Annotated in this window: 92 protein-coding genes and 1 pseudogene (1 of these 93 cut by a window edge); 48 read left to right on the plus strand and 45 right to left on the minus strand. The window is 60.1% G+C overall.

Annotated elements, in window-relative coordinates; translation table 11 throughout:
* Positions 1-199 precede the first annotated feature (199 nt).
* Positions 200-2,575, plus strand: a complete 2,376-nt coding sequence (locus tag AB4N41_RS13305; RefSeq protein ID WP_460138411.1) for a LuxR C-terminal-related transcriptional regulator — start codon at positions 200-202, stop codon at positions 2,573-2,575.
* Positions 2,576-2,728: 153 nt separating this feature from the next.
* Positions 2,729-6,193 (plus strand): dermonecrotic toxin domain-containing protein, encoded by a 3,465-nt coding sequence (locus AB4N41_RS13310; RefSeq protein ID WP_252877466.1) that lies wholly within the window; start codon positions 2,729-2,731, stop codon positions 6,191-6,193.
* A gap of 26 nt (positions 6,194-6,219) precedes the next feature.
* Here the strand turns inward: AB4N41_RS13310 and AB4N41_RS13315 are convergent, their stop codons facing one another.
* Complete coding sequence (locus AB4N41_RS13315; RefSeq protein WP_150636138.1) at positions 6,220-6,999, minus strand: IclR family transcriptional regulator; 780 nt, start codon at positions 6,997-6,999, stop codon at positions 6,220-6,222.
* Positions 7,000-7,162: 163 nt separating this feature from the next.
* Between AB4N41_RS13315 and hmgA the strand changes: the two genes are divergently transcribed.
* The 3 genes from hmgA to maiA are packed head-to-tail and all read left to right on the plus strand — an operon-like array spanning position 7,163 to position 10,423.
* Positions 7,163-8,467: a homogentisate 1,2-dioxygenase gene (hmgA, locus tag AB4N41_RS13320; protein WP_150636140.1), complete on the plus strand. Its 1,305-nt coding sequence runs from the start codon at positions 7,163-7,165 to the stop codon at positions 8,465-8,467.
* Between the two features lie 3 nt (positions 8,468-8,470).
* Positions 8,471-9,775, plus strand: coding sequence for a fumarylacetoacetase (fahA, locus tag AB4N41_RS13325; RefSeq protein ID WP_252877467.1), 1,305 nt, complete (start codon positions 8,471-8,473; stop codon positions 9,773-9,775).
* Between the two features lie 12 nt (positions 9,776-9,787).
* Positions 9,788-10,423 (plus strand): maleylacetoacetate isomerase, encoded by a 636-nt coding sequence (gene maiA / locus AB4N41_RS13330; RefSeq protein ID WP_056782996.1) that lies wholly within the window; start codon positions 9,788-9,790, stop codon positions 10,421-10,423.
* Positions 10,424-10,562: 139 nt separating this feature from the next.
* Here maiA and AB4N41_RS13335 read toward each other — a convergent pair whose 3' ends face one another.
* Complete coding sequence (locus AB4N41_RS13335; RefSeq protein ID WP_056782998.1) at positions 10,563-11,366, minus strand: SirB1 family protein; 804 nt, start codon at positions 11,364-11,366, stop codon at positions 10,563-10,565.
* 184 nt (positions 11,367-11,550) lie between these two features.
* Here AB4N41_RS13335 and AB4N41_RS13340 point away from each other — a divergent pair, with 184 nt between their 5' ends.
* Positions 11,551-12,570: a Glu/Leu/Phe/Val dehydrogenase family protein gene (locus tag AB4N41_RS13340; RefSeq protein ID WP_041479665.1), complete on the plus strand. Its 1,020-nt coding sequence runs from the start codon at positions 11,551-11,553 to the stop codon at positions 12,568-12,570.
* 155 nt (positions 12,571-12,725) lie between these two features.
* Here AB4N41_RS13340 and AB4N41_RS13345 read toward each other — a convergent pair.
* Positions 12,726-12,980: pseudogene (locus AB4N41_RS13345) on the minus strand (YebG family protein); the annotation flags it as partial.
* A gap of 347 nt (positions 12,981-13,327) precedes the next feature.
* Between AB4N41_RS13345 and AB4N41_RS13350 the strand changes: the two are divergent.
* Entirely contained in the window at positions 13,328-13,828 is a 501-nt protein-coding gene (locus tag AB4N41_RS13350) for a phosphate-starvation-inducible protein PsiE (RefSeq protein ID WP_039759287.1), read from the plus strand.
* On the opposite strand, the gene AB4N41_RS13355 is transcribed toward AB4N41_RS13350, so the two are convergent.
* The gene (locus AB4N41_RS13355) at positions 13,825-14,142 is read right to left on the minus strand and encodes a DUF3509 domain-containing protein (protein WP_016771632.1); all 318 of its coding nucleotides are present in this window, start codon (positions 14,140-14,142) and stop codon (positions 13,825-13,827) included. The genes AB4N41_RS13350 and AB4N41_RS13355 overlap by 4 nt on opposite strands.
* Positions 14,143-14,406: 264 nt before the next feature.
* On the minus strand, positions 14,407-15,783 hold the full coding sequence (locus AB4N41_RS13360) for an L-serine ammonia-lyase (RefSeq protein WP_236169704.1): 1,377 nt from the start codon (positions 15,781-15,783) through the stop codon (positions 14,407-14,409).
* A 135-nt stretch (positions 15,784-15,918) separates the two neighbouring features.
* Here AB4N41_RS13360 and AB4N41_RS13365 point away from each other — a divergent pair, with 135 nt between their 5' ends.
* Both AB4N41_RS13365 and AB4N41_RS13370 read left to right on the plus strand, forming a co-directional pair.
* The gene (locus tag AB4N41_RS13365) at positions 15,919-16,866 is read left to right on the plus strand and encodes a LysR substrate-binding domain-containing protein (RefSeq protein WP_016771630.1); all 948 of its coding nucleotides are present in this window, start codon (positions 15,919-15,921) and stop codon (positions 16,864-16,866) included.
* A gap of 200 nt (positions 16,867-17,066) precedes the next feature.
* Complete coding sequence (locus AB4N41_RS13370) at positions 17,067-17,474, plus strand: HPF/RaiA family ribosome-associated protein (protein WP_016771629.1); 408 nt, start codon at positions 17,067-17,069, stop codon at positions 17,472-17,474.
* 987 nt (positions 17,475-18,461) lie between these two features.
* Here the strand turns inward: AB4N41_RS13370 and fecA are convergent.
* The 3 genes from fecA to AB4N41_RS13385 all read right to left on the minus strand — a co-directional run bounded on the left by fecA (position 18,462) and on the right by AB4N41_RS13385 (position 22,399).
* Entirely contained in the window at positions 18,462-20,795 is a 2,334-nt protein-coding gene (fecA, locus tag AB4N41_RS13375) for a TonB-dependent Fe(3+) dicitrate receptor FecA (protein ID WP_252877468.1), read from the minus strand.
* 144 nt (positions 20,796-20,939) lie between these two features.
* Positions 20,940-21,872 (minus strand): DUF4880 domain-containing protein, encoded by a 933-nt coding sequence (locus tag AB4N41_RS13380; RefSeq protein WP_252877469.1) that lies wholly within the window; start codon positions 21,870-21,872, stop codon positions 20,940-20,942.
* Positions 21,869-22,399: a sigma-70 family RNA polymerase sigma factor gene (locus AB4N41_RS13385; RefSeq protein WP_252877470.1), complete on the minus strand. Its 531-nt coding sequence runs from the start codon at positions 22,397-22,399 to the stop codon at positions 21,869-21,871. Before AB4N41_RS13385 ends, AB4N41_RS13380 begins: the two co-directional genes overlap by 4 nt.
* Positions 22,400-22,545: 146 nt before the next feature.
* On the opposite strand from AB4N41_RS13385, the gene AB4N41_RS13390 reads away from it, so the two are divergent.
* From AB4N41_RS13390 to AB4N41_RS13415, 6 genes are all read left to right on the plus strand, one after another.
* Positions 22,546-22,851 carry a DUF3649 domain-containing protein gene (locus AB4N41_RS13390; RefSeq protein ID WP_041479671.1) on the plus strand — a complete coding sequence of 102 codons (306 nt, stop codon included), beginning with the start codon at positions 22,546-22,548 and terminating at the stop codon, positions 22,849-22,851.
* Positions 22,848-24,431 carry a PepSY-associated TM helix domain-containing protein gene (locus AB4N41_RS13395; protein ID WP_252877471.1) on the plus strand — a complete coding sequence of 528 codons (1,584 nt, stop codon included), beginning with the start codon at positions 22,848-22,850 and terminating at the stop codon, positions 24,429-24,431. Before AB4N41_RS13390 ends, AB4N41_RS13395 begins: the two co-directional genes overlap by 4 nt.
* On the plus strand, positions 24,431-24,757 hold the full coding sequence (locus tag AB4N41_RS13400) for a DUF3325 domain-containing protein (protein WP_252877472.1): 327 nt from the start codon (positions 24,431-24,433) through the stop codon (positions 24,755-24,757). Before AB4N41_RS13395 ends, AB4N41_RS13400 begins: the two co-directional genes overlap by 1 nt.
* A 1-nt stretch (position 24,758) precedes the next feature.
* Positions 24,759-25,325 (plus strand): RNA polymerase sigma factor, encoded by a 567-nt coding sequence (locus AB4N41_RS13405; protein ID WP_016771621.1) that lies wholly within the window; start codon positions 24,759-24,761, stop codon positions 25,323-25,325.
* Positions 25,322-26,311: a FecR family protein gene (locus tag AB4N41_RS13410; protein WP_252877473.1), complete on the plus strand. Its 990-nt coding sequence runs from the start codon at positions 25,322-25,324 to the stop codon at positions 26,309-26,311. The genes AB4N41_RS13405 and AB4N41_RS13410 overlap by 4 nt, the downstream gene beginning before the upstream one ends.
* Before the next feature lie 212 nt (positions 26,312-26,523).
* A complete protein-coding gene (locus AB4N41_RS13415; RefSeq protein WP_460137833.1) occupies positions 26,524-28,953 on the plus strand; it encodes a TonB-dependent siderophore receptor in 2,430 nt (809 codons plus the stop codon).
* 463 nt (positions 28,954-29,416) lie between these two features.
* Here the strand turns inward: AB4N41_RS13415 and AB4N41_RS13420 are convergent, their stop codons facing one another.
* Complete coding sequence (locus AB4N41_RS13420; RefSeq protein WP_252877475.1) at positions 29,417-30,292, minus strand: helix-turn-helix domain-containing protein; 876 nt, start codon at positions 30,290-30,292, stop codon at positions 29,417-29,419.
* A gap of 140 nt (positions 30,293-30,432) precedes the next feature.
* Here AB4N41_RS13420 and AB4N41_RS13425 point away from each other — a divergent pair, with 140 nt between their 5' ends.
* Positions 30,433-31,335 carry a DMT family transporter gene (locus tag AB4N41_RS13425; protein ID WP_252877476.1) on the plus strand — a complete coding sequence of 301 codons (903 nt, stop codon included), beginning with the start codon at positions 30,433-30,435 and terminating at the stop codon, positions 31,333-31,335.
* Between the two features lie 18 nt (positions 31,336-31,353).
* On the opposite strand, the gene AB4N41_RS13430 is transcribed toward AB4N41_RS13425, so the two are convergent.
* The 4 genes from AB4N41_RS13430 to AB4N41_RS13445 all read right to left on the minus strand — a co-directional run bounded on the left by AB4N41_RS13430 (position 31,354) and on the right by AB4N41_RS13445 (position 35,997).
* Positions 31,354-31,863, minus strand: a complete 510-nt coding sequence (locus AB4N41_RS13430) for a DUF2165 family protein (protein ID WP_460137834.1) — start codon at positions 31,861-31,863, stop codon at positions 31,354-31,356.
* Between the two features lie 139 nt (positions 31,864-32,002).
* Positions 32,003-32,977 (minus strand): 2-hydroxyacid dehydrogenase, encoded by a 975-nt coding sequence (locus AB4N41_RS13435; RefSeq protein ID WP_252877478.1) that lies wholly within the window; start codon positions 32,975-32,977, stop codon positions 32,003-32,005.
* Between the two features lie 1,263 nt (positions 32,978-34,240).
* Positions 34,241-34,615 (minus strand): DUF6124 family protein, encoded by a 375-nt coding sequence (locus tag AB4N41_RS13440; RefSeq protein WP_041479475.1) that lies wholly within the window; start codon positions 34,613-34,615, stop codon positions 34,241-34,243.
* A gap of 413 nt (positions 34,616-35,028) precedes the next feature.
* The gene (locus AB4N41_RS13445) at positions 35,029-35,997 is read right to left on the minus strand and encodes a LysR family transcriptional regulator (RefSeq protein ID WP_024011667.1); all 969 of its coding nucleotides are present in this window, start codon (positions 35,995-35,997) and stop codon (positions 35,029-35,031) included.
* Positions 35,998-36,269: 272 nt separating this feature from the next.
* On the opposite strand from AB4N41_RS13445, the gene AB4N41_RS13450 reads away from it, so the two are divergent.
* The 4 genes from AB4N41_RS13450 (at position 36,270) to AB4N41_RS13465 (ending at position 41,168) form a co-directional block, all read left to right on the plus strand.
* The gene (locus AB4N41_RS13450) at positions 36,270-37,769 is read left to right on the plus strand and encodes an efflux transporter outer membrane subunit (RefSeq protein WP_252877479.1); all 1,500 of its coding nucleotides are present in this window, start codon (positions 36,270-36,272) and stop codon (positions 37,767-37,769) included.
* A 139-nt stretch (positions 37,770-37,908) separates the two neighbouring features.
* On the plus strand, positions 37,909-40,101 hold the full coding sequence (locus tag AB4N41_RS13455) for an FUSC family protein (RefSeq protein ID WP_252877480.1): 2,193 nt from the start codon (positions 37,909-37,911) through the stop codon (positions 40,099-40,101).
* Positions 40,091-40,291, plus strand: coding sequence for a DUF1656 domain-containing protein (locus AB4N41_RS13460; protein WP_016771611.1), 201 nt, complete (start codon positions 40,091-40,093; stop codon positions 40,289-40,291). Before AB4N41_RS13455 ends, AB4N41_RS13460 begins: the two co-directional genes overlap by 11 nt.
* A gap of 10 nt (positions 40,292-40,301) precedes the next feature.
* Positions 40,302-41,168, plus strand: coding sequence for an efflux RND transporter periplasmic adaptor subunit (locus tag AB4N41_RS13465; protein WP_095180415.1), 867 nt, complete (start codon positions 40,302-40,304; stop codon positions 41,166-41,168).
* A gap of 45 nt (positions 41,169-41,213) precedes the next feature.
* On the opposite strand, the gene AB4N41_RS13470 is transcribed toward AB4N41_RS13465, so the two are convergent.
* The 3 genes from AB4N41_RS13470 to AB4N41_RS13480 form a co-directional block, all read right to left on the minus strand.
* A complete protein-coding gene (locus AB4N41_RS13470) occupies positions 41,214-42,509 on the minus strand; it encodes a hypothetical protein (RefSeq protein WP_252877481.1) in 1,296 nt (431 codons plus the stop codon).
* A gap of 161 nt (positions 42,510-42,670) precedes the next feature.
* The gene (locus AB4N41_RS13475; RefSeq protein ID WP_252877482.1) at positions 42,671-43,495 is read right to left on the minus strand and encodes an SDR family oxidoreductase; all 825 of its coding nucleotides are present in this window, start codon (positions 43,493-43,495) and stop codon (positions 42,671-42,673) included.
* Positions 43,496-43,530: 35 nt separating this feature from the next.
* Positions 43,531-43,995, minus strand: coding sequence for a hypothetical protein (locus AB4N41_RS13480; protein ID WP_056783040.1), 465 nt, complete (start codon positions 43,993-43,995; stop codon positions 43,531-43,533).
* Positions 43,996-44,165: 170 nt separating this feature from the next.
* Here AB4N41_RS13480 and AB4N41_RS13485 point away from each other — a divergent pair, with 170 nt between their 5' ends.
* On the plus strand, positions 44,166-46,913 hold the full coding sequence (locus AB4N41_RS13485) for an RHS repeat domain-containing protein (protein ID WP_252877483.1): 2,748 nt from the start codon (positions 44,166-44,168) through the stop codon (positions 46,911-46,913).
* A gap of 79 nt (positions 46,914-46,992) precedes the next feature.
* Here the strand turns inward: AB4N41_RS13485 and AB4N41_RS13490 are convergent, their stop codons facing one another.
* From AB4N41_RS13490 to yaaA, 13 genes are all read right to left on the minus strand, one after another.
* The gene (locus AB4N41_RS13490) at positions 46,993-48,444 is read right to left on the minus strand and encodes a mannose-1-phosphate guanylyltransferase/mannose-6-phosphate isomerase (RefSeq protein WP_024011673.1); all 1,452 of its coding nucleotides are present in this window, start codon (positions 48,442-48,444) and stop codon (positions 46,993-46,995) included.
* 208 nt (positions 48,445-48,652) lie between these two features.
* On the minus strand, positions 48,653-49,309 hold the full coding sequence (locus AB4N41_RS13495; RefSeq protein ID WP_095180418.1) for an alginate O-acetyltransferase AlgF: 657 nt from the start codon (positions 49,307-49,309) through the stop codon (positions 48,653-48,655).
* A 14-nt stretch (positions 49,310-49,323) separates the two neighbouring features.
* Positions 49,324-50,496, minus strand: coding sequence for an alginate O-acetyltransferase (locus tag AB4N41_RS13500; RefSeq protein ID WP_110646400.1), 1,173 nt, complete (start codon positions 50,494-50,496; stop codon positions 49,324-49,326).
* Between the two features lie 10 nt (positions 50,497-50,506).
* On the minus strand, positions 50,507-52,072 hold the full coding sequence (locus AB4N41_RS13505) for an MBOAT family O-acyltransferase (protein WP_041479485.1): 1,566 nt from the start codon (positions 52,070-52,072) through the stop codon (positions 50,507-50,509).
* Between the two features lie 272 nt (positions 52,073-52,344).
* On the minus strand, positions 52,345-53,457 hold the full coding sequence (locus AB4N41_RS13510) for a mannuronate-specific alginate lyase (protein ID WP_056783046.1): 1,113 nt from the start codon (positions 53,455-53,457) through the stop codon (positions 52,345-52,347).
* An 8-nt stretch (positions 53,458-53,465) separates the two neighbouring features.
* A complete protein-coding gene (locus tag AB4N41_RS13515; RefSeq protein WP_252877484.1) occupies positions 53,466-54,932 on the minus strand; it encodes an alginate O-acetyltransferase in 1,467 nt (488 codons plus the stop codon).
* Positions 54,933-54,943: 11 nt separating this feature from the next.
* On the minus strand, positions 54,944-56,515 hold the full coding sequence (gene algG, locus AB4N41_RS13520; protein WP_252877485.1) for a mannuronan 5-epimerase AlgG: 1,572 nt from the start codon (positions 56,513-56,515) through the stop codon (positions 54,944-54,946).
* A gap of 26 nt (positions 56,516-56,541) precedes the next feature.
* Positions 56,542-58,023, minus strand: a complete 1,482-nt coding sequence (locus AB4N41_RS13525; RefSeq protein ID WP_056783051.1) for an alginate export family protein — start codon at positions 58,021-58,023, stop codon at positions 56,542-56,544.
* Positions 58,020-59,528, minus strand: coding sequence for an alginate biosynthesis TPR repeat lipoprotein AlgK (algK, locus tag AB4N41_RS13530; RefSeq protein WP_207808461.1), 1,509 nt, complete (start codon positions 59,526-59,528; stop codon positions 58,020-58,022). The genes AB4N41_RS13525 and algK overlap by 4 nt, the downstream gene beginning before the upstream one ends.
* 9 nt (positions 59,529-59,537) lie before the next feature.
* Positions 59,538-60,707 carry an alginate biosynthesis protein Alg44 gene (locus tag AB4N41_RS13535; protein ID WP_024011680.1) on the minus strand — a complete coding sequence of 390 codons (1,170 nt, stop codon included), beginning with the start codon at positions 60,705-60,707 and terminating at the stop codon, positions 59,538-59,540.
* A gap of 35 nt (positions 60,708-60,742) precedes the next feature.
* Positions 60,743-62,224, minus strand: a complete 1,482-nt coding sequence (alg8, locus tag AB4N41_RS13540; protein WP_162098720.1) for a mannuronan synthase — start codon at positions 62,222-62,224, stop codon at positions 60,743-60,745.
* A 79-nt stretch (positions 62,225-62,303) separates the two neighbouring features.
* Positions 62,304-63,620 carry a nucleotide sugar dehydrogenase gene (locus AB4N41_RS13545; RefSeq protein WP_016771595.1) on the minus strand — a complete coding sequence of 439 codons (1,317 nt, stop codon included), beginning with the start codon at positions 63,618-63,620 and terminating at the stop codon, positions 62,304-62,306.
* Between the two features lie 809 nt (positions 63,621-64,429).
* On the minus strand, positions 64,430-65,209 hold the full coding sequence (gene yaaA / locus AB4N41_RS13550) for a peroxide stress protein YaaA (protein ID WP_150636190.1): 780 nt from the start codon (positions 65,207-65,209) through the stop codon (positions 64,430-64,432).
* 374 nt (positions 65,210-65,583) lie between these two features.
* Between yaaA and AB4N41_RS13555 the strand changes: the two genes are divergently transcribed.
* The 6 genes from AB4N41_RS13555 (at position 65,584) to AB4N41_RS13580 (ending at position 70,840) form a co-directional block, all read left to right on the plus strand.
* Entirely contained in the window at positions 65,584-66,660 is a 1,077-nt protein-coding gene (locus tag AB4N41_RS13555) for a polysaccharide deacetylase family protein (RefSeq protein ID WP_370593496.1), read from the plus strand.
* A gap of 338 nt (positions 66,661-66,998) precedes the next feature.
* Positions 66,999-68,393, plus strand: coding sequence for a PhoH family protein (locus tag AB4N41_RS13560; protein WP_024011685.1), 1,395 nt, complete (start codon positions 66,999-67,001; stop codon positions 68,391-68,393).
* Positions 68,394-68,633: 240 nt separating this feature from the next.
* Complete coding sequence (moaC, locus tag AB4N41_RS13565; RefSeq protein ID WP_252877486.1) at positions 68,634-69,107, plus strand: cyclic pyranopterin monophosphate synthase MoaC; 474 nt, start codon at positions 68,634-68,636, stop codon at positions 69,105-69,107.
* Complete coding sequence (locus tag AB4N41_RS13570) at positions 69,104-69,346, plus strand: MoaD/ThiS family protein (protein WP_016771591.1); 243 nt, start codon at positions 69,104-69,106, stop codon at positions 69,344-69,346. The genes moaC and AB4N41_RS13570 overlap by 4 nt, the downstream gene beginning before the upstream one ends.
* A gap of 2 nt (positions 69,347-69,348) precedes the next feature.
* Entirely contained in the window at positions 69,349-69,801 is a 453-nt protein-coding gene (moaE, locus tag AB4N41_RS13575) for a molybdopterin synthase catalytic subunit MoaE (RefSeq protein ID WP_016771590.1), read from the plus strand.
* Positions 69,802-70,063: 262 nt separating this feature from the next.
* Positions 70,064-70,840 carry an ABC transporter substrate-binding protein gene (locus AB4N41_RS13580; RefSeq protein WP_150742837.1) on the plus strand — a complete coding sequence of 259 codons (777 nt, stop codon included), beginning with the start codon at positions 70,064-70,066 and terminating at the stop codon, positions 70,838-70,840.
* Positions 70,841-70,941: 101 nt separating this feature from the next.
* On the opposite strand, the gene AB4N41_RS13585 is transcribed toward AB4N41_RS13580, so the two are convergent.
* The 5 genes from AB4N41_RS13585 to AB4N41_RS13605 all read right to left on the minus strand — a co-directional run bounded on the left by AB4N41_RS13585 (position 70,942) and on the right by AB4N41_RS13605 (position 76,224).
* Positions 70,942-71,568, minus strand: coding sequence for a helix-turn-helix transcriptional regulator (locus AB4N41_RS13585; RefSeq protein WP_016771588.1), 627 nt, complete (start codon positions 71,566-71,568; stop codon positions 70,942-70,944).
* An 84-nt stretch (positions 71,569-71,652) separates the two neighbouring features.
* Positions 71,653-72,780, minus strand: a complete 1,128-nt coding sequence (locus AB4N41_RS13590; protein ID WP_095180426.1) for an NAD(P)/FAD-dependent oxidoreductase — start codon at positions 72,778-72,780, stop codon at positions 71,653-71,655.
* A 150-nt stretch (positions 72,781-72,930) separates the two neighbouring features.
* Positions 72,931-73,875 (minus strand): ornithine cyclodeaminase family protein, encoded by a 945-nt coding sequence (locus AB4N41_RS13595; protein ID WP_252877487.1) that lies wholly within the window; start codon positions 73,873-73,875, stop codon positions 72,931-72,933.
* Between the two features lie 117 nt (positions 73,876-73,992).
* On the minus strand, positions 73,993-75,471 hold the full coding sequence (rhlB, locus tag AB4N41_RS13600) for an ATP-dependent RNA helicase RhlB (protein ID WP_252877488.1): 1,479 nt from the start codon (positions 75,469-75,471) through the stop codon (positions 73,993-73,995).
* A 96-nt stretch (positions 75,472-75,567) separates the two neighbouring features.
* A complete protein-coding gene (locus AB4N41_RS13605) occupies positions 75,568-76,224 on the minus strand; it encodes an alpha/beta hydrolase (protein ID WP_041479499.1) in 657 nt (218 codons plus the stop codon).
* 468 nt (positions 76,225-76,692) lie between these two features.
* Between AB4N41_RS13605 and AB4N41_RS13610 the strand changes: the two genes are divergently transcribed.
* The 4 genes from AB4N41_RS13610 to AB4N41_RS13625 all read left to right on the plus strand — a co-directional run bounded on the left by AB4N41_RS13610 (position 76,693) and on the right by AB4N41_RS13625 (position 80,855).
* Positions 76,693-77,724 (plus strand): amino acid ABC transporter substrate-binding protein, encoded by a 1,032-nt coding sequence (locus AB4N41_RS13610; RefSeq protein ID WP_252877489.1) that lies wholly within the window; start codon positions 76,693-76,695, stop codon positions 77,722-77,724.
* A 66-nt stretch (positions 77,725-77,790) separates the two neighbouring features.
* The gene (locus AB4N41_RS13615) at positions 77,791-78,972 is read left to right on the plus strand and encodes an amino acid ABC transporter permease (protein WP_252877490.1); all 1,182 of its coding nucleotides are present in this window, start codon (positions 77,791-77,793) and stop codon (positions 78,970-78,972) included.
* Between the two features lie 10 nt (positions 78,973-78,982).
* Entirely contained in the window at positions 78,983-80,077 is a 1,095-nt protein-coding gene (locus tag AB4N41_RS13620) for an amino acid ABC transporter permease (protein WP_016771582.1), read from the plus strand.
* A 13-nt stretch (positions 80,078-80,090) separates the two neighbouring features.
* The gene (locus AB4N41_RS13625) at positions 80,091-80,855 is read left to right on the plus strand and encodes an amino acid ABC transporter ATP-binding protein (RefSeq protein WP_016771581.1); all 765 of its coding nucleotides are present in this window, start codon (positions 80,091-80,093) and stop codon (positions 80,853-80,855) included.
* Positions 80,856-80,912: 57 nt separating this feature from the next.
* Here AB4N41_RS13625 and AB4N41_RS13630 read toward each other — a convergent pair whose 3' ends face one another.
* Entirely contained in the window at positions 80,913-81,401 is a 489-nt protein-coding gene (locus tag AB4N41_RS13630; protein WP_150636205.1) for a type II toxin-antitoxin system MqsA family antitoxin, read from the minus strand.
* Entirely contained in the window at positions 81,398-81,709 is a 312-nt protein-coding gene (locus AB4N41_RS13635) for a type II toxin-antitoxin system MqsR family toxin (RefSeq protein ID WP_071174464.1), read from the minus strand. The genes AB4N41_RS13630 and AB4N41_RS13635 overlap by 4 nt, the downstream gene beginning before the upstream one ends.
* Before the next feature lie 166 nt (positions 81,710-81,875).
* Here AB4N41_RS13635 and AB4N41_RS13640 point away from each other — a divergent pair, with 166 nt between their 5' ends.
* The 5 genes from AB4N41_RS13640 to AB4N41_RS13660 all read left to right on the plus strand — a co-directional run bounded on the left by AB4N41_RS13640 (position 81,876) and on the right by AB4N41_RS13660 (position 85,853).
* On the plus strand, positions 81,876-82,535 hold the full coding sequence (locus tag AB4N41_RS13640; protein ID WP_095180430.1) for a FadR/GntR family transcriptional regulator: 660 nt from the start codon (positions 81,876-81,878) through the stop codon (positions 82,533-82,535).
* Complete coding sequence (locus tag AB4N41_RS13645) at positions 82,525-83,829, plus strand: CynX/NimT family MFS transporter (protein ID WP_252877491.1); 1,305 nt, start codon at positions 82,525-82,527, stop codon at positions 83,827-83,829. Before AB4N41_RS13640 ends, AB4N41_RS13645 begins: the two co-directional genes overlap by 11 nt.
* A gap of 190 nt (positions 83,830-84,019) precedes the next feature.
* The gene (locus AB4N41_RS13650) at positions 84,020-84,490 is read left to right on the plus strand and encodes a nuclear transport factor 2 family protein (protein WP_041479505.1); all 471 of its coding nucleotides are present in this window, start codon (positions 84,020-84,022) and stop codon (positions 84,488-84,490) included.
* Between the two features lie 40 nt (positions 84,491-84,530).
* Complete coding sequence (locus AB4N41_RS13655; RefSeq protein WP_039759190.1) at positions 84,531-84,833, plus strand: GIY-YIG nuclease family protein; 303 nt, start codon at positions 84,531-84,533, stop codon at positions 84,831-84,833.
* Between the two features lie 84 nt (positions 84,834-84,917).
* The gene (locus AB4N41_RS13660; RefSeq protein WP_252877492.1) at positions 84,918-85,853 is read left to right on the plus strand and encodes a glutathione S-transferase family protein; all 936 of its coding nucleotides are present in this window, start codon (positions 84,918-84,920) and stop codon (positions 85,851-85,853) included.
* Between the two features lie 83 nt (positions 85,854-85,936).
* Here the strand turns inward: AB4N41_RS13660 and AB4N41_RS13665 are convergent, their stop codons facing one another.
* Positions 85,937-86,287 (minus strand): glutaredoxin family protein, encoded by a 351-nt coding sequence (locus AB4N41_RS13665; protein WP_095180435.1) that lies wholly within the window; start codon positions 86,285-86,287, stop codon positions 85,937-85,939.
* Positions 86,287-87,291 (minus strand): nucleoid-associated protein YejK, encoded by a 1,005-nt coding sequence (yejK, locus tag AB4N41_RS13670; RefSeq protein WP_039759184.1) that lies wholly within the window; start codon positions 87,289-87,291, stop codon positions 86,287-86,289. The genes AB4N41_RS13665 and yejK overlap by 1 nt, the downstream gene beginning before the upstream one ends.
* 485 nt (positions 87,292-87,776) lie before the next feature.
* Here yejK and AB4N41_RS13675 point away from each other — a divergent pair, with 485 nt between their 5' ends.
* A complete protein-coding gene (locus AB4N41_RS13675) occupies positions 87,777-88,058 on the plus strand; it encodes an HU family DNA-binding protein (protein ID WP_003221909.1) in 282 nt (93 codons plus the stop codon).
* 194 nt (positions 88,059-88,252) lie between these two features.
* Here the strand turns inward: AB4N41_RS13675 and rlmF are convergent, their stop codons facing one another.
* From rlmF to AB4N41_RS13700, 5 genes are all read right to left on the minus strand, one after another.
* The gene (rlmF, locus tag AB4N41_RS13680; RefSeq protein ID WP_016771571.1) at positions 88,253-89,272 is read right to left on the minus strand and encodes a 23S rRNA (adenine(1618)-N(6))-methyltransferase RlmF; all 1,020 of its coding nucleotides are present in this window, start codon (positions 89,270-89,272) and stop codon (positions 88,253-88,255) included.
* Between the two features lie 233 nt (positions 89,273-89,505).
* A complete protein-coding gene (locus tag AB4N41_RS13685; RefSeq protein ID WP_041479508.1) occupies positions 89,506-92,352 on the minus strand; it encodes a valine--tRNA ligase in 2,847 nt (948 codons plus the stop codon).
* 194 nt (positions 92,353-92,546) lie between these two features.
* Positions 92,547-92,933 carry a hypothetical protein gene (locus AB4N41_RS13690; RefSeq protein WP_056783087.1) on the minus strand — a complete coding sequence of 129 codons (387 nt, stop codon included), beginning with the start codon at positions 92,931-92,933 and terminating at the stop codon, positions 92,547-92,549.
* An 8-nt stretch (positions 92,934-92,941) separates the two neighbouring features.
* Complete coding sequence (locus AB4N41_RS13695; RefSeq protein WP_056783088.1) at positions 92,942-93,370, minus strand: DNA polymerase III subunit chi; 429 nt, start codon at positions 93,368-93,370, stop codon at positions 92,942-92,944.
* Between the two features lie 60 nt (positions 93,371-93,430).
* On the minus strand, positions 93,431-94,921 hold the full coding sequence (locus AB4N41_RS13700; protein ID WP_150636214.1) for a leucyl aminopeptidase: 1,491 nt from the start codon (positions 94,919-94,921) through the stop codon (positions 93,431-93,433).
* A 296-nt stretch (positions 94,922-95,217) separates the two neighbouring features.
* On the opposite strand from AB4N41_RS13700, the gene lptF reads away from it, so the two are divergent.
* The 8 genes from lptF (at position 95,218) to pdxJ (ending at position 103,623) form a co-directional block, all read left to right on the plus strand.
* Entirely contained in the window at positions 95,218-96,339 is a 1,122-nt protein-coding gene (lptF, locus tag AB4N41_RS13705; protein WP_016771566.1) for an LPS export ABC transporter permease LptF, read from the plus strand.
* Positions 96,332-97,393 (plus strand): LPS export ABC transporter permease LptG, encoded by a 1,062-nt coding sequence (gene lptG / locus AB4N41_RS13710; RefSeq protein WP_150636216.1) that lies wholly within the window; start codon positions 96,332-96,334, stop codon positions 97,391-97,393. Before lptF ends, lptG begins: the two co-directional genes overlap by 8 nt.
* A 173-nt stretch (positions 97,394-97,566) precedes the next feature.
* Positions 97,567-99,363 (plus strand): translation elongation factor 4, encoded by a 1,797-nt coding sequence (gene lepA / locus AB4N41_RS13715; protein WP_016771564.1) that lies wholly within the window; start codon positions 97,567-97,569, stop codon positions 99,361-99,363.
* Positions 99,364-99,372: 9 nt separating this feature from the next.
* Positions 99,373-100,227, plus strand: a complete 855-nt coding sequence (gene lepB / locus AB4N41_RS13720) for a signal peptidase I (RefSeq protein WP_056783094.1) — start codon at positions 99,373-99,375, stop codon at positions 100,225-100,227.
* 169 nt (positions 100,228-100,396) lie between these two features.
* A complete protein-coding gene (gene rnc / locus AB4N41_RS13725) occupies positions 100,397-101,086 on the plus strand; it encodes a ribonuclease III (RefSeq protein WP_024011703.1) in 690 nt (229 codons plus the stop codon).
* Positions 101,079-101,981 (plus strand): GTPase Era, encoded by a 903-nt coding sequence (era, locus tag AB4N41_RS13730; protein WP_016771562.1) that lies wholly within the window; start codon positions 101,079-101,081, stop codon positions 101,979-101,981. Before rnc ends, era begins: the two co-directional genes overlap by 8 nt.
* Before the next feature lie 166 nt (positions 101,982-102,147).
* Entirely contained in the window at positions 102,148-102,837 is a 690-nt protein-coding gene (recO, locus tag AB4N41_RS13735; protein ID WP_056783095.1) for a DNA repair protein RecO, read from the plus strand.
* Positions 102,838-102,876: 39 nt separating this feature from the next.
* On the plus strand, positions 102,877-103,623 hold the full coding sequence (pdxJ, locus tag AB4N41_RS13740) for a pyridoxine 5'-phosphate synthase (protein WP_252877493.1): 747 nt from the start codon (positions 102,877-102,879) through the stop codon (positions 103,621-103,623).
* 83 nt (positions 103,624-103,706) lie between these two features.
* Here the strand turns inward: pdxJ and mltF are convergent, their stop codons facing one another.
* Positions 103,707-105,167: a membrane-bound lytic murein transglycosylase MltF gene (gene mltF / locus AB4N41_RS13745; RefSeq protein ID WP_081932530.1), complete on the minus strand. Its 1,461-nt coding sequence runs from the start codon at positions 105,165-105,167 to the stop codon at positions 103,707-103,709.
* Positions 105,168-105,452: 285 nt separating this feature from the next.
* Between mltF and purL the strand changes: the two genes are divergently transcribed.
* The 3 genes from purL to AB4N41_RS13760 all read left to right on the plus strand — a co-directional run bounded on the left by purL (position 105,453) and on the right by AB4N41_RS13760 (position 111,018).
* Positions 105,453-109,349 (plus strand): phosphoribosylformylglycinamidine synthase, encoded by a 3,897-nt coding sequence (gene purL, locus AB4N41_RS13750; RefSeq protein ID WP_056783101.1) that lies wholly within the window; start codon positions 105,453-105,455, stop codon positions 109,347-109,349.
* Positions 109,350-109,354: 5 nt separating this feature from the next.
* A complete protein-coding gene (locus tag AB4N41_RS13755) occupies positions 109,355-109,666 on the plus strand; it encodes a YqfO family protein (RefSeq protein ID WP_041479517.1) in 312 nt (103 codons plus the stop codon).
* 992 nt (positions 109,667-110,658) lie between these two features.
* Complete coding sequence (locus tag AB4N41_RS13760; RefSeq protein ID WP_150636222.1) at positions 110,659-111,018, plus strand: DUF6124 family protein; 360 nt, start codon at positions 110,659-110,661, stop codon at positions 111,016-111,018.
* A 57-nt stretch (positions 111,019-111,075) separates the two neighbouring features.
* Here the strand turns inward: AB4N41_RS13760 and AB4N41_RS13765 are convergent, their stop codons facing one another.
* Positions 111,076-115,343: the 3' portion of a membrane-targeted effector domain-containing toxin gene (locus tag AB4N41_RS13765; RefSeq protein WP_252877494.1), read on the minus strand. Its footprint extends 1,456 nt past the window's final position; only the last 4,268 of its 5,724 coding nucleotides appear in the window; its start codon lies off the right edge, out of view; the stop codon is at positions 111,076-111,078.

The following is a 115,343-nucleotide window of genomic DNA, read 5'->3' on the forward strand; positions in this document are numbered from 1 at the left end:
CAACGATAAGAAGGCTCACCCGATGACCGCCATGACCCCGTGCCTGGATCGACCCGGATTTTTGCCCAGGCTTTCTTCGCATCATCAACCTCGCAGCCGTTTGAGCGCACCTTTGCTGACATCGAACGCACGGGTCAGGCTGTTGTGCGCGCCCGCAGGCAGCGGCAAAACCGCACTGCTCACCGAATGTCTCCTTCAGGTGCGCGCGGAGTGCGAGGCAATCTGGCTGCCGCTGGCGGGAGCGGCGCTCAGCACCGAAGAATTCTGCCTGCGTCTGACGCGGGCGCTCGGGCTGGTCGAAGGCCTTGACGATACGCAACTGATGGCGGAGCTGGCCCATTGGTCGAGGCCGACGTCGCTGTTTATCGACGATTACAGTCGGCTGCCGGATCCGGCTGTGGATGCTCTGCTGGATCGCTTGCTGGCGGTCAGCAGCCCGGCGCTCACCTGGTGGATCAGCACTCGCCGCCGGCCGCAGTGCAACTGGCCGCGCCTGTTGCTCGATGACGAACTCTACGAATTCGAGAGTGCCAGCCTGGCGCTGACTCACGATGAAGTTGTATCGGTGTTGCACCATTTGCCGCCTGACCAGGCGGACCGCGTCGCCACCCGTATCATCCAGCGTACTGGCGGTTGGTGCGCAGGGTCGCGCATGGCGCTCCTGCAGAAATGCGACTGGTCGCAAAACCTGCAACCGCAGCAGCGTGTCGACACTCTGCTCGATTATCTGCAGCATGAACTGTTCAGCAACCTGACGCCGGAGCAGGACGAGGCATGGCGTGTGCTGGCTCACCTGCCACGGTTCAATGCGCCGCTTTGCGAGCATTTGTTCGGCGCCGGCGAAGGCGCGCGGCTGCTGCACGATCTGCAGGTGTTGGGCTGCTTTATCGAGCCATGGCAGCAATCCGCTGACTGGCTCCAGGTGTTCCGCCCGCTGTCGCGAATCATCCAGGAGTCGCACTGGCCGTGTGCGCGTTCCTGGCACCGGCGCGCCTGTCAGTGGTTCAGCGCGACGCAGGATTGGCGAGCGGCGTTCGAGCAAGCGTTGTTGGCCGAGGAATACGAAACTGCCGTCAGCCTGTTGCAGCATTTCGGCTTCGAAGACTTGTTCGAAGACCAGACCGTCGTCCTGCTGTTGCGTTTGCACGAGCAGCAAAGCCAGCAGCTGACCCTGATGACACCACAGCTGATCGTGCTGGTCACGGGCGCCTTATTGTTTGCCGGCCGGTTCGAACAGGCCGGGCAATGCCTGGCTCATCTCGGCCGCTTCATGCCGCAGCCGACAGCGCAACTGGAGCAGCAACTGCTGGCCCGCTGGCAGGCGCAACAGGGATGGCTGTTTCACCTGCAAGGGCAAATGGAGCCGGCACGCGCCTGCTTTCAGGAGGCTTTGTCTGCACTGGCTGACGATGCCTGGCAGGCGCGTTTGATGTGCCTGTCGGGACTGACCCAGCAGGCGTTACTGTGCGGCGAGCTCGATCAGGCACATGCCCTCAACCGCGAGGCGCTGTGCCTGGCGCGGGCTCACGGCTCCTTGCTGTTCGAAGGCTTGCTTGAGCTTGACCATGCGCAATGGCTCGAGCAGCGGGGCGCGCCTTTGCGTGCCGAAAGCCTGCTGGTGGAGATCGAGCACTTGCTGCGCCAGCGCGCCACGCTGCCCGTGCCACTGCTCGGCCGGATTGCCCTGCGGCGCGGACGACTGGCGCTGTGCATGGGACTTGAAGAGCACGCTGCGCAGTTGTTCAGCCAGGGCCTTGAAGATTGCTTGCGCAGTGCAGACAAACGAGTCTTGTATGGCTATTTGGGGCAGGCGCAACTGGCCGGCAATCGCGGCGATTATGCCTGCGCTTTCGAGCGCCTGCGCGAGGCCGAAAGGGTCATGCAGCAGCGGCAGATTCCCGATACGGTCTATCGCGGTGTTGTGTTGCAGGTAAGCAGCCAGTTCTGGTTGCAACAGGGCCGACCGCATCTTGTGCAAGAAGCGTTGAGCCGACTGTTACGGCATTACCGGGGACCTTCGGCGCTGCAGGCGCCACCCGCGACGTTCGAACTGATTATTCGCATCGAATACCTGCTGGCCTGCGCGAATGCGCAATCGGACCCGGACGAAAGCGCTCGGCCCTCCATTGAACGATTGCTGAAACGTGCTCAGGCCAAGGGCATGTTGGCGGCGGAAACGGAATTGTTGCTGGCCTTCGCCCAGTTGGCCGAAGCGCACGGTGACACGGCGGCGGCGCAGCAAGCGTTCCAGCGAGCCGCAACGCTGGCGGAGCGTTGCCGATTGCAGCAAGCCGTGCGCGAGTGGGAATTACGCCGAGGTAGCCTCACTGGGTCTGGCAAGGAGGTTTCTGCCTGGCCACGGGAAAACGATGATCAGGCGCCTGGCCTCAGTCGGCGCGAACGGGAAGTGCTGATGTTGATTGCTCAAGGGGCTTCTAATCAGCAAGTTGCCGAGCAACTGTTTATTTCATTACATACAGTAAAAACTCATGCGAGGAGGATTAACGGTAAGTTGGGTGTAGAACGCAGAACTCAGGCTGTGGCGAAAGCCAAGTTGATGGGGATACTGGTTTAGTTTTGTAAATTTCAGTAGCACAACATGGTGTTCGTTGTTGGGTGGCATGTTTTGTAATTTGTTCGAGCTTCATGTCGGCTGAAAAAGAAACTACCTTGCAATTATCGGCGGTGGCTGCACTTGCAGCTCTGGATAATCAAGTAAGGAAAGTTTGTGGCCAAGTTATATGAAAGTTTGATGCGTGGTTCTTTCGGTGAGCAGGTTACCTGGCCGGAAGAGTGGGAAAAGGCAACACAGGCTAAAACAGATCTGTTCAAGATCATCGACGCCATGCCGAGCGTGCTGGATATTCTGCGCAGCATGCTTGAGGGTGAATTGAAGCGTCTGGGCAAAACAGTTGATATCGACAAGGTCTATATCAATACGGATCCTGCTTTCCCTGCCGATGAAAATCGGCCATCAGGCACTCTTTGGGATGTGACGGTTAATTGTCTGAATAACCATATAAGTCCTGCCTATATTATGGGTGGCGATGGGGTTTTTGTTCTGCCGGATACGTTCAGTGAGCAATTCAAAGTCAAGGTGCTCAATACCATTGTTGTTGAAGATCTGATCGCTGCTGTAACTGCCGGACTGGAAAAAACATTGCGAGCCGAGATCGCAAAGTTCTGGGCTGCGCCAGCGAAACCCGTCCATGCCGACAATGCACCGCTGTCGAACAAACAGGCTTTCATCAAGGCCTATGCCGTGGTCACCGGTGCAGAGCTGTCGCTGTCGGTCATGGCCAACAATTTCGATGCCCGATTGGGCGAGCGATTCGCTCATCTGCTGGAAGCAGATGCCGGTCGCGCAGCGTTTGAAGTCAACCTGCAACCGGCACAGGATTATCTTCTGGTGCGCCAGCCCTGTTTCGTTCTGGACAACGCCGAGCGTGCGGTCGCAGAGATGCAACTGGTCAACGAGTCGACTTCCTATCTGCTGCACACGCCGGAAAACGGCTTCGAGTTCTTTGAAAGAAATACCGATTTGCACAGCAAACTTCAGCAGAGACTTTCCCTGCGTAGCGAGCAGATCAGTTATCCAAAAGCCACGCAAAGTCCTCATGTCTTTTGTGTCGACACTCACCTCAAAGGTCAGCTTGAAAATGTTTCATCCTTGATCAGGGGCCGGGAACAACTGGAAAAACCACTGATCTCCATGCTTCAAGAGAATCAACGCCTGCATGTGCTGCGTTACGGCATCGACACCCGCTTTTATCTGCTTTGGGCAGCACTGAAGCGCACCGACTGGCCGCTTTGGCTGCATGCCGCTGGTAGCGATGTTCAACAACGTTATAGCGAGCTTGAAGAATCCAAAGACCAGTATGAGGCTGCATATTCGAGCGCGTTCGATACGTGTTTTTCTTTCAAGGACTATGTGCTGCGCACGTTCTCCGCATGGGCGCAGAGGGCCTTTGACGAACGTCTGGATCCAGAAGCGATCAGTGTCCATAGCTCGTACACTTTGCAGATTGCCGGACGGACCATCGAACAGGAAGAAACCCGGACGCTGACGGAGTTTCTTGTTTTCGGTCTGCACGACAATGGTTACAAAGCGACTCTGACCATCATCGGCGCTCCCGACGGAAGTCGGCTGACGGCAGTAGCGCTCGAGCAGTGGCTGGAAAATCGTAACCTGCGCCTGGAGTTTACCGGCAGTCTTGCATACTCGCCGTCGGTTGCTTGGCAGGAGGCTTATCGCAACTATCTCTTCAGCCAGATGGAGTTTGCAGTTTTTGTAGCTCGCCAGTCCGGGAAGCTGGATTCCACCGATGCGAACATCATCGCGCGAGCCATGGCCAACGACCCTGCGGTGACTATTCAGGGCTTGAAAATCAGGCTGCAAGTCCCAGCATTGAAAGATGTTCTGATGATTTCGGCCAAAGAATACGCACCCTCGCTGATGTTGGTCAAAACAGCTGACGGGCAATTCGAACTGCAGAAATTTTCCGATATCTACGCGGCGAACCGCTGGCTGGAGTCGGCATTGTCGGCGGATCGTGAATACGCCGCATTGATGATTCATCCCGACTACCTGCACGAGGCGGGTGAGTTGCTTGGCAGCGCTGGTACTCAACTGAGCTACCGCTACACGCTTGATAGCCGGCCGGTCGATCTTTATCTGAACGCCAAGGCACCTTTGGCGGACTACGTAAATGTCGCCTACCGAGCCGAAGTTGCGCTGCACAAGGCCATTGCACCGGCAGCTTATCGGGCGCTTGGCATTGAGGGGCGCAAGCGCTATTCGCGTCTGACAACCGAACTCAAGGCGCTGTCCACGGTTGATGCACGAGACAATGGTTTTCCGACATTCGAGCAGTTCACCTATGACGCGGTGAAAGCCCAGATAGAAGACCTATTGCGTTCGCGCGGCAGCAACATTTCGGTCAATCCCGACCAGATCATTATTCAGACCGAAGAGTTTCGTAAGAGCGTTACCGACGTCTTGCTTGAGGGACTCGCTTTCGAAGCGGATCATCCGGCCTATGAAACCAAGTACAGCCCCAAATATTACTTGGTGAATGGACATCCCCTCGTTGAAAAACTGGATATCCGGGATTTGTCTTCGCTATCGAAAACCTTCCGCCCTGGTGACCGATACAGCGCGATGCTGGAAGAGCAATATCTGAACAAGGCTCATCCTGATTACGCTTTCAAGCGCGCGGTACACGCCCGGAAAATCCGCTGTGAGATGTATCGCAATGCGTTTGCCGATTTCACCAACGGCAGATTATCGACAGAGTCTTTCTCTGCTGTCCAAGGGGTCATCGATAACCTGAAAGAGAGTGGCGGTTATCAGTCGGTAGGGACCAGCACCGCCGAAGGTGATATCGGGCTGTACAAATTCAATATTGGCGCGCTGGGTCTGACGACTCCTGGGGACCGCGCGGTTGGCGGCGTTTATATTTTTCGACTGAAGTTGTCGTCAGGTTTCTTCGACTTGCTCTATACGCCTGACGCACCGGATCAAGTCAACTTCCGACCGATCGCTGAGTTCATTCCTTCGATTCGTTTTCGAAAAGGCCCATTCAGGAGCTATTACAGCGAGCGGATACTGCTGGTTGACCAGAAAGTGACCAATGACTACTTCGATAATCTGGTCGCAACGGTTGATACCCGACCGGTCATTCGCACACAGCAGCGTTCGTTACTGCCCGATCTGTTCACTTTCCATGACGAGCGAGTGCGCCGTGTATTGAGTGACATCGACGAACGTACCACCAGTCTCAACGAAATAATCGCCAGTGTGGTTTATGAAAATCTGTTGAAGGCCGCAAACATTGTCAGCCTGCTGGTGCCACCCGTAGGCACTGTGGTGGTGGCTGTGCAGGTGATGAAAAGCATCTACGACGCGTCGCAGTCGCACCGGCGCGGTGATTATTCCGCCGCGCTGGGGCATGTGCAGGATGTATTGAGCGGACTGCTGACATTGGGTCAGGCTGCAGCGGCGGGGGCGCCGGCTAAAGAACTTACCCGTGCGCAACGCTCGTTTCTCAGTCTGTTTGAAGACGCCCGCACGGTCGCGGAGCTGGTTACGTATTACACCGGCCATGAAGACCCCGCCGATGAACTGATCGGGTTCTTCAAGTCACTGATGCAAGAGGCTGAGTCTGCATTAAGCAAGACCACGGTTCGCTGAGCCGTTTCGAGCGCTCATAGTCTGATTTATCTTTCGTAACCCATGCGCCAACTCACGGCCCGGGTCGCAGCCAACAACCGCTGCGCCGCCGGGCCGTTTTCGTCGGCGTGGAACAGTGAGGTCGGGCCGACGATGGTCAGCACCGCAGCGATCTGGCCGACCGCGTTGAACACTGGCGCAGAAAGCGCATCCACACCCGGCATCAACAAACCATGCACGTGATGCAGACCGCGTTCGCGGATCTGTTCACACAGCGCTGCATAGGCTGTTTCATCCTTGAGCGGATGCTCCGCGACAGCGATCTCCTGCTCGCGCAATTCATCGGTTTCCCGGTGCGGCAGGTAAGCGCTGAACACCAGCCCGGTGGACGAGCTGAGCAGCGGCAGCACCGAACCCAACTGCGTCACCACCGTCACCGCGCGCACCGCCGGTTCAATGTGCACGACGGTTGCGCCCTGATTGCCCCACACCGCGAGAAAGCAGGTTTCGTTGAGTTCATCGCGCAGCTCGGACAGCGGCAGGGCGGCAACTTTCAGCACGTCCATGCTGTTGAGCGCGGCCAGGCCCACGCGCAGTGCTTCGCGACCGAGGCCGTAATGGTTGGTGGCGGTGTTCTGTTCGGCAAATCCGGAGGCTATCAACGCCTGCAAATAGCGATGCACCTTGCTTGCCGGCATCTGCACATGTTCGGCCAGACGCGACAGCGAAGTCGACGGTGACAACTCGGCCAAAGCCTTGAGGATGTCGGTGCCGACTTCGGCGGAGCGGACTTTCTGTTTGCCGTTGCTGTCGCTGGTTTTTTCCATGGGGCTGGCGGTTCCGGTTCGAATGGGCGTCTTTATAGCTTGACGCTGGATAGCGAGCAAATTACGTTATGCGTAATCAGATTACGATAATAACAACCCCGGCGTGCCGAGAACTCTGAGCCAGAGCGATGGGCCACTGCCGACTCCCTGTTCAGGAGGCTCCATGAACCCCGATTCAACCGCGCAGGACCTGGTTTACCAGTCCGGCTTCGGCAACGAATTCAGCACTGAAGCGTTGCCCGGCGCGCTGCCCGTTGGCCAGAACTCTCCGCAGAAAGCCCCGTACGGCCTGTATACCGAGCTGTTCTCCGGCACCGCGTTCACCATGCCGCGCAGCGAAGCGCGGCGTACCTGGATGTACCGGATTCAGCCGTCGGCCAACCACCCGGCGTTCGTCAAACTGGAACGGCAACTGGCCGGCGGACCGTTGGGTGAAGTAACCCCCAATCGTCTGCGCTGGAATCCACTGGAGCTGCCGACCGAACCGACGGATTTCATCGATGGCCTGGTCAGCATGGCGGCCAACGCCGGTGCCGAGAAACCGTCTGGCATCAGCATTTATAACTACGCCGCCAATCGTTCGATGGAGCGGGTGTTCTTCAACGCCGATGGGGAAATGCTGCTGGTGCCGCAACTCGGTCGCCTGCGTATCGCCACCGAACTGGGCGTACTCGAAGTGGCGCCGCTGGAAATCGTCGTTCTGCCGCGTGGCCTGAAATTTCGCGTCGAACTGCTCGATCCACAGGCACGCGGCTACCTCGCCGAGAACCATGGCGCGCCGCTGCGCCTGCCGGATCTGGGGCCGATCGGCAGCAACGGTCTGGCCAATCCACGGGATTTCCTCACCCCGGTCGCTGCCTACGAAAACCTGCAGCAACCGACTACTCTGGTACAGAAATTCCTTGGCCAGTTGTGGGCGACCGAACTCAATCACTCACCGCTCAATGTGGTCGCCTGGCACGGCAACAACGTGCCGTACAAATACGACCTGCGCCGTTTCAACACCATCGGCACGGTGAGTTTCGATCATCCCGATCCTTCGATCTTCACCGTATTGACCTCGCCGACCAGCGTGCACGGTCTGGCCAACCTCGATTTCGTGATCTTCCCGCCGCGCTGGATGGTCGCCGAAAAGACCTTCCGGCCACCGTGGTTCCACCGCAACCTGATGAACGAATTCATGGGCCTGATCCAGGGCGAATACGACGCCAAGGCCGAAGGCTTCGTGCCCGGTGGCGCTTCGCTGCACAGCTGCATGAGCGCCCACGGCCCGGACGGCGAAACCTGCACCAGGGCGATCAACGCCGAGCTTGCACCTGCAAAAATCGATAACACCATGGCCTTCATGTTCGAGACCAGCCAAGTGCTTCGTCCAAGTCGTTTCGCCCTCGAATGCCCACAGTTGCAACCCAGTTACGACGCTTGCTGGGCGACGCTGCCCGCCACGTTCGACCCGACCCGGAGATAACCCATGACACAGAATTCCATCCCCCGCAGTTGGGTCGCTTCGGCCAACGGTCACAGCGATTTCCCCTTGCAGAATCTGCCGCTGGGCGTGTTCAGCCTCAAGGGTTCTGCGCCGCGCGCTGGCGTGGCGATCGGCGAGCACATCTTCGATTTGCAGGTGGCGCTTGAGGCCGGTCTGTTCGACGGTGTCGCACGCAGTGCGGTGGAAGCCATGCACGGCGGGCAGTTGAACGCGTTCTTTGAACTTGGCCGTGAGGCGCGGGTTGCCCTGCGCGAACGCCTGATCGAACTGTTCAGTGAAGGCAGCACGCTGCGCGGCAACATCGAAGCGCAAGGCGCGAAACTCTTGCCGCTGGCTGCCGATTGCCAGATGCACCTGCCGGCGCGAATCAGCGATTACACCGACTTCTACGTCGGCATCGAGCACGCGCAGAACGTCGGCAAACTGTTCCGTCCGGATAACCCGCTGCTGCCGAACTACAAGCACGTGCCGATCGGTTACCACGGTCGCGCTTCCACGGTGCGAGCGTCCGGCACCGACGTGCGCCGGCCGAAAGGCCAGACGCTGTCGGCCGGCCAGACCGAACCGGTATTCGGTCCATGCGCGCGTCTGGATTACGAACTGGAACTGGGTATCTGGATCGGCCAGGGCAATGAGATGGGCGAGCCGATTGCCATCGGTGACGCTGCCGAGCACATCGCCGGTTTCTGCCTGCTCAACGACTGGTCGGCGCGGGATATCCAGGCTTGGGAATACCAGCCACTCGGCCCATTCCTGTCGAAAAGTTTCATCACAAGCGTCTCGCCCTGGGTGGTGACGGCTGAAGCACTGGAACCATTCCGCACGGCGCAACCGGCGCGCCCTGAAGGTGATCCGCAGCCGCTGCCGTATCTGCTCGACAAGCGCGATCAGGATGGCGGCGCCTTCGACATCGAGCTGGAAGTGCTGTTGCGTACCGAAACCATGCGCGAGCAGAACCTGCCCGCCCATCGTTTAACCCTGAGCAACACCCGCTACATGTACTGGACCGTCGCGCAAATGGTTGCGCATCACAGCGTCAACGGTTGCCAGTTGCAGGCCGGCGATCTGTTCGGTTCGGGCACTTTGTCCGGGCCGGAAAACGGTCAGTTCGGCAGCCTGCTGGAGATCACTGAGGGCGGTAAGAAACCGATCGAACTGGCTTCTGGCGAAGTGCGCAAATTCCTTGAGGACGGTGACGAAATCATCCTGCGTGCCCGCTGCGCCCGCGACGGTTTTGCCTCGATCGGCTTCGGCGAATGTCGCGGCACCGTGATCGCTGCGCGCTGACAGGAGCGGCTTATGGATCTCTATGGCTATTACCGTTCCACTTCATCGTACCGGGTGCGGATTGCGCTGGCGTTGAAGGGCCTCGATTACCAGGCGTTGCCGGTCAACCTGATCGCACCGTCGGGCGGTGAACATCGGCAACCGGCGTATCTGGCGCTCAATCCGCAGGGCCGGGTGCCGACCTTGCGCACCGATGATGGTGCGCTGCTGATTCAATCGCCGGCGATCATCGAGTATCTGGAAGAGCGTTATCCACAGGTGCCGTTGCTGCCGGATGATCTGCTGGCGCGCGCGCAGGTGCGCGGTGTCGCGGCGGTGATCGGCTGCGACGTGCACCCGCTGCACAACGTCAGCGTGCTCAATCGCCTGCGCCAGGCGGGGCAGAATGAGGCGCAAGTGGTGGAGTGGATCAGCCATTGGATCAGCCAAGGGCTGGCGACGGTGGAGCAGTTGATCGGCGACAGCGGTTTCTGTTTTGGCGAATGGCCGTGCGTGGCAGATGTGTATCTGATTCCGCAGTTGTATGCGGCTGAGCGGTTCAACGTCAGCCTGGAGGCGTATCCGAAAATTTGCCGTGTGGCTGCGTTGGCGGCTGAACATCCGGCGTTTATCAAGGCGCATCCTGCCAATCAACCAGACACCCCGTAATTCCTGTGGGAGCGAGCCTGCTCGCGAAGACGGAGTGTCAGTGGCCTTTCATTCAGCTGACACACCGCTTTCGCGAGCAGGCTCGCTCCCACACAGGTTTGTGTGGGCCTCAAGGATGGTGGCAGCCTGCGGAAGGTAGTTAATGCACGACGGAGTTGGGCGGCAGATGGCCGAGGCGTTCGGTCAGGCGCAGGCGCTGGATCGGGTCTTCGCTGAGCAATAATGCATGCTCCAGATCGAAGCGTTCAGCGTTCGGGCAATCCAGCCGTTGATACAGACTGGCCCGGGCCATGTAATCGGAGGCCTTCGCATCGCCCAGTTCGAGCACTCGTTCTGCGTCGATCAGCGCGGCGATGTGATCGTCGTGGGTCAGGTGCAATTGGCGCAGGTTGCGTGACAGACGTTGCAGCATCTGCACCGGCGTTGCGCTCAGCAAATGTTCGGCGCTGAGCTGCATGTTCGGCCCGTATTGGCGTTGCAACAGTTCTCGGCAGTCATTGGGATACAGTCGCCGCCCGCCGCAAGGATCGAGCAAGTGGTCGGCGCCGGGTACCCGCAGCAGAAAATGTCCGGGGAAGTTGACCCCGACCAGAGGAATCTCCAACCCACGCGCCAATTCCAGTGCGATCAACGCCAATGCCAACGGCTGACCGCGTTGGGTGTGCAACACGCGATGCAGCAGCGCCGCCTGCGGGCGCAGCGGCAGGAAATCATCCTGCGCGAAACCGAGATCGACCATGCGTCGCAACAGCGGTTGCGCCAGTTCGCTGACCGGCAGCATCGGCAGCCCATAGCTGACGCGTAGTTGCAGATCCTTGAAGGTGCGCAACCATGCCTCGGGCTCGAGGGTTTTGTCGTGCTCGGCACTTATCCACAGCGCAGCTTCCAGCAGGGCCGGCGGTGAACGATGCAGGCATTCGAAAAAGCGTTGGCGCGCACTCATCAAAATCTCCCTCCAATGCCTCGTTTTAGCCCCGTCCGGGTTGTTCGTCCAGTGCCGGGCTCACTGAGCGCGAGTTATAGCGGCGCAGCATTGTCCGCTCGGCGGCTCATGCCGGTGTGCGCCAGCAATTTTCAGGGGCAAGCCTATACTGGCGTTCTACAAGAAGTGATTCGGGAGCCTGTCGATGTTCGCTCTCATGCAAAGCACTCGCCTGGAATCGCTGCACCTGAGCGTGGACCCGGCCACCGGGTTGAAGGCGGTCATTGCCATTCATAACAGCCATCTGGGGCCAGCCCTGGGTGGGTGCCGTTACCTTGCCTATCCCAACGACGAATCTGCGGTCGAGGACGCCATTCGCCTGGCGCAAAACATGAGCTACAAAGCGGCGCTCGCCGGCCTCGCGCAAGGTGGCGGGGTGGCGGTGATCGTGCGCCCGGCCCATGTCGAGAATCGCGCCGCGTTGTTCGAGGCTTTCGGACGTTGCATCGAGCAACTCGACGGCCGCTATATCACCGCCATCGACAGCGGTACGTCAGTGGCGGACATGGACTGCATTGCCCAGCAGACCCGCCACGTTACCAGCACCACTTCGGCAGGCGACCCGGCGCCGCATGCGGCCATGGGCGTGTTCGCCGGCATACGCGCCACGGCGATGGCGCGCCTGGGCAGCGACAACCTCGAAGGTCTGCGCGTTGCCATCCAGGGGCTTGGCAATGTCGGTTTTGCGCTGGCCGAGCAACTGCACGCGGCAGGCGCCGAGTTGCTCGTCAGTGACATCGACCACGGCAAGGTGCAACTGGCGATGGAGCAGCTCAATGCTCACCCGATCGCCAACGACGCATTGCTCAGCACGCCGTGCGACATTCTCGCGCCGTGCGGGTTGGGCGGTGTGCTCAACAGTCACAGCGTTTCACAGCTGCGCTGCTCGGCGGTGGCCGGTTCGGCGAACAATCAACTTTCCCATCTGGATGTGGCGGATCAACTGGAACGGCGCGGGATTCTTTATGCGCCGGATTATGTGATCAATGCCGGCGGGCTGATTTACGTATCGCTTAAACATCGCGGTGAGGAGTTGCCGACGATTACGGCGCATCTGTCGAAAATCAGTTCGCGGCTGACCGAAGTCTTCGCCCATGCTCAGGCGGAAAAACGTTCGCCGGCGCGGGTGGCGGATGAGTTGGCCGAAAAGGTTTTGTATCGCTGAAAGCAAAAGATCGCAGCCTTCGGCAGCTCCTACATTCCGAGTGCAGGAGCTGCCGAAGGCTGCGATCTTTCTAATTACTTCGGCGCTTTCGCTGGTTTGGCTGGCTTCGCCGGCGCCTCATCAGGTTCTGCCGCTTCAGCTTTTTCGACAGGCTCGGCCGGCGCATTGATCAGCTCCGACAGCGCATCGGGCTGGCTCTTGAACGCTCTGGCGAACACATCGCGATTCTTCGCCATGTAGATCCCGGCTTCTTCCACTTGCTGTTCAGTCAGGGACGGAACGGCTTTTTGCAGCACATCGGCCAGATATTCGGCCAGTTCGAGCATTTTGTCATGACGATCAGCTTCGGCTTTATCCATGAACAAGCGCTCCAGATCTCGGCTGCTGCGGTATACCACTTCGACGGCCATTCACCACCTCACATGCCTTCACATTAAGTTGTCTTGACGACTACTGTATCCATATACAGCGAAAAGGATAAGCGAATCCCTGCGCCATGGGTAGTGGCTTTTCAATGTAGACCGGATTTGGGGTTTGTCAGGGGTACGGTGTGGCTGCTATTCGCGAGCAGGCTCGCTCCCACGGGGATTGTGCAAAGCCGCGAGCCTGCGACCAAACGCCACGGCGCGGGATTTGCGGCGGATCGCCATGATGCGTGGCCCTGAACCTGCATGAAAACCGTTGCTACAAGGCGCGCGCGCAAAACCGTCACGTGCGATACGCATCATCCGCCCGAAACGGGCTAAGGAAACTCATCGTGAAAATAAATTGGGCCGAGAAACTGCGGCGTAACGTGCATCAACTGGCCGAGTCCCTGGGCAACCTGTTCGTCGAAACCTTTCACTATCTGGCGCTGTTCGCCATCGGTGCGGTGACAGCGTGGGCGGCGGTGATGGAGTTTCTCGGGATGCTCGAAGTCGGGCACATCAAGATCGATGACATTCTGTTGCTGTTCATCTATCTGGAACTGGGCGCGATGGTCGGGATTTATTTCAAGACCAACCACATGCCGGTGCGCTTCCTGATCTACGTGGCGATCACTGCACTGACGCGCCTGCTGATCTCCAACGTCTCGCACCACAACCCGCCGGACATGGGCATTATCTACCTGTGCGGCGGCATTCTGCTGCTGGCGTTTGCGATCCTGGTGGTGCGTTACGCTTCGTCGCAATTCCCCTCAGTGAAGATCGAGAACCCGCAGCGCAAGCTCGGCACGGGCTCCAGCGAACATCCTGAAGTGGAGAAGGGCGAGCTTTAAAGGCCCGCCGCCTGGCCCGGCTGGCCCTTGACGCGTGGCGGTGGCGGGGTCAGCCCGGCGCCGCTGGTCATGGCTTCGAGAATCGACATGGCGCTGTGGCCCTGTTCGATGGCGATGCCGAACTGGATGCTTTGCACCAGCCTCTTCAAACGCTCGGGATCGTTGCGCTGTTCGGCGCTGATCATGCGCTTGGCCACGATGCGCCCCGCGTTGGACAGCGTCAGCATGATGCTGCCGTCCAGGCCCTGAATGCTCAGATTGATCTGATAGTCCGGCGCGAAAGCATCGGTAATGATCTGAAATGGGTTGTCCATGATGCGTCACCGCCTGATTGAACGTGCAGTTGTTGACCGGCCATGATCTGATTTGGTTCGCAACACCAGACCACTGGCATCTCGTTCGCTGAGGTTTGCAATGTCCGTTTGCCTCAAGGGTGATGTAGCAAGGCGCATGCCGGAAAAATTGTCGAACAATAAACACGGCGAAAAAAACGGCGAGCCTCGGGGCTCGCCGTTTTTTTGTGGCGCGTTTTCAGGGCAGGAATGAGCGGATGATCGCTGACAGTGCAGTCAGGCCGATCAGCACTCCACCCAGTTCACCGCCAGCCCGCCCCGCGAGGTTTCCTTGTACTTGTCGTGCATGTCGGCGCCGGTGTCGCGCATGGTGCGGATCACCCGGTCGAGGGAAATGAAGTGATTGCCGTCGCCGCGCAGGGCCATTTGCGTGGCGTTGATCGCCTTCACCGCCGCGATGGCATTGCGCTCGATGCACGGCACTTGCACCAGGCCACCGACCGGATCGCAGGTCAGGCCGAGGTTGTGTTCCAGGCCGATTTCGGCAGCGTTCTCCAGTTGCTCCGGTGTCGCGCCGAGGACGTCGGCGAGGCCGGCGGCGGCCATTGCGCAAGCTGAACCGACTTCGCCCTGACAGCCGACCTCGGCACCGGAGATGGAGGCGTTTTTCTTGCACAAAATGCCCACGGCGGCTGCACCGAGAAAGAACGCGACGACGTCATCGTCAGACGCGTCCGGATTGAATTTCATGTAGTAGTGCAGAACGGCCGGAATGATGCCGGCGGCGCCATTGGTCGGCGCGGTGACCATGCGCCCACCGGCCGCGTTTTCTTCGTTGACGGCAAGGGCGAACAGGTTGACCCATTCCATTGCCGACAGGGTCGAACTGATCACATTCGGTTTGCCGATTTCCAGCAGGCTGCGATGCAGTTTCGCCGCGCGGCGCGGTACTTTCAGACCGCCGGGCAGGATGCCTTCGTGGCGCAAACCTTGTTCGACGCACTCGCGCATCACTGACCAGATGTGCAGCAGGCCTTGGCGAATCTCGGCATCGCTGCGCCAGGCGCGTTCGTTGGCCATCATCAGTTCGGACACGCGCAGATTGTGCTTTTTGCACAAAGCGAGCAGTTCGGCGGCGCTGGAAAAATCGTAGGGCAACACCACGTCGCTGGCTGGCGCCACGCCAGACTCGGCTTCAGCCGCTTCGACGATGAAACCGCCGCCCACCGAGTAATAGGTTTGCGTGAGCAGCTCGGCGCTTTCGCCAAATGCGCTCAGCGACATGGCGTTGGGGTGGTAGGGCAAGCTGTCGTCGAGCAGCAGCAGATCGCTCTGCCAGTCAAACGCAATCGAGCGTTGACCGGCGAGGGACAGTTGTCCGGTTTCGCGCAGTTGCTGGATGCGTGGATCGATGGTCGAAGGATCGATGCTGTCCGGCCACTCGCCCATCAGGCCCATGACCGTCGCGCGATCGGTGGCATGGCCAACGCCGGTCGCAGACAGTGAGCCGTACAGACGAATTTCCACACGTCGCACGTCATTGAGCAGATGCTGGTCGATCAGGGCCTGGGCAAACGTCGCCGCTGCACGCATCGGACCGACGGTATGGGAACTGGACGGGCCGATGCCCACTTTGAATAGATCGAAAACACTGATAGCCATGCTAAACCCTTACAAGCAATGGAGTAGGAATCGCTGCCATTTTTTGTCGGACAAGCGCAATGTCGGCGATACTGCCTGCCTCGGTTCGAGGTGACCAACGAAACCTCCTAAGACAGCCTTTAGCAGGACTAAACAATGAGTCGTCAATTGCATGCCCAGACCTACGTCTGGCTGCAGGTGTTTGCCTGTGCCGCGCGGCACCTGTCCTTCACCCGTTGTGCCGAAGAGCTGCACATCACCCCGGGCGCGGTCAGCCAGCAGATCCGCCAATTGGAAGAGCGCCTGGGCTTTCGCCTGTTTCATCGGCGCGCGCGGGGTGTTGAGTTGAGTGCACAGGGGCAGCGGCTGGCGATTACCGTCAATGAAGCCTATGGCAGCATCGATGCGGAATTGCGCCGGCTGGACGCCGGGATGATCAGCGGGACTCTGCGGTTGCGTTCGATCCCGTCGTTTCTCGGCAAGTGGCTGACCCCGCGCCTGCCGCGCTTGCAGCAACGCTTTCCGGACATCCAGTTGCGCCTGGTGGCCGAGGACAGCAGCGTGCCGTTGCACGAAGGCGATTTCGATCTCGCCATCGATCTCAACGATGGCAGTTACCCCGGATTGTTATCCACAGCCTTGCTCGACGAGCAGATTTTCCCGGTGTGCGCGCCGAGCCTGTTACGTGGGCGACCGCCGTTGCACGGGCCCGCGGATCTGGTGCATTTCCCGTTGCTGCACGACATCACCGCCTGGCGTGGCAGTTACGAATACGCGGAATGGGAGTTCTATTTGAATGCGATCGGCTTCGAAGGCGCCGATGTGCGGCGCGGCCACACGTTCAATCGCAATCACTTGACCATCGAAGCGGCGATCGCTGGCATGGGCGTGGCGATTGCCCGGCGCACGTTGCTCAATGATGAGCTGGAGCGCGGCACTTTGATTGTGCCGTTCGGGTTGTCGGTGCCCAACCATAAACGCTACGTGCTGCTATATGCGCCGGGGGCGTTGAGCCATCCGGGCGTGCGCGCTGTGCATGACTGGCTGGTGGAGGAGGCGGGGATTTTTCGCAGCCTGCACCCGCTGAATGAGCAACAGATGTGAGCAGATTTTTCTGCGGAGCGGGTCGACCCAACTCCCGACATTAACAGCGCCTCGCTCGGTTGTCCGGCTTTTTTTGCGAATGAATATTTTTCTTTTTTCAGGGGTTGAAATGTTCGTCGCTCGGGCCGATTGTTGTAACCAGGAGGTCAGGAAATTCAACTCAAGGCCTCCAGCGAGCTAGCTGAAATAAGGGATGAACTATGCAAATCCAAGTCAACAGCGATAACCATATTCAAAGCAGTAAGCGACTGGAGGAGTGGGTACGTACAACTATTGAGAGCACGCTCGACCGTTATGAAGAAGACCTGACCCGTGTCGAAGTCCATCTGAGCGACGAGAACGGCGAAAAACCAGGTCCCCATGACTTGCGCTGCCAACTGGAAGCGCGGCCAAAAGGCCACCAACCGATTTCCGTGACCCACAAAGCCGATTCGCTGGAACAGGCGATCGACGGTGCTGCCGAGAAACTCGAGCACAAACTGGATCATCTGTTCGGCAAACTGCGAGGTAAACCACGCGCCGCTGTAGTGCCATTTACCGGTAAAGCCAACGACAAGCTGTTGGCGGAAGAATTCGACGAGAACGAACAGGCAGCGATCAACAGTTGATGCGCTGATTTCACAAGTAACCAAAGGAGAACGGGCCTGCTGATGCAGGCCCGTTTTTTGTTTGTGGTGTTGGTGATTGCTCGCAGGGTTTAAGACCGTAGCCCCTCACCCCAGCCCTCTCCCGAGGGAGAGGGAGCCGATCCCGGTTGTTTTCAAGTCCAGCGTTCGGCTCGATATTGCAGGCGAGCGTAAAGCGTAAATACACCTCGGTCAGTCCCTCACCCTCTGGGAGAGGGGGCCGATTCCGGTTGTTTTCAAGTCCAGCGTTCGGCTCGATATTGCAGGCGAGCGTAAATCGTAAATACACCTCGGTCAGTCCCTCACCCTCTGGGAGAGGGGGCCGATCCCGGTTGTTTTCAAGTCCAGCGTTCGGCTCGATATTGCAGGCGAGCGTAAATCGTAAATACACCTCGGTCAGTCCATCACCCTCTGGGAGAAGGGGCCGATTCCGGTTGTTTTCAAGTCCAGCGTTCGGCTCGATATTGCAGGCGAGCGTAAGCGTAAATACACCTCGGTCAGTCCCTCACCCTCTGGGAGAGGGGGCCGATCCCGGTTGTTTTCAAGTCCAGCGTTCGGCTCGATATTGCAGGCGAGCGTAAATCGTAAATACACCTCGGTCAGTCCCTCACCCTCCGGGAGAGGGGGCCGATTCCGGTTGTTTTCAAGTCCAGCGTTCGGCTCGATATTGCAGGCGAGCGCAAATCGTAAATACACCTCGGTCAGTCCCTCACCCTCTGGGAGAGGGGGCCGATTCCGGTTGTTTTCAGGTCCAGCGTTCGGCTCGATATTGCAGGCGAGCGTAAATCGTAAATACACCTCGGTCAGTCCCTCACCCTCTGGGAGAGGGGGCCGATTCCGGTTGTTTTCAGGTCCAGCGTTCGGCTCGATATTGCAGGCGAGCGTAAAGCGTAAATACACCTCGGTCAGTTCCCTCTCCCTTTGGGAGAGGGTTAGGGTGAGGGGCTTTTGATCTTCGATGGGGTGGGGTCAGAACGCCACCGACGTCTGCACATAAACCGTCCGCGGCTCTCCCACGTACTTGCCCTTGTTGTTGTCATCGAACGAGCGTGTGAAGTACTGCGTGTTGAAGATGTTCTTCACCCCCACCGCCACATTCAAATCCGACAGTTGCGGTCCGAAGTCATACCCGGCGCGGCTGCTGAACAGCATGTAACCGGGGATCTTGCCGGTGCTGCCATCGGCACTTTCCTTCGAGGTGTTGGCGTTGTCGGCAAACTGGTCGCTCTGGAAGCTGCTGTCCAGATTCAGCTTCCATGGCCCTTCGATATAACCGACGCCAATCGTGCCTTTGTGCTTGGAGGAAAAAGGCACGCGATTGCCTTTGTTTGGCCCGTCTTCGCGAATGGTCGCATCGACATAGGCATAACTGGCGTAGACATCGAAACCGGCCAGCGCCGGACTCAAGTCATCGAGCGCGTAATTGACGCTGGTCTCGATGCCCTGATGGCGGGTTTCGCCGCGAGCGATCACCGAGTCGTTGGTCTGGTTGCTTTCGTACTGGTTGTCGAAGTTGATCAGGAACGTACCGATTTCAGCGCGCAGGGCACCGTTGTCATAGCGCGTGCCGAGTTCCCAGGTGCGGGCCTTTTCCGGTTTCACCTCGCCGCTGCTCACGCGATTGGGCATCTGGCTGTATTGCACGCTGCCGAACGAGCCTTCGGTGTTGGCATACAGATTCCAGCTGTCGGTGAGGTGATAGAGCACGTTCAGCGCCGGCAGCGCGGTGTTGTAGTCGCCCTTGTATTTGACGTTGGTCAGGTTGTTGGTCTGCTGCGACTCGATCATCTCGTAGCGCACGCCCGGGGTGATGGTCCATTTGCCGATGTCGATGCGGTCATCGACGAAGAACGCATTGGCTTCGGTACCACCGCGAGTGTCGCGGTCGTTGCGGCTGCTGGTGGTCGGGTATTCGTTGGCGCTGATCGGCGTGCGATAGCGCAGTTCGTGGCCGGCCTCATTGATGTAGCGGTAGCCGACGCCGACTTCGTGGCTGCTCGGACCGAGGTCGAAGCCTTGGGCGAAACGGGTTTCCAGACCACGCACCCAATACTCGCGAGGCGACAGCGAAAGAAACGTGCCCTGATCCAGATAACCGCTGCGCAGGGTTTTGGTGAAGAAGGTGTTGGCGGTGAACTCGCGGCGATCTTGCTGATAGCGATAGCCGAAGTTGAACATCGTGCGGCGCCCCCAGAACTGGTCTTTCGGTCGCGTCGACTGATACGGATCGGCATCGTAATCGGCGACATTGAGACCGCCGGGCATGTCGGCCTTGCCCTCGTAATACTGGGCCATGGCGTTGAAGCTGTTGGCGTCGTCGAGCTGGTACTTGCCCTTGAGGATCAGGTCGTCGATCTCGGTATCGCTGTGTTCACGCCAGTCACCACCACGGGTGCCGGAGTACAGCAAGGCGCCACCGAGGCCGTTGGCGTTGGTGCCGCCGGCCAGCAGATTGGCGCTGGTCTTGAAACCGTCGTGGCTCGACGATGGGCTGGTTTCAGTCTGCAAACCTCCCTTGACCGTTGGCTCGTCGGGAATCGCCCGGGTGACGAAGTTGACCACGCCGCCGACGTTCTGCGGGCCGTAACGTACCGCACCGCCGCCACGCACCACGTCCACGGCATCCATGTTGCCCATGCTGATCGGCGCGAACGAAAGCTGCGGCTGACCATACGGCGCGAACGGCACCGGGATGCCGTCCATCAATACTGTCGAGCGTGCGGCCAGGCGCGGATTCAAACCGCGAATGCCGAAGTTCAGTGCCATGTCGTGGCTGCCGGTGCCGTTGTTCTCCGGCGCATTCACACCGGGGATGCGGTTGAGCACGTCGCGGGCCTGGGTCGCGCCCTGGCGTTCGAACTCTTCGCGGCGGATCACATCACGCGCGCCGGGGTGTTCGAAGACATTGATCTGCGCCGCATCGCCGAGCCAGTCGCCGACTACGGTCGAGGTGCCCAGCTCCAGCGCCGCGTCAGCCAGCGGTTGCAGGCTGAAGGCGTTATTACCCTCGGCGCGGGCTTGCAGGCCGGTGCCTTCGAGCAAGGCATCGAGGCCTTGTTGCACGGTGTAGTTGCCTTCCAGACCACGGCTCTGCACACCGCTGGTGACTTGCGAACCGAAGGAAATCAGCACGCCTGCTTCACGGCCAAACTGGTTGAGCGCGGTTTCCAGCGACGCCGGGGCGATGTGATAAACCTTGGCTTCGGCACCCATCGCGGCGGGCAGGGCGGTGAAACTCAGGCTGGCGCCGAGCAGAAGATTGCGCAGGCTGCGGGCCAGTGGCGTAAGGCGGGTGGGCTGCATGTGGATGATCCTGAGAAGGTGGAATCAAGGGGGCTTTCCTTCTCTGTCACGCCAGATCTGAAAAACGGCTCATTTTTTTTAAAATCAAAAGATCGCAGCTTTCTGTAGGAGCTGCCGATGGCTGCGATCTTTTGATCTTGCTTTTTAAACCCGCGCTTCGACGCTCACCCAATAACGGGTAAAGCGCTTCACTTGCACCGGCAGACTGATCTGCAGCAGGTCGAGAATCCGCTCGCTGTCATCCAGCGGATACGTCCCGGAAATCAGCAGGTCGGCAACCTGACTGTCGCACCGCAGCTGCCCGCGCCGGTAGCGGCCAAGCTCTTCGAGGAAATCGCCGAGGCGCATATGGGCGGCGACCAGCATGCCGTCGGTCCAGGCGCCGCTGTTGGCGTCCAGCGGTTTAGCCTCGCTGACCGAGCTGGCAGTAAAACTCAACTGCCGCGCGACCGGCAGCAGCAGGGGCGCACGCTGGTTGGCAATAAGTTCGACTCTTCCTTCAAACAGCGCGATCTGCGTGCGATCGGCAAACTGCCGCACATTGAGGCGCGCACCTTGGCTTTTCAGCACGCCGTGTGCCGTACGTATTTCGAACGGATTCGCAGCGCTCAACAGCATTTCGCCTTCAAGCAGACGAATCAACCGCTGCGCACCATCAACATCAACCGAGCTGGCGGTATTGAGCTGCAACGAATCGGCACCGCCCAAGGCAATCTTGCGTCGCTGGCCGACCGGCGTGCGGTAATCGGCGAGCAGCGACGGCAACGGAGTGTGCTCGCGCATGCCCCAGGTCGCCGCTGAGCCTGCACCGAGAATCAGCAGCATTTTCAGCGCCTGACGACGGCTGCCAGACTTCGGTCCGTTCAACGCGGCGTGGGCCAACGGCGACGACACGCCGCGCAAGCGCTGGTTGACCCGTTGCATGTGTTCCCACGCCCGGCGGTGTTCGCTGTGTGCATCCAGCCATTGTTGCCAGGCCTGTTGCTGGCGCGGGGTGAGCGTGCCCTGCTGCATTTCCAGCAGCCAGTGCACCGCCTGTTCGGCGACCTGAGCGGAAAATTCCGGCACATGATTCATAAAGCGAAATAGCAGCGCATGGCCGCTTTGTTCAAATGGCGTTTGACCGTGGCCACCGAAATACCCAGTTCTGCGGCGATCTGTGGATAAGTCAGACCATCGACCTGCGCGAGCAGAAAGGCGCGTTTGACCTGGCGCGGCAAGCCGTCGAGCAGCTCATCGAGTTCGATCAACGTCTGCAGGATGATCGCTTTGTGCTCTTCTGACGGCACGACCATTTCAGGCATCTGCGCCAGCGTCTCGAGGTAGGCGCGTTCCACATCCTGGCGTCGGTAATGATTGAACAGCACGCGCTTGGCCAGGGTGGTGAGAAAGGCGCGCGGTTCGATGATCAGCGGTGGCTCGCGAGCGGTCAGCACCTTGATGAACGTGTCCTGGGCCAGATCCGCAGCGCTGTCGGGGCAGCCGAGCTTGCGCCGCAACCAGCCGGTGAGCCAACTGTGATGGGCATGGTAGAGCGATTCGACGGGATGGGCGGGCGGCAACGAAATGACTCCGGACGCAAAACTTGCGTAGAGAACGTGCATTAGAGAACAAGAACGGTTCGCATTGTAGAGGCTGGCGACAGTGTCCGGCAATCAGATGCTTTTGCGTATGAGAATATTTATCATTAATATTGCTCGCCTGTAGATTCGGCTTGTCGGCCGAACGTTTTTCGTTTCAGGGTCGAAACATGAAAGGCAAACTCGCCACCCTTCCCATGTCCTATCGTCTGGCCGTCACTTCGCGGGTACTGGCAGCGATTTTCGGCGGCTATCTGGTCGCGGCGCTGGCCAGTGTCACCCTGACGTTGTGGCTGCCGCTGAACCGCGCCGAAGCCGTGGTCACCGGCATGACCGTGTCCTTTCTGGTCTATCTGGTCGCGGTGCTCTGGTGCTTTGCCTGCCGCAGCGCGTGGTCGGCGTGGGTCGGCCTGCTGGTGCCGAGCGTGATTCTTGCCACCGTTTCCGGTGCCGCGCGCGGACTGGGGCTGGCATGAAAGAGGGTTTCCGCCAGGCGATGGCCTGGCTGCACACCTGGGCCGGGCTGGTGTTCGGCTGGCTGCTGTTCGCGATTTTTCTCACCGGCACGCTTGCTTACTTCAAAGACGAAATCAGCCACTGGATGCAGCCGGAAATTGCTGCGCATTCGCTCGACAGCGAAGCGAGCCTGGCGCTGGCGCAAGATTATCTGCAGCAACACGCCGCCGGTGCCTCGCGCTGGCTGATCGACTTGCCTGATGCCCGCGACCCCGGTCTGACGGTGCGCTGGCAGCAGGCGCCGGGCAAACCCGGCGAGCGCGGCCGCTTCGAATCCCGAACTCTCGACGCTCAGACCGGGGCCGAGGTGCAGGGCCGCGAAAGCATGGGCGGCGAGTTCTTTTACCGTTTCCACTTCCAGTTGCAGATGCCTTACCCGTGGGGGCGCTGGCTGGCGACCCTCGCCGCGATGGTGATGTTCGTTGCACTGATCAGCGGCATCATCACCCACAAGAAAATCTTCAAGGACTTCTTCACCTTCCGCCCGCGCAAGGGCCAGCGTTCCTGGCTCGACGGGCATAACGCCGTGGGTGTGCTGGTGCTGCCGTTTCATTTGATGATCACTTACAGCAGCCTGGTGATTTTCATGTCGATGGTGATGCCCGCCAGCATCGTCGCCTCTTACGGCAGCGACGTGCGCAAGTTCTACGACGAAGTCTTTCCCGCCTCGAAGACGCCCGAGCGTGCCGATATCTCCGCGCCGCTGACCGCCATGGCGCCGCTACTGGCCAAGGCCAGCGAGCAGTGGTCGGGCGGCCATACCGCGCGCCTGTCGGTGAGCAACCCGGGCGATGCCAGCGCCACGGTGGTGCTGTCCCGCGCGGGCGATCGGGTGGTGCATGATTTCGGCCGGGCGGTGACCTTCAATGGCGTCACCGGGCAGCTTCTGAACAGCACCCCTGATCAACCCATGGCGATGGTGGTGGGTGGCGCGTTCTACGGTTTGCACATGGGCCATTTCGCCGGGCCGCTGTTGCGCTGGCTGTATTTCCTTTGCGGACTGGCCGGTACGGCAATGATCGGCACCGGGCTGGTGATCTGGCTCGGCAAGCGGCAGCTCAAGCACCTAAAAAGCGCGGCGATGCCCTTCGAATTGCGTTTGGTCGAGGTGCTGAATATCGCCAGCATGGCCGGCCTGGTATCGGCGGTGGCGGTGTTCTTTCTGGCCAATCGACTGTTGCCGGTGAGTCTGGCGGGGCGGGCCGATTGGGAAGTGAATGCGTACTTCATAGCCTGGGGGCTTAGCCTGTTGCACGCGGTATTGCGTCCGGGACGCAAGGCGTGGATCGAACAGCTGACGCTCGGCGCCGCGCTGTTTATCGCGGTGCCGCTGATCAATGCGCTGACCACACCGTGGAATCTTGGCGCGACCCTGATGCAGCGCGACTGGGCACTGGCCGGATTTGATCTGACTTGTCTGGCGACGGGGCTTTTCCTCGGCTGGGCTGCGCGCAAGATGCAGCGTCCGGGGGACCGCGTCAGCGTTCGCAAAGCAAGTCCTTCGCCTCGCTCGATCACAGTTGAACAGGGGGCCAACTGATGCTGCTGGCCCTGTTGCTCACCTATGCCGGCTTCACCGCGTTGTGCCTGTCGATGCCACGCCATCATGCCGAGTTGCTCGGCGCCAAACCGTCGACGCGCCGCCGTCAGGGTCTGGCGGTGGCGGGATGGCTGTTGCTGGCGCTTTCGCTGTGGGCGGCGGTCGCGGCCAGTGGTTGGAGTTTCGGTCTGGTCGACTGGTTCGCAGTGCTGATGCTCAGCGCTTTGGCATTGGTGCTGTTGCTGCCGTATCGCCCGCGTCTGGCCATGGCACTGGCCGGGTTGAGCCTGCTGGCGAGCCCGGTCGCCGCATGGGCGCAGTGCTGAAGTGCTGATCGGTCTGCCGCCGGAATCGCGTGACGATGAAGCGCGTGGCGCGCGTGCGCATTTTCTTCAGGTGTTTCTGTCCCAGCGTGCGCAAATGGAAGCACTGGTGAACCGCCGCGTCGGTTGTCGGGCGACGGCGGCGGATCTGGTCCAGGATCTGTTTTTGCGCTTCTGGCGGCGGCCGCTGGTGCAGGTCGAAGAACTCAGCACCTATCTGCTGCGCTGCGCCGGCAACATCGCCATCGATCATCTTCGCAGTGAAGGCACGCGCACGCGGGTCAACGAAGGCTGGCAGCCGGACGAACCCGACAGCCACGGCAGTGAGCCTCAGGCCGCGCTGGAAGCGGGCAACGATCTGCGCCATGTCGAAGCCGCGTTGCGCGCCTTGCCCGAGCGTACCCGGCAGATCTTTCTGCTCAATCGCATTCACGGGCGCAAGTACGCCGAGATCGCCAAGGCCATGGGCCTGTCCCAAAGTGCCGTGGAAAAACATATGATGCGCGCCCTCGAGGCCTGCAAGGCCAGCCTGCGCGACCCCGCGCCACGCCTGCCAGGGAAAGCACCGTGAAGCCATCCGATCCGATCACACCGACGCCGGCCCAGGAGCAGGCCGCGCTGGCCTGGCTGAGCCTGTTGCACGACCGCCCGAGCACTGGCGATCAACTCACCTTCAGCCAATGGCTGCGCGCCGACCCGGCCCATGCCGAAGCGTACGCGCAGGCGCAGGTGATCTGGGAACTCAGCGAAAGCCCCGCGCGCACGCTGGCCGAGGAAGATACGCTTGCGCTGCAAGGTTATCTGCAGGCGATGGACGCCCCGCGTCGTTCGCCGATGTTGCGTTGGTCTGGAGCGCTGGCGCTGGCCGCGTGTCTGCTGCTGATGGTCAGCCTCGGCACCGGGTGGCAGGCGCAGCGCTGGCTCGACGATCTGCGCGCTGATCATGTCTCGGCACCTGGAGAAATCCGCACGGTGACTCTGGCCGATCAGTCGCAAGTGACACTGGATGCCGACAGTGCGATTGCTGTGGATTTCAGTCACGGTCAGCGCCGCGTGAAATTGATCAGAGGTGCTGCTTTCTTCAGCGTCACTCACACTGGCGACCCTTTTGTGGTGGCGGCGGAGCAGGGCGAAGCGCGGGTGCTGGGCACCCAGTTCGAAGTGCGCCGGCAACTCCATGGCGCGCAAGTGACGGTATTGTCCGGGCGTGTCGCGGTGACGGCTGATGAGCATGGCCAACAGCAGATTCTTACGGCCGGTCAGCAAGTTGCCTACGCCGAGGGCTCAGCGGAAAAACTGCATGGCGTGGACAGTGAAGCGCAACTGGCCTGGCGTCAGGGTTGGCTGACCTACTACAAGACCACGCTGGCCGATGTCGTCGAGGATCTGCGCCGCTATTACCCGGGGCGGATTGTGCTGCTCAACGATGAGCTGGCGGCGCGCAAGGTCAGCGGCAGTTTCCCGAGCAAGGATCCGCAAGCGGTGCTCAATTCGCTGCAAGGGGTACTGGGATTTGAGCAGCATCGGGTGATGGGACAGTTGATTATTTTGCGCTGAGGCTGCCGGCCTCTTCGCGAGCAGGCTCGCTCCCACAGGGTACGCATTTCAAAGGTGGGAGCGAGCCTGCTCGCGAAGGCGTCAGCCCAGGCAACAAATCCCCCGCAAAATATTTTCAAATTAAAGGTGAGGTAACCCCGAGCCCCATCCGTGTAGTGACTGAAACTGCGAGCCATTCGCATCCGTTGCGGTTCTACACAGGTCATTGAGCAATGAAGTCCAGGGCAAAATCCGGTTCGGTCAAACAGTGGTTGGGCATGTCGGCGTTGAGTTTTTCCGCGTTGGCATTGCTGCCGATGAGTATCGCGCTGGCGGCAGAAGCGGTGAGCAATCAGGCGCAACAGCAATTCAATTTTGCCCTCGCCGCGAAACCGTTGCCGCAAGCCCTGAGCGACTTCAGCCGCGTGACCGGGCAAAGCGTGGTCTACACCGATGAAGCGCCGTACGGCCTCAATGCTCCGGCAGTCAACGGCCAGATGAGCGCCGAACAGGCCCTGCAACGCCTGCTCGGCAATTCCGGCCTGAGCTTTCGCCGCACCGACAGTCATACCCTGGCGCTGGAGCCGATGCCGACCGAAGGGGCGCTCAATCTCGGCGCCACCACCATCACGTCCACGCGCGACGAATCGATGAGCTATCAGCCGCCGGAAACCAGTTCGGTGATGCGCTCATCGGCGTCGCTGCAAGAAATTCCACAGACGGTCAATGTCATCCCGGCGCAGGTCATTCGCGATCAGGCGCCGCGCAATCTCGATGACGCGCTGGCCAATGTCAGCGGCATCACCCAGGGCAACACCTTGGGCAGTACCCAGGACTCGGTGATGACTCGCGGTTTCGGTGACAATCGCAACGGCTCAATTATGCGCGACGGCATGCCGCTGGTGCAGGGCCGTGGCATGAACGCGACCGTGGATCGCGTCGAAGTGCTCAAAGGCCCGGCCTCGTTGCTCTACGGGATTCAGGATCCGGGTGGTGTGGTCAACCTGGTCAGCAAGAAGCCGGAACTGACCCAGTACAACGCCGTGACCGTGCGCGGTTCGACCTACGGTGACGGCAAGAATGGCAGCGGCGGCGCCTTCGACAGCACCGGGGGCCTGGGCGATTCCGGCTTCGCCTATCGCATGGTCGTCGATCATGAAGACGAAGATTACTGGCGCAACTTCGGCACCCATCGCGAGACGCTGATCGCACCGTCGCTGGCCTGGTACGGCGAGCGCACCAAGCTGCTGTTCGCCTACGAGCACCGCGAGTTTCTCACCCCCTTCGACCGTGGCACGCTGATCGATCCGCGCACCAACCATCCGCTGGATATCTCGCGCAAACAGCGTCTCGACGAGCCGTTCAACGACATGGAAGGGCGCTCGGACCTCTACCATTTCGAAGCCGACCACGAACTCAACGACGACTGGAAAGCCCACTTCGGCTTCAGCTGGAACCGCGAAACCTACGACGCCAGCCAAGTGCGCGTGACTGCGATCGACACCAACAAAGGCACACTGACCCGCAGCATGGACGGCACCCAGAATGCGATCAGCACCGATCGTTTCACCACCGCCAGCCTCGAAGGCAAGGTGAATGTACTGGGCATGCAGCATGATCTGGTGTTCGGCGTCGACGACGAATATCGCAAGATCTACCGCGAGGATCTGATCCGGCAGAAAAGCCTGACCACGTTCAGCTATCTCAACCCGGTGTATGGTCGCGAAGTGATGGGCACTACGGTGAGTGCGCCCGACAGCGCGCAGACCGACAAACTGCGCAGCGATTCGCTGTTCCTGCAGGATTCGATTCACCTCAACGAGCAGTGGATTCTGGTCGCTGGCGGACGTTTTCAGGAGTACGACCAGTACGCCGGCAAAGGCGTGCCGTTCAAGGTCAATACCGACAGCAATGGGCAGAAGTGGGTGCCGCGCGCCGGTCTTGTGTATCGCTACACCGACGCCTTGTCGTTCTACGGCAGCTACACCGAATCCTTCAAACCCAACTCGACCATCGCCCCGCTGAGCGGCAGCAGCACCGTGCTCGACGGCAGCATCGCGCCGGAAGAAGCCAAGTCGTGGGAGCTGGGTGCGCGGCTGGATATGCCGGGCAGCATCACCGGCAATATCGCGTTGTTCGACATCAAGAAACGCAACGTACTGGTGGCCAACTCCGAAGGTCCGACGACGATCTACAGCGCCGCTGGCGAGGTGCGTTCACGCGGGCTGGAAGTCGACCTGAGCGGGCAACTCAGCGAGCACTGGAACCTCATCGGCAGCTATGCCTACACCGATGCCGAAGTCACCGAAGACCCGGAATACAAAGGCAAGCGCCTGCAAAACGTAGCGAAGAATTCCGGCTCGCTGTCGGCGGTGTATGACTTCGGCAATGTGTTTGGCGGCGATCAGTTGCGTGTCGGGGCGGGCGCGCGCTATGTCGGCGAGCGTGCCGGCAACGCGGTGAATGATTTTGACCTGCCGAGCTATACCGTGGCGGATGCGTTTGCCACTTACGACACCACGGTTGAGGGGCAGAAGGTCAAGTTTCAGTTGAACGTGAAGAACCTGTTTGATCGCACTTATTACACCTCTTCGGCGAGCCGCTTTTTTGTGTCGATGGGGGATTCGCGGCAGGTTTCGCTTTCCAGCACGCTGGAGTTTTGAGGCAAGATCAAAAGCCCCTCACCCTAGCCCTCTCCCGGAGGGGAGAGGGGACTGACCGTGGGATATTCCAGAGGTACACCGACTTGAACGTGTTGCTTTGAATCCATAATCGATTCGGTGTTTCAGGTCGACGTACAGTGCAAGACAACTCGGTCAGCCCCCTCTCCCTCTGGGAGAGGGGGCTGACCGTGGGATATTCCAGAGGTACACCGACTTGAATGTGTTGCTTTGAATCCATAATCGATTCGGTGTTTCAGGTCGACGTACAGTGCAAGACAACTCGGTAGGCCCCCTCTCCCTCTGGGAGAGGGGGCTGACCGTGGGATATTCCAGAGGTACACCGACTTGAATGTGTTGCTTTGAATCCATAATCGATTCGGTGTTTCAGGTCGACGTACAGTGCAAGACAACTCGGTCGGCCCCCTCTCCCTCTGGGAGAGGGCTGGGGTGAGGGGAAAAGGGCTCAACGCAAAAACGCCTGCCGATACTCGCCCGGCGTCCCACCCAAAACCTGCCTGAACCGATTAGTAAAATGACTCGCACTGGCAAACCCGCACGCCAGCGCAATCTCCCCCAAGGGCAGCGCCGTGCCGCGCAACAATTCCCGCGCCCGGCTCAAGCGCCGCGCCAGCACATATTGATGCGGCGGCAGGCCGAAGCTCAGGCGAAACATCCGCGCAAAGTGATATTCCGATAGTGCACACAGCCCGGCCAGTTGCCCGAGGCTGATGGCTTCACTCAACTGGTTGTCGATGAACTCCACCAGTTGTCGGCGCTGATGTGGCGCCAGTCCGCCCTTCAAGCGCAAGCCCTGTCGCGCACCCACCTGGCTGAGCAAGGTGTGGCTGATCAATTCATGGGCGAGGCTGCTGGTCAGCAAGCGCTCGGCCGGCTCTTGCCAGTTCAGGTTCAGCAACTGCCGAAAGCGCTGCGCCTGCTGCGGATCTTCAAGAAAAGTCTGTTCGCGTAACTGCATCTCGCGCGGCTCCCGATCGAGCAAAGTCACGCAACCGAGGGCGAATTGTTCGGCGCTGAAATACAGGTGCGCCAGACGAATATCGCCATTGATTACCCAGCCCGATTCATGCTCGGCCGGCAGGATGCACAGCTTGTCCGGCCCGCCCTTGCGGCCCGGCTGGCCACGACGGAATGTGCCGGTGCCGCCGGCGACGTAGCAGGACAGCGTGTGATGACTTGGCGCTTCGTATTCCTGGGCATCGTGGTGGTTGGTCCACAAAGCCGCAGACATGCCGTCACCGAGCTCGGCGCTGTGCACCAGACGTGCATTCGGCGAGCGGTTGAGGGCTTGAAAGACTTGCAGGGTATCGATAGCAGCCATGTTCTGTTCTCTCCAACGCCTTGCATCCTACTCCGTAGACGCCGCGCTGCCAGCCTGCCGCCAGACAAAAGCGCAAGATTGTGCAAGCGTCGAAGGCTGCCCGAGGCAGACACTCAAGGCCTGTTTAAGGAGTGTTGGCCATGAACCTGTCGTTGTACCTGCTGACCGTGCTGATCTGGGGCACCACCTGGATTGCCTTGAAATGGCAATTGGGCGTGGTCGAAATCCCGGTGTCGATTGTCTATCGCTTCGGCCTGGCTGCGTTGGTGTTGTTTGCCCTCTTGCTGCTCAGCCGGCGTCTGCAACCGATGAACCGCCGGGGCCACTTGATCTGTGTGGCCCAAGGGCTCTGTCTGTTCTGTGTGAACTTCATGTGCTTTCTGACGGCCAGCCAGTGGATACCCAGCGGTCTGGTGGCGGTGGTGTTTTCTACGGCGACGTTGTGGAACGCGCTGAATGCGCGGGTGTTTTTCGGCCAGCGCATTGCCCGCAACGTGTTGCTGGGCGGTGCGTTGGGGCTGTCAGGTCTGGGGCTGTTGTTCTGGCCGGAACTGGCCGGGCATCAGGCCAGTCCGCAAACCCTGCTGGGGCTGGGTCTGGCGTTGTGTGGCACCTTGTGTTTTTCAGCGGGGAATATGCTTTCGAGCCTGCAACAGAAGGCCGGCCTCAGACCGCTGACCACCAACGCCTGGGGCATGGCCTACGGCGCGGCGATGCTGACGGTGTGGTGTCTGTTCAACGGCATACCCTTCACCATGGACTGGTCGCCGCGATATGTCGGTGCGCTGTTGTATCTAGTGATTCCCGGCTCGGTGATCGGCTTCACCGCGTACCTGACGCTGGTCGGGCGCATGGGCCCGGAGCGGGCAGCTTACTGCACGGTGCTGTTCCCGGTGGTGGCCCTGAACGTGTCGGCGTTTGCCGAAGGTTATCAATGGACCGCACCGGCGCTGGTCGGGCTGGTGTTGGTGATGTTGGGCAACGTGCTGGTGTTTCGTAAACCGAAAGTGCTGTTGTCTGCGGCTCAAGGGAAGTTGGCTTGATAAAACGAGCGCTGATACTCAGCGCTCAACTTTCAAAGTGATGTAGATCATCACCGGGAAGATGAAGTCGACAATATGCCTTGTCCAGTCCTTGGCATTCCAGGATTGCGAAGTGTCCATGTCGAACCATTCGACACCTACAGTTTGCAGGCACACGTAATAAATGAAGATGGCGACCAATATACCCATGATCGAAAACTTCTTGGCTTCATGGAATACCGCTGGCGAGGCATCGATGTAGCGATACAACTGGTAAGTGCCGATCAGGCAGAGCACGGTGTAGATGACTTCCATGGTGATGATGAACCAGTAGATCCGGTGATGGATCATCGGCGAATCAATGGCCCGATACATGATGTTTTCGCTGGCGTTGGTGGTGTCCATGCTCAGGATATGTGCAACGTAAGTGTAGTTGGACTCATAGTCAGTGAAGTTATGGATCATCACCAGCAGGCCAAAGAAACTTATATAAGCCATCAAGATGACTTTGCTGTAACGAATGAGTTTGTCGGTGGTCAGGGTGTTCACGAGGTTGGCTCTCCATGGCAATTAATCAATAAGTTGATAAGTTGCGAGAGCTTATATTGCTGTTACTTGGTCTGGCGTTTTTGTTCGGTTGCAAGTTATGTAAGGTGAAGGCCGGCATAATGTTGCGCCGGCCCTTTTTTCAGCCGCGCCAGACTTGCGGGTTGACCAGATCCTGCGGCCGTTCGCCGAGCAGGGCGCTGCGCAGGTTGGCCAGGGCGCGGTTGGCCATGGCTTCGCGGGTCTCGGTGGTGGCCGAGCCGATGTGCGGCAGGGTCACGGCGTTTTTCAACTGGAACAGCGGCGATTCGGCCAGCGGTTCTTTTTCGTAGACGTCCAGCCCGGCGCCGCGGATGCGATTGTTTTGCAGGGCTTCGATGAGTGCCGGTTCGTCGACCACCGGGCCGCGCGAGATGTTGACCAGGATCGCGCTCGGCTTCATCAGCGCCAGTTCGCGATGGCTGATCAGGTGGCGAGTCTTGTCGCTCAACGGCACTACCAGGCAGACGAAATCGGCTTCGGCCAGCAGCTCATCCAAGCTGCGGAACTGCGCGCCGAGTTCCTGTTCCAGTTCGGTCTTGCGGCTGTTGCCGCTGTAGATGATCGGCATGTTGAAGCCGAAGCGTCCGCGCCGGGCGACAGCGGCGCCGATGTTGCCCATGCCGACGATGCCGAGGGTCTTGCCGTGCACATCACTACCAAACAGCGGGGCGCCGACGCTGGCCTGCCATAGCCCGGCCTTGGTCCAGGCGTCGAGTTCGGCGACGCGGCGGGCGCTGCTCATGATCAGGGCGAAGGCGAGGTCGGCGGTGCTTTCGGTGAGCACGTCGGGCGTGTTGGTGAGCATGATCCCACGTTCGTTGAAGTAGTCGAGGTCGTAGTTGTCGTAGCCGACCGAGACGCTCGAGACCACTTCGAGTTTTGTTGCGCTTTGCAGTTGTGCGCGGCCGAGTTTACGGCCGACGCCGATGAGGCCGTGGGCGTGGGGCAGGGCTTCGTTGAACTGGGCGTTGATATCACCGGTCTTGGGGTTGGGGACGATGACGTCGAATTCTTCTTGCAGGCGTTCGATCATGGGCGGGGTGATGCGGCTGAAGGCCAGGACTGTTTTTTTCATTGGGCTTGGGCTCGTCGGGGCTTGATTGCAAGCACGCTAACATTTTCTCGCTCGGGTTGTCTTGGCGGCCTCTGGGCCGGCCATGCCTTGGTTTGTCTGGTGTGAATATCCGAAGGTTTCGGTGCGGCGGCTGGCGGTTTCGCCTGACGGCGACTTACTTTTTTACAAGCGCCTAAAAAAGTAAGCAAAAAACGCTAGCTCCTGCGTTCGGCCCTCGCAGGCTCGGGTTCCTTCGCTGCGGGATCGATCCGGGCGCAGCGGCTCCGGTTTGCTTCGCTGCACCTACACTCGCTGTGTACGACTGCGTCGTACGGTCGCTGCGCTCCCACGCCCGGATCAATCCCTCCACTCAGCCTTCCGACGTCGCCGGTGGATCAAGATCAAAAGCACTCGAGCTTGCGCTCATTGTTGAGTGGGGCGGCTGCGCCGCGGGCAGCTGCGCTGCTTTGCCTTTGCTTTTGTGGGAGTGAGCCTGCTCGCGATGGCGGCCTGACAGTCGACCTGTTTCTCGCTGATGTACTCGATTCAAACTGTGGGAGCTGGCTTGCCAGCGAAGGCGGCCTGACAGCCGACCTGTTTCTCGCTGATGTACTCGATTCAAACTGTGGGAGCGAGCCTGCTCGCGAAAGCGTCTCCACAGCCAACCTCTCTCTGCCAGATTCACCCTGTCCCTGTGGGAGCTGGCTTGCCAGCGAAGGCGGCCTGACAGCCGACTCATATCTCGCTGATGTACACGATCCAGAATTGTGGGAGCGAGCCTGCTCGCGAAGGCGTCTCCACTGCCAACCCATCTCTGCCAGATTCACCCTGTCCCTGTGGGAGCTGGCTTGCCAGCGAAGGCGGCCTGACAGCCGACTCATATCTTGCTGACGTATACGATCCAGAATTGTGGGAGCGAGCCTGCTCGCGAAGGCGTCTCCACTGCCAACCCATCTCTGCCAGATTCACCCCGTCCCTGTGGGAGCTGGCTTGCCAGCGAAGGCGGCCTGACAGCCGACTCATATCTCGCTGATGTACACGATCCAGAATTGTGGGAGCGAGCCTGCTCGCGAAAGCGTCTCCACTGCCAACCCATCTCTGCCAGGTTCACCCCGTCCCTGTGGGAGCTGGCTTGCCAGCGAAGGCGGCCTGACAGCCGACCTGTTTCTCGCTGATGTACTCGATTCAAACTGTGGGAGCGAGCCTGCTCGCGAAAGCGGTTTATCTGACACCTCGAATGTTGAATGTGCCGAAGCCCTCGCGGTCGGGCTCGCTCCCGGGAGGTCAGCTGCGTGACGGGAGCTGATGGATTTCGTAGTTATCCAGCACGCGGTTCACCGCCAGTTCCGCCAGCATGATCACCTGCTGGATGGCCAATATCGTGTGCCGTTGTGGGCTGTCGACGTGGGCGGCGATGTCGCTGCTCATGATGCTGGCCGAGGCGAGGGATTCGCAGGCGTGGGCCAGCAGGCTTTCGTTGTCCTGGTCCGGGGCGACCTGGAACATGGTGCTGGGTTTGTGGTTTTGCTGCGCGCTGGCGGACGGTTTGAGGGAGTGATCCAGCGCACGCTCGGCGGCGTCGTGGAGTTTCGTTGAGTCGGGGGATTGGTAGGGGGAGGTGCTTGCGGATTCGGGGGGATTGGGTGTGGGTTTGAACATGGCAAAGATCCTTTTGGATTTATGGAGCTGCCATTTTTCGTTTTCCAGGCGAAAGGGGGGGCAGCTGTACGCGGACTGGAAAAACCGGCAAAGAATCAAACCCGGCAGACCCGAAGGTCTCCCACGTACAGCCGCCATAACTGAATACCGGCGCTGAAAGAGCGCGGCATTATGTCATGCGCTGTGATCCTGCGGGTTTTCCAGACCCGGTCGCTGATTCGTCAGCAACCGCCAAATCCTAGCCAGCGCTCTTCCGACGGACAACCTGCAAAACCTGTCGGAAACTTCCTTGAAAACACCGCGATGTAGGAGCTGTCGTAGGCTGCGATTTTTTGATTTTTAAACAACAAGATCAAAAGATCGCAGCCTCGTTGCACTCGTCAGCTCCTGCACGAAGTCAGCGGTGTTTAAAGTCAGGTGGCGACGCGCGCGCCAGCCAGACTCCCGCTCAACTCATACGCGACCAATTCCGCCTGATGCGCCGCCAATATCTCCGGCAACGACCCACGCAAGTACTCCACCCAGGTTTTGATCTTGGCATCCAGGTACTGCCGCGACGGGTAGATCGCGTAGAGGTTGAGTTCCTGCGAGCGGTAGTTCGGCATCACGCGCACCAGGGTGCCGTTGCGCAGGCCTTCGATGGCGGCGTAGACCGGCAGCACGCCGACGCCCATGCCGCTGGTGATGGCGGTTTTCATGGCGTCGGCGGAGTTCACCAGGAATGGTGAGCTGTTGATGGTGACCGTTTCCTGGCCGTCCGGGCCGTCGAAGGCCCATTTCTCCAGGGGGATCACCGGGCTGACCAGGCGCAGGCAGGCGTGGTTGAGCAGGTCGCTGGGTTTCTGTGCGGCGCCGTTGGCTTTCACGTACGCCGGCGAGGCGCAGACGATGCTGTAGGTGATGCCCAGGCGCTGCGAAACGAAGCCCGAGTCGGGCAGTTCGCTGGCCAGCACGATGGACACGTCGTAGCCCTCGTCGAGCAGGTCCGGCACGCGGTTGGCCAGGGTCAGGTCGAAGGTCACGTCGGGGTGGGTCTTGCGGTAGCGGGCGATGGCGTCGATGACGAAGTGCTGACCGATGCCGGTCATGGTGTGCACTTTCAACTGGCCGGCCGGGCGCGCGTGGGCGTCGCTGGCTTCCGCTTCAGCTTCTTCGACGTAGGCGAGGATCTGTTCGCAGCGCAGCAGGTAGCGCTTGCCGGCTTCGGTCAGGGCGATGCGCCGGGTTGTGCGATTGAGCAGACGGGTTTGCAGATGGGCTTCGAGGTTGGAGACCGCGCGCGAGACGTTGGCGGTGGTGGTGTCCAGTTGCACGGCGGCGGCGGTGAAGCTGCCCGCTTCGGCAACACAACTGAAGGCGCGCATGTTTTGCAAAGTGTCCATGGGGTGCTCTCAAGGGAGATGGCAAATTGTGACACGAAGTTTCAGGGGCTGAGACCCCCGACCAAGGGATTATCTCGTTAACCGTAACAAAGATTCACAGAAATCCCAGCTTATCGCCGCAGAGGCAGCTCCATAGAATTGCGCCGATCCCTGCAGGAGCTGCCGAAGGCTGCGATCTTTTGATGTTGTCTTTAAAAAGATCAAAAGATCGCAGCCTTCGGCAGCTCCTACACAAGTCCCTCGATTGATCCCTTTCTCAGGAATTCGCAGCTGTGCCGCGTCGCATCAACAGAGCGCTTTTGCCGCTCAGTGTTCTGGCTTTAACCCTGGCTCTCGGCGGCTGCATCTCTACCCAAGGCATTGCCCCTCACGGCGAGGCACTCGCGGCCGATTCACTGGCCACCGACGCGGCCATTGCCGAGGCCGCCAAAGACGCCCACTGGCCCAGCGCCCAATGGTGGCAGGCGTTTGGTGATGCGCAACTTAATCGCTGGATCGACCTCGCCGTGCAAGGCAGCCCGAGCATGGCCATGACAGCTGCGCGGGTGCGTCAGGCCAAGGCCATGGCCGGTGTTGCCGAAGCGGCCGGGGCGTTGCAGATCAATGGCGAGTCGACCCTCAAGCGACACAACTGGCCGACCGATCAGTTCTACGGCCCCGGCGAACTGGCCAACACCACCACATGGGACAACAACGCCGCGCTCGGCTTCAGCTACGCCCTCGACCTCTGGGGCCGCGAGCGCAATGCCAGTGAACGCGCGGTGGATCTGGCCCATGTGAGCGTGGCCGAGGCGCGACTGGCGCAGCTGGAACTGCAGAGCAATCTGGTCCGCGCCTACATCGAGTTGTCGCTGCATTACGCCCAGCGCGACATCGTCGCGGCGACGCTCCAGCAGCAACAGCAGATTCTCGATCTGGCGCAGAAACGCCTCAGCGGCGGTATCGGCACGCAATTCGAAGTCAGCCAGGCCGAAGCGCCGCTGCCGGAAACCCATCGCCAACTCGATGCGCTGGACGAGGAAATCGCCCTTAGCCGCAACCAGATTGCAGCGCTGGCCGGTAAAGGCCCGGGCGCTGCGGCGCAACTGCAACGGCCGACGCTGTCCCTCGCGGCGCCGTTGAAGTTGCCCACGGCATTGCCCGCCGAACTGCTCGGGCAGCGTCCGGACGTGGTCGCCAGTCGTTGGCAAGTGGCGGCGCAGGCGCGCGGTATCGATGTCGCTCACGCCGGGTTTTACCCCAATGTCGATCTGGTCGGCAGCCTCGGCTACATGGCCACTGGCGGCGGCGCGCTGGAGTTTTTGACCGGCAAGAAACTCAACTACAACGTCGGCCCGGCGATCTCGTTGCCGATCTTCGACGGCGGCCGACTGCGTGGTGAACTGGGCGAAGCGGCGGCCGGTTATGACATCGCCGTGGCGCACTACAACCAGACTCTGATCAACGCGCTGAAGAACATTTCCGATCAGTTGATCCGCCGCGAGTCGATGGACAAGCAGCAGGACTTCGTCGCCGAGTCCGTGGCCGCAGCACAGAAAACCTACGACATCGCGATGATCGCTTATCAACGCGGCCTCACCGATTACCTCAATGTGCTCAATGCGCAGACCTTGCTGTTCAAGCAGCAGCAGGTTCAGCAGCAAGTGCAGGCCGCGCGATTGAGTGCGCATGCTGAGCTGGTGACTGCCTTGGGGGGAGGCCTCGGTGCGGGTAATGACGTGCCGACAGCCGAGCAGACCCAGGCCCCGGAAACCCCGGCGCTCCTGCGTTGAACACAGCATCCATTGTGGGAGCGAGCCTGCTCGCGAAGGGTGCGTATCAGTCAATGAACATGTTGCCTGAGACTGCGCTTTCGCGAGCAGGCTCGCTCCCACAGGTTTCGAGTCCGCATTGCATGCCTGAGTATTTTCAATGACGTCCTTGCCCGCCCCCCTGCGCTGGCTCCATTCCCTGGAATGGCGTCGCGGTTTTTTCGACTGGGCACGCAGCGATGGCGTGACCTGGGTGTATATCTTCAAGGTGTTGCTCGCCGCGTTTCTCACGCTATGGCTGGCGATGCGTCTGGAATTGCCGCAACCGCGCACGGCGATGATCACGGTGTTTATCGTCATGCAGCCGCAGAGCGGCCAGGTGTTCGCCAAGAGTTTCTATCGCTTGCTCGGCACACTGGCCGGGTCGGCGATGATGGTCACGCTGATCGCTTTGTTCGCGCAGAACACGGAGCTGTTTCTCGGCTCGCTGGCGATCTGGGTCGGCATCTGCTCAGCCGGTGCCGCACGTTGCCGCAACTTTCGCGCGTATGGATTTGTGCTCGCCGGTTACACCGCAGCGATGGTCGGTCTGCCGGCGCTGGCGCACCCGGACGGCGCCTTTATGGCGGCAGTGTGGCGGGTGTTGGAGATCTCGCTGGGGATTCTCTGTTCGACGCTGATCAGCGCGGCGATTCTGCCGCAGACCGCCAGTGCGGCGATGCGCAATGCCTTGTATCAGCGCTTCGGTGTGTTCGCGCTCTTCGTCACCGACGGCTTGCGCGGGCGCAGCAAAGCCGAAGCGTTCGAAGCCAGCAACGTGCGCTTCATTGCTGAAGCCGTCGGCCTGGAAGGGCTGCGCAGCGTGACCGTGTTCGAAGACCCGCACATGCGCCGGCGCAACGGTCGTCTGAGTCGTTTGAACAGCGAGTTCATGGGCATCACCACGCGCTTCAACGCCTTGCATCAATTGCTTGAACGCCTGCGCGGCAATGGCGAAGAACATGTTGTTGCGGCGATCAAACCGGGCTTGCAGGACCTCGCCGAAGTGCTCGACGGCTTCAGCGGTCGCGCGCTGACCAGCCCTGATGCGGCTCGTTTGGCGACCGCGTTGGCCAGCTACAAGGAAGGTCTGCCGGCACGTGTCCGAACCCTGCGCGGGATCTTTCAGGACACTGCTCCGAGCGAAGCCGAACAACTGGATTTTCACACCGCCTATGAATTGCTCTACCGCTTCGTCGATGACCTGCACAGCTATGCGCAGACCCACGCGTCGCTGGGCGAGCATCGTCACGAACGCGAACGCTGGGACGAGCCGTTCACCCCGCAAACCAACTGGTGGGCGGCGGCCGCTTCGGGGATCCGCGCCTCGTTCATTCTGATTGTGCTGGGCAGTTACTGGGTCGCCACCGCGTGGCCGAGCGGGGCGACCATGACCCTGATCGCCGCCGCCACCGTCGGTCTTTCCGCCGCCACACCGAACCCGAAACGCATGGCTTTTCAAATGGCGTGCGGGACTTTTCTCGGCGCGCTGATCGGCTTCGTCGAGATGTTTTTCATCTTCCCGTGGATCGACGGTTTCCCCTTGCTCTGCGTGATGCTCGCGCCGGTGATCGTGCTCGGTTCGTTCCTCGCCTCGCGGCCGCAATACGCCGGGGTCGGACTGGGCCTGCTGATTTTTTTCAGCACCGGTTCAGTGCCGGACAATCTCACGATCTACAACCCCTACACCTTCATCAACGACTACATCGCCATGGTCATGGGGATGCTCGTGTGTGCTGCGGCGGGGGCGATTATTCTGCCGCCGAACAGTCGCTGGCTGTGGCAGCGCCTGGAGCAGGATCTGCGCGGGCAAGTGGTCTATGCGATCAGTGGAAAACTCAAAGGCCTGGCCTCGAGTTTCGAGAGCCGCACCCGCGATCTGCTGCATCAGGCCTATGGCCTCGCGGCAGGGCAACCGAAGGTGCAGAAGAGTCTGCTGCGCTGGATGTTCGTGGTGCTGGAAGTCGGCCACGCGATCATCGAGTTGCGCAAGGAGCAGGCGATCCTGCCGGTGCACCCGGCGTATGCCGAATCACAGCCGTGGCGTCAGGCAATCCGCGTGATGGGGCGTGCGTTGGTGCGGCTGTTCTTGCAGCCGAACGCGAGCAATCTTGAGCGCGCACTGGTGGCGGTCGATCACGCGATCAGCCGCGTCGCCGCCACCGATGAGCCGTTCGCGCCGCACTTCGATACCTCGGCGTTGCGGCGGGTGAAGAGCTATCTGCACTTCATCCGCACCTCGTTGCTCGACCCGCAATCACCCCTGGCCGAATTCGCTCCCGCCAGGCCCGAAGGACTTGCCCATGCCTCGTGAAATCGCCTTCCACGGCGTGTACATGCCGACCATGACCCTGATGTTTTTCATTGCTGCGGGATTGGCCTGGGCAGTTGACCGCTTCCTCTCGGGGTTCGACCTGTACCGCTTTTTCTGGCACCCGGCGCTGCTGCGCCTGAGCCTGTTTACCTGTCTGTTCGGTGCCATGGCGCTGACTGTCTACCGTTGAGAACATCTTGATGAAAAAGTTTTTCAGCCTGCTCGCGACTCTGCTGGTGCTGGCCCTGGCGCTGTGGATTGGCCGCACGTTGTGGGAGCACTACATGAACACGCCGTGGACCCGCGATGGCCGCGTTCGCGCCGACATCATCAACGTTGCCGCCGACGTCACCGGCGAAGTGGTCGAAGTGCCGGTGCGTGACAACCAACTGGTGAAAAAGGGCGATCTGCTGATGCGCATCGACCCCGAGCACTACCGCATTGCGGTCAAGCAGGCGCAGTCACTGGTCGCTTCGCGCAAGTCGACCTGGGAAATGCGCAAGGTCAACGCCCATCGCCGCGCCGACCTCGACAATCTGGTGATCTCTAAAGAGAACCGCGACGACGCCAGCAACATCGCCGACGCCGCACTGGCTGATTACCAACACGCCCAGGCGCAACTGGAAGCCGCCGAACTCAACCTCAAACGCACCGAAGTGCGTGCGGCGGTGGACGGTTACGTGACCAACCTCAATGTGCATCGCGGCGATTACGCACGTATCGGCGAAGCGAAGATGGCCGTGGTCGACATGAACTCGTTCTGGGTTTACGGCTTTTTCGAAGAAACCAAACTGCCGCACGTCAAAGTCGGTGACCAAGCCGACATGCAATTGATGAGCGGCGAAGTGCTCAAGGGTCATGTCGAAAGCATTTCGCGCGGGATCTACGACCGCGACAACCCGGAAAGCCGCGAACTGATTGCCGACGTGAACCCGACGTTCAACTGGGTGCGGCTGGCGCAGCGCGTGCCGGTGCGGATTCATATTGATGAGGTGCCAGAGGGCGTGTTGCTGGCGGCGGGGATTACTTGCACGGTAGTGGTGAAGCAGGACCTGGCAGACAAGTGATCGACGGCGTCGCCCCTGAACCGGGCGACGCGGTGATGCTTCCAGCTACTGGGAAATGTTGTAGCGATACAGACAACCCAGAGGGTTTTCTGGATTGATGTTGAGGGCAACAATCAATTTGCCTGGGGCCTGCTGATAATGAAGCCTGGAGAGCGAGTCGGTGGTCTCCTCGCGATGGATGACGCCACCCGCGTCTGAAAAATCGGAGTTGTAGCCACCGCTCCGGGTTTTCACACAGGCAATATAATTGCCCTTCTCGTCTCCACCAGAAACTACGATGTTATCAGCGAAAGGAACATGGTCCGCCCAGTTGACTCGCCTGTCGCTGCCGAGAGCTGGTGGGAGTGGCATGGCATTCGGACTGCCGAAAACGTCAAAATCGGGCTTACCTTTTTCATCGAAGGCGAACAACATGCCGTATCGCTCACTGACACCGCTGCCCATGTTGGTGTAGCCAGATGCCGTAAATCTATCAGGGGCTCGCTGTCTCACAGTATTGAGTTCGGCACCCATGAAGTTGTACCGGACTACCACAACCCCGGGTCTTTCCGAGAGGCCGAAACTCTCATGGAGCGCGCCACTGTCTGAATTCAACATCACGAGGAGACCGTCCGTGTTCACGTCGGGCTCGTATTTTTCGTAGCCTGCAAATAACAAGAGTCCATTGTCGAGCACGCAACCGTCGCTGAGTGAAGTCGATGCATGCGGCATCCCGTGATTAATTTCAACTCGGCCATCTGTGCCGAATGCCTTCACGGGTGCGCCTTGCGCATCGAATTTGTAAAGGTGCGCCCTGAGCACGTCAGGCGTGTGGTAATCAACGCCGACAATAACGCTGCCATCGGGTAGCGCGAAGACGAATGCCGGGCCTTTTTTCGTAAGCCGTTGTGTGTTTGGGGGATCGATGATGACTTGGCCATTCTCGCCAAAGCTGCTCACTCGATTGCCTTTGCTGTCAAGGCAGAGAATCGCAGCGCTAACCTCGTTCGATTGCTCATTGGCTGTGCTGCCTGCCATGAACAGCCGCCCATCGGCACCTTCTGCAATCGGCCCGCCAGAGGCCTGCTCATTGGCCAGGAACGAACCCGTGACACGCCCTGCGACCCCAAACGCCAGGTCTACGGCACCCAAGTGGTTCAGCTTGGAAATGAAGAAGACGCCTTTGTCGAAGGTACTGGTGACCAGCAACGATTTATCGCGCAGCAGCGTTGACCCCGTGAGGGGCCGGGACTTCGTCGGGTCGTCCTGGAATATATCGTCAAGTTGAAGTTTGCCTTGGCCGCGTCCCCATGTAGCGTCGATTGTCGCCCTGATGTTCGCGGCCTTCTCTGCGATTGCCATATACGTCCCTGCGCGGTTGTCGGGAGGTCGGTTTACTCGCCGGGCGCTAACGCTGTCTTAACACTATTCACCTGGCTTGAACTCACGATAGGCCTTCGCTTAGAGGGCGCCTACTGTCAACTCTGACAGGTCTGGCTACCGCTGGTCGCAACGACTGGGGATCAGAGCTTGGCGCGCAACCCGAAGCGCTTCATCAACGTCGATTCGAGTAACCCTTGCGGCAACAACGCCGCCAACAACGGCAACGCCCGGCTGCCGTTGCCGATGCGAACCAGCCGTGGCGGCTTGCTCTGCCGCACCGCTTTCAACAGCTCAGCCGCAAACTCACTGGCCGGTGTTGGCTTGTCCTGCGATGCCTTGGCCCGTGCCCGAATGCCTTCACGCAGGGGAAACCACGGCGATTGCTCGTTGATCAACTGCTCGGCTTCATGTCCGGCATTCTTCGCAAAACTCGATTCAATCGCACCGGGCTGGACTTCCATCACACGGATGCCAAACGGTGCCAGCTCCATGCGCAATGCATCGCTAAGCGCATGCACCGCCGCTTTCGACGCGCAGTAGGCGCCGGCAAACGGTGTGACCAGCACACCCGACACACTGCCGATATTCACCACCAACCCCTTGGCCGGACGCAGCAGCGGAAACAACGCGCGGGTGACGCCAACAATCGAAAACACGTTGGTCTCGAACTGGCGCTGCATCGCCTGCACGCCGCCGTCGAGCAGTGGCCCCATCGCGCCGTAACCGGCGTTGTTGATCAGTACATCGAGGCCGCCATGTTGCTGGCGGAGGCGCTCGGCGAGTTGTTCCAGCGCGGCGCCATCGTTGACGTCCAGCTCGATAGCGGTGAAACCGGCAGCGCTCAGCGCGCTGACATCTTCAGCCTTGCGCGCACTGGCCCAGACTTCGTAGCCAGCGGCTTTGAACGCGTCGGCAAGGGCGCGGCCGATGCCGCTGGAACAACCGGTAATCAACGCAACGGGCATGGCGCATTCCTTGTGCAAACAGTCGGGGGAGGGGATCAGTCGGAGAAACTACCTTGCAAATGCTCGGCGCGAAACTCCAGGGTTTGCGGGCGATAGCCGGGGCGCAGCGGCGGCAGTGGCAAGCAGTCTTCCCAGGTCGCGCCGGCCTGCAATTCGCCGGGGCCGCGATAGCGTGGGGCAGTGTATTGATTGTCGGCCAGGTTGACCGTATCACCCGGCGCATAAGCGGCGATGCGCCAGCGCAGCTCGGTCAGCGGCACATTGTTGCCATTGTTCATTTTCAATTGCAGCGGACGGTCGGCCGGGCATTGCTCGGGAGCGTAGGCAATGCGCAGTTCCAGGCGCGCCAGTTGCTTGATCTCGCGGTTGTCCAGCCACACCACCCACATGGCCACGAAACCCAGGCCAATCGCAGCGGCTACCGAAACCGGCAAGGCCTTGGCCGGGTAGCGCAGCAGCAGGATCAACCAGGTAATGACCAGCAGGATGCCGATGAACATGCGTGAGCGCTCCGTGGGTGAGTGAGCCCCATCCTACCGAAGGCTTGGCGCAATGGGTATTCGGGACGAGTTTGTGCGCACCGTTGGTCGGGACTGTAATTTCTGACAGTAGGAATGCGATTCCGCGCTTGCTCTCATGAGCCAAGGGCACACTGGGACGTTGACGCACTATGGGCATCCACAGCAATACGCCAACGCTTGCCGTGAACGATCCGCGCGGGTTGGCCATCCTCAGCGTCAACTACTGGCGCGCCGATGCGGCGCTGGCAAGCGAGCCCCGGATCGAGCGGACGTTGCGCGACAACGCCGGCCGTGCAGTCAAACAATGGGATGCGCGATTGTGGGCGTTGCAGGCGAATGATCCACAAGCGCCCGCCAGCCTCACCACTGTCCATGCCTTGAACGATATCGCGCTGCGCTCGGACAGTACCGATGCGGGAGTCCAGGTCCAGTTGCCCGGTTTGGCCGGCCAGACGTTGTGCAACTGGGACAGCCGTGGCACATGCCGCGAAATTGCATACGATGACTTGTTGCGACCTGTCGCGGTGTTCGAGGAAGGCACCGGCGTACCTCGCCGTTGTTCCGAGCGCCTTGCCTATGGCCGCCCCGGCGCGGGCGATCCGCTGCGCAATCAGCTCGGTCAAGTGATTCGTCATGACGATCCCGGTGGCAGTGTTCTGTTCTCGCAGTTTGCGATCACCGGGCAGTGCAGTGAAAACATCCGTCACTTCACGCTTGAGCCGGTTGCCGCGGATTGGCCAGAGGCTATCGCCGATCGACAGAAGTTGCTCGAACCTCAAGGGGCAACCACACAATGGCGCTATGCCCCGCTGGGACCTGTGCTCGAACAGTTCGATGCCGGTGGCAATCGGCAGGCCTTCGCACTGACTCTCCACGGCCAGTTACGCGCAGTTGAAATACGGCTCAAACTTCAGACTCAGAACCATTCGGTCGTCAGTGATATTCGCTACGACGCTTACGGACAAGTCACTCATGAACTGGCAGGCAACGGCGTGCTGACTACGCTGAGCTACCGTCCCGAAGACGGCCGCCTGCTCACGCGCCATGCTCAGGACAATCTAGGCAATGTGCTGCAGCATCTGATCTACGCCTACGACCCGATGGGCAATGTAACGAGTATCGAAGACCAGGCATTGCCCGTGCGCTGGTTCGCCAACCAGCGTATCGAGCCGGTCAGTCGTTACCGCTATGACAGTCTTTATCAGTTGTCCCATGCCACTGGCTGGGAGGCCGGCGTTGGCGGTGGCGGGCCGACCGCTGTCGCCAACTACAGCCAGCGTTATCATTACGACGTCGGCGGCAATTTGCGCGGGCTGACTCACGTCGGCCAACAAAGTCCAGGTCATCAACTGCAGGCCGCACGCTTTAGCAATCGGTGTTTGCCGTGGCATGACGGTAAGCCGCCCTCTGAAGCAGAGATCGCTGCAGCTTTCGATTCGCGGGGTAATTTGCTGTTGCTGGATCAGGGACGCCGGTTGCAGTGGAATCTGCGTTGCCAGCTGGACTCGGTCGTGGTCGTCTCACGCCGAACAGATGCCGATGATCGTGAAAGCTATCTCTATGACGGCGCCGGTCAGCGGGTATGCAAGACGCGTTCGTCACGGGCCTCTGCACGCAGTCTTCTTGCACAGGTGCGTTATCTGCCAGCGCTGGAATTACGCACCGATACCGGCACCGGTGAGAGCCTGCAGGTGATCATCGTGCGGACCGGACTCAATATCGTACGCGTCCTGCATTGGCAGAGCCCATCGCCGACCGGCCTCAATAATCTCTACCGATACAGTTTCAATGATCATCTGGGCTCAATCAGTCTTGAGCTGGACGCGGATGCGCAACTGATCAGCCGCGAGCATTTTTATCCATTCGGTGCAACGGCGTGGGCCGAAGAACCCGACGTCAGCTACAAGACCGCGCGGTATTCGGCAAAGGAACGTGACGCCACGGGACTTTACTATTACGGGTTTCGCTATTACGTCCCGTGGCTGCAACGCTGGCTGAACAGCGATCCTGGTGGAGCGATCGACGGCCATAATCGCTACCGCGCGCTGCGCAACAACCCAATGACTTACAGGGACAGCGACGGGCGCAAGCCCGACAAGCCCGACAAGCGTGCTGGCGACCGGGTGTATCACGATCTTGCCGACAAGAAACTGGTCAATCCCGTGCAAGCCGCCGGCATGCAGCCAGTGCGCCGTTACTTCGAGAATGATCCAAATCCCGACGTCCAGGCCTACCGCCGCGAAATACCGGTAGCGCTGGCAGAGCTGGGAGCCCGGGACAACTCCGTGCTCAACACACATCAGGCGCACGTTATCGCTGCCGCCCGGACGAACACGGCGTCGCCCTCCGGTGCTGTTCTTTATCACTCCGGCGAGCTGGTTTCATCAGCGATGAACAGAGTTGTGGGAGAGGAGGCTACCAGTCGGGTAATGGGTCCTTTGTCTGTCGCGTTCAACAGCCCCGTCGAAGATCCCAACGTATTGGCTGCAAGACGGGGAGCTGTAGCCACGGGCTTCAAGATCGGAGGGAAATTATTGATGCACGCCTCCAGTCCTGCCGTACAGCTGGTTGGAGCAGCGAGTATTGCCCTGGGCAACGTGATGGATATTTCAGAAGCGCAAACGCGTATTCAACACAGAGTTTTGACTACCCCCGTCCATGCGCCGTTGTCACCGCCTTCGAGTACACCCACATTAGGCTTTCAGTCGTTGAACCCAGCATCGTCTGCACGGCATCAAGCACGGCTTGCAGAACACGGTGAAACACCGAGCCCATGGGCGCAACAACTGCTGGTTGCCGGTTTTACAGCGCCGTTGCAGGGTGTTCATGCGATTGATGGCGCAACCGCCGAAGACAAGTGGATGAACAGACCTCGCCGAAACTCTGGCTTCGGCTAAACGAAAAAAGCCCCCGCCCAGCCCGCTGCGGATAGGGAACGCAACGGGCTGGACGAGGGCTTCTTGTTTCAGCAGGCGATTACTGCGCGATGGTTTTCACCGACACGCCGCGTTCGATCGGGGTGGAGCGGCCGTAGATATCTTCGAAACGCTCGATATCGTCTTCACCCAGGTACGAACCCGACTGCACTTCGATGATTTCCAGCGGGATCTTGCCCGGGTTGCGCAGGCGGTGCACCGAGGCGATCGGGATGTAGGTCGACTGGTTTTCGGTGAGCAGGAACACGTTTTCGTCGCAGGTCACTTCGGCGGTGCCGCTGACCACGATCCAGTGTTCGGCGCGGTGGTGGTGCATCTGCAGCGACAGGCACGCGCCCGGCTTGACCGAGATGTGCTTGACCTGGAAACGCCCGCCCATGTCCACCGAGTCGTACGAGCCCCACGGACGATAGACTTCGCAGTGGTTCTGGGTTTCGCTGCGGCCCTGGGCATTGAGGGTGTTGACCATCTGCTTGACGCCCTGGACCTTGTCCTTGTGGGCAATCATCATCGCGTCCTTGGTTTCGACCACGACGATGTTTTCCAGACCGATCACCGAGACCAGTTTGCCGTTGCCGTGGATCATGCAGTTCTTGCTGTCCTGGATGACCACATCGCCTTTGCTGACGTTGCCGTTGGCGTCTTTCTCGTTGACTTCCCACAGCGACGACCAGCAGCCGACATCGCTCCAGCCGGCGGTCAGCGGCACCACGCAGGCGCGCTGGGTTTTTTCCATCACCGAGTAGTCGATGGAGTTGTCCGGGCAGCAGGCGAAGGTGGCTTCGTCGAAGGTGATGGTGTCGGCGTCCTGCTGGCTGCGCTCAAGGGTCAGCAGGCAGGTGTCGTAGATGTCCGGATCGTGCTTTTTCAGTTCTTCGAGGAAGCGGCTGGCGCGGAACAGGAACATGCCGCTGTTCCAGTAGTAACCGCCGGATTCGACGTACTCGGTGGCGCGCTTGACGTCCGGTTTTTCGACGAAGTGCGAGACGCGACTGACGCCTTCGGGCAGCAGCGAATCAGCAGTGGATTTGATGTAGCCGTAGCCGGTTTCCGGTTTGGTTGCCGGCACGCCGAACAGGACCATCTCGCCGTTCTCGGCAGCGACAGTCGCCAGGGCCAGCGCACGTTGCAGGGCTTTCTGGTCTTCCAGCACGTGGTCGGCCGGCAGCACCAGCATCAGTTCGTCACGACCTTCATTGACCAGCATCATCGCGGTCAGGGCCACGGCCGGCGACGTGTTGCGGCCGAACGGTTCCATCAGGATGCGCTGACATTCCAGATTGCGCGCGGCCAGTTGCTCGTTGACGATGAAACGGTGCTCTTTGTTGCAGACCACGATTGGCGTGTCCATGCCTTCGAACACCAGGCGCTCGAGGGTTTGCTGGAACAGCGTGTGTTCGCCGGTCAGGGCGAGGAATTGCTTGGGGAATTGCTTGCGCGAAAGAGGCCACAGACGCGAACCGCTACCACCTGACAAGATCACCGGAATCATAGTGTTTACTCCATAAAATCAATTTGGTTAGAGCAACGAACGTTGTGTCGTTTCACTCTTGTTTTTGTCTCGTGTCCGAAGACGCCGCATCCCTTGTAGGAGCTGCCGAAGGCTGCGATCTGTTGATCTTGATCTTCAAAATCAAAAGATCGCAGCCTCGTTTCACTCGACAGCTCCTACAGGGATCAGCGTCTCTGCGGGAAATTGGTTAGCGAGTCGACACCGGGCGTTTCACCCAGACTGGCGACAGGTTGCTGCCGTTGCCGGTGACGTACAGCACCGCTGCCTCACCGCGCTCCAGAGCGACCGGTTTCACGTCGCCGACTTTCTTGTCGCCTTCGTACAGCGCCAGGCTGACTTTCACCGGGTTGATTTCACGTTCGCCACGGCCCTTGGCAGCGACGTTCGGCACCACTTCGGTCTTGCCGTCGGCGGTTTTCAGGGTCAGCGATTTGTCGCTGAGGTTCTGCACGCGCACCAGGGATTTCTGCTTGTTCTTGAACGGTGGTTCTTCGATCAGTTGCGGCGCGCCGGAGGCGTTGTTGACCAGGGTGTAGTAGTGGTCACCAGCGAGTTTGACCGGCAGGGTCTGGCTGCCGACCTTGGCGCTGTAATCGCCGCCCGGCATGAAGCTGAAGTCGCTGCTGGCCAGTGGCGCGATGTCGCTCAGGTTGGTGCTGCCGACAGTCGCGCTGACTTCAGCGTTGCTGGCGTTGTAGACACGCACGAAGGTCGAGCCTTTCGGAGCGGTCGGGCCGTACAGCGCGGCGTCGCCGCCGGCGAAGGCTGGGACGGAAAGTACGCTGAGGCCAGCAACCAGTGCGAAGCTTTTAGCGAGACGACGAGGAGTAGTAGTGAAAGTCATGGTGTACCTCTCTTTCAGTTTTGCGCCCGATCGGGCGTCTCGGATTTAGTGTTGATGGCTACGTTTTGTTGGCGGGCGCCGGCTTGTTTGAGCTCTGCGACCCACTGCGGGTCGGCGTCGCCGATTTCGTTGTTCACAGGCAGATATCGTTCAGGAAACTCCCAGATCAGCACTTGTGGCGGGCTGTTCTTGAAGTCATCGCTTTTCAGGTAGCTGAGCATCGGCAGAATCGGGCCGTGGCCGTCTTCGGCGTAGTTGACGACGTCGCTGTGCAGCGCTTGTTTGAGCGCACCGACGAAGTTCCAGTTGGGGTTGGCGCTGTAGCTGGTGCCGATCAGCGCGACCGGTACTTCGCTGTTGGCGAACAGGGCGTCGTCACCGGCAGGTTGCTCGGCGGCAACGGTGTTGCGTTTGAGCAGTGGCTCAGGCGCCGGCATCATGTTTTCGAACAGCGGATCGAGCGGCAGGAACAGACGCAGATCGCCCTTGTGCGTGACCTTCTCTGCTGGCGTGGTAACGAAGCGCTGTGGCTCGCCGCTCAGCGGGAATTTCTCGGCAATGGTTTTCGCCAGCGTGTTGGCGGCGATCTCGGCGCCCTCCGGCGTCCAGTGGGTGTCGGTGCGCAGGAACACTTGCTGACCGTTCTGCTTGGCCTGTTGCAGCGGGCCGAGCAGGTCAGGGGCGAGGATCTTGTCGGCCGCGACACGGGCGTGGAAATCCTGATACAGGTTCTGGTGAATGCTCGAAGGCTTCACTTCATCCAGATGCTCCGGATACAGACGCACCTTGGCCGGCACGATCGCCATCACCAGTTTCACGCCTTTCTCTTTCAGGGTCTGGCGCACGCCTTCGACCAGCGCGTAGTTGCCTTGCAGGTTCTGCTGTTCGTTGACGATCGGGTTGAATTCCTCATCGCTGTACAACCACTGGTCGCGGCCGAGCACGACGCCCGGACGACCTTCGTTGAACAGCTTGAAATCCAGCGCGGCCCAGAGGTTGGTGCCCAGACGCTTGATCGGGAATTCATCGTCGTAGTGGGTTTCCACCGCCTTGGTCCAGCGGCCATTGAGCACCGTCGCATCGGCGTTGGTGCTGAAGCCGAAGAAGCTGCGAACCGACCACAGACCCAGGACCAACAGCGTCACCAGGAACAGGGCGATGTAGAAGATGCGTAATGAGCGGGTCATGTCAGATCCCTCAGAACTGGAAGTAAAGGAACGGCGAGAAGCTTTGCGCCGAGAGTTTGAGAATCGAGGCGATGAACAGCAGCAGGATCAGCCCGCGCATCACGTAGCGCGACCAGTCAGCGGTCCAGTAAGCCGGTTGCACCTGGGCTTCGACGCCAACGGTGTAGCCAGGTTCGTGGATGCTCGCCGGATTTTCCCCAGGCGCTGCCTTGATCATTCCCGGCGTCGCCGTGGCAGGGCCATTGGCCTCGACGTTGACTTCCGGTTTGGTCTTGGCTGGCGGCTGATTGGTATACAGATCACGCAGGCCGAAGAACGCCAGGGTTACGTAAGCCACCACCAGAGTCGCTACTTGCAGACCGGTGAGGCTGGCCTGATTGAGTTCCGACAGCGACCAGTCGCCGAAGCTGAACATTGCACCGTACATGCGACCGGCGACGTGCAGATTCTCGGCACGGAAGATCACCCAGCCCATGACCACCAGCAGGAAGGTCAGTGCCCAGCGGATCGGGTTGAGGCTGCGCGGCGAAGTGTTCAGGCCGAGCATTTTTTCGATCGCCAGCCACATGCCGTGCCAGGCGCCCCAGATGATGTAAGTGATGTTCGCGCCGTGCCACAGACCACCGAGCAGCATGGTCAGGAACAGGTTGCGATAGGTCATCAGCGTGCCTTTACGGTTACCGCCGAGGGTGATGTACAGGTAGTCACGCAGCCAGGTGGAGAGGCTGATGTGCCAGCGGCGCCAGAACTCGGTGATCGACTGGCTGATGTACGGCTGCTTGAAGTTTTCCATGAAGCGGAAACCCATCATCAAGCCCAGACCGATGGCCATGTCGCTGTAACCGGAGAAATCGAAATACAGCTGCGCGGTGTACGCCAGCGCACCGAGCCAGGCATCACCCGTGGTCGGGTTCTGCAAGGCGAAGCAATGGTCGGCGACCACGGCGAGGGTGTCGGCAATAAATACTTTCTTGATGAAACCCTGCATGAACCGCGTGCAGCCCTCGGAGAATTTGTCGAGGGTGTGCGTGCGGTTGTTGAACTGGTCGGCGAGGTCGCGGAAACGCAGAACCGGGCCGGCAATCAGGTGCGGGAAGATCGCCACGAATGCTGCGAAGTCGATCAGGTTGCGCGTGGCCGGAGTGTCGCCACGGTACACGTCGATGATGTAGCTGATCGATTCGAAGATGTAGAACGAAATACCGATCGGCAGCAGCACGTGGGTGAGGATGAACGGCTCGAGACCGAACGAAGTCATGATTTCGTTGATGCTGTCGACACCGAAGTTGGCGTACTTGAAGTAGCCAAGGATGCACAGGTCGACGGCCACACCGAGCAGCAGCCAGCGCTGCGCCGGTTTGGTTCTAACGCCGGCGGCACCGACCTTGAGGCCGATCCAGTAGTTCCACAGCGTGACCGCTGCGAACAGCGCGAGGAAGTCCACACGCCACCAGGCGTAGAACACGTAGCTGGCGATCAGCAGCAGCAGGTTGCGATAGCGTTGCCCGCTCAAGTAGTACAAGCCGAGAAAGATCGGCAAGAACAGAAACAGGAACACGTTGGATGAAAATACCATCCCGATCTCTCCATGTTTGAACCAACAGTCAAGGGCCAAAGCCCCCCCAACCCCCCCGTGATAGTGGAGGGGTGACACAGTGTTTGCTTGAGGTCTGGGCTGGCCGTCAAACCGCGCCCCCTCACCCCCCGCCCTCTCCCCGAGGGAGAGGGAGCCTGATCTCCATGGTTTTCAAAAATGGAGATCGACTCGGTATTTCATTTCGGCGTAACTCGCACAGCCACCTCGGTCAGTCCCCTCTCCCTCCGGGAGAGGGTTAGGGTGAGGGGCTTTTAGCCCTTTTCATGCGACGGGTCGTAGACCTTGGTCAGGTCGCCGCCAAGACGGAAAGTCTTGAACGGTTGCATGTCGCGCTTCTTCTCGATCACATCCGGCGCACAGGTGTAGAGCGTGCAGAACGGTTCGAGCCAGGCGAATTTCATGTCCTCTTTCAGGTCGGTCATGTCCTGCTTTTTGCCGTTCTTTTCTTCGAACTCGTCAGGGTCCTTCACGCCGGCCAACACACGGTCACCGAGACGCTTCAGTGCGCCATTGTTTTCCTGACGCAGATCCACACCATTGACCTGGGCGAAACTGGCGATCATTGCCAGCGGCGGCAGGGCGTAATTGTGATAGGCGAGGGCGCGTTGCTGGCGCTTGAGTTCGTTAGGCAGGAAGCCATCGGCATCGACTTGATTGACGCCAACCTTGTATTCCTTCACCGCCCAATCAAACAGGTCGCGGCGGTTGGTGGCGACGGCGGTGGCCATCACCGACCAGGCGGCCCAGTACGAGTGGTTGTTGGTTTTTTCCAGCGGCAGGTTGTCCCAGTCGCTGACCACCTGATCAGCCATTTTGCTGAACCAGGCTTCGATCAACTGCGCTTCCTGCTGGTGCTGGGCCAGCGGATGCGAGTCGGAGAATTTCAGGCGAATGTACGACGAGGCCATGCTGCCCAGTGCCCATTTGCGCATCGACTTGCCGGTGTGGTTGAAGTCTTTGGACATCAACGCGTCAGCCTTGGCCCATGCGGTCAGCCAGTTGAGCGTGCATTCGAGCTGCTCCGGGCGACCGTCGCGCATGAACTGCATGACGCGCTTGGCGGTGCCGCGCTCCAGCGTGGTGATGTCTTTGGTGGTGTCGCGAAAGGCTTTTTCCGACTGCACGTTCAGCGTCGCGCGGGCCTTGTCCGAACCTTCGTATTTGCTGCGAAATTGCAGCGGACCGGTGTATGGCGCCGGCATCGCGTCGCAGCCGTCGCTCTTGTCGCCGGTCTTGAATTTATCCACCGGGGCGAAGTAGCCCTGCGGTGGACGCAATGGCGCGGCGGCCTGAGTTGCCCCGGCGAACATCGCCAGGCTCAGGAGTGTCGGTGCCAACAGATTTTTCAGTTTCGGATTTCGCATAGCAGACCTCATTGCCCGAGCTGCGCGGTCTGTTGACCGACGCCCGGGAATACGTTGCGTTTGCAGATTTTCGCTTCGACTTTTTGTGGCGCGGCGCCAGGTCCGGCTTCAGGACCCTGGACTTCGACTGCCAGCAGGTTTTGCGAGGCCCAGTCTTCGTCCGTGCGCAGCTCAAAGGCGAAACGACCGTCGGTGTCGGAGGTTTCCGGTTTCTCGATCTTGATGTCCTCGTGGCGACCGTTCATGTACCAGAGGGTGGCTTGCAGGGTTTTCACCGAGGTGTCGGCGAAGCGGATATCAACCTGATGGTTGGAGTTCTGCAGGTTCAGGTTCTTGCTGTTGACCAGCAGTTCTTGCTTGCTGCCCGGCTTCAGCGTGGCGCTGGCGGACATCTGCGCGTCCTTGCCTTCGCAACCGTTATCCAGCAGCGCCATCATCTGGCGATAGATGGTTTCCTGGTCGAGGCGATACAGCGGCGAGAATTCCCAGATGAGAATCTTCGGCGGGGTCTTCTGGAATTCTTCGCTGCCCAGGTACTGCAGCATCGAACCTTCGAAACCGCCGCCGGGGAAGGCCACGTTGAGGATGTCGGCGCCGATGGCTTCTTCGAGGAAGCCGGCGAAGTTGTAGTTCTTGCCGCTGTGCGACGTACCGACCAGGGTGATCTGCGGATTGCCGGAATCGCCGAACAGATCGCCGTCGCCTGCCTCGCCTTTCGGCTCGGTGGTGAACTGGTCCATGTACTGGATCGCATAGCTGGTGCCGCACAGTTGCCCGGCCATGTTGTGCAGAGTGCCGGTCTTGCCCATGCGCCCGGAGCGCTTGGTCTCGAATTCACGCTTGGGAATGTCGGCGAAGGCCGGGATCTGCTTGACCTTTTCGGCGACGATTTTTGCCGTGCGCTGGGCGCCGTAAGGTGTCCAGTGCTGGTCGCCACGGAAGTAGAAATCGTGGGCGGGCAGGGTGTCCGGCAGCGATTCGTTGGTCAGTGGCGACAGGTCCGGCACCACGTAGCCCATCTTGGCGAAACGGCCGAGCATGGTCTTGTAGTTGCCCAGCGCTTTCTCGTAATCGAACGCGGCTTTTTCCTGCGGGTTGAGCTTGTTGCGGTTCACCAGGCCACGGGTCGGCTGGTAAACGATCACCAACTCGACGCCTTTGCTCTTGAACGCATCGTGCAACTGTTGCAGGCGCTTGTAGCCGGCCGGCGTGGTGTTGAACTCGGTGCGCAGGTCTTCCTGGGTACGGAACAGCCAGTCGCCCTGGGCCTGTACCAGGGTGGTGAAGTTCTGCTGATAACGCGTGGTGTAGTTCTTCGCGTCATGGGCAGCCGGGCACAGGTTGCAGCACGGCTCGGCGGTGAACTTCGGTGGCGTGACGCTTGCGCCGTCAGCGTCGGCGCGGGCGTTGCCGGCAGCGAGAATGCCGAGAGTCAGGGCCGAGAGGCTGAGCAGTTTGATCATGTGTGGGTGCATAAAAATTATCCTCAGTCCTGCAATTCGGTCTGGCGTTCGACAGGGTCGATCAGCACGGCTTTCTGCTGGCGCACCAACAGATCGAGAATTTCATCCTGGCGCTCGCCGAGAATGCCGTTGAAGCTGATCCCGCTGGACTTGGTCGGCGCCAGCATCGACACGCGATACAGCTCGACACTCAGCGGCGAGTCGATCGACAGCGGGCCGCTGCCATTGGCCGCCAGCTCGCCGCCGACGACGATCAGCGAGACCTGCGCGTCGAACGGGTCGAGCTTGATGTCACGGTCGGTGTCGGTCAGGTCCTTGATGTGGCCGTAGATACCGGTCAGGCCGTTGGTCATGGCGACGTTTTCGTAGAGGCGGATGTTCACGCTGTTACGAATACGAATGCCGTGACGGGTATTGCTGATGACCTTGTTGCCCCACAGCAGGTTGTCGGCGGACTCGTAGAGCGTGATGCCGTCGGTGTGGTTCTTGTAGATCTCGTTGTAGGCAATGATGTTGTTGACGCTGTTACGGTCGATCACCAGGCCCGACAATTTGTTGTCGAAACTCTTGTTGTTGAAGATGAAGCTGTCGTTGACCTCACGGGAAATGATGATCCCGTGCTTCTTCTTCGTGCCGTGAACGGTGTTCTCGGCAATGATCAGACGGTGCGAGCGGTCATGCGGGTCGATGCCGTAGACGATGTTGTCTTTGTAGGTGTTGCCCTTGACCACAAAGTCGCTGGTTTCGTAGCAGTAGAAGCCGTACCACATGTCCGAGAACTCGGAGCCGACGATCCAGCCGGTCGGTTCCGGGCGCTTGAGGACTTTGGCCATGTTCGGCGTGTACTGGGAAATACTCACCCCGTACGACTTACTGTTGGCGTAACCGAAACTGGCCATCTTGCTGTTGACGATGTAGGTCTCGGTGCCGCCCCAGGAGAGCAGGAACGGACGGAATTCCTTCGGCGAACGGAAGGTCGCCGGGCCGTTGTCCTTCTCGCGCCAGCCGGTGACTTTGGTGTCACGCACGAACAGTTTGCCGTCGTTGACCAGGAACGAACCGGCCTCTTGGGAAAGGCGCAGTTCCTGGGTCTGACCGTCGATTTCGAGGATGCCTTTCTCGCCGACCACGATCGGCAATTTGGCCAGGTACACGCCCGGAGCGGTCTCGCTGAAATACTGCTTGGGCAGTTTTTTCGCCAGATCCTTGAGGTTCATGTAGCCGTCGTCGATGAAGATCGCCTGCGGGATGCCGTGCTGACGCACCACCCATTCGGCCATCTTGTTATCGCCGCCGATGAAGTCCTTCAGGGCGTTTTCCTGCATCATCCGGCGCACGCTGATCTTGCCCGGCTTGCTGCGCACGATCTTCGCGGCAGCGGCTTCGGCGGTGAAGCCGGACAGGTCGGGCAGTGTCGGCTTGGCCAGTTTCAGTGCGTCGGTCGGCGCGCTGCTGACGGTGTAGGTCTTGGCCTGTTGCAGTTCTTTGGCCACGGTCGCAGGTTTGGCCGGTTCAACATTGGCGAAGGCGCCGGCGCTGGCCAGCAGCATCGCGCCGGCCAGCAGGCTGAGTGAGCCTGTTCTGGTGCTGATCATGTCGGGCACTCCCTTGGCGGTTTGCATCAGAAGCGCCAGATCACGTCAATGAATGCGCGGTGCATGTAGGAATCAACCTGGCTGCCGTAGGCATCGCCCGGTTTGAACACACCGCCACGGAATCGCACCAGTGCCGAAGGCTCGTCGATCGACTGGCTCAACGCCGCCGGCAACAGGCCTTGCTTGAAGTACTTGGTGACGACCAGGTCCATTTCCTGACCCAGGTCCTTGTTGCCATCTTCAAGCGGCAAGGATGTGCTGGAGAGGATTGCGCCGGTGACGTCGTCGGTGTTGTTTTCCACCGCATTGATGCCGTTGCTGCCGACCGGCTTGTTGCCGTCGACACGCCAGAACTTGTGGTAGATCAGGCTGGCGTCGTACTCGTCGTTGACCATCCACGAACCGAACAGGGTGGCGGTCTGCATGTTGTTCATTTCGCCACGGAACGCTTCGCCGAAACGGTGCACGCGCGAGCGGGTACCGGTGTAGTTGGAGCGGTTGCTCTCCAGACCGTTCTGTTCGTAATCGGCACTGGCGCGGGCGTAGGCACCGCCGACTTGCCACTGCGGATCGAGGCGCAGACGTACGCCGACGTCGGCTGCCCAGCCGCTGATGTCATCGCTGCGCTTGGCTTGTGTCGGGCGCGTGCCGTCGGCGTTCAGCGCGTTGACCGTGTCGCGGTCGCCGCTCATGCCGGTGATGCTGCCCCAGTAGTTGACGGTGTTGGTGTTGCGCCAGTTGTAGGCGTCGCTGTCAGCGGTCAGGCCGATCCAGCTGATGTCGCCGTTCTCGGTCTTGTCCAGCGAGTCGCGCGGGACGCCCGGCTCGGCGTAATCGAGTTTGCCGTCATCGTGAGTGTGGTGGCCGCGAATGCCGACCCACTGGCCCGGTGTCCACTGGTAAGCAGCGTCGGCGTAGGCGTGCAGGCGATCCTTGTCTTTCGGCGCCAGCTCTTTCAAGTCGGTGCGGTATTCGCTGAAACGCTCGGCAACACCGGCATTGGCCCGCAGCAGGGTGGTGTCGAAGGTCCAGTTCAGCGCTTCGATGTTGGTGTCACGCCATTGGCCGTCGTCATTGCGCAGACGCTGACGACCGAACTTGAGCATCTCGCCCGGGTACGGGGTGAGGCCGCTGTAGCCGACCCAGAACTCGCGCATCGCCAGGTAGTTCTTCTTGGTTTTGCGATCACTGTTGTCGGTGGCTTGTTCACCGTCCGATTGTTGCAGGGTGTCGGTCTCGATGATGTCGGTCGAGGTCACCGCCTGACCCATCGCGTAGGCGCTCCACGCGCCGCTTTCGCCGTAGATCCACGGACGCAGGTCGAGGCCCACGCCATTGACGTCACCGCCGCCGGCAGTGCCGAGGTCACGGTCGTCTTCGGACTGGCCGGTGAGTTTCACTTCCAGACCGAAGTTCTTGGTTTCAGTCATCGCAGCCAGTGTCGGGCAAGACCAGAGCAGCGCGAAGGTGAGGCCAATACCGGCCTTCACGAATGGGTTCAGCTTCATAGTTTTTCCTCGCCGTCTTCTTCTTGCAGGGCGTGCAGTTGCAGCGTGTTCGAGTTCAGGGCGCCACGGCTGGCCTGTTCCTGTTGCAACAGGCGGCGGGCTTCGGGCAGGCGCTCGGGCGGCAATTGCGCCTCGAGTGTCGCTGCCAGTTCATCGGCTTGCGGGGTGTTCTGCGCCTTGGCCAGTTGGCTGAATACGTAGGCGTTCAGCGGGTCGGGCTTGGTACCCTTGCCTTGGGAAAACAACTGGGCGATGGCGAAGTCGGCACTGTTCTGGCCGTTGCGCGCAGCGGTCAGCAGGTGGTCCAGAGCCTTCTGCGGATAGACCTTGCCCAGGTAGCCACGACGGTAGATCTGGCCGAGGTAGTAGTCGGCGGCGACTTCGCGGCCAACGGCTTTCTGGAAGTGTTCCTCGGCGACTTTCGCATCGGCCGGGACCATTTTGCCTTCGTAGTAGACCTTGCCCAGCAGCAGTTCGGCGCGCGGCTGGTCGGCGGCGCGACCGTTGTCCAGGTACTTCATCATCTGGTCGACGTCGCCCAGTTCGGGGAAGTCGTAAAGCAGTTGGGCGAGGGTGACCCACGATGCCGGGTAGCCCGGAGCGATCGGCTCGAGCAGCGCCTGCGCGGTTTTTTCGTCAGTCTTGCCCAGGGTCGAATCGGCCAGCACGCGGGCTACTGAGTCGACACGCTGCGCGGTGACGGTGCCACGGCTGTAACCGGCCTGCATCTGCTTGATCAGCTCGGCCTGTTGGTCCGCCTGGCCACGTTTCTGGTAGACGGTGGCCAGTTCGACGTAGCAGATGTCGGTGGTATTGAGCGCGGCCTTGCAGATCTTTTCCACGTCATCCAGATGCTGGTCGTAAGTGCCTTGGGTGCGATACAGCAGCACCTGCGCCAGACCCGCTTCCGGGTAGCCCGACTTGCGCCACTGATCGATCTGCTGCTGCGCGTTGATGTTGGGGAAGCTGTGCGGGTATTGCAGGTACAGCATCGCCAGCGGGATCAACGTGTTGCCTTCGCCATTGGCGGCGGCTTTTTTCAGCAGGGTTTCGGCTTCGTGGTGCTCGGCTTCGGTGGAGCCCGGCTTGGCCACCAGCAGACGACCGAGACGTGCCTGGGCACGCGGCGACACGCTGGCCGCTGCGCGGTAAGTCGCCTCGGCCTGTTTCATCTGCGCCGGGTCGCGGCTGTCGACCTGGATATCGGCCAGGCCGACTTGCGCCTCGCTGTAACCCAGATCGGCCAGTTGCTGGTAATTCTGCGCAGCGGTGGCGGTGTCGCCACGCTTGAGCGCTTCATTGGCCAGACGCTGATCGGGCAGCCCGGCGCAACCGGCCATAGAAACTGCCAGTGCCAGCGAGCACACCATCAATCCCATGTGGGAGCGAGCCTGCTCGCGAAGCAGTCGACTCGGTACTTCAGACAAACCGCGCTGGCCCTTTCGCGAGCAGGCTCGCTCCCACAGGGTCGGCGGTGTGTTCAAGTTATGCGTAGTCACAGGCATGTCCTCGACTTAAAGACCGGCAGCCATGGCTTTGTCGATCAGCCAGTTCAGGTTCGGGCCACGGTCGCTGTTCACTTCCACCGGGCGGCCGGCGAGGCTGCTGTCGAGCGGCTCGTCAGGCTGGATCTGCACGCGGATGTCGGAGGACAGGTCGGCGCTCTTCAGGCTCGTGCTGCTGACGATCTTGCCGGTGCGGGTCTTGTCTTCGCCGGCGATCTGGAAGCTCACCGGGGTGCCCGGGCGCACGTCGCCGAACTGGCGATAGGAGAAGCGTGCTTCAACATTGGCCTGGGTGTTGCGCGGCACCAACTGGAAGATCACGTCGCCCTTGCTCGCGTACTGCCCGTCAGCCACCAGTTGCTGGGCCACGGTGCAGTCGCACGGCGAAGTCAGGGTGCCGGTCATTTGCTTGCCGAACAGTTCTTCAACCTTGGCCGGGGCCAGTTGGTCTTCGGCCAGATGGCCTTTGAGCACGTCGAGCATGCTGGTGCTGAAGGTCGCCAGCGGTGCGCCTTTGGCGGCAACACCGTCGGACTTGACCAGGCTCTGTACGGTGCCGTCACGCGGCATGGTGATGTTCATCCCCGGCACGCTGACCAGACCGGCCTGGGCGTGGCTGACGAAGTACATGCCGTACACCGACTTGAAGATGAAACCGGCAGCGACCAGACCAACAGCGAAAATACCGGCGCTGAAGGTCACGGCTTTCAGACGGCCAAACGGGGTCATGCCGGTGTCGTTGGTCTTGTTCTTGCGCGCCTTGGTGAAGTTGTCGCGCTGCAGGGTCGCCAGCACTTCGCCGATGCTGACGATGTCGCCGGCCAGGTGCGAAGTGATCAGGTGGCGCAGAGTGGAAATGTCCTGCGGCTCGAGGTTCTGGAACTGGCAGCCGGCGCGGCCGGTGGCGCGGTCAAAGGAACGCACCTGCAGTTCAACGTCCATGGCCAGGCCGAGGTTGTCGATGACAAATTGCAGACGCGCCTTGTACACCTCGCCGATGGTCAGTGGCATCTGCCCGGCGTTGAACGCCAGACCGCCAGCCGACAGATCGAGGACCCGCGCTTCGAGCGGAGTCCGGTCAGGGCCGAAGAAACGCAGCTTGGCCGGGATTTTCACGCGAGCGTGCTGGCGCTGGGCTTCGGATTCATGCACTACGTTGACGTTGACGGCGGTATTCATAGGGGCGATTTCCTTGTTAATTCAATAGGAGCGGGTCAGACCATCATCAGCAGCACGGCGACAAAAATGCTGCCGGCGGAGAAGGTCATGGTCCGAGACGACCAGGTGTTGAACCAACGTTGAAAGCTGGCGAGATCACGGGTCAGGGATGTGGGCTGGCGAGTCCAGGATTGTTGGTCGAGGCGGAAGAACACGTAGATCTTCACCAGGGCGCCAACGATCTGGTTGTAATACAGAATCGCCGGGTAAGCAGGACCGATGCGGTGACCGGAACACGACAGCAACAGCGTCAGGATCAGGCGGGTGATACCGATCCACAGCAGGTACACGAGGATGAACGCGGTGCCGTACTTGAAGCTGGCGATCAGTGCGACGGTCAGGCCGAGCAGCGAAGTCCACATCGATACGCGCTGGTCGAACAGCACCACCGAGGTGAACGCGCCGAGTCGGCGGATACCCAGGCCCAGTGCGCGCGAGTTCTGGCGCAGGTTGTTGCCGTACCAGCGGAACATCAGCTTGCGGCTGGCCTTGATGAAGCTCTTTTCCGGCGGATGCTCAACGGTGTTGATCGCGGCGTCCGGCACGTAGAAGGTGTCGTAACCCAGGCGCATCAGGCTGAACCAGCTCGACTTGTCGTCACCGGTCAGGAACTTGAAGCGGCCCAGGCGCCAGTGTTGCAGCGAGTCGCTTTCAACGTCGGCGATGAACTCCGGATTGGTCACCACGGAGGCTTTGAACACCGACATCCGACCGGTCATGGTCAGTACGCGCTTGGACAGGGCCATCGAGCACATGTTGATGTGGCGCTGGGCGAAACGCAGCTTGTGCCATTCGCTCATGATGTAACCGCCGCGCACTTCGCAGAACTCGTTGGTGGTCAGTCCGCCGACATTGCCGAACAGCTGGAACCACGGCACGGTCTTGCGCACGACGCCTTCGCCGAGCACGGTGTCGCCGTCGATCACGGCCACCACGGCACGGTCGTCCGGCAGGTGACGGGAGATCGCACGGAAACCGAAGGCCAGACCATCGCGCTTGCCGGTGCCGGGAATGCGCACGAAGTCGAGCTTGACCCGCTCCGGCGGATTCATCCGTGCCCACAGCGCCTTGACCAGCAGCTCGTCGGACATTTCGACGATCGAGCAGACAATGGTGGTCGGCAGTTCGCAGTCGATGGCTTCGCGGATCACCGAGCTGTAGACCTGCGCGGTTGTCAGCGCGTCAATACGAAAGCTGGTGACCATCAGAAACACATGCGACGGATCGGCCGCTTTACCCAGCTTGCGTACTTTGCGACGCAGGTGCGGGTAAACGATGTAGAGAAAAATCATGCCGCGCACAAAGTGCGTTGCACCCATCGAGTAGCGCCAGATACCCACGGCGCCAATCAGGAAAATGAAGTCCTTCGACTCGGAGTCGAATGTGGACGTGGGCAGCATCAAGGCCAGGCCCATCAGCAGACTGAGATAAAAAAGCCAGCCGGCTGATTGCAGAAAAAAATGTTTGAGCTTGGTCATAACCGTCATCCGAAGGTGATGGAGGCTTCAAGCCGCAAGCGTGTTGCTTTTGCTTGCGGCTTGAAGCTTGAGGCTTGCCTTACCAGCAAATGCCTTCGGTGCGGCTACCGGCGCTGGTGGCCTTGGACATGAAGCCCACCAGGTCGATGACTTGCTTGCCCTGCGGCGCTTCCTGGGCCAGCGAACGGAATTTCTCGTCGCGGTTGCCGAGGATGATCACGTCGGAGTTGTCGATCACCGAGTCGAAGTCGGAGTTGAGCAGGGACGATACGTGCGGAATCTTCGATTCGATGTAGTCCTTGTTCGCACCGTGGACACGGGCGTATTCGACGTTGCTGTCGTAGATGCTCAGGTCGTAACCCTTGCCGATCAGCATTTCCGCCAGTTCGACCAGCGGGCTTTCGCGCAGGTCGTCGGTGCCGGCCTTGAAGCTCAGACCGAGCAGGGCGACTTTGCGTTTTTCATGGCTTTCAACGATGTCGAAAGCGTTCTGCACTTGCGATTCGTTACTGCGCATCAGCGAGTTGAGCAGCGGTGCTTCGACGTCCAGGGAACCGGCGCGGTAGGTCAGCGCACGTACGTCTTTGGGCAGGCACGAACCGCCGAAGGCGAAGCCCGGACGCATGTAGTACTGGGACAGGTTCAGAGTCTTGTCCTGGCAGACCACTTCCATCACTTCACGACCATCGACGCCGACGGCTTTGGCGATGTTGCCGATCTCGTTGGCGAAGGTCACTTTGGTCGCGTGCCAGACGTTGCAGGTGTACTTGATCATCTCGGCAACGGCGATGTCCTTGCGGATGATCGGGGCGTCGAGTTCTTCGTACAGCGATTGCAGAACGTCGCCCGAGGCGGTATCGAACTCGCCGATAACGGTCATCGGTGGCTGATCGTAGTCAGCGATGGCGGTGGATTCGCGGAGGAATTCCGGGTTGACCGCAACGCCGAAATCGACGCCGGCTTTCTTGCCCGAGCAGTCTTCCAGAATCGGGATGACCACGTTGGCCACGGTGCCTGGCAGCACGGTGCTGCGCACGACGATGGTGTGGCGGGTGGTTTTTTCACGCAGGACAAAACCGATCTCGCGGCACACGGCCTCGATGTAGTTCAGTTCCAGGTCGCCGTTCTTTTTGCTTGGCGTGCCGACGCAGATCATCGACAGGTCGGTATCACGAATCGCCTCGGCGAAGTTGGTCGTGCCGCGCAGACGACCGGTCTGGATACCCTGTTGCAACAGTTCACCCAGGCCCGGTTCAACGATCGGCGATTTGCCGGCGTTAATCATGTCGATCTTGTCTTTGGCAACATCGACGCCAACTACGTCATGGCCCCGTGCAGACAGGCAACCGGCACATACTGCGCCAACGTAACCCAAACCAAATATGCTGATGCGCATCGCAATTACCTCTGTATATATCAGGCCTTAGAAGGCCGGAGTTAATGGTGTTCAGCGGTCACTAGTGCACTCGGAAGTGCGGCTTACAGGCGCCACAATGCCGTGTGCAGGCATACAAAGTTCCGAGTGTCTAATAAGTGCACTCAAGATGTGCGCAACTAGGCCTTGTTGTTATGACTTGCCCTGTTATGCAGCCGATCTTCCGTGCGGGAAGACTCTAGTGCAGTCGTGTAGCCTGCTCGACGTCCGGTAGGGAGCCGGTAAATCAAGCAGTTAGGTGCTCAGGCGAGCACGTTTATAGGGGCGCGGCCTTGGCCTTTGTAGGGGATATTAATGGTGCGTATCTCCTGTCCTTCGATTGTTTTGAGACTAGTTAGTCACTCAGGCAAGTTGCTGTGACAACTTGGTTACATGGCTATCAGCTCTGCGTAAGTTATCTCGTACAAACTCGGCGAGAATCGTTACCGGTGGTATGAGCAACGCATTTGGACATAGTTCCAGCCCGCTCATCGTGCCAGCCGAAATTTTTTGAAATATTGATGAAGATGGCACTGGGTGCAAACTGATAGCACTAACGATTTCGCCCTTTAGTTATCGGGGCGAAACCGGGGTCGATATTTTTGTGCCACTACGGGTAAAAAATTTAAGTGCCACTACTGAAAAAAAACTTCAGTGTCGAGTGAAACTAAAATTAGAAAAGAGTGTGTGGTTTTATTGGCGCCATGAATTTGGCGATATGCAGCGGGGGAATTTTGACTTCGGGCGGACTGCACGACTCTGGAGGAAAAGAGTCGTGCAAAGGGCATGCTTTATTCCGGGGCGTGGTCGCGCAAAAACACCAGATTGTCAGGTTTCGATTGTTCGGCGCTGTAGCGATAACCCTGTACATCGAATTGCTTGAGCTGAGCCGGGTCGTTGATGCGTTCCTGGATCACAAAACGGCTCATCAGGCCGCGCGCTTTCTTCGCGTAGAAACTGATGATCTTGTACTGGCCGTTCTTCTGATCCTTGAACTCGGTATTGATGATCCGCGCCTTCAACGCGCTGCGCTTGACCGCAGAAAAGTATTCGTTGGATGCAAGGTTGAGCAGTACGTCATCGCCCTGATCGGCCAGCGCTTCATTCAGCCACTCGCTGATGCGCGTACCCCAGAACGCATACAGATCCTTGCCACGGCCGTTGGCCAGTTTGGTGCCCATTTCCAGGCGATAGGGTTGCATCAGGTCCAGCGGCCGCAGCAGGCCATAAAGGCCGGAGAGCATGCGCAAGTGCTTTTGCGCGTAATCGAATTGCGCCTCGCTGAAGGACTGAGCGTCGAGGCCGGTATACACGTCACCCTTGAAGGCGAGCAGGGCCTGCTTGGCGTTTTCCGGGGTGAAGGCGGGTGTCCAGCTGCCGAAACGCGCGGCGTTGAGGCCACCGATCTTGTCGGACACGTGCATCAACTCGCTGATCTGCGCCGGACTCAGCTCGCGCAACTGCTGGATCAATTCCTGGGAATGGTCGAGGTACTGCGGCTGGGTAAAGCGCTGGGTCGCCGGCGGTGTTTCGTAGTCGAGGGTCTTGGCGGGGGAAATCACCATCAGCATGAAGTCGTCTCCTTTAATCGTGGGGGCGATTCTAGGGGGTTGTCCTTGTTGACTCCAGCTATGGGGGTTATAGGTCGGTGCAAGTGCCGGGATTTGCGACGGTTGGTGGATTTTACCCTCACCCCAGCCCTCTCCCAGAGGGAGAGGGGGCCGATGTTCGCTGGCTTCAAATTTGAGTTCGACTCGATAGCTCAGGTAGACGGATATCGAAAGAACCGCTCGGTCAGCTCCCTCTCCCTCTGGGAGAGGGCTGGGGTGAGGGTGACGACCTTGAATCTTGCACATCAGCTATAGTGCCGCGCGGGTTTTGTTATGGAGACATCCCTTTGCGCATTGTTCTTTTATTCACCGCGTGGCTGCTGAGCTTCGGCGCCATGGCGGCGCCCGGTGATGCGGCGACGCTGGATCGCACGACCTGGCCGGAGCAGCTCAGCAACCCGACCCTGTTCGACGTCGCGTCGCGGGCGGAAATCCTCATGTTCGCTCGCGGCCTGCTCGGCACCGAGTCCATCGACGAGGCTGCACTGGCCCAGCGCCTGGGCCTGCGCACGGTCAATATCGATGCGGTCAATCAGCTGCGCCAGCGCCTCTGGCAGCGCTTGCTCGCCAACTACAACCACGCCCAGCAAAGCTGCGATCAGGACGCCTCGTTCTGCTTCCTCGTCGAAGACCTGCCGACCCTGCGCGAGCAGGCGGCCAAGTTCGTCGTCAGCGACGACAGCTATTACACCAAATGGGCCGAGCCGAGCCGGATCTTCCATTTGCAGTACCTCGACGAGCTGATGCGCAAGGCCGCGCTGTCACCGCAAACCAGTAACGAATTCGATCGTTTCGGCGACTACGAGCGCAACGGCGACGACATGCACGACCGGCTGTTTCTGCTGACCTTCGACAGCGCCGCCAACGTGCAACCGGACAACACCGACTGGCTGACCGAATACCTGCGAAAATCTAATCTGAGCGGGACATTCTTTGTACTGGGCAAGGATATTCAGGCGCGACTCACCGGCCGTTCGGTCAGCAGTCTGCAGGCGAGTTTTTCCCGGCAATGCGTAGGCGTGCAGGGCTGGGAGTTCCGCTCCCACAGCCATTGGCAGGACTGGCAGGATTCGGTGCGGCGCAGCGCCGATCTGGTGAAGAACAAACTGCCGGAAAACTACGTGCCGCTGTTCCGTCCGCCGGATGGCCAGCGCCGCAGTGACGCACAAGGTTTCTTCAATAGCCAGGGCCTGCAAGTGGCGCTGTGGGACATCGATGCCCAGGACGGTGCCGGCAAACTCAAAGGCCCGGCAAGCGCGCAGCGGGTGCTGACCCTGATGCTGCTGTGGCGGCACGGGGTGATCAATTTCAACATGAAACAGGATGCGGTGAAGACGTCCCTGCCGTGGCTGATCACCCAGACTGCGCAGAGCGGTATCGGCTGGGAAGACTGTCAGGACGCGTTTCGTTGAGAAACGACAAAAAGCCCGGAAACATTGGGCTTGGGGTAATTTTCAGGAGGAATTCGATGCAGGCGGACTTCCGACTTTAGCGGGGTACGGGGAGTCCGCCAAGGGCTTTTCGTCACTCTGCAAAATAAACTTAAAAAAACCGTCAAAGAGCTTTTTTATGTCATCGGTTTTGGAGTATTACGAAGACAGACCGCCGAAACCTGCAACACAGGTGGCGTCTTCCCAGACTCCTATTGTGTGCAGTTCATCCAGGCCCTCGTGGATGAATTCGGCAGTCACCTCGAGGCGCAGCACTGTCACGGTATTGCGTCGAATGGCTCCCACAAAGGTGACCGAGTATGGATGATCACGGACGCAGCCCTTCCTCCAACCAGCCAATCCTGTATGTACTCGATACCAACGTATTGATTCACGATCCAAATGCCCTGCTGAATTTCGAAGAACACCACGTCGCCATCCCGATGACCGTGCTGGAAGAGCTGGACAAGCTCAAGAGCGGCCATCACAGCGTGGCCGCTGAATGCCGTCAGGCGATCCGCCTGATCGACAAGACCCTGGGCGATGCGTCCCCCGAGGACGTCGAACTGGGCGTGCCGATCCAGCGCGGCAAGGGCGGGCCAAAGGGCTTGCTGTCAATTCTGATGAGCAAGCAGGCCGAGTCGAACCTGATTCTGCCCGAGCATCTGAACGACAACAAAATCATCAACCAACTGATTGATCTGCATACCCGCGATCCGCAAAAACCGGTGGTACTGGTCACCAAAGACATCAACATGCGCCTGAAGGCGCGCGCCTGTGGCATCGACGCCGAGGACTACAGCACCGACCAATTGGTCGATGACGTGTCCCTGCTGCCCAACGGCTACCACAACATGACCGGCTCCTTCTGGGACCGCGTGAGCAAGGTCGAAACCCGTCAGGACCACGGCCGCACCTGGCATCAGGTACAACTGATCGACAACCTGCCGGCCGTGCACATCAACGAGTTCATCATCGACGAACAGGGCTTTGTCGGCTGGATCAAGGAAATCCAGGAAGACCGCCTGCTGATCCTCGACCTGCATCAGGAACCGCTGCTGCATCAGGAGGCCTGGGGGCTGAAGCCGCGCGACATCTATCAGAGTCTGGCCCTGTATGCGCTGCTTGACCCGGACATTCATCTGGTCAACCTGTCCGGCGCCGCCGGTTCCGGTAAAACCATTCTGGCGCTGGCCGCTGCGATCGAGCAGACCATGGTCAGCAAACGTTATCGCCGCATCATCGCCACCCGCAGCGTGCAGGGTCTGGACCAGGAAATCGGCTTCCTGCCCGGCACCGAAGCGGAAAAAATGGAGCCTTGGCTGGGCGCCATCACCGACAACCTCGAAGCCTTGCACATGGATGACGAAAACACCCATGGCAGCGTCGACTACATCCTCAGCAAAGTGCCGTTGCAGTTCAAATCGCTCAACTACATTCGCGGTCGCAGCTTCCAGCAGAGCCTGATCCTGATCGACGAATGCCAGAACCTCACGCCGCACCAGATGAAAACCATCATCACCCGTGCCGGCGCCGGTTCCAAAGTGGTGTGCCTGGGCAACCTGGCGCAGATCGACACCCCATACCTGTCCGCGACCAGCTCCGGGCTGACCTACCTGACCGAACGCTTCAAGGATTTCCCCAACGGTGTGCACATCACCCTGCAAGGGGTGCCTCGCTCGATCCTGGCCGAATACGCCGAATCGCATTTGTAACCCTTCACCCAGAACCGGGTGGCCCTTAAAGCCGCCCGGTTTTTTTATGGATAAATGCATATCTCCTGTGGGAGCGAGCCTGCTCGCGAATGCGGTGTATCAGTCGACATCTATAGTGAATCTGAATCCGCTTTCGCGAGCAGGCTCGCTCCCACAGGGGGCAACGGTGATTTCATAATCAGTGATGCGGATATCTGACCCACAGGTTTACAATCCACGCTCCTGATCAGGAGTAATCCCGTGCTGACTCATCTCGATTCCCAAGGTCGCGCCAACATGGTCGACGTCACTGAAAAAGACGTGACGTTCCGTGAAGCGACCGCTCAAGCGCTGGTGCGCATGCTCCCTGAAACCCTGCAGATGATCGTCAGCGGCGGCCACCCCAAGGGTGATGTGTTCGCCGTGGCGCGCATTGCCGGGATTCAGGCGGCGAAGAAGACCAGCGATCTGATTCCCCTGTGCCACCCGCTGATGCTGACTGGCGTCAAAGTCGAACTCAGCGCCGAAGGCGATGACAGCGTGCGCATTGTCGCCCGCTGCAAGTTGTCCGGGCAGACCGGTGTCGAAATGGAAGCGCTGACCGCCGCCAGCGTCGCCGCCCTGACCATTTACGACATGTGCAAAGCCGTCGACCGGGGCATGACCATCGAAAGCGTGCGTCTGCTGGAGAAAGTCGGCGGCAAGAGCGGCCACTTCCAGGCGGAGCAGCCATGAAACTGACCGTGAAATTTTTTGCCCGCTACCGTGAAGCGCTGGGCGTGGATTCGGTTGCGGTTGAAGGCGATTTCGCCACCGTCGATGACGTTCGCGCACTGTTGGCGCAACGTGATGGCGCCGAAGTGCTGAGCGAGCAGAACCTGATGTGCGCACGCAACGAAGATCTCTGCCAGCTCGACGAGCCGGTGGTCGATGGCGACGAAGTGGCGTTTTTCCCCACCGTGACCGGAGGCTGAGCATGGCGATTCGCGTGCAGGCCACGCCGTTCGATCCGGGCGCTGAAGTCAATGCGATGCACGCGGCCAATGTCGGTGTGGGCGCGGTGGTGAGCTTTGTCGGTTATGTGCGCGACTTCAACGACGGGCTCGACGTGGCCGGGATGTTCCTCGAACACTATCCGGGCATGACCGAAAAGGCTCTCGGCAAGATCGCTGTCGAAGCCGAGCAGCGCTGGCCGCTGTTGAAACTGGAAGTGCTGCACCGCATCGGCGCGCTGGAGCCGGGCGAACCGATCGTCTTCGTCGGCGCCGCCAGCGCCCACCGCCAGGCCGCGTTCGATGCCTGCGCCTTCGTCATGGACTACCTGAAAACCCGCGCGCCGTTCTGGAAAAAAGAGAACACCAGTGACGGCCCGCGTTGGGTCGAAGGGCGCGACAGTGATCATGCGGCTGCGGATCGCTGGAAGAAGTAGTTTCTGTAGCGCCCTCCGGTCAGTCTTCGCGAGCAGGCTCGCTCCCACAATTGGAAAGCGTTCCCCTGTGGGAGCGAGCCTGCTCGCGAAGGCGTCATCTGTGACACCGAAAATCCTTCCCTCTCTACCCGATTGACGATTTGTACCTGAGAGTCCAGTATGGATTTCCAAGTACAAAAAAGCTTCTGTCTTGCAGCTATCAGGTTGCCGCTTGTAGCTGCTCTTCTTCGCCAAACAAACAACAACCCGCGAGAGAACGAACATGAAGAAACTTCCCCTCATCACCGGTCTGGCTCTCAGTCTGCTGGCTTGCTCCAGCGTCTTCGCCGCCGAGAAAACCCTGCGTATAGGCATCGAAGCGGCCTATCCGCCATTCGCGTCGAAAACCGACAAAGGTGAAATCGTCGGCTTCGACTACGACATCGGCAATGCCCTTTGTGCGCAGATGAAGGTCAAGTGCGTGTGGGTCGAAGGTGAGTTCGACGGGCTGATTCCTTCGCTGAAAGTGAAGAAGATCGACATGGCGCTGTCGTCGATGACCATCAACGAAGATCGCAAGAAGTCGGTGGATTTCAGCCACAAGTACTATTTCACTTCTTCGCGTCTGGTCATGAAGGAAGGCGCGACGGTGGATGATCAGTACGCCAGCCTCAAAGGCAAGAACGTCGGCGTGCAGCGCGCGACCACCACCGATCGTTATGCCACCGAGGTGTTCGAACCCAAGGGCATCAACGTCAAGCGCTACAGCAACAACGAAGAAATCTACATGGACCTGGCGGCGGGGCGCCTCGATGCGATTTTCGCCGACACCATCCCGCTCAATGACTTTCTGTCGATGCCGCGTGGCAAGGGCTACGCGTTTGTCGGGCCAGAGTTGAAGGATCCGAAGTACGTCGGCGAGGGTGCCGGGATTGCCGTGCGCAAGGGCAACGGTGAACTGGTCAGCCAGTTGAACAGCGCCATCGACGGGATTCGCGCGAATGGCGAGTATCAGAAGATTTCCGAGAAGTATTTCAAGACCGATATCTACGGCGATTGATCAAGCGCTTTCGCGAGCAGGCTCGCTCCCACAGGGGTAACGCATTCCAAATGTGGGAGCGAGCCTGCTCGCGAAGAGGCCAGCGCTAGCGATGCAAATCTTCAGCCCTTCAATTCCTTCAAATGTTTGTACACCGTCGCCCGCCCCATGTTCAGCACATTGGCCACGTAGTTCGAGGCGCTCTTGCCCTTGAACGCGCCCTCGGCGTGCAGCGCCAGCACCAGTTCGCGTTTGTGATCGCGGGTCAGCAGGTTCAGGCTCAACTGCCGCTCGCGCAACCAGGCGTGGAGGAAGGTGTTGATGCGTTCCTGCCAGTCATCACGGAACAGCGAGTCCGGCTGCGGAATCAGCTTGCTCGGCGAGAGAAACAGGTCCAGCGCCGCTTTGGCGTTCTCGAACAGGGAAATATTCAGATTGATGCACAGCACCGCCAGCGGCCGACTTTCGCTGTCACGCAGCACGGTGCTCAGGCTGCGAATTTTCTGACCGTCCCAGTTGAGCTTTTCGTACGGGCCGATGTTCCTGTCGCTGACATCCTCGCTGAGCATGTCTTCGAGTGACGAGTCGTCGCCGATCTCGCGCTTGGACAGGTTGTTGGCGATGTAGTCGACCTTCTGCGTGCGCAGGTCGTGCAGCACCACCTCGGCGTGGGGAAAGAACAGCGTGGCGATGGCGTCGGCGATGGCGCGGAAGTTATCCAGCGCTGGGTCGAATTCGGGGGCAGTCATGACAGTGGAGCTCCAGGCAGCGTCAGCGCCCCTTGTGCCGGGGCGCTGCGAGTGTGCCGCAATCCTTTGGACGAGTCGATGCGATCAAGCCAGTCGGGCCGGGGAGAGCATGGCGCTGTCCAGACCGAATTGATGCAGGTGCTCGGGGAATGGCTCGCCGCGCACCAGCGCCGCACTGGCCTGGCCCATCGCCGGCGACGTCTGAATGCCGTAGCCGCCCTGCGCGGCGACCCAGAACAGCCCTGGCACCTGCGGATCAAAGCCGCTGAGCAAATCACCGTCGGCAACGAAACTGCGCAGACCGGCCCAGGTGCGGGTCGGACGGCGGATGGTCAGCGTGGTGGCCTCTTCGATCTGATAAATGCCCATGGCGATGTCGAGTTCTTCCGGCTGCACATCGTGCGGTTCGACCGGATCGGCGTTGGCCGGCGAGCCGAGGAACATGCCGGCGTCGGGCTTCATGTAGAAGGATTCGTCGAGGCTGACCAGCATTGGCCAATGATGAGTGTCAACGCCTTCCGGGCCGGCAAAGATAAATGCGGCGCGGCGTTTCGCTTGCAGACCCAGCGGCTGCGCACCGGCCAGGGCAGCGATCTTGTCGGCCCAGGCACCGGCGGCATTGATAAGCACCGGTGCGGTGAATGTCTCGCCGTTGGTCTGCACGATCCACAGGCCATCGGCATCGCGGCTCAAGCCGAGCACTTCGCAATCGGTGCGCACTTCGCCGTGGTTGCGCCGGATGCCGCGCAGGTAGCCTTGATGCAGCGCGTCGGTGTCGATGTCGCAGGCCGATGGATCGTAGATCGCGCCGTGGACTTTTTCCCGGCGCAGGATCGGCAGACGCGCGCAGGCTTCGTCGGCGCTGAGCAGTTGCATCTGCGGCACGGTGGCTTTGGCGCTGAGGTATTGGTTGTTCAGTTCGGCGGGATCACCGATGAAGTCGACGGTCATTTCGCCGCGCGGGGTCAGCAGCGGGTGCTCGCAAAAGCCGCTCGGAGGACTGTCGAAAAACGCGCGGCTCGCCTGAGTCAGTGCGCGGACCTGTGCGGTGCCGTAGGCGGCGGTGTACAGCGCGGCGGAGCGACCGGTGGAGTGATAGCCGGGATGGGTTTCACGCTCGAGCACGATCACTTTGCCGTGCGGCGCCAGCCAGAACCCGGTGGAAGCGCCGGCAATCCCGCCGCCGATGATGATGAAATCTGCGTGGTTCATGTAGGTCTCCAGTGGGTACGCAATATCAAGGCGTTCGCTAGTCCCTTGTGGGAGCGAGCCTGCTCGCGAAAGCGGTGTATCAGTCGACATCTTCGCTGAATGTCAGACCGCATTCGCGAGCAGGCTCGCTCCCACAGGGGATTTTTGGCGTTAGTGGGTTAAGTGATAAACCGCATTGGCGAGGGCAATGTCTTCCAGGCCCAAGCCGATTGAACGGAAGAACACGTGACGGTCGTAACCCGGGCGCGGCACTTTTTCGCTGAGCAAGTCGGCGAGGTCGCCGACAATCGAATCCTTGTTCCAGCCATGCTGTTCGGCGGCAATCAGCATCTCACCTGCCGAACCCGGCGTGGTCAGACGATAGTCGCAGAACACCTGCATGTCGTTGAGACTTTGCGGCGGTACTTCATGGGCGCGGGGGGCGTTGGTGCTGATCGAGGTGATCAGCGCCGGTTTGCTTAACGTTGCAGGATCAATCACCGGCCCGGCCGACGAGGTGCAGAGCATGATCACATCCGCATCGGCGGTGACGGTCTCAAGGCTGTCGGCAATCTTCACTGACGGCACAATGCACTTCAACTCGGCCTGTGTTTGCGCATCTTCCAGCAGCGACGGCGAATACAGGCTGATGCTCTTCCAGTCGCGCAGCGCTTTGGCGTAATGCAGATGCGCTTGAGCAACCTTGCCGCTGCCGATGATCGCCAGTCGCTGGGCATTCAACGGGGCGAGGGCGTCGACCGCCACGGCCGTGGTCGCGGCGGTGCGCGCGGTGGTCAGTTCGCCGGCATCACAGAGCAGCAGCGGCTGGCCGGTTTTCATCGACATCAGCAGGGTCCATGCCGTCACCAGCGCTCCCTGCTCACGGACGATGTACGGCGAAGTCTTCACTCCGTACACGCCGTCCTCGGCCAGTACACCCAAGTAGTTGATGAAGTCGCCGGCACCCTGCGGAAACTCGACCCATTGCTGCGCCGGCTGCACGGCGTTCCCGGCCGCGAGATCGCGGAACAGCTTGCGCAGGATTTGCGGAACATCGATACGCGCCAATAGCTCATGGGCCTGGGCTTGATCGATCACATAGGGCGTACTGGACATTTCGCGCTCCGAAACTAAACTTATTTTTCCATTATGGACTTTTAGTTCTGGCGAGCAACCATCGGGCATAAAAAAAGCGCAGTCCGTTGCCGGCTGCGCTTTTTCATTTCGTGGCGCTTACTGCGGACGCTTGCGCTCAACCGCACGCAGCAGATGCGTCGGCGGGGTTTCACAGCTGATCTTGCGACCAAGCTTTTCTTCGATCGACGGCAACTGGTAAGAGTCGTCCTCGCCGGCAAAGCTGATCGACACGCCATCGGCGCCGGCACGACCGGTACGGCCAATGCGGTGCACGTAATCGTCCGGGACTTCCGGCAGGGTGAAGTTGATCACGTGGCTGATGCCGTCGATGTGGATGCCGCGACCGGCGACATCGGTGGCCACCAGCACGCGAATCTTGCCTTCGCGGAAGCCTTCCAGAGTCTTGATGCGCTTGTGTTGCGGCACGTCGCCGGACAGCTGCGCGGCGTTGATGCCATCACGCACCAGACGCTCTTCGATGCGGCGTACTTCGTCCTTGCGGTTGGCAAACACGATGACTCGCTCCCAACCGTTATCGTTGACCAGGTTGTAGAGCAGCTTGTATTTGTCGGCAGCGGCCACGGCGTAGATGTGCTGCTCGACGTTCTCGTTGGCGACGTTGGTGATTTCGATTTCGACAATCGCCGGGTCGGTGGTCCATTGCTTGGCCAGATTCATCACGTCTTCGGTGAAGGTCGCGGAGAACAGCAGGGTCTGGCGCTCGGACTTCGGCGGGGTCTGGCGAATGATCTGCCGCACCTGCGGGATGAAACCCATGTCGAGCATGCGGTCGGCTTCGTCCAGGACCATCACTTCGACCATGTCCAGGTGCACGTCGCCGCGCTGGTTGAAGTCGAGCAAGCGGCCCGGCGTAGCGACGAGGATGTCGCAATGCCGCGCTTCGAGGTGCTTGAGCTGTTTGTCGAAATCCATGCCGCCGACAAACGTCATGACGTTGAGGCCGGTGTACTTGGTCAGGTCAGCGGCGTCCTTGGCGATCTGCACCACCAGTTCGCGGGTCGGCGCGATGATCAGCGCACGCGGCTCGCCCATGTAGCGCTCTTTCGGCGGCGGCGTCTGCAGCAACTGGGTGATGATCGAGATCAGGAACGCGGCGGTCTTGCCGGTGCCGGTCTGCGCGCGGCCAATGGCGTCTTTGCCGGCGAGGGTGAAGCCCAGCACCTGCGCCTGGATCGGCGTGCAGTAAGGAAAGCCCAGGTCCTGAATGGCGTGCATCAGTTCCGGAGCAAGCTTGAAATCGTGAAAGCGGGTTTTGCCTTCCTGGGGTTCGACGACGAAGTCTTCGAGTTTCCATGGAATGACCGGTGCCTTGGGCTTCGGTTCGCGACGCGGTCTGGCCGGTTTCGGCGCTTCGCCGGGTGCAGGCTCTACGGCCATTGGCGCGGCCGCAGCGGGTTTCTCTTCGGGCTTCGGTGCGGCTGCGGGAGCGGGGCGGTCGGCCTGCGGGGCATCGGCGCGATGACCGGGGGAGTGCGACGGCGCACTGGGAACTGGCGCGAGCTGCTCAGCCTCGCTTTTACCGAACATTTTCTTGAGTGCTTTGAGCACGGTCATCTCATCAATTGGTTAAGGAATGTACGCCGGCCAGTGTAATGCAAGAATCGGGCGCGGCGTAGTAGGAGGGATCAATGGGCAGGGATTGGTCGACAATCAGCGCAGTCGTTCGCTCAACCAGACACCAATGTCGCGAATCTCTTCAGGTAACACTTCGTGCTCCATTGGGTATTCCTGCCATGTCACGGTGACACCATGCTTCTTCAAATGCTCGTAAGCACTGCGGCCCATCGAGTTCTGCACCACGTTATCGAACTGGCCGTGCAGCGAGAGCACCGGAATGCGCTGCTGGCTGGCGGATAACTCCAGTTCGTCGCTGAATGTCGGTGCGTAAGTCGACAACGCCAGCACCCCACCCAACGGCCCCTGCCATTTCAGAAATGCGGTGTGCAGCACCACTGCGCCGCCCTGGGAAAAACCGGCGAGAAAAATCCGCGAGGCGTCTATTCCGCTGGCGCGCTCGTTTTCGATCAGTTCGATGATCCGCTCTGCCGAGGCTTCCAGCTGGTCACGGTCGATCGCTCTGGCCGGGCTCATGGCCTTGATGTCGTACCAGCTGGGCATGGCATATCCGCCATTTATCGTCACTGGACACGTCGGCGCCTGCGGCAGCACAAAGCGCGTGCTCAGCAGGCTTTCCTGCAACGCCTCGGCCACCGGCAGGAAGTCGTAACGGTCGGCGCCGAGGCCGTGCAGCCAGATCACGCAGGCGTCTGCGGGCTTAACAGGCTGAAGAATCAAGGGCTCGGTCATGTCTGCTCCAAAAATGTGCGGGCGCTCTCATTGAGTGCGTGATTGAAGTGCGCGCCCGGTTGATCCGTTAACAAGATGTCGCAAGGTTACAAGTTTAGCTATTGACGTGTCGCGCAATCACTTTCGCAAGCGGTGTGGTACGGCGTTTGCTATGGAGGTTTGCGTACGAAGCGTCCTACGCGTGGCGGTAACACTATCAGTGTCAGTCGCGTGATGGGATAGCAACGAATCCGGTGATGGATGTTCGCCAATGGCCGCTACGGGCTTAGCGAACGTGAAAGGGCTACAGCCCGTTCGGCCGATTGGTGAGAAGTGAGTGATCCATGATGTGGATTTTCTCCTACTAGACTCATAGCGAAGGTCTTACGTCGGTTGACCCCAAAAAAAGCCAACACGGGTCAACAACGCCTCAAAAGGGTGCGACTGGACTCAAGCTCCGACACAACAAGAGCAAAACTGGAGGTTTGAATGAAGATGTTGAAATCCACTCTGGCGGTCGTGACTGCTGCAGCAGTACTCGGCGTCAGCGGGTTAGCTCAGGCGGGTGCAACCCTGGATGCGGTACAGAAAAAAGGTTTCGTGCAGTGTGGCGTGAGCGACGGTCTGCCGGGCTTCTCGGTACCGGATGCGACCGGCAAGATTCTCGGCATCGACGCCGACGTCTGCCGCGCTGTGGCCGCAGCCGTTTTCGGCGACGCCAACAAGGTCAAGTTCAGCCAGTTGAACGCCAAGGAGCGCTTCACCGCGCTGCAGTCCGGCGAGATCGACATCCTATCGCGCAACACCACCATGACCAGCTCCCGTGACGCGGGCATGGGCCTGAAATTCCCGGGCTTCATCACCTACTACGACGGCATCGGCTTCCTGGTAAACAACAAGCTGGGCGTGAAAAGTGCCAAAGAGCTCGACGGCGCTACCATCTGCATCCAGGCCGGTACCACCACCGAGCTGAACGTTTCCGACTACTTCCGTGGCAACGGTCTGAAATACACCCCGATCACCTTCGACACCTCCGATGAAAGCGCCAAGTCGCTGGAATCCGGTCGTTGCGACGTGCTGACCTCCGACAAGTCCCAGCTGTTCGCCCAGCGCAGCAAGCTGGCCTCGCCGAAGGACTACGTGGTTCTGCCGGAAACCATTTCCAAAGAACCACTGGGTCCGGTCGTACGTAACGGCGACGACGAGTGGCTGGCCATCGTGCGTTGGGTCGGCTACGCGCTGCTCAATGCCGAAGAAGCCGGCATCACTTCGAAGAACGTCGAAGCTGAAGCCAAGTCCACCAAGAACCCGGACGTGGCCCGTATGCTCGGTGCTGACGGCGAATACGGCAAAGACCTGAAACTGCCGAAAGACTGGGTTGTGCAGATCGTCAAGCAGGTCGGCAACTACGGCGAAATCTTCGAGAAAAACCTCGGCAAGAGCACTCCGCTGGAAATCGACCGTGGCCTGAACGCCCTGTGGAACAACGGCGGCATTCAGTACGCACCACCAGTGCGCTAATGGTTCTATCGCCCGGCGGGCCAACCGCCGGGTGATGTTCTTGTTCCATTTCTTCCGGGGCACTTCATGCAAAATTCAATCGGCGCACCAAAGCAGAGGCTCAGCCTCAGCGATCCACGAGTGCGTGCGTGGCTATTCCAGATCATCACCGTTGTGGCGGTGGTCTCGCTTGGCTGGTACCTGTTCGACAACACGCAAACCAACCTTGAGCACCGGGGTATCACTTCCGGTTTCAGCTTTCTGGAGCGTAGTGCCGGGTTCGGCATCGCTCAAACCCTGATCGACTACACCGAAGCGGACAGCTACGCGCGGGTGTTTGTCATCGGCCTGCTCAACACCCTGTTGGTGACCTTTATCGGCGTGATCCTGGCGACGATCCTCGGTTTCATCGTCGGCGTGGCGCGGCTGTCGCAGAACTGGATCATCGCCAAACTGGCGACGGTGTATGTGGAAGTGTTCCGCAACATTCCGCCACTGCTGCAGATCCTGTTCTGGTACTTCGCGGTGTTCCTGACCATGCCGGGGCCGCGCAACAGCCACAACTTCGGCGACACCTTCTTCGTCAGCAGCCGTGGCCTGAACATGCCGGCCGCACTCGCCGCTGACGGCTTCTGGGCGTTCGTGATCAGCATCGTGCTGGCCATCGTCGGCATCGTGCTGATGTGCCGCTGGGCCAACAAGCGTTTCGAAGAAACCGGCGTACCGTTCCACAAGTTCTGGACCGGCCTGGCAATTGCGCTGGTGATCCCGACCTTGTGCGCGCTGATCTTCGGCGCTCCGTTGCATTGGGAAATGCCCGAGCTCAAGGGCTTCAACTTTGTCGGTGGCTGGGTGCTGATCCCGGAACTGCTGGCGTTGACCCTGGCGCTCACTGTGTACACCGCAGCGTTTATCGCCGAGATCGTGCGTTCCGGGATCAAGTCGGTCAGCCACGGTCAGACCGAAGCGGCGCGTTCGCTTGGCCTGCGCAACGGCCCGACCCTGCGCAAGGTGATCATCCCGCAGGCCCTGCGCGTGATCATTCCGCCGCTGACCAGCCAATACCTGAACCTTGCGAAGAACTCCTCGCTGGCAGCCGGTATCGGTTACCCGGAAATGGTTTCGCTGTTCGCTGGCACCGTGCTCAACCAGACCGGGCAGGCCATCGAAGTGATTGCCATCACCATGAGCGTGTACCTGGCGATCAGTATCAGCATTTCCCTGCTGATGAACTGGTACAACAAGCGCATTGCGCTGATCGAGCGGTAAGGAAAAGCGCATGAGTACTCATACTTTCAAACCCGACATGCCTCCACCGAACAGCAGTATCGGCGTGGTGGCGTGGATGCGCGCGAACATGTTCTCCAGCTGGCTCAACACCCTGCTGACGCTGTTTGCGTTCTATCTGATCTACCTGGTCGTGCCACCGATCCTCAGCTGGGCGATCGTCGACGCCAACTGGGTCGGCACCACCCGCGCCGACTGCACCAAGGAAGGCGCCTGCTGGGTGTTCATTCAGCAGCGTTTCGGCCAGTTCATGTACGGCTACTACCCGACCGAGCTGCGCTGGCGCGTTGATCTGACCGTGTGGCTGGCGGTCATTGGCGCAGCACCGCTGTTCATCTCGCGCGTGCCGCGTAAAGCGGTGTACGGCCTGAGCTTCCTGGTGCTGTACCCGATCATTGCCTTCACTTTGCTGCATGGCGGTTTCGGAATGACCACCGTGCCGACCAGCCAGTGGGGCGGCCTGATGCTGACCCTGGTGATCGCCACCGTCGGCATCGCCGGAGCATTGCCGCTGGGCATCGTGCTGGCGCTGGGACGGCGTTCGAACATGCCGGCGATTCGTGTGGTCTGCGTGACCTTCATCGAGTTCTGGCGCGGCGTGCCGTTGATCACGGTGCTGTTCATGTCCTCGGTAATGCTGCCGCTGTTCCTGCCTGAAGGCATGAACTTCGACAAGCTGTTGCGGGCGCTGATCGGCGTGATCCTGTTCCAGTCGGCGTACGTCGCCGAGGTGGTGCGTGGCGGTCTGCAAGCGATTCCCAAAGGGCAGTACGAAGCGGCTGCGGCGATGGGCCTCGGTTACTGGCGTTCGATGGGCCTGGTGATCCTGCCGCAAGCCCTGAAGCTGGTAATCCCGGGCATCGTCAACACGTTCATTGCGCTGTTCAAGGACACCAGCCTGGTGATCATTATCGGCCTGTTCGACCTGCTCAACAGCGTCAAGCAAGCCGCCGCCGACCCGAAATGGCTGGGCATGGCCACCGAAGGCTACGTGTTCGCCGCCCTGGTGTTCTGGATTTTCTGTTTTGGTATGTCGCGCTATTCCATGCATCTGGAACGCAAGCTCGACACTGGCCACAAGCGTTAGGAGTTCTCTGTAAATGAGCGAAGCAATCAAAAAGCCTGTGGGTCCGGAAGGCATCATCCAGATGCAGGGCGTGAACAAGTGGTACGGCCAGTTTCACGTGCTGAAAGACATCAACCTCAATGTCAAACAAGGCGAGCGTATCGTCCTGTGCGGCCCGTCGGGTTCCGGCAAATCGACGACGATTCGTTGCCTTAATCGCCTGGAAGAACACCAGCAGGGCCGCATCGTCGTCGACGGCGTGGAACTGACCAACGACCTCAAGCAGATCGAAGCGATCCGCCGCGAAGTCGGCATGGTGTTCCAGCACTTCAACCTGTTCCCGCACCTGACCATTTTGCAGAACTGCACGCTGGCGCCGATGTGGGTGCGCAAGATGCCCAAGCGCAAGGCCGAAGAAATCGCCATGCATTACCTGGAGCGCGTACGCATTCCGGAGCAGGCGCACAAATATCCGGGGCAGCTTTCCGGCGGTCAGCAACAGCGTGTGGCGATCGCCCGCGCCTTGTGCATGAAGCCGAAAATCATGCTGTTCGACGAGCCGACTTCAGCGCTTGACCCGGAGATGGTGAAAGAGGTTCTGGACACCATGATCGGTCTGGCCGAAGACGGCATGACCATGCTCTGCGTGACCCACGAAATGGGCTTCGCCCGCACCGTGGCCAACCGCGTGATCTTCATGGACAAGGGCGAAATCGTTGAGCAGGCCGCGCCGAACGACTTCTTCGACAATCCGCAGAATGATCGGACCAAGTTGTTCTTGAGTCAGATTTTGCATTGATGCCCGTCAGGCACTGAAACAAACCCGGACTCAGTTCCGGGTTTGTTTTATCTGGGCTCATCTGGCCAGAACAGGTTCCCGCTCCGGGTAACGAGTTTCCAGAAGTTGTTTGAGACCGTCGTCTGCGTGAAGTGCCTGAATTTCCTCTAGCAGATCGGGATGACGATCCAGAAGCCGCATCAGTGTGAACAACGGCTGCGGCGGAGCCAGTTCGCCGCGTTCATATCGTGAAAACGCATTATGCCCACCTCCTGACAGCCACTTCACCGCACTTCTTTGAGTGAGATGGAGCTTTCGGCGAATACGCTTCATTTCGGTACCGATCAGCCGAAGTACGTCTTCGAGTAATTGATCGCCGGCATCTACGTAGCGCTCGGCACTGTCGGTACCACTGTCAAAAATGATTTCGCCACAGACCCTGCACTCCCAGCCGGCGAGAAGGTGTACGGGCCGCGAAAACTGTTTGTAATTGACGTCGAGACTGCGATCTTGAAAGTGGTGCATTGCGTGTTCGGTGCCGCAACTCAGGCATTGCCTCTTGCTCATGTGTTTTTCTCCTTGAAGGAGATCACCGGAGAACCACCGCTCGTGCAGTAGGTCACTTTGATATAGATCTCCCGATTTCGAAACGATACGTGATAGACGTCGTGCCAGTTACGATGGTTGGAATAAGAGGTCATGGATTTGTAGAGCATCCGCCGCTCAAGCGTTGCCACAACCTGCATCATCACTTTCCATGACATGCCCATGTCCCGGCCTGTCTCAAGTGCATAACGTGTAAAGGCTTCTTTGCCTCGTCTAATTACTTCGGCCTTCACGACTGCCAAGTCGTAATGGGGTGTGTTCTTTTCCATAAGAAGCCAAAACCCTGTCCCTGAAATTACCCTTAAAGGGTAATTTTGACCAATCGAAAATGCCGCTCCATGTGTCTCCGATTGACCCTAGGTGGTTGCCGTCCTACATGGGTCTGACTAACATGTCGGAAAATTCATCCTATGATTGGATGAAAAGGTGGGTTTCATGTCCGACATTTCCCCTTTGATCAAGCGGTCCCTAGTCGATCAGGCTTTGGATCAACTGCGTCAGCGCATCAACAGCGGTGCGTGGCAAGTCGGCGAGCGTCTGCCGACCGAGCCTGAGCTGTGCGCCGAGCTGGGCATCAGCCGCAACACGGTGCGTGAGGCGATGCGTGTTCTGGCGTTCTCGGGATTGATCGAAATTCGCCAGGGTGACGGCAGTTATCTGCGCGCCGTGGTCGATCCGCTGGATACGCTGAAGGCGTTGTCCCGCTGTTCCCTGGAGCAGGCTCGGGAGACCCGACACATCCTTGAAGTCGAGGCCATCGGCCTGGCGGCGTTGCGTCGTACCGATGACGATCTGGCGGCGCTGCGTGAAGCGCTCGGCACCAGCGGCAGCCACTACCACGGCGATCTCGACACCTATATCGCCTGCGATCTGGTGTTCCATCGCCGACTGGTCGACGCCGCGCACAACCCGACCCTCAGCGAGCTGTATCGCTACTTTTCCAGCATCGTCGGCGCGCAATTGCGCCAGACCCTGAATATCTCCCCGCGCCGTCAGGAAGTGTTCGATCTGCACATCGACTTGCTCGATGCGGTCGAGCAACGCGACCCGGAGCGGGCCAAAGCCTTGTCGAGGCAGTTGATCAATGAACCTTGAAACCGAGAAATCCATGTCCCGCAATGAGTTATCCACAGCGTCGAAACGCTCGCCCGAACTGGAGGAATTGCTGATCGATGCCGAGGCTGATGACGAGCAGGTCCAGCAAAGCCACCCATTGGTAAAACGCCCGTGGCTGTTGCTGCTCGGGTTGATTCTGGTGGCGCTGAACCTGCGCCCGGCGTTGTCGAGCATGGCGCCGTTGCTCAGCGAGGTCTCCAGCAGTCTCGGACTGTCTGCGGCGCAGGCGGGATTGCTGACCACGTTGCCGGTGCTGTGCCTGGGCCTGTTTGCGCCGCTGGCGCCGATTCTGGCGCGGCGTTTCGGTGCTGAGCGGGTGGTGTTGGGGATTCTGCTGACGCTGGCCGGCGGGATTATCCTGCGCAGTAATTTCGGCGAGATCGGCCTGTTTGCCGGCAGCGTGCTTGGGGGCGCCAGCATCGGCATCGTCGGCGTGCTGCTGCCGGGCATCGTCAAGCGCGACTTCGCCAAACACGCCGGGACCATGACCGGCGTCTACACCATGGCGCTGTGCCTGGGCGCAGCGATGGCGGCGGGTTCGACCGTGCCGCTGAGTGAACACTTCGGCAACAGCTGGGCGATGGGCCTGGGGTTCTGGGTGATTCCGGCATTGGTGGCCGCGGTATTCTGGCTGCCACAAGTCGGCTCCAAACATGGCGCACACAACGTCGCCTATCGCGTGCGCGGGTTGCTGCGTGATCCGCTGGCCTGGCAGGTGACCTTGTACATGGGCCTGCAATCGTCGCTGGCCTACATCGTGTTTGGCTGGTTGCCGTCGATCCTCATCGGGCGCGGGCTGACACCGACCCAGGCCGGATTGGTGCTGTCCGGTTCGGTGATCATTCAACTGGCCAGTTCGCTGGCCGCGCCGTGGCTGGCGACCCGGGGCAAGGATCAGCGCCTGGCGATTGTCGTGGTCATGGCGCTGACCCTGGCCGGCCTGTTCGGCTGCCTGTACGCACCGATCGAAGGTCTGTGGGGCTGGGCGATTCTGCTCGGACTGGGGCAGGGCGGCACGTTCAGTCTGGCCCTGACCCTGATCGTGCTGCGCTCGCGCGATTCCCATGTCGCGGCGAACCTGTCGAGCATGTCCCAGGGTTTTGGCTACACGCTGGCGTCCATGGGGCCGTTTGCCGTGGGCGTGGTGCATGACTGGACCGGCGGCTGGAATGCCCTGGGCTGGATCTTCGGCGTTATCGGCGCTGGTGCGATCCTGGCCGGGCTGGGTGCCGGGCGGGCGTTGTATGTGCAGGTGCAAAGCGAAAAGATCTGAATGCACTGGGTGCAAATGTGGGAGCGAGCCTGCTCGCGAAAGCGGTGTTTCGGTCAACATGGATGTTGAATGTTGAATTGCCTTCGCGAGCAGGCTCGCTCCCACAAGGGTTTTGCGTATTGCCGATAGTGTTTCTGCGCGCGGCAGATTATGGTGCTGGCAATCTGTACCTATTTCCTTGGAGATTGCCTTGAGCGAAGCCCATAGCGCCCTGATCACCCGCTTCTACCAAGCCTTTCAGCGCCTCGACGCCGAGGCCATGGCGGCCTGCTACACCGATGATGTGGTCTTCAGCGATCCGGCCTTCGGCGAGTTGCGCGGGCGCGATGCCGGCGACATGTGGCGCATGCTGACTACCCGCGCCAAGGATTTTTCCCTGACTTTTGACAATGTCCGCGCCGACGAGCGCACCGGCGGCGCGCATTGGGTGGCGACTTACCTGTTCAGTCAGACCGGCAACGTCGTGGTCAACGACATCCAGGCGCGCTTCGTCTTCCGGGACGGCAAGATCTGTGAGCACCACGACCACTTCGATCTGTGGCGCTGGTCGCGGCAGGCGTTGGGTTTCAAAGGCCTGCTGCTGGGCTGGACGCCGCTGGTGCGCAACGCGGTACGTGCCCAGGCGCGCAAGGGACTGAAGGCATTTCAGGCCGGGCGCTGATAAGATCGCCGCCTGTTTTCCTACACGTTCAGATCCCGAAGTGACCAGCCTTAGCGAACAATCCGTCGATGCTGCCGAACCAGTGAGTAAATCCTGGTTCGTCTACCTCGTGCGTGCCGCCAATGGCTCGTTGTATTGCGGAATCAGCGACGACCCCGTACGCCGTTTCGCCAAGCACCAGAGCGGCAAGGGAGCGCGGTTCTTTCTTTCCAGCCCCGCGATGGCCCTGGTCTACACGGAACTGTGCCGCGACAAAAGCGATGCTTTGCGCCAGGAACGGCTGATCAAAAAGCTCAAGAAGAGCGCCAAGGAATGCCTGGTCGCGTCTTATCAATCTGACTGATTGGTTCCCATCAGGCAGATCGGTAGGCCTGTCAGGCAATGCGCGCTAAGCTGCGGATTCACTTTTCCAGCGGCGGAGCCGAGCATGTCCGAGTTGATTCTGCACCATTACCCGACCTCTCCATTTGCCGAGAAGGCGCGCCTGCTGCTGGGCTTCAAAGGCCTGTCCTGGCGTTCGGTGCATATTTCCCCGGTGATGCCCAAGCCTGATCTGACGGCATTGACCGGTGGCTACCGCAAGACCCCAGTGTTGCAGATCGGTGCCGACATCTATTGCGACACCGCACTGATCGCTCGACGCCTGGAGCAGGAAAAAGCCCTGCCGGCGTTCTTTCCCGAAGGCCAGGAAATGACCAGCGCCAGTTTTGCGGCGTGGGCCGACTCGGTGGTGTTTCAGCACGCGGTGAGCCTGGTGTTCCAGCCAGAATCGGTAGCCGTGCGTTTCGGCAAATTGCCGCCGGAAGCGATCAAGGCCTTCCTGGCCGACCGCGCCGGGTTGTTCAGCGGTGGCAGCGCCACGCGTCTGTCCGCCGAGCAGGCCAAGCATCAGTGGCCGACGATCATGGCGCGGCTGGAGCAACAGTTGCAGCGCGAGCAGGGCGACTTCCTCTTCGGCGAGCCATCGATTGCCGACTTCGCCCTGGCGCATCCGATGTGGTTCCTCAAGGCGACCCACGTCACGGCGCCGCTGGTGGATGAATATCCGGCGGTTGCGGCGTGGCTGGGTCGGGTGCTGGGGTTCGGCCATGGCGCAGCGAGCGAGATGTCCTCTGCCGAGGCATTGGAGGTCGCGCGTAACGCGACGCCAGCGGCATTGCCGGATGAGCGGTTCGTTGATCCGAACGGCTTCAAGACGGGACAGCAAGTGGCAATTGCCGCTATCGATTACGGCGTTGATCCGGTGGTGGGCGAGCTGCTGTTTGCTGGCAGTGAAGAGCTGATCATTCGCCGTGAAGACGAACGTGGCGGCGTGGTGCATGTGCACTTTCCGCGTTTTGGTTTCCGTATCGAAGCGCGCTAAAAGCAAAAGATCGCAGCCTTCGGCAGCTCCTACACCGATCTCATGTAGGAGCTGCCGAAGGCTGCGATCTTTTGATCTTGATTTTATTTCAGGGCAGCGAGGATTTCGTCGGGATCGAACCCGCGAATCAACGTGCCGTTCACATCGATCAGCGGAATCCCGCGTCCACCCAATGCTTCATACGCCTTGCGCGCTTCAACATCTTTCTCGATGTCGAACTCCTTGAACGGTATGCCCTTGCTGTCGAGAAAGCGTTTGGTCTGTTTGCAGTAGCCGCACCAGTCGGTGGCATAAAGCACGACATTGGCTTGCGCCCGGGTCTGCGGCGAGACCATTTGCGCGGGATTGAACACCCGCTCGATCTTGCCCCAGTTCTGATAGACCACGACCACCAGCAATACCAGGGCGACCTTTTTCAGCACATTGCCGAGCATCAGTTACGCCGCTTCAACTGATCGGTCAGCGAAGTCGGCAGGCCTTTGATGATCAGGGTGCCGTTCTCTTCGTCGTACTCGATCTTCGAGCCCAGCAGGTGCGCTTCGAAGCTGATCGACAAACCTTCGGCGCGGCCGGTGAAACGACGGAATTGATTGAGGGTGCGCTTGTCTGCCGGAATCTCTGGCGACAGGCCATAGTCCTTGTTGCGGATGTGATCGTAGAAGGCTTTCGGGCGTTCTTCGTCGATCAGCTCCGACAGCTCCTCAAGACCCATCGGTTCGCCGAGCTTGGCCTGGCTGCTGGCATAGTCAACCAGGGTCTTGGTTTTCTCGCGGGCCGAGTCTTCCGGCAGGTCTTCGCTCTCGACAAAGTCACTGAAGGCCTTGAGCAGCGTGCGCGTCTCGCCGGGGCCGTCGACGCCTTCCTGGCAACCGATGAAGTCGCGGAAATACTCCGAGACCTTCTTGCCATTCTTGCCCTTGATGAACGAGATGTACTGCTTGGACTGCTTGTTGTTCTGCCACTCGGAAACGTTGATCCGCGCGGCCAGATGCAACTGGCCAAGGTCGAGATGGCGCGAGGGCGTCACGTCGAGCTCGTCGGTCACCGCCACGCCTTCGCTGTGGTGCAGCAGGGCGATCGCCAGGTAGTCAGTCATGCCTTGCTGATAGTGGGCGAACAGCACGTGGCCACCCACCGACAGGTTGGATTCTTCCATCAGTTTCTGCAGATGCTCGACCGCCACTTTACTGAACGCGGTGAAGTCACGGCCGCCTTCCATATACTCCTTCAGCCAGCCGCTGAACGGGAATGCGCCGGATTCCGGATGGAACAGGCCCCAGGCTTTGCCCTGTTTGGCGTTGTAGCTTTCGTTGAGGTCGGCGAGCATGTTTTCGATGGCTGCGGACTCGGCCAGTTCAGAGTCACGGGCGTGCAGAACTGCGGGCGTGCCGTCGGGTTTTTTGTCGATCAGGTGGACGATGCAATGACGGATCGGCATGGGCTTCTCGGCTGTTGGAAGGGAGGAGGGCAGGCTCCCCCGAAAAAGCGCTCAGTGTAACCGAATCTCCGGCCGAGGCTCTGCGTAGGAGCTGCCGAAGGCTGCGATCTTTTGATCTTGTTTTTGAAAAAGCAAAGTCCAAAGATCGCAGCCTTCGGCAGCTCCTACAGGGGGGCCAAGGCTTAAATCGGCGCAAGCGGCCGGCCTTAAGCGGTTTTTTACCGATTTAGCGCAATAAAGCTGACCAAATGGGTAGCTAGAGGCGGATATTTCCTTGTCGCTGTGCTAGTTTTGCCCGGTCTTACGCGAAGTCACTGCGTTAAGCGTGCATTCAGCATTTGTCAGGTCGAACCAAACCCTGATTTCGGCATCTATAACCCGACTCGTCGTGGTTATCGCCGAGGGTGCCAGATCCAGAAGATCGGGCTCGATGGCTGACACTGCACTCTGCAATCCATATGAATTTGATAGGGAAGGAACACTACATGGCTCTTACTAAAGACCAACTGATCGCCGACATCGCTGAAGCTATCGACGCGCCGAAAACCACCGCGCGTAACGCTCTGGACCAACTGGGCCAAATCGTTGCCGATCAGCTGGAAAACGGCGGCGAAATCACCTTGCCAGGTATCGGCAAGCTGAAAGTGACCGAGCGTCCTGCCCGCACTGGCCGTAACCCTTCGACTGGCGCTGCCATCGAAATCCCTGCAAAGAAAGTGATCAAGCTGGTTGTGGCCAAAGGCCTGACCGACGCTGTGAACAAGTAAGACGCAGCGATAAAAAAACCGTGCTTCGGAGTGATCCGGGGCACGGTTTTTTTGTGTCTGTGATTTAGCGACTGAATCGCAGGGCCAATGTGGGAGCGAGCCTGCTCGCGAAAGCGGTAGGTCAGTCGATATTGAAGCTGACTGACGCGCCGCTTTCGCGAGCAGGCTCGCTCCCACAGGGGATCTGCTGTGTGTTAGCGAACCCAGCGCTCACGCCGCCAGATCTGCTGCTCGGACTTGGTCTGGAAGGTCCAGGCGACAAAGCGGCTCTGCTTCTGGCCCTGCGACATCTCCACGACCTGGCTCTCCAGCACGCCGGCCTTCTTCAGTGCCGTCTCGATGGCCGGCAGGTTCGAGGCCTTCGACACCAGTGTGCTGAACCACAACACCTTGTGCTGGAAGTTCGCACTTTCGGCAATCAACTGCGTCACAAAGCGCGCTTCACCGCCTTCACACCACAGCTCCGCCGATTGCCCGCCGAAGTTCAGCACCGGTAGCTTGCGTTTCGGGTCGGCCTTGCCCAAGGCGCGCCACTTGCGCTCGCTGCCCTTGGTCGCTTCTTCCATCGAAGCGTGGAACGGCGGGTTGCACATGGTCAGGTCGAAACGCTCGCCCGGCTCCAGCAAGCCAATGAGGATGTGCTTGCGGTTTTCCTGCTGGCGCAGCTGGATCACCTTGCTCAGATCGTTGGACTGCACGATGGCTCGCGCCGCCGCCACGGCTGTTGGGTCGATCTCCGAGCCGAGGAAGTGCCAACGGTATTCGCTGTTGCCGATCAACGGATAAACGCAGTTGGCGCCCATGCCGATATCCAGCACATTGACGATCGCGCCGCGCGGGACCTTGCCGTCGTTCATGCTCGCCAGCAGGTCGGCGAGAAAGTGCACATAGTCGGCACGCCCCGGAACAGGAGGGCAAAGATAGTCCGCCGGGATGTCCCAATGCTGGATGCCGTAGAACGCCTTGAGCAGCGCCCGATTGAACACACGTACCGCGTCGGGGCTGGCGAAGTCGATGCTTTCCTTGCCGTACGGGTTGGTGATCACGTACTTGGCCAGTTCCGGCGTGGTCTTGATCAGCGCCGGAAAGTCGTAACGACCCTGATGGCGATTGCGCGGATGCAGGCTGGCCTTCTCGCGCGGCTCGACGGCTTTGCTCGGGGAGGCGGCGTCAGGCTTCTTGCGCGCAGGTTTGGGTGTGCGGGGGGCGGTCATGGGCGTGGTCGATTCGGGTATGGCTGAAAGTGGCGGGCATTGTCCCACATCTGAAGGCAACACCGTTCAAACTGTGGGAGCGAGCCTGCTCGCGAAGGCGGTTTCACATCCGGCAGATTTGTCGGCTGACACAGCGCTTTCGCGAGCAGGCTCGCTCCCACAGGGGACTCAAGGTTTTTCAGGAATAAAAAAGGGAGGCCACCTGGGCCTCCCTTTTTCAGTGCGGTTTGCCGTTACAGACTGGCAATCCGCGCATGCTGCTCGGCCAGTTTGCCCAGGGCCTGTTCGGCCTCGGCCAGTTTGGCGCGTTCCTTCTCGATGACTTCGGCCGGGGCCTTGTCGACGAAACCTGCGTTGGACAGCTTGCCGCCAACGCGCTGGACTTCGCCCTGCAGACGCAGGATTTCCTTGTCCAGACGCGCCAGTTCGGCGCCCTTGTCGATCAGACCGGCCATCGGCACCAGCACTTCCATCTCGCCGACCAGTGCGGTAGCGGACAGCGGTGCTTCTTCGCCAGCGGCGAGTACGGTGATCGATTCCAGACGCGCCAGCTTCTTCAGCAGCGCTTCGTTCTCGGTCAGGCGGCGCTGGTCGTCAGCGCTGACGTTCTTCAGGAAGATCGGCAGTGGCTTGCCCGGGCCGATGTTCATCTCGCCACGAATGTTGCGCGTGCCGAGCATCAGTTCCTTGAGCCATTCGATGTCGTTTTCCGCCGCCGGATCGATGCGCTCTTCGTTGGCCACCGGCCAAGGCTGCAGCATGATCGTCTTGCCCTGGATGCCGGCCAGCGGCGCGATGCGCTGCCAGATTTCTTCAGTGATGAACGGCATGAACGGATGCGCCAGACGCAGCGCCACTTCCAGCACGCGTACCAGCGTCCGGCGAGTGCCGCGCTGACGTTCGACCGGTGCGTTCTCGTCCCACAGCACAGGCTTGGACAGTTCCAGATACCAGTCGCAGTACTGGTTCCAGATGAACTCGTACAACGCTTGCGCGGCGAGGTCGAAACGGAACTGATCCAGTTGGCGGGTCACTTCGGCTTCGGTGCGTTGCAGCTGCGAGATGATCCAGCGATCAGCCAGCGACAGCTCGTAGGCTTCGCCGTTCTGGCCGCAGTCTTCGCCCTTGTCCAGAACGTAACGCGCGGCGTTCCAGATCTTGTTGCAGAAGTTGCGATAGCCTTCGACGCGACCCATGTCGAACTTGATGTCGCGACCGGTCGAGGCCAGCGAGCAGAACGTGAAGCGCAGGGCGTCGGTGCCGTAGCTTTCGATGCCATTGGCGAATTCTTCGCGGGTGGCTTTCTCGATCTTCTTCGCCAGTTTCGGTTGCATCAGGCCCGAAGTGCGCTTCTGCACCAGGGTTTCCAGGTCGATGCCGTCGATGATGTCCAGCGGGTCAAGGACGTTGCCCTTGGACTTGGACATCTTCTGGCCTTGGCCGTCGCGTACCAGACCGTGTACGTACACAGTCTTGAACGGAACCTGCGGCGTGCCGTCTTCGTTCTTCATCAGGTGCATGGTCATCATGATCATCCGGGCAACCCAGAAGAAGATGATGTCGAAACCGGTGACCAGCACGTCGGTGGAGTGGAATTTCTTCAGGAACTCGGTCTGCTCAGGCCAGCCCAGCGTGGAGAAGGTCCACAGGCCGGAACTGAACCAGGTGTCGAGTACGTCATTGTCCTGTTGCAGCGCAACGTCCGGGCCGAGGTTGTGCTTGGCACGCACTTCGGCTTCGTCGCGACCGACGTAGACCTTGCCCGACTCGTCGTACCAGGCCGGAATCCGGTGGCCCCACCACAGCTGACGGCTGATGCACCAGTCCTGGATGTCGCGCATCCACGAGAAGTACATGTTTTCGTACTGCTTGGGCACGAACTGGATGCGACCGTCTTCAACGGCAGCAATCGCCGGCTCGGCCAGCGGCTTGGTCGATACGTACCACTGGTCGGTCAGCCACGGCTCGATGACCGTGCCGGAGCGATCGCCTTTCGGCGTTTTCAGATTGTGATCGTTGACACTCACCAGCAGGCCGGCGGCGTCGAACGCGGCAACGATCTGCTTGCGCGCTTCGAAACGTTCCAGGCCAGCGAACTCGGCCGGAATCTTGCCGTCGATGCTCTCGTTCAGCGTGCCGTCGAGGTTGAACACCTGAGCGGCAGGCAGCACGTTGGCGTTCTTGTCGAAGATGTTCAGCAGCGGCAGGTTGTGGCGCTTGCCGACTTCGTAGTCGTTGAAATCGTGGGCCGGGGTGATTTTCACGCAGCCGGTGCCGAATTCAGGGTCGCAATAATCGTCGGCGATGATCGGGATGCGGCGGCCAACCAGTGGCAGCTCGACGAATTTGCCGATCAGCGCTTTGTAGCGTTCGTCGTTCGGGTTAACCGCGACGGCGGAGTCACCGAGCATGGTTTCCGGACGGGTGGTGGCGACGATCAGGAAGTCATCGCCCTCGGCGGTTTTTACACCATCGGCCAATGGGTATTTCAGGTTCCACAGGAAGCCTTTCTCTTCGTGGTTTTCCACTTCGAGGTCGGAAATCGCCGTGTGCAGTTTGGTGTCCCAGTTGACCAGACGCTTGCCGCGGTAGATCAGGCCGTCTTCATGCAGGCGCACGAAAGCTTCCTTGACCGCTTCCGAGAGGCCGTCGTCCATGGTAAAGCGCTCGCGGCTCCAGTCGACGGACGAGCCGAGGCGGCGGATCTGCCGGCTGATGTTGCCGCCGGACTGATCTTTCCATTCCCAGACTTTCTCGAGGAATTTTTCCCGGCCCAGATCGTGACGATTCTGGCCCTGGGCTTCGAGTTGGCGCTCCACCAGCATCTGCGTGGCGATACCGGCGTGGTCGGTGCCCGGCTGCCACAGGGTGTCGCGACCCTGCATGCGGCGGAAACGGATCAACGCGTCCATGATCGCGTTGTTGAAACCGTGACCCATGTGCAGGCTGCCGGTGACGTTCGGCGGCGGGATCATGATCGTGTAGGACTCGCCCGCGCCTTGCGGGGCGAAGTAGTTCTCGGACTCCCAGGTCTTGTACCAGGAAGTTTCAATGGCGTGCGGCTGGTAGGTCTTATCCATGCGCGGCGGGACCCTATTGGCATTTATTCAGGAAAAGCCGGGAAGTATAGCGGGGCGTGGTGCCGAGGGCGAGCGGGGGAGGTCGGGCGGAGATCTAAATGTAGGAGCTGCCGAAGGCTGCGATCTTTTGATCTTGTTTTTTGTGAAAGCAAAGTCAAAAGATCGCAGCCTTCGGCAGCTCCTACACCAGCGGCTTATTCGTACTGGCTGAGCAGCCGCTCCATCCGCGCATCCAGGCGGCGTTTGATTTCGGTTTCGATGTGCGGGGCGAAGTCGTCGATCACGTCTTGCATGATCAATTGCGCGGCGGCGCGCAGTTCGCTGTCCAGGTGCAGGAGAGCGTCGGGACCTTTATCGACCGGTGCGGCAGCCGGGGCAGCCGGCGGCGCTGGTGGCGGCTCGACGGCCGCCGGCTGATTGCCGACGGAATCGAACAGCATCGGAATCTGTTCCTGTTCGCCGTCATCGACCGTATCGGTCAACAGCGGCGGTTGCAGGTTGTCATCGCCGAGCAACTGGCGGATCGATTCGAGATCGTCCAGCAGGTGTGCGGATTTCTGTTGCGGTTTCGGAGTGTCCATTGGAATGCTCAGAGTCGCTGTAAACGGTGGTCTTGCAGAGAATAGCCCTGTTCGCGGTAGAAACGGAAACTCTCCCGCGCCGCTGCGCGGATGGTGGGATCTTCCACCACCACTTCCGCCACGCGGGCGAATTTGCTGGCGAAGGCCGGGACTTTCAGATCGAGATTGACCAGCAGATCCTGGTGCTCACCGCAGTCTGCCCCGTGTCCCAGCACGATCAAACCGTCGGGCTCACTGTCGGCAGGGCCGTGAGGCACGAAACTTTCGCCCTTGAATGCCCACAGACGCGCATCGAGATCGTCACGTTGGGCCGCATCGCTGCAATGCAGGTAGATGCGATGGCCCATGCGCCAGGCTTTCTCGGTGAGCTTGCAGGCGAAATCCAGACGCGCTGAAGGATCGGCGCTGGGCAGGATATAGAAGTCGACTTTGGTCATTGCGGTTCCAGAGCGGCAAGCGGCGTCACCCGAAAGTGGCGCCGCCGCCCATCAGCGGTGTCAGGCTTTGGCGCGATCGAGCAGGTACTGGGTCAGCAGCGGAACCGGACGGCCAGTGGCGCCCTTGTCCTTGCCGCCGCTGGTCCATGCCGTGCCGGCGATGTCCAGGTGCGCCCAGTTGAGGTTCTTGGTGAAGCGCGACAGGAAGCAGGCGGCAGTGATGGTGCCGGCCTTCGGCCCGCCAATGTTGGCGATGTCGGCGAACGGGCTGTCCAGCTGCTCTTGATACTCGTCAAACAGCGGCAGTTGCCAGGCGCGGTCGTCGGCAGCCTTGCCGGCGCTGAGCAGTTGGTCGATCAGTTCGTCGTTGTTGCCCAGCAGGCCGGACGTGTGTGCGCCCAGGGCCACCACGCAAGCACCGGTCAGGGTGGCGATGTCGATCACCGCTTGTGGCTTGAAGCGCTCGGCGTAGGTCAGCGCATCGCACAGCACCAGACGGCCTTCGGCGTCGGTGTTGAGGATTTCCACGGTCTGGCCGCTCATGGTGGTGACGATGTCGCCCGGACGGGTCGCATTGCCGCTCGGCATGTTTTCGGCGCAGGCGAGGATGCACACCAGATTGATCGGCAGTTTCAGCTCAAGCACGGCGCGCAATGTGCCGAACACGGAGGCAGCGCCGCCCATGTCGTACTTCATCTCGTCCATGCCGGCGCCCGGCTTCAGGCTGATGCCGCCGGTGTCGAAGGTGATGCCCTTGCCGACCAGCGCGTATGGCTTCTCGGATTTCTTGCCACCGTTGTATTGCATGACGATCAGGCGCGGCGGCTGGGCGCTGCCCTGGCCCACAGCGTAGAACGAACCCATTCCCAGAGACTTGATCTTCTTCTCGTCGAGCACTTCGACTTTCAGATCCTTGAACTCTTTGCCCAGGTTCTTGGCCTGTTCGCCCATGAACGTCGGGTGGCAGATGTTCGGTGGCAGGTTGCCCAGATCGCGGGTGAACGCCATGCCGTTGGCGATGGCGGTGGCGTGGTTCACGGCGCGCTGCACTTCGGCCTGCGCAGCCTTGATGGTCAGCAGGGTGATTTTCTTCAGAGCGCGCGGTTCGGCTTTCTGGCTCTTGAACTGGTCGAAGGTGTAGCCGCCGTCGACCAGGGTTTCCGCCAGCAGGCGGGTCTTGCCGTAGCTGTCGCGACCTTTGACGATGACTTCATCCAGCGCCAGTACGGCATCGCCGCCGCCCAGGCCTTTGAGGGTGTTGAGGATGCCGGCAACGATTTTGCGGAACGGACGGTCGCCCAGTTCCTCGTCCTTGCCCACGCCGACCAGCAACACGCGCTCGGCTTTCAGGTTCGGCAGGCTGTGCAGCAGCAGGCTTTGACCGACCTTGCCGGCCAGGTCGCCACGCTTGAGCACGGCGCTGATGGCACCACCGCTCGACTCGTCGACCAGTCTGGCGGCGACACCGAGTTTGCGGCCTTCGCCGACGGCAACCACCAGGGTGGCGGTTTTCAACGTTTCTGGGCTAACGCTTTTTACAACCAGTTCCATGTCCGGATCCCTGAATGAATGGTCAACACGCAGGCGTTCGACGCTGTTCGCAGTCGCCTGCTTATAGATAGAAGAGGCGCAGGCCAAAGCCTGCGACAAGGGCCGCAGTTTGAACCTCGCTCCCCGCGCCTGACAACCCTCAGCAAAGGATTACAGAGATGGATGAGTGTGCGCAGTGACAGGCGCACCCAATCACAGGATAATGCCGCATCTTTTTTCGACCGCTCTGCATGGCGGGCCGGTCGATGTGTTTGCTTGTTTGGCCGCCTTAGCCTGACAACCCTGGAGTGTCTGGTTTGATCGTCTTCCGTTATCTGTCCCGCGAAGTCCTGTTGACCCTTAGCGCCGTAAGTGCCGTGCTGCTGGTCATCATCATGAGCGGTCGCTTCATCAAATACCTGGCGCAGGCTGCGGCCGGTCAGCTCGATCCGGGCTCGCTGTTCCTGATCATGGGCTTTCGTCTGCCGGGTTTCCTGCAACTGATTCTGCCGCTGGGCCTGTTCCTCGGGATCCTGCTGGCCTACGGTCGCCTGTACCTTGAAAGCGAAATGACCGTGCTTTCGGCCACCGGCATGAGCCAGCAGAAGCTGTTTCGCATGACCCTGTTTCCGGCGACGCTGGTGGCACTGGTGGTCGCGTGGCTGAGCCTCGGCCTGGCTCCGCAGGGCGCCAACCAGTTTCAGCTGCTGCTGAACAAGCAGGACGCGCTGACCGAGTTCGATACCCTCGAGCCGGGCCGCTTCCAGGCCCTGCGTGATGGCACTCGGGTGACCTACACCGAAACCCTGAGCGACGATCGCGTCAATCTCGGCAGCGTGTTCATCTCGCAGAAGAACCTCGGTGCCGATAAGAAGGACCGCGGGATTTCCGTACTGGTGGCCGAGTCGGGCCGTCAGGAAATCCGCCCCGATGGCAATCGCTACCTGATTCTCGACAACGGCTATCGTTATGACGGCAGCCCCGGGCAGGCCGATTACCGCGCCATCCATTACGAAACCTACGGCGTGCTGCTGCCCAAGCCGGACGTCAGCGAAGAAGTCACCGATCGCGATGCGATGCCGACCTCGTCCCTGTGGGGCAGCGACGACATTCGTTCGAAAACCGAACTGCAATGGCGTATGTCGCTGCCGTTGCTGGTGTTCATCGTGACCCTGATGGCGGTGCCGCTGTCGCGGGTGAATCCGCGCCAAGGGCGTTTTCTCAAGCTGCTGCCGGCGATTCTTCTTTATATGGCTTACCTGACCATCCTGATTGCCGCTCGCGGCGCCCTTGAAAAAGGCAAGATCCCGCCGGCCCTCGGTCTGTGGTGGGTACATGCGATCTTCCTGGTGATCGGCCTCGGCCTGCTTTACTGGGAGCCGCTGCGCCTGAAACTGGCCAGCCGTCGCAGCGCCGCGCTGGAGGTGGCCCGTGGTTAAACTCGACCGCTACATCGGCAGCAGCGTGTTCATGGCGATCATCGCCGTGCTGGCGATCATCCTCGGCCTGGCGACGCTGTTTGCCTTCATCGATGAAATGGGCGACGTCAGCGACACCTACACCCTGGTCGACGTGCTCGGTTTTGTATTGCTGACCGCACCGCGCCGGCTGTATGAAATGTTGCCGATGGCCGCATTGATCGGCTGCCTGATCGGTCTCGGCAGTCTGGCCAGCAGCAGTGAGCTGACGGTCATGCGCGCTGCTGGCGTGTCGATCGGCCGTATCGTCTGGGCTGTGATGAAGCCGATGCTGGTGCTGATGCTCGCCGGCGTGCTGATCGGCGAATACGTCGCCCCGGCCACCGAAAGCATGGCCCAGGCCAATCGCTCGCTGGCCCAGGGCAGCGGCGATGCGCAAAGCGCCAAGCACGGTATGTGGCACCGTCAGGGTGAAGAATTCATCCACATCAACGCGGTTCAGCCGAACGGTCTGTTGTACGGCGTGACGCGCTATCACTTCGACAAGGAGCGCCATCTGCTCAGCTCCAGCTTCGCTAAGAAGGCCGAGTTCGACGGCAGCAAGTGGCAGCTCACCGACGTTGCCACCACGCTGTTCCATGAGCGCAGTACTGAAGTGGTCAACAGTCCGAGCGAGGAGTGGGACGTGGCGTTGAGCCCGCAGCTGCTCAGCACCGTGGTGATGGCGCCGGAATCGCTGTCGATCAGCGGTCTGTGGGGCTACATCCACTATCTGGCGGAGCAGGGCCTGAGCAATGGTCGCTACTGGCTGGCATTTTGGGTCAAGGTGTTGCAGCCGCTGGTGACCGCCGCGCTGGTGCTGATGGCGATCTCGTTCATCTTCGGCCCACTGCGCTCGGTGACCCTTGGTCAGCGGGTCTTCACTGGCGTGCTGGTGGGCTTCACCTTCCGCATCGTCCAGGATCTGCTGGGGCCATCGAGTCTGGTGTTCGGTTTCTCGCCGCTGTTTGCGGTGCTGGTGCCGGCCGGCGTGTGTGCGCTGGCGGGTGTCTGGCTGCTCAGGCGAGCGGGCTGATGAACAAGCTTTCATTCAGCGCTTGAACCCTGAAAACGCCTCGGTCGCCAGACCGGGGCGTTTTTGCATGCGATCCGGGTGACAGGCGAACGTGACGCTTGCGCCGTGTATCAGGTACAATTCCCGGCTATTTTTCGGCGGGCCAAGCCTGCAGCCTTTTTGAGTGTTGATCCGTGAGTGATTTGAGTCATATCCGCAATTTCTCCATCATCGCCCACATTGACCATGGCAAGTCGACGCTGGCTGACCGTTTCATCCAGATGTGCGGCGGCCTGGCCGAGCGTGAAATGGAAGCCCAGGTACTGGATTCCATGGATCTTGAGCGTGAGCGCGGGATCACCATCAAGGCCCACAGCGTTACCCTCTATTACAAAGCCAAAGACGGCATCACCTACCAGCTGAACTTCATTGACACCCCGGGCCACGTCGACTTCACCTACGAAGTCAGCCGTTCCCTGGCCGCGTGCGAAGGTGCCTTGCTGGTGGTCGATGCGGGGCAGGGCGTAGAAGCCCAGTCCGTGGCCAACTGCTACACCGCCATCGAGCAGGGCCTGGAGGTCATGCCGGTACTGAACAAGATCGACCTGCCACAGGCCGAGCCGGATCGCGTCAAGGACGAGATCGAGAAGATCATCGGCATCGACGCCACCGACGCCGTTACTTGCAGCGCCAAGACCGGCCTGGGTGTCGACGAAGTGCTCGAGCGTCTGGTGCACACCATTCCTGCGCCGACCGGCAACATCGAAGATCCGCTGCAAGCGTTGATCATCGACTCCTGGTTCGACAACTACCTGGGCGTTGTTTCCCTGGTACGCGTGCGCCACGGCCGTGTGAAGAAGGGCGACAAGATTCTGGTCAAGTCCACCGGCAAGGTGCACCTGGTCGACAGCGTCGGCGTGTTCAACCCGAAACACACCGCCACCGTTGATCTGAAGGCCGGCGAAGTGGGCTTCATCATCGCCAGCATCAAGGACATTCACGGTGCGCCGGTTGGTGACACCCTGACCCTCAGCTCCACCCCTGATGTGCCGGTGCTGCCGGGCTTCAAACGCATTCAGCCACAGGTTTACGCCGGTCTGTTTCCGGTCAGTTCCGACGACTTCGAGGATTTCCGCGAAGCGCTGCAGAAGCTGACCCTGAACGACTCGTCGCTGCAGTACACCCCGGAAAGCTCCGACGCCCTGGGCTTTGGCTTCCGTTGCGGCTTCCTCGGCATGCTGCACATGGAAATCATCCAGGAGCGCCTCGAGCGCGAATACGACCTGGACCTGATCACCACCGCGCCGACAGTAATTTTCGAGCTGGTGCTGAAAACCGGTGAAACGATTTACGTCGACAACCCGTCGAAGCTTCCGGATGTGTCGGCGATCGAGGACATGCGCGAGCCAATCGTGCGCGCCAATATCCTCGTACCGCAGGAACACCTGGGCAACGTGATCACCCTGTGCATCGAGAAACGCGGCGTTCAGGTCGACATGCTGTTCCTCGGCAATCAGGTGCAAGTGACCTACGACCTGCCGATGAACGAAGTGGTCCTGGACTTCTTCGACCGTCTCAAATCCACCAGCCGCGGCTATGCTTCGCTGGACTACCATTTCGATCGTTACCAATCGGCTAATCTGGTGAAACTGGACGTGCTGATCAACGGCGACAAGGTCGATGCCCTGGCATTGATCGTGCACCGTGACAATTCGCACTTCAAAGGTCGCCAGTTGACCGAGAAGATGAAAGAACTGATTCCTCGTCAGATGTTCGACGTGGCGATTCAGGCCGCCATCGGTGGTCAGATCGTGGCCCGGACAACCGTCAAGGCGCTCAGAAAGAACGTATTGGCCAAATGCTACGGCGGTGACGTCAGTCGTAAGAAGAAGCTGCTCGAGAAGCAGAAGGCCGGTAAGAAACGCATGAAACAGGTGGGCAACGTGGAAATTCCACAGGAAGCCTTCCTCGCCGTGCTCAGGTTGGAATAATCAGGTCCTATGTCGCTAAATTTCCCGCTGTTGCTGGTCATCGCCGTGTTCGTCTGCGGCCTGTTGGCGTTGATTGATCTGCTGTTCCTGGCACCGCGTCGGCGGGCTGCCATTGCCTCTTATCAAGGCAGTGTCAGCCAACCCGAGCCTGTGGTGGTCGAGAAGCTGAACAAAGAGCCGCTGCTGGTTGAATACGGCAAGTCGTTCTTTCCGGTGCTGTTCATCGTGCTGGTGCTGCGTTCGTTCCTGGTGGAGCCGTTCCAGATTCCGTCCGGCTCGATGAAACCGACCCTGGATGTCGGCGACTTCATTCTGGTGAACAAGTTTTCCTACGGCATCCGTCTGCCGGTGATCGACAAGAAGATCATCGAAGTCGGTGACCCGCAGCGCGGCGATGTGATGGTGTTCCGCTACCCGAGCGACCCGAACGTCAACTACATCAAGCGTGTGGTGGGCCTGCCGGGTGACACTGTGCGTTACACCGCCGACAAGCGTCTGTTCGTCAACGGTGAGTCGATCGCCGAGAAGATGGCCGGCGCCGAAGCAGGTTCGCTGGGCAGCGCGGAGCTCTATCAGGAAAAACTCGGCGCAGCCGAGCACCTGATCCGCAAGGAAATGAGCCGCTACCGCGCCACTCCGGATCGTTCGTGGACGGTGCCTGCCGGGCACTACTTCATGATGGGCGACAACCGCGACAATTCGAACGACAGCCGCTACTGGGATGATCCGAACATTCCCAAGGATCTGCTGGGCATGGTTCCCGACAAGAATATTGTCGGCAAGGCCTTCGCGGTCTGGATGAGCTGGCCAGAGCCGAAACTCAGCCACCTGCCGAATTTCTCGCGGGTCGGCCTGATCAAGTAATCAAACACGGCGCTGTTGACCACAGCGCCGAATGCATTTCTGGAGCCGGCACAATCGGCTTCGCAATCGCCAGGATCTATTTTTTGAACACAGCGTTAATTGTCCCAGGCCTGCGCCGTACCCCGGCGATGGCAGTGGAAACCAGCCACGAACTCAGCGTGGGTAAACCGTGAGCGTTTCTCTAAGCCGTCTCGAGCGCCAGCTCGGTTACACCTTCAAGGATCAGGAGCTGATGCTGCTGGCCCTCACGCACCGCAGTTTTGCCGGGCGCAACAACGAGCGTCTGGAATTCCTCGGTGATGCCATCCTCAACTTCGTCGCTGGCGAGGCGCTGTTCGATCGCTTCCCGCTGGCCCGCGAAGGCCAGTTGTCGCGTTTGCGCGCGCGGCTGGTAAAAGGTGAGACGCTGGCCGTACTGGCTCGCGGTTTCGACCTCGGTGATTATCTGCGCCTGGGTTCGGGTGAACTGAAGAGCGGTGGTTTCCGCCGTGAATCGATTCTGGCCGATGCCCTCGAAGCATTGATTGGCGCGATCTACCTCGATGCCGGCATGGACGTCGCCCGCGAGCGCGTACTGGCGTGGCTGGCCGGCGAATTCGAAGGCCTGACGCTGGTCGACACCAACAAGGATCCGAAAACCCGCTTGCAGGAACACCTGCAATCGCGCGGTTGCGAACTGCCACGCTACGAAGTGGTGGATATCCAGGGCGAACCGCACTGCCGTACCTTCTTCGTCGAATGCGAAGTGGTCTTACTGAATGAAAAAAGCCGAGGTCAGGGTGTGAGCCGTCGTATTGCCGAACAGGTAGCGGCCGCCGCAGCACTGATTGCCCTGGGCGTGGAGAATGGCAATGACTGATACAAACGCAACTCGCTGTGGCTACGTTGCCATCGTCGGCCGTCCCAACGTCGGCAAGTCGACGCTGCTCAACCACATCCTCGGGCAGAAGCTCGCGATCACCTCGCGCAAGCCGCAGACTACCCGCCACAACATGCTCGGGATCAAGACCGAGGGCGACGTCCAGGCGATCTACGTCGACACTCCGGGCATGCACAAGGGTGGCGAAAAGGCCCTGAACCGTTACATGAACAAAACCGCTTCGGCGGCGTTGAAAGACGTCGACGTGGTGATCTTCGTCGTCGACCGCACCAAGTGGACCGACGAAGACCAGATGGTGCTCGAGCGTGTGCAATACGTGACCGGCCCGCTGATCGTCGCGCTGAACAAGACCGATCGCATCGAAGACAAAGCCGAGCTGATGCCGCACCTGAGTTGGTTGCAGGAACAGCTGCCAAATGCGCAGATCATTCCGATTTCCGCGCAGCACGGGCACAACCTCGAAGCGCTGGAAAAGGTCATCGCCGATCACCTGCCGGAGAATGATCACTTCTTCCCGGAAGACCAGATCACCGACCGCAGCAGCCGTTTCCTTGCCGCCGAACTGGTGCGCGAGAAAATCATGCGCCAGATGGGTGCCGAGCTGCCGTACCAGATCACCGTCGAAATCGAAGAATTCAAGCAGCAGGGCAAGACCCTGCACATCCACGCGCTGATTCTCGTCGAGCGTGACGGCCAGAAGAAAATCATCATTGGCGACAAGGGCGAGCGCATCAAGCGCATCGGCACCGAAGCGCGCAAGGACATGGAGCTGCTGTTCGACTCCAAGATCATGCTCAACCTGTGGGTCAAGGTGAAGGGCGGCTGGTCCGATGACGAGCGCGCGCTGCGTTCGCTGGGTTATGGCGATCTGTAAGTAGCGATCTCGAAAACACCGCTACTCACTGTGGGAGCGAGCCTGCTCGCGAAGAGGATGTAACATTCAGCATTGATGTTGACTGTCACTCCGCTTTCGCGAGCAGGCTCGCTCCCACAGTGGTTTTGGGTTGTATGTAAAACCGCGTTTCTTCATCGAGAACTCAATGTCGCAAAACCCGCCTCCCGCCCAACCCGCCTATGTCCTGCATTCGCGCGCCTATCGCGAAACCAGCGCACTGGTCGATTTCCTCACGCCGCAAGGTCGGCTGCGGGCGGTGTTGCGCAGCGCGCGGGGCAAGGCCGGGACGCTGGCGCGGCCGTTCGTGGCGCTGGAGGTCGAGTTCCGTGGCAAGGGCGAGCTGAAGAATGTCGGGCGCATGGAGAGTTCTGGCACCTCTGCGTGGCTCAATGGCGAGGCGCTGTTCAGCGGCCTCTATCTCAACGAGCTGTTGATTCGCCTGTTGCCTGCCGAAGATCCGCATCCCGCCGTATTCGACCACTATGCCGCGACCCTCTTGGCGCTGGCCGAAGGTCGACCACTGGAACCGTTGCTGCGCTCTTTCGAATGGCGATTGCTGGATGATCTCGGCTACGGCTTCTCCATGAACACCGATATGCACGGTGAGCCCGTCGCTGCTGACGGCCTCTACCGTTTGCAAGTGGACGCCGGACTCGAGCGGGTGTATCTGCTGCAACCCGGCCTGTTCAACGGTACCGAGCTGCTGGCCATGGCCGAAGCCGACTGGTCGGCGCCCGGTGCGCTGTCGGCGGCCAAGCGTCTGATGCGCCAGGCGCTGGCGGTGCATTTGGGCGGGCGTCCGCTTGTCAGTCGCGAGCTGTTTCGCAAGCCCTGATATGCTGTGCGCCGAATCTCTCAATTCAGGAGCGCATCCGTGACCAGCAGCAATCGCATTCTTCTCGGCGTGAACATCGACCACGTCGCCACCTTGCGTCAGGCCCGTGGCACGCGCTACCCGGATCCGGTCAAGGCGGCGCTGGATGCAGAAGAGGCGGGCGCCGATGGCATCACCGTGCACCTGCGTGAAGACCGTCGGCACATCCAGGAGCGCGACGTGTTGCTGCTCAAGGATGTGCTGCAAACCCGCATGAACTTCGAAATGGGTGTCACCGAAGAAATGATGGCGTTCGCCGAGCGCATTCGCCCGGCGCATATCTGCCTGGTCCCGGAAACCCGCCAGGAGCTGACCACCGAAGGCGGTCTGGATGTAGCGGGGCAGGAGGAGCGCATCAGGGCTGCGGTCGAGCGTTTGTCGAAGATCGGCAGCGAAGTGTCGCTGTTCATCGACGCCGACGAGCGCCAGATCGCCGCCTCCAAGCGCATCGGTGCACCGGCCATCGAGCTGCACACCGGGCGTTACGCCGATGCCGAAACCCCGACTGAAGTGGCAGAAGAGCTCAAACGCGTCGCTGATGGCGTGGCGTTTGGACTGGCGCAGGGCCTGATCGTCAATGCCGGGCATGGCCTGCATTACCACAACGTCGAGGCCGTGGCGGCGATCAAAGGCATCAACGAACTGAACATCGGTCACGCGCTGGTGGCGCATGCGTTGTTCGTCGGCTTCAAATCTGCTGTGTCGGAAATGAAAACGCTGATTCTGGCTGCTGCTCTCAAGGGCTAAGATCAAAAGATCGCAGCCTTCGGCAGCTCCTACAGGTGTACACATAACCCTGTAGGAGCTGCCGAAGGCTGCGATCTTTTGCTTTAAAGAGGGGCGGGCTCTTGCGCCGGTTTCGACTTGTCGATCGCCGGCACATGCAGGTTGCCCTCGGCCACCTGATCGCCCTCAAGCTGCGGCTGGGTCACCCAGGTCAGGATGTCGTAGTAGCGACGGATGTTCGCCACGAAGTGCACCGGTTCACCACCGCGGGCGTAACCGTAGCGGGTCTTGCTGTACCACTGCTTCTGCGAGAGGCGCGGCAGGATCTTTTTCACGTCCAGCCACTTGTCCGGATTCAAGCCTTCCTTCGCCGCCAGTTTGCGCGCGTCATCCAGATGACCGCTGCCGACGTTGTACGCCGCCAGGGCGAACCAGGTGCGATCCGGTTCCTGGATCGAATCGTCGAGCTGATCTTTCATATAAGCCAGGTACTTGGCACCGCCCATAATGCTCTGCTTGGGATCGAGGCGGTTCGACACGCCCATCGCCTGCGCGGTGTTCTGGGTCAGCATCATCAGACCGCGCACGCCGGTTTTCGAGGTCACCGTCGGCTGCCACAGGGATTCCTGATAACCGATGGCGGCCAGCAGGCGCCAGTCGACTTTCTCTTTCTTCGCGTAGTTCTTGAAGTGCTGTTCGTATTTCGGCAGGCGCTGCTGCAAGTGCTGGGCGAAGGTGGTGGCGCCCATGTAGCCAAGCACATCAACGTGGCCGTAGTAGCGGTCCTTCAGGCGTTGCAGGGTGCCGTTCTTCTGCACCTTGTCCAGATAGGCGTTGATTTCATTGAGCAGGCTGTTGTCTTCGCCCGGGCCCACCGCCCAGCTCTGGCTGCGCGCGTCGCCGAGGTCGAAGGCCACGCGGATGTTGGTGAAGTACACCTGATTCATCGCCACTTCGTTGGAGTCGACCAGGGTCAGGTCAATCTGGCCTTCATCGACCATGCGCAGCAGATCGACCACTTCAACGGCGTCGGATTCTTCGTATTCGATGCCGGGATATTTCTGTTTCAGCGCGGCCAGTTGTTCGGCGTGGGTGCTGCCCTTGAGCACGGTGATCTTCTTGCCGACCAGATCCGCCGGATCTGTAGGGCGCGACTGGCCGTTGCGGTAGATGATCTGCGGGGTGACTTCGAGGTAGGAGTGGGAGAACCGCACCTGCTTCTTGCGTTCATCGCTGCTGACCAGACCGGCGGCCGCGAGTACCGGGCCGTTCGGCTTGCCGACCTGGTTGAACAGGTCATCGAGATTGTCGGCCGTCTCGATCTTCAGCTCGACGCCCAAATCGTCGGCGAAGCGCTTCACCAGCTCGTATTCGAAGCCGGTTTCACCGCTGCGATCCTGAAAGTAGGTGGCGGGGCTGTTGCGGGTAACCACGCGCAGCACACCATCCTCCTTTACGCGCTCGAGTGTGTTGGGTTTATCAACACAGCCACCGAGCATCAGGAAGAGTCCGGTTGCGATCAGCCATTTGGCGTATCGCGGACGCAAAGCCGTTGGGAAAAACATCTGCGCAGTATACGCAAACGGCCACGAGCGCCATATCTCGACAGCGTAGGACTAGTCTGCTAGCGATCACAAATCCGAGCGAAATCCCTTGAATACGGGCCTTCAGGGCATTTTGTTACAGTAAAAATAAGCCATGCTGAAACGCTCGATTTACCTGACCCCGAAGGCAGAAACACAGATTGCTACCCGAGTGCAACCGTGCGTAGCGTTTCGGGTGATGTTGAGGTCGGTTTAGGCTAGAATGCACGGCCTCAAAGCACACCCCTTCCCGAGGCTGTCCCGAAGATGTTGATCCTGCGCGGCGCTCCTGCCCTTTCTGCCTTTCGCCACAGCAAACTCCTTGAGCAACTGAGCCAGAAGGTTCCAGCTGTCAGTGGCCTGTATGCTGAATTCGCTCACTTCGCCGAAGTCACCGGCGTCCTGACCGGCGACGAACAGCAGGTGCTAGCGCGCCTTCTGAAGTACGGCCCAAGTGTTCCGGTTCAAGAGCCGACCGGTCGTCTGTTTCTGGTGTTGCCGCGTTTCGGCACCATCTCGCCGTGGTCGAGCAAGGCCAGCGACATCGCCCGCAACTGCGGCCTGAGCAAGATCCAGCGCCTGGAACGCGGTATCGCCTTCTATGTTGCAGGGCAGTTCAGCGAAGCCGAAGCCCAGCTGATTTCGGACGCGCTGCATGACCGCATGACCCAGATCGTGCTGGCCAACCTCGAGCAGGCCGCCGGACTGTTCAGCCACGCCGAGCCGAAGCCGCTGACCGCCATCGACATCCTCGGTGGCGGCCGCGCCGCGCTGGAAAAGGCCAACACCGAGCTGGGCCTGGCCCTGGCCGAAGACGAGATCGACTATCTGGTCAACGCCTTCAACGGTCTGAGGCGCAACCCGCACGACATCGAACTGATGATGTTCGCCCAGGCCAACTCCGAGCACTGCCGCCACAAGATCTTCAACGCCAGTTGGGACATTGACGGCCAGAGCCAGGAAAAAAGCCTGTTCGGCATGATCAAGAACACCTATCAGATGCACAGCGAAGGCGTGCTGTCCGCTTACAAGGACAACGCTTCGGTGATTGTCGGCAACGTTGCCGGCCGCTTCTTCCCGAACCCTGAAACCCGCCAGTACGGCGCGGTGCAGGAGCCGGTGCACATCCTGATGAAGGTTGAAACCCATAACCACCCGACCGCGATTGCCCCTTTCCCGGGCGCATCCACCGGCTCCGGTGGCGAGATCCGTGACGAAGGTGCAACCGGTCGTGGCGCCAAGCCCAAGGCCGGCCTCACCGGTTTTACCGTCTCCAACCTGCAGATCCCAGGCTTCGAACAGCCGTGGGAAGTGCCGTACGGCAAGCCTGAGCGCATCGTCACCGCGCTGGACATCATGATCGAAGGCCCGCTCGGCGGCGCTGCGTTCAACAACGAATTCGGCCGTCCGGCCCTGACCGGCTACTTCCGTACCTTCGAGCAGTCGATCACCACCCCGCACGGCGACGAAGTGCGCGGTTACCACAAGCCGATCATGCTGGCTGGCGGCATGGGCAACATCCGTGAAGAGCACGTCAAGAAAGGCGAGATCGTGGTCGGCTCCAAGCTGATCGTGCTCGGCGGCCCGGCAATGCTGATCGGCCTGGGCGGCGGCGCGGCTTCCTCCATGGCCACCGGCACCAGCTCGGCAGACCTGGATTTCGCTTCGGTACAGCGTGAAAACCCTGAAATGGAGCGTCGTTGCCAGGAAGTCATCGACCGTTGCTGGCAGTTGGGCGACAAGAACCCGATCAGCTTCATTCACGACGTTGGCGCGGGCGGTCTGTCCAACGCCTTCCCGGAACTGGTCAACGACGGCGATCGCGGTGGCCGTTTCGAACTGCGCAACATTCCAAACGACGAGCCGGGTATGGCCCCGCACGAAATCTGGTCCAACGAATCCCAGGAACGTTACGTGCTGGCAGTCGGCCCGGAAGACTTCGAGCGCTTCCAGGCGATCTGCGAACGCGAGCGTTGCCCGTTTGCCGTGGTCGGGGAAGCCACTGCCGAACCGCAATTGACCGTCACCGACAGCCACTTCGGCAACAACCCGGTGGACATGCCGCTGGAAGTGTTGCTGGGCAAGGCGCCGCGCATGCACCGTTCGGTGGTTCGCGAAGCCGAGCTGGGCGATGACTTCGATCCGTCGAACCTCGACATCAGCGAGTCCATCGAACGCGTTCTGCATCATCCGGCCGTGGCCAGCAAAAGCTTCCTGATCACCATCGGCGACCGCACCATCACCGGTCTCGTCGCCCGTGACCAGATGGTCGGCCCATGGCAAGTGCCGGTGGCCGACGTTGCCGTCACCGCCACCAGTTTCGACGTCTACACCGGTGAAGCCATGGCGATGGGCGAGCGTACTCCGCTGGCGCTGCTGGACGCGCCGGCCTCGGGCCGCATGGCCATCGGCGAAACCATCACCAACATTGCCGCCTCGCGCATCAACAAGCTCTCCGACATCAAACTGTCGGCGAACTGGATGTCGGCGGCCGGTCACCCGGGCGAAGACGCGCGTTTGTATGACACCGTGAAAGCGGTCGGCATGGAGCTGTGCCCTGAGCTGGGCATCACCATTCCGGTGGGCAAGGACTCGATGTCCATGGCCACGCGCTGGAATGACAACGGCGAAGACAAGACCGTCACTTCGCCGATGTCGCTGATCGTCACCGGTTTCGCGCCAGTGGCTGACATTCGTCAGACCCTGACCCCGGAACTGCGCATGGACAAGGGCACCACCGACCTGATCCTGATCGACCTCGGTCGCGGCCAGAACCGCATGGGTGCATCGATCCTCGCGCAGGTCCACGGCAAACTCGGCAAGCATGCGCCGGACGTCGATGACGCTGAAGACCTGAAAGCCTTCTTCGCAGTGATCCAGGGCCTCAACGCCGACGGTCACCTGCTGGCCTACCACGACCGTTCCGACGGTGGTCTGCTGACCTCCGTGGTGGAAATGGCCTTCGCCGGCCACTGCGGTCTAAGCCTGAACCTGGACAGCGTTGCCGAATCCGCTTCGGAAATCGCCGCGATCCTGTTCAACGAAGAACTCGGCGCAGTGATCCAGGTTCGCCAGGACGCCACCCCGGACATCCTCGCGCAGTTCAGCGCCGCCGGTCTGGGCGACTGCGTGTCGGTGATCGGTCAGCCGATCAACAATGGCCAGATCAACATCACCTTCAACGGTGACACCGTGTTCGAAGGCCAGCGTCGTCTGCTGCAACGTCAATGGGCCGAAACCAGCTACCAGATCCAGCGACTGCGCGACAACGCCGACTGCGCCGAGCAGGAGTTCGACGCGCTGCTGGAAGAAGACAACCCGGGCCTGAGCGTCAAGCTCAGCTACGACGTCAATCAGGACATCGCCGCGCCTTACATCAAAAAAGGCATCCGCCCACAGGTTGCCGTGCTGCGTGAGCAGGGCGTCAACGGTCAGGTGGAAATGGCCGCCGCGTTCGACCGCGCCGGTTTCAGCGCGATCGACGTGCACATGAGCGATATCCTCGCCGGTCGTGTCGACCTCAACGAGTTCAAAGGCCTGGTGGCCTGCGGCGGTTTCTCCTACGGCGACGTGCTCGGCGCCGGTGAAGGCTGGGCCAAGTCGGCGCTGTTCAACAGCCGCGCCCGCGATGCGTTCCAGGGCTTCTTCGAACGTAACGACAGCTTCACGCTGGGCGTGTGCAACGGTTGCCAGATGATGTCCAACCTGCACGAGCTGATCCCGGGCAGCGAGTTCTGGCCGCACTTCGTGCGCAACCGCTCCGAGCAGTTCGAAGCGCGGGTAGCGATGGTGCAGATCCAGGAATCGAATTCGATCTTCCTGCAGGGCATGGCCGGTTCGCGCATGCCGATCGCCATCGCCCACGGTGAAGGGCATGCCGAGTTCGCCAGCGAAGAAGCACTGCTGGAAGCCGATCTGTCCGGTTGCGTGGCGATGCGTTTTGTCGACAACCACGGCAAGGTCACCGAAGCCTACCCGGCCAACCCGAACGGCTCGCCGCGCGGGATTACCGGTCTGACCAGCCGTGACGGTCGCGTGACGATCATGATGCCGCACCCGGAGCGTGTGTTCCGCGCGGTGCAGAACTCGTGGCGTTCGGAAGACTGGACCGAGGATGCTCCTTGGATGCGCATGTTCCGTAATGCGCGCGTCTGGGTGAACTAAGGCCTGTGTACAAGCTGGCGTTTTTTGTTCCTGACAGTCATGTCGAGGTGGTCAAAGGGGCTGTGTTCGCTGCCGGTGGTGGGCGGATCGGTGACTATGACCACTGTGCGTGGCAGGTGCTTGGCTCTGGTCAGTTTCGACCGTTGGACGGCAGTCAGCCGTTTGTCGGTCAGGCGGGGCAGGTTGAGCGGGTTGAGGAATGGAAGGTTGAGCTTGTCGTTGCGGATGAGTTGATTGTGGCTGTTGTGGCGGCGTTGAAACTCAGTCATCCGTATGAGACGCCGGCTTATGAGGTGTGGCGGCTGGAGGATTTCTGATCTTCTTTGCTGCTGGAACGGGAGACCCGCAGATGAGTGATTGTCTGCGGGTTTTTTGTTGCCGCTGATTTTTGTGCGGGCGCATTTTCACTGTGGGAGCGAGCCTGCTCGCGAAGGCGCCCTTACAGGCGAGCATGCTGGCTGATTGGGTGAATATCCGTTGCTTCGGGTGTGGCGGCTGGCGGTTTCGCCCTTACGGCGAGTCACCTTTTTCAAACGCCAAAAAGGTAACCCAAAAGGCTTGCTCCTGCGTTCGGCCCTCGCAGGCTCGGGTTCCTTCGCTGCGGGATCGATCCGGGCGCAGCGGCTCCGGTTTGCTTCGCTGCACCTCCTTCCGCTGTGTCTGGCTGCGCCAGACGGTCGCTGCGCTCCCACGCCCGGATCAATCCCTCCACTCAGCCTTCCGACGTCGCCGGTGGATCAAGATCAAGAGCAGGCGAGCTGACACTCGGCCTATTGAGTGGTGAAGAGCGGGTGTTCGGCGTTATTTTTGTTGTGGATTTGCCCCTCACCCCAGCCCTCTCCCGAGGGAGAGGGGGCCGATTTTGTGTGGTTTGCAAATCCTGAGTTCAACTCGGACTTTCACGTCGGCGTACCTCGCCTGAACAACTCGGTCAGTCCCCTCTCTCTCTGGGAGAGGGCTAGGGTGAGGGTGGCGATCTGGAGTGTGTTTAAAGCGGTATCTGAGTTCGCAGAACCTTCCCACAAGGTTTTCAGGTTGTCCGTCGGACGTGCGATCTCTAGTCTTTTCCCGTCGCTGCGAATCAGCGATCGGGAGTGAGATCCCCGGATAGCTTGCAACTGGCGCCAGCACCACGATAATTGGCGCCAGCTCAATCTGCTGCCTGCTTTATGGCGGCTGTGTGCGGGCAGACTTCGGTCTGGCCGGTTGCCTGCTCCGGTGGATCTCACCTCGCACATAGCTGCCACCTATCCGCCGCGTGAGATCCGGCGATCGATGGCTGTCCATCAGCATCAGCAGGAGAAGCATTGTGGATAAAATCGTTCCCGATCCACCATACGAACCCACCCCCCTCGAACAAACCATCCGCGCCGACGACCTCGCGAAAAACCGCGAAGCGATCAAGCGGGCTCTGGATTTTTACCTGTGCCCGCAACCTGGCAAGGCGCACCCGCCCAGCACCATGTTCCTCATCCAGCCGGAAATCGATACCGAAACCCTGCTCGCCCATGCCTGTGAATCCCTCGCTTCAGCCAACACCCTGGCCAGTGATTTCGCTGATCAGTTGGGGCGACCGCAGCGCAATACGGCGCTGGCGATTCAGCAGATCATCATGCTCGCTGAGCTGGCGGTGAACCGTGCGCTGGATCGGGTGGATCCTCAGGCATGAAAAAACCACTGGGCCGTCAAGCCCAGTGGTTTTCCACAACGTGCAATCGCCCGGGCTTCACGTCACCTGTGTCAGCTTCACGTCTGTGACGAGCATGTCGATCAACGTGCGCAGGTAGGTGAAGGTCTGATCTTTTTTCTCCCAGCGATCAACGAAGAACAGACCCTTGTCATTGATCTGAATCGGCGTCTCAACGATCTCGCCGGACCTGGATTTATGCACCACGCTGGCGTTGCGGGTGTCTGCATTTTCTATAAGGAAGTTTCCGGGTTCGGTCAGTTTGCTGCGACTGACAGAAGGCGTCGCAGCAGGCTTTTTCGTTCCGGGGACGGCCACCTCCATCACAAAATCGCTGCTCAAAGCCCTGACGTTGGCCTCGTGCTTGCCGCTGACAAATTCCCACGACCCACGGTGAATATCCCGGGCCAGTTCAGGGGCTGTGTCGCGCACGTGCAGGCTGACGGCGGACAGTGTATCGGCCAGACCTGGCACACCGAGGTTGTAATTGGTATGCGCACTGCCGATGAAGGCCACCCATTTATGCGGCCCGTTGGCCAATTGATCAGCCTCGATCACTTGGGTTGCAAAATAGCTGAACATCTCGTTTCGCGAGACGTGTTCGTCATACACGCCCTTGAGGTGATAGGACGCCGTGCAATCTAGGGCTCTGATGCGAATGTTGTATTTGGCCGCCGCCTGACAGACCGCCGTGTACGTATCGTTCCCTGTGTAATTCGGCATCTGCCCTTGATCCTGACGATGCAGATAAGCCTTGAGCCTGTCGGGCATGCGCTGGGTACGCAGAAAAATGTCGAGATCGGCCTGGTGCAGGTCGGTGAGCAGGTGCTCGACGTACAACGTGTCATAACCGGCTTGCTTAAGGGCTTTCATGTGCTTTTTCAGCAGCGCTTTGCTCGCTACATCGACGTGGGCTTCGCCGATCAGCAGATTCAGACGTCCGTCGGTCAATTGCCGTAAAAAAGCTTCGAATGTGCAGTCGGAGGCGAGCACCGGCAGGATCGGCGCATCGGGTGGGACGTAGTCGGTAAAAGCGTCCCTGGCGGTTTTTTCCAGACGGTTGCGCTGGGCAATGAAAGCCTCGTAGGCCGTTCTTTCACGGGGTATTGTCGGGGTGTAACTCGAGTGCATGGAGTTGGGATGATGCAACATTTCAGCAATATCGTCGCGCAGTGGCGAAGCAATATCGAACTCGCTGAAATGTTCAACGGCGCTAGCTGCGGCGGGCGGCTTGGAGACAGGTAGAGGTGCCTTGTAGGCACTCGGCATCTGTACGAGGTAATCACCTTGCGCTGTCGCGTCTCCCGCGATGGCACCGGGCGCGTCCCTGCTTATGCGTGCGGGTTGGTACAAGTCGATGTCTTCAATACGCACGGCAACGGCCTCGTGGAGGTCGGCCAGGCCCGGGGTGCTGTCGAACGTGGTCATGCGCGACTGCTCGGTCAGGGCAATCCAGCGCTCTTCGCCGATCTCGGCCATATCGGTGGCAAGCGCCTTGTGCGAATAAAAGTTTCTGATGCGGTTGTTTCGCGGGGTCAAAGGCGAGAGCCTGGACATCACCATGATCCCTTCGAGTTGATAACTGGTCGAGCCGTCCAGCGCATGAATGCTCATGCCTTTTTCCCGTGCCTTGCGCACCAGCGCCAGGTAAGAGAAAGGCGCGTCTGGCTCATGGCCCATGGCTTTATCGAGCGCTTTCAGATGTTTCTTGATATGGCGCCAGGATTCTCCCCTGTTGAATTTTTCCAGTTTGAGATGAAATACGTCTCCCGGCAGGTATTCGAGGAAGAGGTGCTTGTAGCCGTTCTCCAAAAGCACGTCGAGATTTTCGATCAGTGCCTGTTTGCTGGCGATAGAGCCCGGCTGTGCACCGATGACCAGATTCTTTGCGGCGAATGCATCGCTGGCAATCAACTGTGCGAATGAGGTGTTGGCGGCAACCGCCGGCACTTCGGCGCGAGCGGGCAGCGGTGCGAGTTGGGCAAAATGGCGCGTGGCGTCCGTGGTGAGTTTTTCCACCTGTTGCAGATAGGCTTGGCGCATGCTGGCCATTTTGTCGACCACGTTGACCAGGATGACCTGGGGTGAGAAGCCCATGTAATGCTCGCCCTCCTGGAGCATTCGTCGTCGCGATTGCGGGTCCAGCAACTCTTCAACGAGATCCCGGTACTTGATCGCGACTCCATAGTCCTTATGCGGGCCGGGTGTCTCGGGCACGGCTTCGTATTTTGGTGCACCGCCGGACAGGCCGCTGCGCACCATCACTCCGTCGGAGTTGCGCACGGTCAGAATGCCGGTCGAAAGCAGTCCGGAGCCATTCGGATCCGGGCGGTAGAGCAAATAACGGCCGAGTGCGTCCGGGGTCGTGCTGGCGTAATACGACTGCCCTCTGAAAACGACGGCATGCATATCGTCGCGGACCGGTTCGGTCGCCATTTGGTCGATCAATGGCAGAAGATCCTCTTGCTCGTCGCCAACGGTGGTGACAGCCCGATGCAACGGGCGCCGGACGGGATTGAGTGAACGCAGCGCCGGACGCAGATCCGTCAGCACCGCGCCAGCACTGTTGAACAGATAACCGAGCAAGTGCCGGAACGCTTCGTTGTTATTTCCCTGACGATAGGCATGCAGAGCGAGCATCGCGTCCTTGAAGGCCAGCAACAGGCCGGTGCTCAGGCTCAACAGCGGGAACGGCGCGGTGGCGATGGCAGCGACCCATTCGACGCTCGTCCAGATCAGGCCGGCGATCATTTCGGCGCGACTGGTGGTCGTGGCATGGACGTTGTCGATCCGCCGTTGCAACTTCATGTCGTAGAGCGCGGTACGCAGGTCGCTGACGGCGTCGGCCGGGCGCATCGAGTCATAACGGGCGGGGCTGGGGCTGGTTCTGTTGAGGTCTTTGGGCAGTTTCTTGCGGATGTTTTCCAGGTACGTGCGCACCCGGGTCTGGGCACTGACACCCACCCGCTGGGTCAGGTATTCGATCATGCCGGACTGCAGCAGCAGGTAATTGAACAGGCGCGCTTCGCGAAAACGCACGCCGTCCGGTGCGTCCGGCGTATACAGCAGGACCGGATCGCCGCCATGGCTGAACAACCAGGCATCGATCACCCATTCGCCGTCGATCATCAACCGGTGGATCGGGTATTTCGTCCGGGTCTGCCCCGACGTTTGATCCATGCTGCTGATGCTTTGCTGCAGCCATTGCAGGTCGCTGCTGGCGATATGTCCTTGCAGCTGGCATTCCAGCGCGGCGCTTTGCATCTGGCGCTGAGTGATGGCCAGCGTCGCGTTGCGTCGGAACGCGTAGCCTTCGCTTTTCGAATCCTGCAGCTCGTTTTTGACTTTGTCGGTATAGCGTTTGCCGATCCAGACACCCGTGACCGAGCGGGCTACATTCTGCGCGGTCAGGCTACTGATATCGACGCCTTGCGGACCTTTGAAGCGCGCCGAGCGTGAGAATTTCTGGTCGAGAAAACCGACGCCGTCGGCATAGCCGTCGCGATACAGCCGGGTATAGGTCAGCGGTTTCGGCGTCCATGAGGGCACGATCGACTTTGGCGAATAGGCCCAGACGGTGTCGGGATCGACGTCATTGGCAGGGCGCTTGAGCAAGCGGTTCAGGCTGATCTTCGCTTGCGCATGCACGTAATCGTCAAACGCCTGAAAACGTCCGCCCGACAGCGGATGCTGATTGAACGCGCGCAAAGCGCCCTCAGCGTCGTCGCTCAGGGTCGAGAGTTTTCGGCGATTGGCCGCAGTGGTCGAGCGATACCACACCGGGGTGCTGAAATCGTAGTCGTCGATGCGTGTGGCGAGCATGTGTTCAGCCATCGCTTTGAGGCAATCGAGATGGTTGCCCAGGTGGTCGAACGTGACTTTCTGGTGCTCTGCTGCTTCCGGCTTGAGGCTCAGCCCCGACAACACCTTGCGCAGGGTCGAACGAAAGCGCATCGGCGCGCGGCTGATCAGATAGCCGGCCATGCTTTCGGCGGCGTCATTCTGCTTGGTCCAACCCAAGAGATGGGTCTGCAATTGGCGCTCGCTGTCGAACGCCTCGAACTGGCGTTCACGGGGCGCCTGCGGTGTGCAGAGCAGCAGGCGGCGGACCGCGCCGGATTCGTCGGTCTGACGCAGCACCCACAGATCCTGCAGCTGGGCGCCGTGCAAAGACAGGGTGGCGGCGCGCAGCTGTGGATCGCTGCCGTTACGCAGGCGCTGGAGCATTTGCAGATCGCTGTCGAGCAGGTGCCCTTGCAGCGCTGCGGCATGGGCGAGCGCGACGATGCGCTGATCGAGCATCTGCT

It is taken from the genome of Pseudomonas sp. S2_A10 (genome assembly GCF_054668465.1).

Excerpts from the sequence above, each read along its gene's own strand:
- AB4N41_RS13630 (WP_150636205.1), bottom strand. The coding sequence starts at position 81,401 with ATGAGCAAGAGGCAATGCCTGAGTTGCGGCACCGAACACGCAATGCAC.
- AB4N41_RS13475 (WP_252877482.1), bottom strand. The coding sequence starts at position 43,495 with ATGCCCGTTGCGTTGATTACCGGTTGTTCCAGCGGCATCGGCCGCGCC.
- AB4N41_RS13440 (WP_041479475.1), bottom strand. The coding sequence starts at position 34,615 with ATGTTCAAACCCACACCCAATCCCCCCGAATCCGCAAGCACCTCCCCC.
- maiA (WP_056782996.1), top strand. The coding sequence starts at position 9,788 with ATGGATCTCTATGGCTATTACCGTTCCACTTCATCGTACCGGGTGCGG.
- AB4N41_RS13455 (WP_252877480.1), top strand. The coding sequence starts at position 37,909 with ATGACGTCCTTGCCCGCCCCCCTGCGCTGGCTCCATTCCCTGGAATGG.
- AB4N41_RS13585 (WP_016771588.1), bottom strand. The coding sequence starts at position 71,568 with ATGACTGCCCCCGAATTCGACCCAGCGCTGGATAACTTCCGCGCCATC.
- AB4N41_RS13590 (WP_095180426.1), bottom strand. The coding sequence starts at position 72,780 with ATGAACCACGCAGATTTCATCATCATCGGCGGCGGGATTGCCGGCGCT.
- AB4N41_RS13400 (WP_252877472.1), top strand. The coding sequence starts at position 24,431 with ATGCTGCTGGCCCTGTTGCTCACCTATGCCGGCTTCACCGCGTTGTGC.
- AB4N41_RS13580 (WP_150742837.1), top strand. The coding sequence starts at position 70,064 with ATGAAGAAACTTCCCCTCATCACCGGTCTGGCTCTCAGTCTGCTGGCT.
- AB4N41_RS13640 (WP_095180430.1), top strand. The coding sequence starts at position 81,876 with ATGTCCGACATTTCCCCTTTGATCAAGCGGTCCCTAGTCGATCAGGCT.
- AB4N41_RS13470 (WP_252877481.1), bottom strand. The coding sequence starts at position 42,509 with ATGGCAATCGCAGAGAAGGCCGCGAACATCAGGGCGACAATCGACGCT.
- rhlB (WP_252877488.1), bottom strand. The coding sequence starts at position 75,471 with ATGACCGTGCTCAAAGCACTCAAGAAAATGTTCGGTAAAAGCGAGGCT.
- mltF (WP_081932530.1), bottom strand. The coding sequence starts at position 105,167 with ATGTTTTTCCCAACGGCTTTGCGTCCGCGATACGCCAAATGGCTGATC.
- AB4N41_RS13420 (WP_252877475.1), bottom strand. The coding sequence starts at position 30,292 with ATGGCTGCTATCGATACCCTGCAAGTCTTTCAAGCCCTCAACCGCTCG.
- AB4N41_RS13690 (WP_056783087.1), bottom strand. The coding sequence starts at position 92,933 with ATGGACACTCCGAAACCGCAACAGAAATCCGCACACCTGCTGGACGAT.
- AB4N41_RS13355 (WP_016771632.1), bottom strand. The coding sequence starts at position 14,142 with ATGGACAACCCATTTCAGATCATTACCGATGCTTTCGCGCCGGACTAT.
- AB4N41_RS13395 (WP_252877471.1), top strand. The coding sequence starts at position 22,848 with ATGAAAGAGGGTTTCCGCCAGGCGATGGCCTGGCTGCACACCTGGGCC.
- AB4N41_RS13535 (WP_024011680.1), bottom strand. The coding sequence starts at position 60,707 with ATGAATACCGCCGTCAACGTCAACGTAGTGCATGAATCCGAAGCCCAG.
- era (WP_016771562.1), top strand. The coding sequence starts at position 101,079 with ATGACTGATACAAACGCAACTCGCTGTGGCTACGTTGCCATCGTCGGC.
- AB4N41_RS13615 (WP_252877490.1), top strand. The coding sequence starts at position 77,791 with ATGCAAAATTCAATCGGCGCACCAAAGCAGAGGCTCAGCCTCAGCGAT.
- AB4N41_RS13605 (WP_041479499.1), bottom strand. The coding sequence starts at position 76,224 with ATGACCGAGCCCTTGATTCTTCAGCCTGTTAAGCCCGCAGACGCCTGC.
- AB4N41_RS13460 (WP_016771611.1), top strand. The coding sequence starts at position 40,091 with ATGCCTCGTGAAATCGCCTTCCACGGCGTGTACATGCCGACCATGACC.
- hmgA (WP_150636140.1), top strand. The coding sequence starts at position 7,163 with ATGAACCCCGATTCAACCGCGCAGGACCTGGTTTACCAGTCCGGCTTC.
- AB4N41_RS13340 (WP_041479665.1), top strand. The coding sequence starts at position 11,551 with ATGTTCGCTCTCATGCAAAGCACTCGCCTGGAATCGCTGCACCTGAGC.
- AB4N41_RS13445 (WP_024011667.1), bottom strand. The coding sequence starts at position 35,997 with ATGGACACTTTGCAAAACATGCGCGCCTTCAGTTGTGTTGCCGAAGCG.
- moaE (WP_016771590.1), top strand. The coding sequence starts at position 69,349 with ATGGCGATTCGCGTGCAGGCCACGCCGTTCGATCCGGGCGCTGAAGTC.
- AB4N41_RS13390 (WP_041479671.1), top strand. The coding sequence starts at position 22,546 with ATGAAAGGCAAACTCGCCACCCTTCCCATGTCCTATCGTCTGGCCGTC.
- AB4N41_RS13555 (WP_370593496.1), top strand. The coding sequence starts at position 65,584 with ATGGCGGCGCCCGGTGATGCGGCGACGCTGGATCGCACGACCTGGCCG.
- AB4N41_RS13465 (WP_095180415.1), top strand. The coding sequence starts at position 40,302 with ATGAAAAAGTTTTTCAGCCTGCTCGCGACTCTGCTGGTGCTGGCCCTG.
- rlmF (WP_016771571.1), bottom strand. The coding sequence starts at position 89,272 with ATGACCGCCCCCCGCACACCCAAACCTGCGCGCAAGAAGCCTGACGCC.
- AB4N41_RS13595 (WP_252877487.1), bottom strand. The coding sequence starts at position 73,875 with ATGTCCAGTACGCCCTATGTGATCGATCAAGCCCAGGCCCATGAGCTA.
- AB4N41_RS13660 (WP_252877492.1), top strand. The coding sequence starts at position 84,918 with ATGTCCGAGTTGATTCTGCACCATTACCCGACCTCTCCATTTGCCGAG.
- AB4N41_RS13415 (WP_460137833.1), top strand. The coding sequence starts at position 26,524 with ATGAAGTCCAGGGCAAAATCCGGTTCGGTCAAACAGTGGTTGGGCATG.
- purL (WP_056783101.1), top strand. The coding sequence starts at position 105,453 with ATGTTGATCCTGCGCGGCGCTCCTGCCCTTTCTGCCTTTCGCCACAGC.
- yejK (WP_039759184.1), bottom strand. The coding sequence starts at position 87,291 with ATGCCGATCCGTCATTGCATCGTCCACCTGATCGACAAAAAACCCGAC.
- AB4N41_RS13570 (WP_016771591.1), top strand. The coding sequence starts at position 69,104 with ATGAAACTGACCGTGAAATTTTTTGCCCGCTACCGTGAAGCGCTGGGC.
- AB4N41_RS13625 (WP_016771581.1), top strand. The coding sequence starts at position 80,091 with ATGAGCGAAGCAATCAAAAAGCCTGTGGGTCCGGAAGGCATCATCCAG.
- yaaA (WP_150636190.1), bottom strand. The coding sequence starts at position 65,209 with ATGCTGATGGTGATTTCCCCCGCCAAGACCCTCGACTACGAAACACCG.
- AB4N41_RS13505 (WP_041479485.1), bottom strand. The coding sequence starts at position 52,072 with ATGGTATTTTCATCCAACGTGTTCCTGTTTCTGTTCTTGCCGATCTTT.
- AB4N41_RS13645 (WP_252877491.1), top strand. The coding sequence starts at position 82,525 with ATGAACCTTGAAACCGAGAAATCCATGTCCCGCAATGAGTTATCCACA.
- AB4N41_RS13515 (WP_252877484.1), bottom strand. The coding sequence starts at position 54,932 with ATGCACCCACACATGATCAAACTGCTCAGCCTCTCGGCCCTGACTCTC.
- AB4N41_RS13370 (WP_016771629.1), top strand. The coding sequence starts at position 17,067 with ATGCAAATCCAAGTCAACAGCGATAACCATATTCAAAGCAGTAAGCGA.
- AB4N41_RS13335 (WP_056782998.1), bottom strand. The coding sequence starts at position 11,366 with ATGAGTGCGCGCCAACGCTTTTTCGAATGCCTGCATCGTTCACCGCCG.
- lepB (WP_056783094.1), top strand. The coding sequence starts at position 99,373 with ATGTCGCTAAATTTCCCGCTGTTGCTGGTCATCGCCGTGTTCGTCTGC.
- AB4N41_RS13360 (WP_236169704.1), bottom strand. The coding sequence starts at position 15,783 with ATGGCTATCAGTGTTTTCGATCTATTCAAAGTGGGCATCGGCCCGTCC.
- AB4N41_RS13700 (WP_150636214.1), bottom strand. The coding sequence starts at position 94,921 with ATGGAACTGGTTGTAAAAAGCGTTAGCCCAGAAACGTTGAAAACCGCC.
- algK (WP_207808461.1), bottom strand. The coding sequence starts at position 59,528 with ATGCCTGTGACTACGCATAACTTGAACACACCGCCGACCCTGTGGGAG.
- fecA (WP_252877468.1), bottom strand. The coding sequence starts at position 20,795 with ATGCAGCCCACCCGCCTTACGCCACTGGCCCGCAGCCTGCGCAATCTT.
- AB4N41_RS13510 (WP_056783046.1), bottom strand. The coding sequence starts at position 53,457 with ATGCGAAATCCGAAACTGAAAAATCTGTTGGCACCGACACTCCTGAGC.
- AB4N41_RS13385 (WP_252877470.1), bottom strand. The coding sequence starts at position 22,399 with ATGCACGTTCTCTACGCAAGTTTTGCGTCCGGAGTCATTTCGTTGCCG.
- AB4N41_RS13525 (WP_056783051.1), bottom strand. The coding sequence starts at position 58,023 with ATGAAGCTGAACCCATTCGTGAAGGCCGGTATTGGCCTCACCTTCGCG.
- AB4N41_RS13315 (WP_150636138.1), bottom strand. The coding sequence starts at position 6,999 with ATGGAAAAAACCAGCGACAGCAACGGCAAACAGAAAGTCCGCTCCGCC.
- recO (WP_056783095.1), top strand. The coding sequence starts at position 102,148 with ATGTCGCAAAACCCGCCTCCCGCCCAACCCGCCTATGTCCTGCATTCG.
- AB4N41_RS13380 (WP_252877469.1), bottom strand. The coding sequence starts at position 21,872 with ATGAATCATGTGCCGGAATTTTCCGCTCAGGTCGCCGAACAGGCGGTG.
- AB4N41_RS13675 (WP_003221909.1), top strand. The coding sequence starts at position 87,777 with ATGGCTCTTACTAAAGACCAACTGATCGCCGACATCGCTGAAGCTATC.
- AB4N41_RS13365 (WP_016771630.1), top strand. The coding sequence starts at position 15,919 with ATGAGTCGTCAATTGCATGCCCAGACCTACGTCTGGCTGCAGGTGTTT.
- AB4N41_RS13620 (WP_016771582.1), top strand. The coding sequence starts at position 78,983 with ATGAGTACTCATACTTTCAAACCCGACATGCCTCCACCGAACAGCAGT.
- AB4N41_RS13635 (WP_071174464.1), bottom strand. The coding sequence starts at position 81,709 with ATGGAAAAGAACACACCCCATTACGACTTGGCAGTCGTGAAGGCCGAA.
- fahA (WP_252877467.1), top strand. The coding sequence starts at position 8,471 with ATGACACAGAATTCCATCCCCCGCAGTTGGGTCGCTTCGGCCAACGGT.
- AB4N41_RS13610 (WP_252877489.1), top strand. The coding sequence starts at position 76,693 with ATGAAGATGTTGAAATCCACTCTGGCGGTCGTGACTGCTGCAGCAGTA.
- AB4N41_RS13695 (WP_056783088.1), bottom strand. The coding sequence starts at position 93,370 with ATGACCAAAGTCGACTTCTATATCCTGCCCAGCGCCGATCCTTCAGCG.
- AB4N41_RS13500 (WP_110646400.1), bottom strand. The coding sequence starts at position 50,496 with ATGACCCGCTCATTACGCATCTTCTACATCGCCCTGTTCCTGGTGACG.
- AB4N41_RS13425 (WP_252877476.1), top strand. The coding sequence starts at position 30,433 with ATGAACCTGTCGTTGTACCTGCTGACCGTGCTGATCTGGGGCACCACC.
- AB4N41_RS13685 (WP_041479508.1), bottom strand. The coding sequence starts at position 92,352 with ATGGATAAGACCTACCAGCCGCACGCCATTGAAACTTCCTGGTACAAG.
- alg8 (WP_162098720.1), bottom strand. The coding sequence starts at position 62,224 with ATGACCAAGCTCAAACATTTTTTTCTGCAATCAGCCGGCTGGCTTTTT.
- AB4N41_RS13495 (WP_095180418.1), bottom strand. The coding sequence starts at position 49,309 with ATGACTTTCACTACTACTCCTCGTCGTCTCGCTAAAAGCTTCGCACTG.
- AB4N41_RS13480 (WP_056783040.1), bottom strand. The coding sequence starts at position 43,995 with ATGTTCATCGGCATCCTGCTGGTCATTACCTGGTTGATCCTGCTGCTG.
- AB4N41_RS13560 (WP_024011685.1), top strand. The coding sequence starts at position 66,999 with ATGGATGATCACGGACGCAGCCCTTCCTCCAACCAGCCAATCCTGTAT.
- AB4N41_RS13665 (WP_095180435.1), bottom strand. The coding sequence starts at position 86,287 with ATGCTCGGCAATGTGCTGAAAAAGGTCGCCCTGGTATTGCTGGTGGTC.
- AB4N41_RS13545 (WP_016771595.1), bottom strand. The coding sequence starts at position 63,620 with ATGCGCATCAGCATATTTGGTTTGGGTTACGTTGGCGCAGTATGTGCC.
- algG (WP_252877485.1), bottom strand. The coding sequence starts at position 56,515 with ATGATCAGCACCAGAACAGGCTCACTCAGCCTGCTGGCCGGCGCGATG.
- AB4N41_RS13490 (WP_024011673.1), bottom strand. The coding sequence starts at position 48,444 with ATGATTCCGGTGATCTTGTCAGGTGGTAGCGGTTCGCGTCTGTGGCCT.
- AB4N41_RS13435 (WP_252877478.1), bottom strand. The coding sequence starts at position 32,977 with ATGAAAAAAACAGTCCTGGCCTTCAGCCGCATCACCCCGCCCATGATC.
- AB4N41_RS13485 (WP_252877483.1), top strand. The coding sequence starts at position 44,166 with ATGGGCATCCACAGCAATACGCCAACGCTTGCCGTGAACGATCCGCGC.